This is a genomic window from Streptomyces sp. CA-181903 (assembly GCF_050937075.1).
In the GTDB taxonomy this organism is placed as follows: Bacteria; Actinomycetota; Actinomycetes; order Streptomycetales; family Streptomycetaceae; genus Streptomyces.
Genome location: NZ_JBNJLY010000001.1, coordinates 1,951,755 through 2,065,341 on the forward strand (window position 1 = coordinate 1,951,755; position 113,587 = coordinate 2,065,341).

A 113,587-nucleotide genomic window follows, 5' to 3' on the forward strand; every position below is an offset into this window, starting at 1 on the left:
CTGCCGTCCGCCGCCACCACCGCGAAGCTCGCCCGGGGCAGCGCGGCCGGCGCCGAGGTGCTCGGCGACTCCTACGCCGAGCTCTGCGAACGGGCCGCCGAACCCCCGGCGTTCTGCCCGAAGCTGCGCAAGGCGCTGTTCGCCGCCCGGCAGTCCGCCCTGGGCGCCCACGAGCTCGACACCCTCGTGCAGAACCGGAACGGCGAACTCGATGCGTTCCCGGCCAAACTGGACGCCCTCCGCTCCGGCGCCGAGAAGCTGCGCGACAAGGCGCCCACCCTGGCGTCCGAGATCGACGCCGCCGTCCGCGACGTCAACGCCCTCGACTCCGGCGCCCACCGCGTCGCGGACGGCGCGGAGAAGCTGCACGGCGGCACCGGGAAGCTGCGCGACGGCCTCGGCACCGCGCGCGAGGGCACCGCCGGCCTCGACGACGGGCTCGGGAAGCTGCGCGACGGCGCCGACAAGCTCCAGGGCGGCATGGTCAAGCTCTCCGACGGCTCGTCGAAGCTGGCCGGCGGGCTGCACGACGGCGTCAAGAAGATCCCCGACTACGGCAAGGACGAGCGCGACGCCCGCACCGGCGTCATGGCCGACCCGGTCGGGCTCGCCTCCCGCGCCACCCACAAGGCGCCCAACTACGGCACCGGCTTCGCCCCGTACTTCATCCCGCTCTCCCTCTGGGTCGGCGCGATGGTGGCCTACATGCTGTTCCCGCCGCTCAACCGGCGCGCCCTGGCCGCCGGCGCCCCGGCCTGGCGGACCGCCCTCGCGGGCTGGCTGCCGGTCGTCGCGGTCGGGGTGCTCCAGGCCGGCGCGCTGCTGGCCGTCCTGTGCTGGGGCCTGGGCCTGCACCTGGCCCGCGCGGCGGGCACGATCGGCTTCCTGTGCCTGGTGACGGCGTCGTTCGCCGCGATCGTGCAGTGGCTCAACGCCCGCTTCGGCCCGGCCGGCCGGATCCTCGTCCTGATGCTGCTGATGCTCCAGCTGACGTCGGCGGGCGGCACCTACCCGGTGCAGACGAGTCCCGGCTTCTTCAACGCCCTGCACCCGTTCCTGCCCATGAGCTACGTGGTCGACGGGCTGCGCCACCTCATCACCGGCGGCGATCCGGCGGCCGTGTGGCGGGCGTGCGCCGTGCTGGCCGCGTTCGCCGCGGGCGCCCTGGCGCTCACCGCGTGGACGGCCCGGCGCCGGCAGGTGTGGACGGTACGGGACCTGCACCCGGAGCTGAGCCTGTGAGGCTCGTGGGACCCGTGGGGCCCGTACCGGAGGACACGGTGCGTACAGGGAGAATCACCGGCATGGACAGCAGCAGTACGCGCCGCGGCAGAACCCGGCGCCGCCTCTTCGAGGCGGCCGTCACCCTCATCGCCGAACAGGGCTTCTCCTCCACCACCGTCGACGAGATCGCCGAACGCGCCGGAGTGGCCAAGGGCACCGTCTACTACAACTTCGCGAGCAAGACGGTGCTCTTCGAGGAGCTCCTGCGGGACGGCATCGAGCTGCTGACCGTCTCCCTGCGGCGGGCCGCCGACGACACGGCGGCCCGCGGCGGCGGCCGGGTGGACGCGCTCGACGCGATGGTGCGCGCGGGCCTGGACTTCATCGCCCGCTACCCGGCGCTGATGCAGCTCTACGTCGCGGAACTGTGGCGCACCAACCGGGCCTGGCAGTCCACGCTGATGCAGGTGCGGCAGAAGGCCATCGCCGTGATCGAGGCGGTGCTGGCGGAGGCCGTCACCGAGGGCGAACTCAGCCCGGAGATCGACGTTCCGCTGACGGCGTCGGCGCTGTTCGGGATGGTGCTCGTGGCCGCGCTGGACTGGCAGTCCTTCCAGCCGGAGCGGTCGGTGGAGGAGGTGCACGCGGCGCTGTCGCGGCTGTTGCAGGGGCGCGTGGGCGGGCACGCCTGCTAGCCCGTAGGGCCTCCGCGCGGCGCCCGTTCCGCCGCCCCGTGCCGGCGGTACGGGCGCCGCGCTCCCCCCACGGCCCTTACTCTTCCGTCCGCCGGGGCACCGGCTCATCCGTACCGATACTCACTCGGTACTCATCCGGCGGCGTCCGGAGGCGTCCGGCGGGCTGAGTACGCCCGCCTACGATCGTCCTCATGTCCGTACTCCCCATGGTGTTCACCAGCGGCTGGGCGAGCGGGATCAACGCCTACGCGGTGGTCCTGCTGCTCGGCCTGTCCGGCAGGGCCGGCATCGGCGGCGACGTGCCCGAGGCGCTCCAGCGCCCCGAGGTGCTGATCGTCGCCGGCCTGCTGTTCCTCTGCGAGGCCGTCGCCGACAAGGTCCCGTACGTGGACACGGTGTGGGACGCCGTCCACACGCTCGTCCGGCCCGCCTGCGGGGCGATGGTCGGGGCGCTGCTGGCCGGACAGAGCGGCGGCTCGCTCTCGGAGGTGGCCTACGGGGCAGTGGGCGGGACGACCGCGCTGGTGACGCACCTGGTGAAGATGGGGACGCGGATGGCGGTCAACACCTCGCCGGAGCCGCTGAGCAACATCCTGCTGAGCGTCGCGGAGGACCTGGGCGTCGCCGCCGTCGTGGTCTTCGCCCTGTCCCACCCGGCGGTCGCGGCGGGCATCGCGGGGACGCTGCTGGTCGCGGGCGTCGCGTTGGTGGTGATCCTGTGGCGCAGGGTGCGGGCGTTCCGGCAGCGGCGCAAGGAGCGGAAGGCGGCACGGCGGGAGGGACGCGCGACGGCCCCGGCGGCGTAGGACGGAGGCGGGCCCCGGTCGGTCGGGACTGAGGCGGGGGCCGGTCGGGACGGAGGCGGGCCCCGGCGGCATCAGCGGTTCCGGATAGGGTCGGCTGCATGGCACGAATTGCGGTGATCGGCGCCGGCATGGGCGCCATGGCGGCAGCCGCCCGGCTGGCCGTCGCCGGCCACACGGTGACGGTGTACGAGCGCGGTGAGACCCACGGCGGAGGCGTCGGGCGGTACGCCCGCGACGGCTTCGTCTTCGACACGGGACCGCAGCTGCTGCACCTGCCGGCCGTCTACCGCGACCTCTTCGTCAAGACCGGCAAGGAGTCCCTGGAGCAGAGCGTCGGCCTCACCCAGGTGGACCCGGCGAGCGCCCACCTCTTCGCCGACGGAACGGCGTTCGCGCTGCCCAACGCCTCGCGCGCCGGCGTCGTCCGGGCACTGGACGAGGCGGTCGGCGCGGGCGCGGGCGAGCGCTGGAGCGAGCTCGTCAACCGGGCCCGGGAGGCGTGGGACGCGACGCGACGTCCGTTGCTGGAGGAGCCGCTGAGCGCGGACCCGGCGGAACGGGCGGCCCTGGCCCGCGACGCGTACCCGGCGCGGCGCGGCTTCTTCCGGCGGAGCGCGCCGGCCACCCTCGCGGCCGTCGCCGGCCGCGAGCTGCGCGATCCCCGGCTCGCGGCCCTGCTGGAGAGCCACGCGCTGGCCTACGGCCTCGACCCGCGCACCGCGCCGGCGAGCGCGACCGTCCTGCCCTACCTGGAGCAGACCTTCGGCAGCTGGTACGTGGCCGGCGGGCTGCGCGGCCTCGCCGACGCGCTGCACCGGCGGTGCGTGGCCCGGCGGGTGGAGTTCCGGTTCGGCGCCGAGGTCGCCGGCGTGATCGAGGAGGACGGCCGCGCGGCGGGCGTCCGGCTCGCGGACGGGACGGCCGAGGAGGCGGCGTTCGTCGTCACGGGCGCCCCGGACCCGGCTTCGGCGCCCCTGTCCCCCGGCCGGTTCACCGTCCTCCTCGCCCTTCGCGGCGAGCGGCCGGCGGGGACCGCGCACCGCACGGTCGTCCACGCGCCGTCGCGCGAGCGGGAGTTGGCGGGCGTCTTCGACGCGACGGACCCCGGTCTCGATTACGCGCCGACCGTCACCGTCCTCCGGCCCGACGACCCGGCGGTCCGGCCGGACGACGGACACGAGGCGGTCACCCTGACCGCGACGGTCGCTCCGCAGGGCCGCGTGGACTGGGGGGACGCGGAGGTTGTCGCCGCGTTCGCCGACCGGATGCTCTTGGCCGCCGAAGCGGCCGTTCCCGGGCTGGCGGAGCGGGTGCTGTGGCGCGAGGTGCGGACGCCGTTGGACACGGCGGGGGTTACGGGCGCTCCTGGTGGAGGGGTGCCCGCGCCGGCGTTGAGCGGGGGTGGGGGTGCGTTCCTCTTCCCCGGCAATGCGGGCGAGTTGAGCGGGTTGTACCGGGTGGGTGGGTTTGCCCACCCGGGCGGTGGGCTGGCGCACGCGGGGATGTCGGGGGCTTTGGTGGCCGGGCTGATCGTGGAGGGGGAAGGGTTTCGGGGTTCGCAGTGAGGGGTGCCCCGGTCCCTCCCTTTCACCGTTTCTTGCGGGGGCTGCGCCCCCGCACCCCCGAAACCGCGCTCCGCGCGGTTGTCCTCAATCGCCGGACGGGCTGAGTGAATGCGCTCGGACGCGCTATCCAGCCCGTCCGGCGCTTGAGGACGAGCGGCGAAGCCGCGAAAAAGGGGGTCTGGGGCGCAGCCCCAGGAAACGGTGAAAGGGAGGGACCGGGGCCCCTCAATACCCATACCCCTGCGGCGGAGCCGGCGGCGGCGGCGCCTGCCCGTCACCGCCCCCCTGCCGCTGCTGCGGCACCCACACCCCACCGGGCGGGGTGTCCATGTCGTACTGCCCGTACTGCCCGTGCTGTCCGTACTGTCCCGGCTGCTGCTGCGGATAACCACCCTGCTGCTGCCCGTACGCGTCATACGGCTGCTCGTATCCCTGCGCCGGCTGCACGCCGGCCCCGATGTACGGATCGGAGTACGCCGGGTACTGCTCTTGACCCTGGCCCTGGCCCTGGCCGTAGTCGTAACCGCCGCCGAACACCGAAGCCGCTTCCCCGACGGCCGGGAACGCCGCCGTGTCACCGGGCCCCGGCCCCGCCGCCCCGGGCACCGCGTGCTCGTCGGTGGGCTGCTGAGGCACCGTCGGCATCATGGCCGTAGCCGCTCCCGCCTCCGCCTCCGTCAGCCGCTTGCGTGCGGCACCAGGGGCGCCGGGGGCGGGAGGTGCGTCCGAGGCGGCTGCGGCCGGTTCGGCGGGCGCGCCGCGCTCGGGCCGGCCGCGCCGCCGCCCGCCGCGGGAAGCGGAGCGAGAGGCGGAACGGGAGCCGGAACGGGAACCGGAACGGGAACCGGACCGCGACGCGGAACCGGAGGCGGCGGGCCCGGCCTCGTCCCGGCCCTTGCGCCGCAGCGCCCAGCCCGCCGAGAAGCCGCGCCGGAACGACAGCGTGACGTAGACCTGGCCGATCGCGAACGCGACGGCGCCGACGACGATGACGGCCACCGACGGCATGGCGACACCGGCCACCACCCCGAGGAAGCCGGTGAACGCGAGCAGCCGCCACCGCAGCCGGGCCTTGTACTGAAACAGCACTTCGCCGAGCAGCCACAGCCCGACGAAGCCGAACGCGATGTAGAGGACCGTCCAGCCCATGAATCGCCCCTCCAGTCCGGCCGCCGCGACCGGCGGGCCGTCAGGACCGCTGGTGCAGTCCCAGGTTCTCGTAGATTTCCAGGGTGGCCGTGGAGTGGTTCAGGGTGATGAAGTGCAGCCCCGGGGTCTCCTCGGCCATCAACCGGGCACACAGCTCCGTCGCGTACTCGATCCCGATCGAGCGTACAGCCGCCGGATCGTCCTCCACCGCCCGGATCCGCTCCGCGAGGTCCGCGGGGAAGGCGGCGTTGCTGAGTTGTGCGAACCGTTCGATCTGCCGGACGTTGGTGAGGGGCATGATCTCGGGGATGATCGGGGTCTCGCAGCCGGCGGCCTGGACGCGGTCGCGGAGCCGCAGGTAGTCGTCGGCGTGGAAGAACATCTGGGTGATGGCGAAGTCGGCGCCCGCCCGGCACTTGTCGACGAAGTGGCGGACGTCGGTGTCCCAGTCGGTGGAGCGCGGGTGCATCTCGGGGAAGGCCGCGACGCCCACGCAGAAGTCGCCGGACTCCTTGATGAGCCGCACCAGTTCGACGGCGTAGTGCAGCCCCTGGGGGTGACGCACCCACTCCCCGGTGGGGTCGCCGGGCGGGTCGCCGCGCAGGGCGAGCATGTTGCGGATGCCGACGTCCGCGTACTGGCCGATCACGTTGCGCAGTTCGGCCACGGAGTGGTTGACGGCGGTGAGGTGGGCGACGGGGGTGAGCGTGGTGTCGGTCGCGATGCGCTCGGTCGCCCGCACGGTGCCCTCGCGGGAGGAGCCGCCGGCGCCGTAGGTCACGGAGACGAAGGTCGGCGCGACCGCTTCGATCCGCCGGATGGCGTTCCAGAGCGTCCGCTCCCCCTTCTCGGTCTTCGGGGCCGCGAACTCGAAGGAGTACGAACGCTCGCCGGACGCGAGCAGGTCACGCACGGTGCGGGCGTGATCCGTCCTGGTGGAGGCAGTGCCTAGGGCCATACCGGTCAAGTTAACCAGCGCAGCGACGATCTTCCCAAGCACTGTCCACGATCTGGCCGCTTCCCGGTACTCCGATGTCCGGTACACCCTTCCCGAAACCCCGACTTTCCGGATTTTCCCGGACTGTCGGGAGACCGACGGGAGACCGACGGGAGACCGACAGGAAGTCGGCAGGAGGGATTCCGGATTTCCGGCCGGGCGAATTCCCGCCGTTTTCCCGAAAACATTGACAGCCGCTGACATATCAGGGGCGCATCCCTTTCCCCGTGATTATCCGGCGGTGAATTCCGCCCCACTGACCGGCGCGCGTGGACCAACGCACTCCCGGTTTTCCATGATTATCCGACTTAGAACGCGATGAATCGTTTTGGCGTGGATAGCATGGCGATACGCCTTGGAGCCGAACCGGCACCTGCCCGCTGCGGGGTACCTCTCCCCGGGAGAAGCGTGGCCGACCGGACGGAATTCGGGGCGGAAAAGGTACTCCATCAAAGGAGACATCATGAAGAAGGCGTACGAGGTCCCCACCCTCACCCGGCGCGGCACCTACCGGGCCAAGACCGGTCTGCTCCAGGCCCACGGCAACGACCGTCTGATCTTCAGCAAGAACTGATCCGACGGCCGGAGACTGAGGGCTGAATGCCTACGCCTCGCGAGGCGGGGGGAGCGGGCCCGGGTGCCGCGTGCTTCGCGGTCCTTCCGGACTGCGAGGACGCGCTCGCCGCGGCCCGCTCCCTCATCCGCCAGGACACCCGGACCATCCCCCATCCCTCCGGCCGGCCGTGGATCGCCGGCCGCTGGCACGACGAGGACGTCACCGCCGTACGGACCGGCCGGGCCGCCCTGGCGGTCATCGGCTGCTGCCCCGTCCGGCCCGAGGAGCTCCGGCGCCGGGCGGAAGCGCTGCGCAACCTCACCGCGCTGGACGCCCTGGCCCGCGCCCTGCCCGGCAGCTTCCACCTGGTGGCCGCGCTGGACGGCGCCGTCCGCGTCCAGGGCACGGCGTCCGGCCTGCGGCCCGTCTTCCGGGCCTCCGTCGGCGGCGTCGAGGTGGCCGCGAGCGACGCCCTGCCGCTCGCCCGCGCCCTGGACTCCACGCCCGACGAGGAGGAACTGGCCGTACGTCTGCTGTGGCCGGTCCCCCATCCCCTCGGCACCACCTCCCCCTGGCGCGGCGTCACCGCCGTCCCCGCCGAGGACGCCCTGTACATCGCCCGCGACGGACGCTCGGCCCGGCACTCCCGCTGGTGGACGCCGCCCGAGCCGGTGCGGTCGATGGCCGGCGGCGCGCCGCTGGTGCGGCAGGCGCTCGTCGACGCCGTGGCGGCCCGCACCCACCGGGGCGGCACGGTCGGCTGCGACCTGTCCGGAGGGCTGGACTCCACCTCCATCTGCTTCCTGGCCGCGACGTCCCCCGCCCGGGTCATCGCCAGCACCTGGCCCGGACGCGACCCCGCCGACAGCGACCTGGCCTGGGCCCGGCGCGCCGCGCGCCGGCTCCCGGACGTCGAGCACCTGGTGTGGGACGCGGACGAGTCCCCGCTCGTCTACACCGACCTGCTGGACATCGACGAGCCGATGGACGAACCGACCATCGGCGTCATGGACCGGGCCCGGGCGCTGCACCACCTGCCGGAGCTCGCCCGCCGCGGCAGCCGGGTGCATCTGACGGGCATCGGCGGCGACCACGTGGCCTGGTGTTCGGAGGCGTACTACCACCGGCTGCTGCGGACGCACCCGTGGTTCGGGCTGCGGCAGCTGCGCGGCTTCCGCACCCTCTACCAGTGGCCGCCGGGGCCGGCCGTGCGCGCCCTCGCCGACTCCCGCCCCTACGGACGCTGGCTGGCCGGCGCGGCCGCCCGGCTGCGTGACCCGCAGCCGCCGGGCGTGACGGGGGCGCTGGGCTGGGGCATCCCGCCCCGGCTGTTCCCCTGGGTCACCCCCGAAGCCGTCGACGCCGTCCGGCGGGCCCTGCTCCGGGCCGCCGCGACCGCCGAGCCGCTCCACCCCGACCGCGGGCTCCACCAGGACCTGGAGCAGATCCGGGGCTGCACCCGGATCGTCCGCCAATGGGACCTGATGGCCGCGCGGGCGGGGCTGCCGATGGCGTCGCCGTTCTTCGACGACCGGGTGATCGAGGCGTGCCTGGCCGTCGACCCGCGCGACCGCGTCACCCCCTGGGCGTACAAGCCGCTGCTGGCCGCGGCCATGCGCGGGATCGTCCCGGACGCCTGCCTGGCCCGCACCGACAAGGCGCACGCCTCGATGGACGCCTCGAACGGGCGACGGGAACACCGGGGTGACCTGGTGAAGCTCTGGGAGGACTCGTCCCTGGGCCGGCTGGGGCTGGTCGACGCCGGCGTCCTGACCGCCCTCGCCCAGCGTCCCGCCGCGCCCGGGCTGAGCGACGCGGCCCTCTACCCCACGATCGGCTGCGAGGTGTGGCTGCGGACCCTCACCCCTTGACCCGCCACCCCGCTTGACGCGCCCCCCCTTGACACACCACCCGCTTGACACGCCACCCCGGACCCCATGACCGCGGACGACGGCGTCCGCAGGAGGGAAGGCTCCCATGGCACTGCGGTTCGCCCCCGACGTCGCCACGGCGGAGACCGAGTACGGCACGGTCCTGCTCGACCAGCGCAAGGGCCGTTACTGGGAGCTCAACCCCACCGGGACGCTCGTCGTCCGCACGCTGCTGGACGGCGGTGGGGAGGCGGACGCGGTGGAGGCGCTCGTCGCCGCGTTCGCCGTGGACCGGGAGCGGGCCGCCGCGGACGTCACCGCGCTGGTCGCGCTGTTGCGGGACGCGGGGCTGGCGGCATGACCACACCCAGCGCCCTGGTCCGGCCGTCGGACGTCCCGTTCCGCCGGCGGCTGGCCGCCCGGCTCGCCCTGGCCGTCGCCTTCCCGCTCGCCCTGCTGCCGCCCCACCGGCTTCGCCGGGTTCTCGCCGTGCTCCGCCGGGGCGCCGTCCCCGCCTCGTACGAGCAGGCCGGGGCGGCGCGGCGGGCGGTGTGCGCGGCCAGTCTGTTCTGCGCGGGGCCGCGCGGCTGTCTGCCGCGGTCGCTCGGCACGGCCCTGCTGTGCCGGTTCCACGGCTGCTGGCCGACGTGGTGCACGGGGGTGCGCAAGGTACCGCCGTTCAGCGCGCACGCCTGGGTGGAGGCGGAGGGCCGCCCGGTGGACGAGGGGGTTCCGGACGATTACTTCAGCCGGCTGATCGCTGTGGTTCCCGGTCCGGCGCCCCGCGAACGGCCGGTGCCGTGATACCGGCCGGGCCCGAGCGGCGGCGCCGGCCGCGCGCGGTCCGCATGGTGTTCCGCCTCACCGCCGACCACCGCGCGGCGCTGGCCACCGCCATCGCGCTCACCCTGACGGGGTCGGCGCTGGGGCTGGCGCAGCCGCTGCTCGCCCAGCGGATCGTGGACGCGGACGCGGGCGGCCGGCTGCTGTGGCCGCTGCTGGGCCTGGCCGCGCTGTTCCTGGCCGAGGCCGGCACGGCGGCGGTCGGCCGCTTCTTGCAGGAGCGGATGGGCGAGGGAGTCGTCCGCGGACTGCGCCACCGGCTGACCGGCCGGCTGCTGCGGCTGGAGATGCGGGAGTACGAGCACCACCGGACCGGCGACCTCGTCTCCCGCGTCACCGTCGACACGACCGTGCTGCGCGAGGTCCTCGCCCAGGCGCTGGTGGACCTGGTCACCGGTGCGCTGGCCTCGGTGGGCGCGGTGGCGCTGATGCTCTGGCTCGACCCGCAGCTGCTGCTCCTGGTCGCCCTCACGGTGGCGGCCGCGGCCGCGGTGGTCACCTGCGTCCTCACCGGGCTCCGCACGGCCTCGGAGCGGATGCAGCACGCCCTCGGGGCCGTCGCGGCCGACCTCGAACGGGCCCTGGCCGCCCTGCCGATGGTCCGGGTGCACCGGGCGGAGGGGCGGGAGGCCGCCCGGATCGGGGAGCGCGTGGAGACCGCGTACGGCGCCGGGGTCCGCACCGCGCGGCTGGGGGCGGTGATGACCCCGGCGGTCGAGCTGGCCGTCCACGGCTCCTTCCTGCTCGTCCTGGTCGTCGGCGGGCTGCGGGTGGACGGGCGCACCCACAGCCTCGGCGACCTGGTCGCCTTCCTGCTGTACGCGAGCTATCTGGTGATGCCGCTGTCGTCCGTGTTCCGTGCGGCGGGGCTGATCCAGCGGGGCGTGGGGGCGCTCGGACGGGTGGAGGAGGCGCTCGCCCTGCCGGTGGAGCCGACGGGTCCGGAGGGGCCCGGAGTGCTCACCGGGGAGGGGGCCCGTCGCGGGAAGCCCGTGGCATCCGCCGGGGAGGGCGGAGGGACGCGTCCCCCCGTCGTACCGGCCGAGCCCGCCGCACCGGCCGCACCGGCCGGCCCGGCCGCATCGACCGCGCCGACGGGACCCGCCCCGGCCGCGCCGCCCGCGCCGGGTCCGGCCGCCCTCTCCCCCGTACCGTCCGCACCGTCCGCCCCTCCCGTCCTGGCCCTGGAGGACGTCCGGTTCGGCTACCGCCCGGGCCGGCCGGTGCTGCGCGGCATCTCACTGGAGGTGCCGCCGCACCGGCAGGTCGCGCTGGTGGGCAGGTCGGGGGCGGGGAAGAGCACGGTCTTCGCGCTGGCCGCCCGCTTCTACGAACCGGACGCCGGCCGGCTGCTGTTCGACGGCCGCCCGGCCGCCGCGCTGAGCCGCGCGGAGTGCCGGGCGCGCATCGCCGTCGTCGACCAGAACACCCACGTCGTCCACGGCTCCCTGTGGGACAACATCACCTACGCGGCGCCGGGGGCGAGCCGTGCGGAAGTGCGGCGGGTGGTCGAACTCGCCCGGCTCACCGAGGTGGTGGACCGGCTGCCGGGCGGGCTCGACGGGCCGGTCGGCGAGCGGGGCGCCACGCTCTCGGGCGGCGAGCGGCAGCGGGTCGCCCTGGCCCGGGCGCTGCTCACCCGTCCCGCGCTGCTGCTGCTGGACGAGCCGACGTCCCAGCTCGACGCGCTCAACGAGCTGGCGCTGGGGCGGGTGCTGCGGGAGGTCACCGAGGAGTGCGCGCTGCTGGTGATCGCCCACCGGCTGTCCACCGTGCAGAACGCCGACCGCATCGTCGTCCTGCACGAGGGCCGGGCCGTCGCCTCCGGCCGGCACGAGGAACTGCTGTCCGGCTGTGCCGCCTACCGCGAACTGGCGGCGGCGCAGATGCTGCGGACGGGCTGAGCCGACGGGCCCGGGCGGCCCCGCGCCACGGCCGGACACGACAACCCGCCGGACGCGGACGGCCGGCCGGCCGTCAGTCGCGTTCGCGGATCCGGCGGGCCAGGCGGGCCGCGGCGTCGCCGGGGTCGTCGGCCTCGGTGAGGGCGCGGACGACGACGACGCGCCGGGCTCCGGCGTCGAGGACCTCGTCGAGGTTGCTCTCGTCGATGCCGCCGATGGCGAACCAGGGCCGGTCGGGCCGCAGCGCGGCGGTGTGCCGCACCAGGGACAGGCCGGGCGCCGGGCGGCCGGGCTTGGTGGGGGTGGGCCAGCAGGGGCCGGTGCAGAAGTAGTCCACACCCGGTTCGCGGACCGCCGCCTCGGCCTCGGCCTCGCTGTGCGTGGACCGGCCGATCAGCACGTCGTCGCCGAGGATGGCGCGCGCGGCGGGCACGGGGAGGTCGCCCTGGCCCAGGTGCAGGACGTCGGAGCGGATGGCGTGGGCGACGTCGGCGCGGTCGTTCACCGCGAGCAGCCGGCCGTGCCGGCGGGCGGCGTCGGCCATGACGGCCAGGTGCTCCAGCTCCTCACCGGCCTCCATGCCCTTGTCGCGGAGCTGCACGACGTCCACGCCGCCGGCGAGGACCGCGTCCAGGAACTCCGGCAGGTCGCCCTGGCGCCTTCGCGCGTCGGTGCACAGGTACAGCCGGGCGCCGGTCAGAGCCGCACGGGCCGTCGGGGCGTGCGGAAGCGTACGGGCGGTGGCGGACATCGGGTTCCCCCGGGGTCGGCGGTGCGCGGACGGGACGGGCCCGCCCGCGCACCGCGGGCTGTTCACTGCGGAACGGTCAGACGGCGAGCGCCTGGGCGCGCCGCTTCACCTCCGTGCCGCGATTCTCCCGCAGCGCCTGCGCGGGCGTACCCGGCAGGGACTCGTCCGGAGTGAACAGCCACTCCAGCATCTCCTCGTCGGTGAACCCGTCGTCCTTGAGCAGCGTCAGGGTCCCGGCCAGGCCCTTCACCACCTCGCCCTCGTCGATGAAGGCGGCGGGAACCTGCAGCACCCGGTTCTCCCCGCGGCGCACGGCGATCAGCCGGCCCTCCTTCACCAGCTGCCGTACGCGCGTCACCTCCACGTCGAGCATCTCGGCGATGTCGGGGAGGGTGAGCCACTCGGAAACGAGGGCATCGGTCTTCGTGTCAATCTCGGTCACGGGACAAGCCTGCCATCCGCCACGGACACCCGGTACCCGGGGACACCCGGGGGAGGCGGTTCAGCCCGTTGGGGGTGCCCCCTCTGGGGAGTCTAAGGACGAGCGGCGAAGCCGCGACAAGGGGGTCCGGGGGCGCAGCCCCCAGGAATCGGCGAATGGGGGTGCCCCTCTGCGGGAGGGACCGGGGCAACCTCACCCCACCGCCGCCTTCAGCGGCACCGCGGCGTCCGCCACCCGCCCCCGGTCCACCACCGCGCCCCGCTCGATCAACTTCCGCCCCTGCGCCAGATCCCGCGGCCGCCCCACCGCCAGCACCGCCACCAGCACCCCGTCCCGCAGCCAGCACACGGTCCACGCCGCCCCCGCCGGATCTCCGCGCCACACCAGCTCGTCGGCGGCGGCGTGATGCCCCGCGTACTGCACGAACCGCCCGAACTGCTCGGACCAGAAATAAGGCACCGGGTCGTAGACCGGCCCCTCGGCCGGCCCGTGCACGATGTTCGCGGCGACGGTCTTCGGCCCCTGGAGGGCGTTGTCCCAGTGGTGGACGAGGAGCCGTTCGCCGTACCGCGCGGAGGGGAAGGAGGCGCAGTCCCCGACCGCGTACACGTCCGGGACGGACGTCCGCAGCCGGTCGTCGGTGACGACGGAGCGGTCCGCCGCGAGCTCGACGCCGGAGCCGGCGAGCCAGCCGGTGGCGGGCCGCGCGCCGATGCCCACGACGACGGCGTCGGCGGTCAGCCGGGTGCCGTCGGCCAGCAGCACGGCACCGGGCTCCAGGGCCGCCACCCGGGCGCCGGTGAGCAGCCGGGCGCCGCTCTGCTCGTACCAGTCGGCCATGTGCGCGGCGACCTCGGCGGGCAGCGCGCCGGCGAGCGGGCGGTCGGCGGCCTCGACGACGGTCACCCGGCAGCCGGCCTCGCGCGCGGCGGTGGCGAACTCGGCGCCGATCCAGCCGGCGCCGACGGCGACCACGTCGCCCTTCCGCTCCAGCAGCGGCCGCAGCCGCTCCGCGTCGTCCAGGGTGCGCAGCAGGTGGACGCCGGGCAGGTCCTCGGCGCCGGGCAGCCGGACCGGCTCGGCGCCGGTGGCCACCACCAGGACGTCGTACGGGACGGGGCCGCGCGGCGTGTCCACCTCGTGATCGGCGGGGCGCAGCCCGGTGACCTCCAGGCCGAGGGCGAGTTCGATGTCCAGGGAGGCGAAGTCGACCTCGAAGGCGGACCCGTCCGCCTTGCCGAGCAGCACCGCCTTGGACAGCGGCGGCCGGTCGTAGGGCGGGTGCGGTTCGGCGCCCAGCAGGGTGATCGTGCCCTCCCAGCCCTGTTCGCGGAGGGCGACGGCGGTCTGCACGCCGGCCATGCCCGCGCCGGCGACGACGACGCGCCGCCGCGCCGCGCCTCCCACCGGCTCGTCGGGGGCCGTACCACTGCGGGTGTTCGTCTGCTCACTCACCCGATCACTGTAGGCGGGCGGGCGAGGTCTCCCGGAGCACCGTGCGGCGAGACCTCCGACACAACACCACCGCGCCGCGCGCCCCCGGGCCGGTCCCCGCCGCCTTCCGCCGCGTTCGCGGACCGTACTAGGGTGGCCGGTGCACAAGCACTCGCGGGAGCCCGGACGGACCGGGCTGAGAGGGAGGCTGGACGGCCTCCGACCGTACGAACCTGATCCGGGTCATGCCGGCGAAGGGAGGGGCTGGACGCCCATGCACGCGTCTACGCGCACCGGACCGTACGACGTCCTGGTGATCGGCGGCGGGATCATCGGCCTGGTGACCGCCTGGCGGGCCGCCCAGCGGGGCCTGCGGACCGCCGTCGCCGACCCGGCGCCCGGCGGCGGGGCCGCCCTGGTGGCGGCCGGGATGCTGGCCGCCGTCACCGAACTGCACTACGGCGAGCAGGCTCTGCTCGCCCTCAACCTGGCCTCGGCCCGCCGCTACCCCGCGTTCACGGCCGAGCTGGAGGAGGCCAGCGGCCGGGACACCGGCTACCGCGCCTGCGGCACCCTCGCCGTCGCCCTCGACGCCGACGACCGCGCCCACCTGCGCGAACTCGGCGCGTTCCAGCGGAGCTGCGGGCTGGAGGCGGAGTGGCTGACCGGCCGCGAGTGCCGCCGCCTGGAACCGATGCTCGCCCCGGGCGTCCAGGGCGGCCTGCGGGTGGACGGCGACCACCAGACCGACCCCCGGCGGCTGGCCGCCGCCCTGCTGACCGCCTGCGAACGCGCCGGAGTGGCCCTGCACCGCACGGCCGTCGCCCGGGTGCTGCTCGACGGCGACCGGGCCGCGGGCGCCGAACTCGCCGACGGGCGGCGGATCTCCGCCGGCCAGACCGTCCTGGCGGCCGGCAGCCACAGCGGCCGGATGGCCGGGCTGCCGGACGACGTCCTGCCGCCGGTCCGCCCGGTCAAGGGCCAGACCCTGCGGCTGCGCGTCCCCGAGGCGGTGCGGCCGTTCCTCTCCCGCACCGTCCGCGCGGTCGTCCGCGGCAACCCCGTCTACCTGGTGCCCCGGGAGAACGGCGAGCTGGTGATCGGCGCGACCACCGAGGAGCTCGGCTGGGACACCACCGTCACCGCCGGCGGCGTCTACGAACTGCTGCGTGACGCGCACGAGTTGGTGCCCGGCCTCACCGAACTGCCGCTCGCCGAGACCTCCGCCGGGCTGCGCCCCGGCTCCCCCGACAACGCGCCCCTCCTCGGCCCGACGGACCTGCCGGGCCTGCACCTGGCCACCGGCCACCACCGCAACGGCGTCCTGCTGACCCCGCTGACCGGCGACGTCATGGCCGAAGTGCTGACCACCGGGCGGCTGCCCGAGGAGGCCCGCCCGTTCACCCCCCGCCGGTTCGCCGCGCCCGGCGCCACCCCGTCCGCCCTCGCCCAGGAGCCCTCCGCATGACCGACGTCCACACCATCCACGTCAACGGCGAGCGGCGCGCCGTCCCGCCCGGGACGACCCTCGCCACCGTCGTCACCGGCCTCACGGGCGCCGGCTCCCCGGGCGGCGTGGCCGCCGCCGTCAACGAGGCCGTCGTCCCGCGCGGCAGCTGGGCGGACACGCCCCTGCGCGACGGCGACCGCGTCGAGGTCCTCACCGCGGTGCAGGGAGGCTGACGTGGCGGACGACGTGCTCACCATCGCCGGCACCCCCTTCGCCTCCCGCCTGATCATGGGGACGGGCGGCGCGCCCAGCCTCGACGTCCTGGAACGGGCCCTGCTCGCCTCCGGCACCGAACTGACCACCGTCGCCATGCGCCGCCTCGACCCGGCGGTCCGCGGCTCGGTCCTCTCGGTCCTGGAGCGGCACGGCATCCGGGTGCTGCCCAACACCGCCGGCTGCTTCACCGCCGGCGAGGCCGTCCTCACCGCCCGGCTGGCGCGCGAGGCGCTGGGCACCGACTGGGTGAAGCTGGAGGTCATCGCCGACGAGCGGACCCTGCTGCCCGACCCGATCGAGCTGCTCGACGCGGCGGAGATCCTCGTGGACGACGGCTTCACCGTCCTCCCCTACACCAACGACGACCCGGTCCTCGCCCGCCGCCTGGAGGACGCCGGCTGCGCCGCGATCATGCCTCTGGGTTCCCCCATCGGCTCCGGGCTGGGGATCCGCAACCCGCACAATTTCCAGCTCATCACCGAGCGGGCGAATGTTCCGGTCATCTTGGACGCGGGCGCCGGCACGGCGTCGGACGCGGCGCTCGCCATGGAGCTGGGCTGCGCGGCGGTGATGCTCGCCTCGGCGGTGACGCGCGCCCAGGAGCCGGTGCTGATGGCGGAGGCGATGCGCCACGCGGTCGAGGCGGGGCGCCTCGCGCACCGGGCGGGCCGGATCCCGCGGCGGCACTTCGCGGAGGCGTCGTCGCCCCGCGAGGGCCTGGCCGTCCTGGACCCGGAGCGGCCGGCGTTCAGCGCGCGCTGATCAAACGCCGGACGGGCTGGTTTTCCAGCCCGTCCGGCGTTTGAGGACGAGCGGCGAAGCCGCGACAAGCGGGGTCTGGGGCGCAGCCCCAGGAATCGGCGAAGGGGAGGGACCGGGGCACACACCACCGTCCGGCCCCACAACCGCACAGCTCCCCGCCGATCACTCGTAGACTCGTCAACCGTGGACACGACCTTGCCGGACCCTCTCGTCGACCAGCTGCTCGACGGCCGCTACCGCATTCAGGCGCGGGTGGCCGCGGGCGGCATGGCCACGGTGTACCGGGCCCTGGACACCCGGCTCGACCGGGTGCTCGCCGTCAAGGTGATGCACCCAGCGCTCGCCGCGGACAAGGTCTTCGTCGAACGCTTCATTAGGGAGGCCAAGTCCGCGGCCCGCCTGGACCACCCGAACGTGGTGAGCGTCTACGACCAGGGGACGGACGGCGGATACGTCTACCTCGCGATGGAGTACGTGGCCGGCTGCACCCTGCGGGACGTGCTGCGCGAGCGGGGCGCGCTCCAGCCGAGGGCGGCGCTGGACATCACGGAGCCGGTGCTGGCCGCGCTGGGCGCCGCCCACCGCGCGGGCCTGGTGCACCGGGACATGAAGCCGGAGAACGTGCTGATCGGCGACGACGGCCGGGTCAAGGTCGCCGACTTCGGCCTGGCCCGCACCGTGGGCACCAACAGCGCCACCAACACCGGTTCCATCCTGGGCACCGTCTCCTACCTGGCCCCCGAGCAGATCGAGCACGGCACGGCGGACACCCGCACCGACGTCTACGCCTGCGGCGTCGTCCTCTACGAGATGCTCACCGGCGTCAAGCCGCACAGCGGCGCCAGCCCGGCCCAGGTCCTCTACCAGCACCTGCACCGGGACGTGCCGCCGCCGTCGCAGGAGGTCCCGGGGCTGGCCCCGGAGCTGGACGACCTGGTGACGGTGGCCACGGCCCGCGATCCGGAGCTGCGCCCGTCGGACGCGGTCGGCATGCTGGGCCTGGTCCGGGCCGCCCGCGCCACGCTGACCCGCGAGCAGCTGGACGCCCGTCCGCCGCTGGCCGCGGGCCCGGCGGTGGCGGGCGACGACGAGGAGGCGACGAGCGTCCTGCCGCGTCCGGTCACCGCGCAGCCGCTGCCTCCGGCGGAGGCGCCCGAACCGGACCCGATGGACATGACGGCGCGGTTCGACGGCCCGCCCGAGCCCCCGCCGCCGCCCGCTCCCCGGCCCGCCCCCGCCGGTTCGCCGCCCTGCGGCGGCGGCCGCGGCGCGCGGTGCTGGTCGTGGCCGGCGTGCTGCTGGCCCTGCTGGCCGGCACGGGCGTCTGGTACATCAACACCGGGCAGTTCACGTCCGTCCCCGCCGTGCTGGACCTCACCCAGGCGCAGGCGGAGAAGAAGCTGGACAAGGCGGGGCTCAAGGTCCGCGTCCAGCCCGAGTTCAGCGACACCGTCGAGCGCGGCCATGTGATGTCCACCGACCCCAAGCCCGGCGAGCGCATCCGGAACACCGGCCGGGTGACCGTCGTCGTCTCCCGCGGCCCGGAGCGGGCCGAGGTCCCGAACGTCGTGGGCATGCGGCTGGACGAGGCGAAGAAACGGATCGCCCAGGCGGGCCTGACCGTCGGCGACGTCCGGACGCAGTTCAGCGACGAGACCCCGCAGGGCGAGGTGCTCTCCAGCGACCCCCGGGGCGGCGACGCGCGCCGCCCCGACTCCCCGGTGTCCCTGATCGTCAGCAAGGGCGAGCCGGTGGAGGTGCCGGACGTGTCCGGCCTGTCGCCCGACGACGCCCAGTCCACGCTGAGCGACGCGGGCCTGCGGATCAAGGTCTCGGACGCGCAGGTGTACTCCGACCGGGAGAAGGGCGACGTCGCCGAGCAGTCCCCCGCCCGGGGCGTGCAGGCGGCCAAGGGCGACACCGTGACCGTCACCCTGTCCAAGGGCAAGGAGATGCTCACCGTCCCGGACGTCACCGGCCGCAACGAGGCCGACGCCAAGCGGATCCTGACCTCCGCCGGCTTCCAGGTCCGGGTGGACCGGCCGTTCTTCTTCCCCAAGGACTCCGTGGAGAGCCAGTCCGTCCGGGCCGGCGACAAGGCCGCCCGCGGCGACACGATCACCATCCGCCTCAAGGGAGCACTGTGATGTCCGGCGCTGTGATGTCCGGTGCCGTGACGGCGGGCATACCCCGCAACCCCGTCGGCGGCCACATCCCGGTGGCCGGCGGCCTGGCCCGCACCGGCCTGCCGTACGCCCGCGAGATCGGCGCCGAGGCCGTACAGGTCTTCGTCGCCAACCCGCGCGGCTGGGCGACCCCGCCCGGCAGTCCGCGGCAGGACGAGGAGTTCCGCGCGGGCTGCGCGGAGGCCGGGCTGCCGGTCTACGTCCACGCGCCCTACCTGATCAACTTCGGCTCCCACACGGAGGCGACCGCCGAACGCTCGGTGGACTCGCTCCGCCACTCCCTCCGCCGGGGCCGGCGGATCGGCGCCCGCGGCGTCGTGGTCCACACCGGCTCCGCCACCGGCGGCCGCCCGCGCGCCGAGGCCCTGACGCAGGTGGGCGAACGCCTGCTCCCCCTCCTCGACGAGCTGACGCACGACGACGACCCCCGCCTCCTCCTGGAGCCGACGGCCGGCCAGGGCGCGTCCCTCTGCTCCTGGATCGCCGACCTGGGCCCCTACTTCGAGGTCCTCGACCAGCACCCGAAGCTCGGCGTCTGCCTCGACACGTGCCACTTGTTCGCGGCGGGCCATGATCTCGCCGCTCCCGGCGGGATGAAGGCGGCTCTCGACGAACTGGTCGCCGTCGTCGGCCCCGGCCGGCTCGGCCTCATCCACGCGAATGACTCCAAGGATGTGGCCGGGGCGCACAAGGATCGGCACGAGAACATCGGCTCGGGGCATATCGGGGCCGCCCCGTTCGCGGATCTGTTCTCCCACCCGGAGACGGAGGGGGTGCCGCTGACGATCGAGACGCCTGGCGGCAAGGATGGCCATGCGGCGGATGTGGCGCGGCTGAAGGAGTTGCGGGGCTGACGCCCCGTGGGGGGTGCCCCGGTCCCGCCCTCTCACCGTTTCCCGGGGAGGGCCCCGGACCCCCTGAAACCGCGCTCCGCGCGGTTGTCCTCAAGCGCCGGACGGGCTGAAAATCAGCCCGTCCGGCGCTTGAGGACGAGCGGCGAAGCCGCGATAAGGGGGGTCTGGGGGCACAGCCCCCAGGAATCGGCGAAGGGGAGGGACCGGGGCACCCTCACGCTACGGCTGCCACCGCGGCCAGCAGCCGCCCCACCACCCCCACCCCATCCAACGTCAGCACCGACTCCGGATGAAACTGCACCCCGGCGAACCCGGGCCCACGCAACGCATGCACCTCACCACTCCCGAGGTCCCGCGCGACCTCGACCCCATGTGCCGCCAGCTCCCCCGCCACCGCCGCATCACACCGCGCCGTGAACGTGTTGTAGAACCCCACCGTCTCCGGCACCCCGAAGAAGTCGATCCGCTCCTGCGCGCCCTGGAAGGGGACCGCCTTCCGGACGATGTCCAAACCCAGCTCGGCGGCGATGAGTTCGTGCCCGAGGCAGACGCCGAGGAGGCCGTGCCGGTGGCCGGCGAGGAGGTCGGCGGTCAGCCCGCGCAGCAGCCGCACGCGGGGGTCGGCGACGGCGGACGGGTCGCCGGGGCCGGGCCCGAGGACGACCGGGCCCTCGTGGGCGAGGGCCGCCTCGCGCAGGCCGGGCTCGTCGAAGCGCCGGACGGTGACGGCGAGTCCCGAGGCCCGGAGCAGGTGGGCGAGCATGGCGGTGAACGTGTCCTCGGCATCGATCACCAGCGCGTGTCCGGACGCCGTACCGGGCAGCGCCCCGGACGACGGCTCCCGCATCCGCAGCCAGAACGGCGCCAGATCCGCCCGCCGCGCGTCCAGCGCGGCCCGCACCCGAGGGTCGTCGGCGAGCCGGGCGGGGGCACCGGCGGACGGGCGGCCGGTGGGCGGCCGGACGCCGAGCGCCGCCAGGACGGCCGCCGCCTTCGCGTGCGTCTCGGCCACCTCGCCGTGCGGGTCGGAGTGCCGGACGAGGGTGGCGCCGACGGAGAGCCGCAGCCGGCCGCGCCGGTCGATGTCGGCGGTGCGGATGAGGATGGGCGAGTCCAGGGTCCGGGCGCCGTCCGCGTCGCGGCCGATGAGGGCGAGGGCGCCCGCGTAGTAGCCGCGCCCGCCGGCCTCGTGGCGGCGGATGACGCGGCAGGCGTTCTCCACGGGCGACCCGGTGACCGTCGCCGCGAACATCGTCTCCTTCAGCACCTCCCGCACGTCCAGCGACGACCGTCCGCGCAGTTCGTACTCGGTGTGCGCGAGGTGGGCCATCTCGCGCAGCCGCGGGCCGATCACCACGCCGCCCCGGTCGCCGACGGTGCACATCATCTTCAGCTCCTCGTCCACGACCATGGACAGCTCCTCCACCTCCTTGCGGTCGTGGAGGAAGGCGAGCAGCCCGTCGGCGGAGGGCCCCTCGGCGGGGTAGCGGTAGGTGCCGCTGATCGGGTTCATCACCACGGTGCCGCCGGACATCCGCACATGGACCTCGGGGCTCGCCCCGACGAGCGTCCGGTCGCCGGTGTGCACGACGTACGTCCAGTACGCGCCGCGTTCACCGGACAGCAGCCGGCGGAAGAGGGCGAGCGCGTCGGCCGCCCCGAACCCGTGCACCTCCCCCTCGAAGGTGCGCCGGACGACGAAGTCCGCGCCCTCGCCGCCGCCGATCTCGTCCCGGACGACCCGCTCGACGATCCGCGCGTACTCCTCGTCGCCGATGTCGAACGCGCCGCCCTCCACCCGCACCTCGTGCGCGGGCAGCGCGGCGAGGACGTCGGCGAGCGGCAGCTCGTGCGTCTCCTCGGGGTGCAGGACGAGCAGCGGCGTCCCGTCGTCGTGGACCTCGAAGCCGCGCTCGCGCAGCTGGCGGAACGGGACGAGGGCCAGCGCGTCGTGCACCCGGCCGCCCTGCGCGGGCGGCCCGTCCGGCAGCGCGATGTCCGCCAGCCGCCCGGCCTCGGCGACCGGCCCGGTGAGCAGTTCCACGGTGTCCCCGGCGAGCCCCGGGGTGCGGCGGTGCAACAGGGCGAAGGGCGGGTGGCCCGGGGCGGTGAGACGGGCCACAAGGGCGGGGAGGGCGGCGGCGGTCGTGTCGTGCACGGGGGTTCCTTCCGGTGGGGGGGAGAGGAACGGCCGGGCCCGAAAACGCCGAAGGCCGCCCCTCGGGCGGCCTCGCGTCGGTTGGGTACGCGCAGTCAGTGGGCCGCCGGATGAGCGGTCCACCACCAGTTCTGGTGCGAAAGCGCGAGCATGCCGGAACCTTAGTACACGTTCGTGACCCGTGGGTGGTCGGGCGCGTCGCTCGGGGCGTGGTCCCCGCGGACGCTGACAGCTCCACAGTTCTGATCCGATCCGTCTCATGAAGTGGGCATCGGCCAAAATGGTCCCCGTGACCCCGTAGGGTTGAGATGTGACCGTGAACGCTGATATCGAAGCTGTCGCCGCCCAGGCGACGTGGCAGTCCCTGCCCGCGGCGCAGCAGCCCGACTGGCCGGACCAAGAGGCTCTGCGCGATGTGATCGACGAGCTCGCCGGCTATCCCCCCCTCGTCTTCGCCGGTGAGTGCGACCAGCTGCGTCAGCGTCTGGCCGCGGTGGCCCGGGGTGAGGCGTTCCTGCTCCAGGGCGGCGACTGCGCCGAGGCGTTCGACGCGGTCGGCGCGGACCAGATCCGCAACAAGCTCAAGACGCTGCTCCAGATGGGGGCGGTGCTCACGTACGCCGGTTCGGTGCCGGTCGTCAAGGTCGGCCGGATCGCCGGCCAGTACAGCAAGCCGCGTTCGAAGCCGACCGAGACCCGGGACGGCGTGACCCTGCCGACCTACCGGGGCGACTCGGTCAACGGCTTCGCCTTCACGCCGGAGGCGCGGACCCCGGACCCGCAGCGGCTGAAGCGGATGTACCAGGCGTCGGCGTCCACGCTGAACCTGGTGCGCGCCTTCACCACCGGCGGCTACGCGGACCTGCGCCAGGTGCACGCCTGGAACCAGGACTTCGTCCGCTCCTCGCCCTCCGGCCAGCGCTACGAGCAGCTGGCGCGGGAGATCGACCGGGCGATGAACTTCATGAACGCCTGCGGGGTGGACCCGGAGGAGTTCAGGACGGTCGAGTTCTACGCCTCCCACGAGGCGCTGATCCTGGACTACGAGTCGGCGCTGACCCGCGTCGACTCGCGGACCGGCCGGCTCTACGACGTGTCGGGCCACATGGTGTGGATCGGCGAGCGCACCCGGCAGCTGGACGGGGCGCACATCGAGTTCGCGTCGAAGATCCGCAACCCGATCGGGGTCAAGCTGGGTCCGACGACCACGCCCGAGGAGGCGCTGACCCTCATCGAGCGGCTGGACCCGGAGCGCGAGCCGGGCCGGCTGACGTTCATCACCCGGATGGGCGCGGACAAGATCCGCGACAGGCTGCCCACCCTGGTGGAGAAGGTCACGGCGTCCGGCGCCCAGGTGGCGTGGGTCTCCGACCCGATGCACGGCAACACCTTCGAGGCGGCCTCGGGCCACAAGACCCGCCGTTTCGACGACGTGCTGGACGAGGTCAAGGGCTTCTTCGAGGTCCACAAGGCGCTGGGCACCCACCCGGGCGGCATCCACGTCGAGCTCACCGGTGACGACGTCACCGAGTGCGTGGGCGGCGGCGACGAGATCTTCGTCGACGACCTCCACCAGCGGTACGAGACGGCCTGCGACCCGCGGCTGAACCGCAGTCAGTCGCTGGACCTGGCTTTCCTGGTCGCGGAGATGTACCGGGACCAGTAGGGGCCGCCGAGCCGGCATACGCGAGGGGCGCGGATCTGTGATCCGCGCCCCTTCTGCGCCTCTGCGCGCCGCCGTACGTTGTCGCCGCCGGAGCGGGACAGGTAAGGTAAGGGTTACCTACCTTTTTGATCTTCCCTTTCCGGCGAGGCGGTGACCGCGTGTACGTCTGCTCGTGCTTCGGCATCACGGAGCAGCAGGTGCGTGAGCACGCGGAGAACGGCGCGTGCACGCCCCGGCAGATCGCGTCCGCGACCAAGGCCGGCACGGACTGCGGCAGCTGCGTACGGCGCGTCCAGGCCCTGCTCGGCCGGGGCGCCTGCCCGCGGCGGGAGCTGGTGGACCAGGGCTCCCGGGACCCGCTGGGCGCCGAGGGGAACGGACCGGCGCCTTCCGTCCCGTCCGTTCCGCCCGCGCGGCCGTTGACACCGCCGTCGGCACCGCCCGTGACCCCGCCCATGGACGGAATCGCCCGGGCGGCCTAGCGACCGGGCCGAGGCGGCTCCCGGGTCAGCGCGACGCCTCGCCGCTCGTCTGCTCGATGTACTGCGCCAGGTACAGCGGCTCGCCCAGCTTCTCGATCAGCTCCAGCTGGGTGTCGAGGTAGTCGATGTGATCCTCCTCGTCCGCGAGGATCGACTCGAAGATGTTGGCCGACGTGATGTCGCCCTTGGCCCGCATCACCTCCACCCCGCGCCGCAGCCGGTCGATGGCCTCGACCTCGACCTGCCGGTCGGCCTGGAACATCTCGGTGATCGTCTGCCCGACGCGGACGTGGAACAGCCGCTGGTAGTTGGGCAGCCCCTCCAGGAAGATGATCCGGTCCGTGAGGACCTCGGCGTGCCGCATCTCGTCGAACGACTCCGCCCGCGTGTGCTCCGCGATCTTGGTCCAGCCGTGGTGCTCCTGCATCTTCGCGTGCAGGAAGTACTGGTTGATGGCGGTCAGCTCGCCCGTCAGCTGTTCGTTGAGGAATTCGATGATCTCCGGGTCGCCCTGCATCGCGCGGGCTCCTTCCCAAGCTCATACCGGCAGGATGCGCGCATCCTCGCACCGGCCTCCCGGACCGTCCAGTAAGTGCACACTTAGTGGGAGTTGTCCGGACAGCGGGCGGCCCCCGGTCATCGACATCCGCCGGTGTCTGACACCATGGAGACATGGGTCAGTCGGGTCGGTCGGGTCAGTCGGAAAGCCGCGAAGGGGAACATCTCCAGCTGCCTCCGGGGCAGCGTCTCCAGCGTGGCTGGCCGGTGACCCACTACGGACCCGTGCCGCGGTTCCGGCCGGAACGGTGGGAGTTCCGGGTCTTCGGCGCGACCGCCGACGGAGACAAGCACTGCTGGACGCACGACGAGTTCTCGGCCCTGCCGTACACCACGGTGGTCGCGGACCTGCACTGCGTCACCAAGTACAGCGTCCTCGACGCCGAGTGGGGCGGCGTCGCCACCCGCACGATCCTCGAACTCGCCCCGCCCGCCCCGGACGTCACGCACGTCATGGTCTGGGCCGAGTACGGCTACAGCTCCAACCTGCGGCTCTCCGACTTCGCCTCCGACCGGTCCATTTTCGCCACCCACAAGGACGGCGAACTGCTGACCGCCGAGCACGGCTTCCCGGTACGGCTGGCGGTCCCGCACCTGTACGCGTGGAAGGGACCGAAGTGGGTCCGGGGCGTGGAGTACATGACCGCGGACCGGCGGGGCTTCTGGGAGGAGCGCGGCTACCACAACGTGGGGGACCCGTGGCGGGAGCAGCGGTATTCGTACCAGGAGGTACCGGGGGACGGGCCTGAGCTTTAGCAGGCCCCTGCGGGGGCTCTCAAACGCCGGACGGGCTGAAATCAGCCCGTCCGGCGTTTGAGGACGCGCACCGAAGGTGCGCTCGGGGGTGCGGGGGCGCAGCCCCTGCAAGAAACGGTGAAGGGGCGGGACAGGGGCAACCCCCCGGCGTCAGCCGAAGAGCACCTTCACCTCCTCGTACCGCTCCGCGGAAACCGTCTTCAGACAAGCCGTCGCCTCGGACAGAGGCACCCGCACGATCTCCGTCCCCCGCAACGCCACCATCCGCCCGAACGCCCCCTCCCGCACCGCGGCGATCGCGTGCAGCCCGAACCGCGTCGCCAGCCACCGGTCGAAAGCGCTCGGCGTCCCACCCCGCTGGATGTGCCCGAGCACGGTCGTCCGGGCCTCCTTCCCGGTGCGCCGCTCGATCTCCTTGGCGAGCCACTCCCCCACCCCGGACAGCCGGACGTGCCCGAAGGAATCCAGCCCGACGGTGGCGTCCTTCAGCACCAGGTCCCCGTCCACCGGCATGGCCCCCTCCGCGACGACGACGATGGGCGCGTAACTGGCCCGGAACCGCGAGGTGACCCAGCCGCAGACCTCGTCGAGGTCGAAGCGCTGCTCGGGGATGAGGATGACGTTGGCGCCGCCCGCGAGGCCGGAGTGGAGGGCGATCCAGCCCGCGTGCCGGCCCATGACCTCGACGACGAGGACGCGCATGTGGGACTCGGCGGTGGTGTGCAGCCGGTCGATGGCCTCGGTGGCGATGTTGACGGCGGTGTCGAAGCCGAAGGTGTAGTCGGTGGCGGAGAGGTCGTTGTCGATGGTCTTGGGGACGCCGACGCACGGGACGCCGTGCTGTTCCCAGAGCCGGGCGGCGACGCCGAGGGTGTCCTCGCCGCCGATGGCGATGAGGGCCTCGACGCCGAGGGCGGTCAGGTTCTCGCGGATCCTGCGGACGCCGTCGCGCTCCTTGAAGGGGTTGGTCCGCGAGGAGCCGAGGACGGTCCCGCCGCGGGGCAGGATGCCGCGGACGGCCGGGATGTCGAGGGGGACGGCGGCGCCGGTGAGCGGCCCGCGCCAGCCGTCCCTGAAGCCGGTGAACTCGTACTGGTGGTCCTGGACGCCCTTGCGGACGACGGCCCGGATGACCGCGTTGAGCCCGGGGCAGTCGCCCCCGCCGGTCAGCACTCCGACGCGCATGACGCACACCTTCCCTCCAGCCGGGACGATTCGCCCGGCCGCGGGAGACCGGTGGCTCAGGCGTCGTCGAGACCTCGCTCTATGGCGTAGCGGACGAGCTCCACCCGGTTGTGCAGCTGGAGCTTGCCCAAGGTGTTCTGCACATGGTTCTGCACCGTCCGGTGGGAAATAACCAGCCGTTCGGCGATCTGCTTGTAGGAGAGGCCCTTGGCGACGAGCCGGAGCACCTGGGTCTCGCGGTCGGTGAGCCGGGGCGCCTCCGGGGCGGAAGGCCCCGAGGCGGGCGCGGCGGGGGCGGGTTCGGCGGCGAGGCGCCGGTACTCGCCGAGGACGAGCCCGGCCAGGCCGGGGGTGAAGACGGGGTCGCCGGCGGCGGTGCTGCGGACGGCGGCGAGGAGTTCCTCCGTGCTGGCGGACTTGACCAGGTAGCCGGTGGCGCCGGACTTCACGGCCTCCAGGACGTCGGCGTGCTCGCCGCTCGCGGAGAGGACGAGGACGCGCAGCGCGGGGTTCTCGCCGACGAGTTCCTTGCAGACCGCGACGCCGGGCAGGCCGGGCAGGTTGAGGTCGAGGACGAGGACGTCGGGGGCGGCGGCGCGGGCGCGGCGGACGGCCTGGGGGCCGTCGCCGGCGGTGGCGACCACGTCGAACCCGGCGGCGGCCAGGTCCCGGGCGACGGCGTCGCGCCACATCGGGTGGTCGTCGACCACCATCACCTTCACGGCCTGTTCCGCGGCGACCGTCATCACACCTCACTCTTCCGTGAAACAGCCGGGACACCCGGGACCTGCGCGGCCCGTGGGACCGGCCGTGTGACCGTCAGTTCGACTTCCGTGCCCTGTCCGGGCACGGAGACCAGTTCCGCCGTGCCCCCGAGGTCGCGGAGGCGCCCGCGGATGGACAGGGCGACGCCCATCCGCCCCTCCCGTTCCGCGTCGGCCAGCCGGCCCTCGGGGATGCCGGGCCCGTCGTCGCGCACGCTGACGATCACCTGGCCGGGTTCGTCCTCGACGAGGATCCAGGCCCGGGCGTCCTCGCCCGCGTGCCGTTCGACGTTGTCCAGGGCGGCGCCGACGGCCGCGGCGAGCTCGGCCGCGGCGGCCGACTCCAGCAGAACGGGGGTGCCGGGCGCGGAGAAGGTCACGGCGGGGCCGGCGTAGGGGGCGAGGAGGGCCCGCAGGTCGCAGGGGCCCTCGGGCGGGCGGGCGGCGGGTACGGGCAGGGGCTCGGCCGGGGCGTCGGCGGGCCGGGCTCCCGAGGCCCCCTGCGGCCGGCGCGGCGGCACCAGGCCGCCGGCGACCAGGGTGCGCAGCGCGATCTCCTGCTCGCCGGCCATCCGGCCCAGCTCGGCGGCCTCGCCGCCGAGGGCGGCGCCCCGGCGCTGGACCATGGCCAGCACCTGGAGGACGCTGTCGTGGATGTCCCGGGCCAGCCGTTCGCGTTCGCGGTTGGCCGCCTCGATCTGCAGGGCGCGGGCGAGGGTGCGCTCGCTGACGCGGGCGACCTCGACGACGTAGCCGATGGCGATGCTGGCGACCCAGACGAGCAGGACGTCGTGGAGGGTGTCGCGGGGCAGCCCCTCGCGTTCGACGGCGTTGGCGAGGGCGACGAGGGTGGCGGCACCGGCCGCCCACCGCCAGCCGCCCTTGATGGCGCAGCCGAGGACCGCGCCGGCGGTCCAGACGGACGGGAGGGTGGCGGCGCCGTCCTCGACCCGGAACCGGGTGTCCAGCACGCCGGTGAGGAGGATGCCGCTCAGCGCGACGGCGAGGTCGACGACGAGGAAGCGGCGGGTACAGCGTTCGGCGGAGGAGACGCGGTTCCAGGTGAGCAGCGTCCACAGGGTGAGTACGCCCATGTAGAGCGCGGCACCCAGCGGGTGGGCGTACTCGTGGTACGCCGGGACGAAGAGGACGAGCGCGTAGCAGAGGGTGACGATCCGGTACCCGGTGAGCGCCCGCCACAGCGGCAGCTCCACCGACATGCGTACCCGGCCGCCCGAACGCCTCGTACCCCCGCCGTCCGTCATCCCCCGCCCGCTCCCGTCCGTCCCCGTTTCCGGGCCCCCCGGCCCGCCACCGCTACTCGCTCCGGCGCCGCTTCCGCTTCTCCGCCGGCTGGTCGAGACCGGCGGCCTTGGCGGCCTTCTCGGCCTCCTTCTCCTCCTCGGCCTTCTTCTTCGCGGCCTCGGCGATCTGCCGCTTGGCGGCCGTGGCGTAGATGTCCACGTATTCCTGGCCGGAGAGCTTCATGATCTCGTACATGACCTCGTCGGTCACCGAGCGGAGGATGAAGCGGTCGCCGTCCATGCCGTGGTAGCGGCTGAAGTCCAGCGGCTTGCCGATCCGGATGCCGGGCCGCATCAGCTTGGGCATCACCTTGCCGGGCGGCTGGATCTTCTCCGTGTCGATCATCGCGACGGGCAGCACCGGCGCCCCGGTGGCCAGCGCCACCCGGGCCAGGCCGCCCGGCTTGCCCCGGTAGAGGCGGCCGTCGGGGGACCGGGTGCCCTCCGGGTAGATGCCGAAGAGCTCACCGCGCTCCAGCACCTCGATGCCGCTCTTGATGGCCGCCTCGCCCGCGCCGCGGGCGCCGGAGCGGTCCACCGGGAGCTGGCCGACGCCCTTGAAGAAGGCGGCCGTCAGCTTCCCCTTGACCCCGGGGGAGGTGAAGTACTCCTGCTTCGCGATGAACGTGATCTTCCGGTCCAGCACCGCGGGAAGGAAGAAGGAGTCCGAGAACGACAGGTGGTTGCTCGCGAGGATCGCGGGCCCCTCGGCGGGCACGTTCTCCAAACCCTCCACCCAGGGCCGGAAGGCAAGCTTCAGCGACCCGCCGATGGACAGCTTCATAGCGCCGTAGAACAACCGAGAACCTCCTGTGTGTGACGAGGAGACCTTAACCCGCCTACCCGCGATGCGGCGCTCCGCGTAGGCTGAGGGACAGACCCTGTCCTTCCGCGGCCGCCGCGCGTCGTGCCCGCGGTCACGCTCCATCGATCGGAGATCCCGGTGCCGCTCCTCCCCGGCGCCGAGCCGTTCCGCCATGACGGCGGAGAGGTCGGCGTGCTCGTCTGCCACGGCTTCACCGGTTCCCCGCAGTCCGTACGGCCCTGGGCCGACCACCTCGCCGGGCGCGGCCTCACCGTCTCGCTCCCCCTGCTGCCGGGGCACGGCACCCGCTGGCAGGACATGCAGATCACCGGCTGGCAGGACTGGTACGCCGAGGTCGACCGCGAACTGCGGGCCCTGCGCGAGCGCTGCGCGCGGGTCTTCGTCTGCGGGCTGTCCATGGGCGGCGCGCTGGCCCTGCGGCTCGCCGCCCGGCACGGGGACGCGGTCTCCGGCGTCGCCGTCGTCAACCCCGCCAACAAGGTGCACGGCCTCGGCGTCAAGGCGCTGCCGCTGCTGCGCCACCTGGTCCCGTCCTCGGCCGGCATCGCCAGTGACATCGCCAAGCCCGGCTGCCGGGAGGTGGGATACGACCGGGTCCCGCTGCACGCCGCCTACTCCTTCCACCGCTTCCTCCAGCTCGTGGACCGCGAACTGCCCCAGGTGACGCAGCCTTTGCTGCTGATGCACAGCCCGGAGGACCACGTCGTCCCGCCGGCCGACTCCGCCCGCATCCTGGCCCGGGTCTCCTCCCGGGACGTCACGGAGCGGCTGCTGGAGCGCAGTTACCACGTGGCCACCCTGGACCACGACGCCCCCGCGGTCTTCGAGGACACGCACGCGTTCATCACCCGTCTCACCCGGCAGGGCACCACCACGCAGGGGACCGCCCCGCGGGGAACGGCCTCCCGTGGCTGAGCGCGACGCGGGCCACGACCGCGACGACAGCCGCGACCCACTGGACGAGGACGCCGCCTGGGCGGAACTCGTCGCGGCCTACGGCGAGCAGCCCGACCCGGAGAAGGGCCACTGGCCCGCGACGGGCGACGACGCGCGCCCCACGGCCGCGGAACCGCCCCCGGCCCCGGCCACTCCCACAGCGCCGCCGTCCGACCGCCCGGGCGGCTTCATCGTCTACGCCCCCGGCGTCGGCCCCCGCGACGCGCCCGCCCCCGACCCCCTGGACGAGGACGACGACGAGGGCCACTTCGTCCCCCGGAGCCCCCGCCCCTCCCCACCGGCGACGTCACCTCCCGCTTCGCCTGGATCGCCGTCCTGGGCGGCCCGCTGCTCCTCCTCCTCATGGTCCTGCTCCGGCAGGAACTGACCTGGTGGATCACCACCCTGGGCATCGGCGGCTTCCTGGGCGGCTTCGCCACGCTGGTGCTGCGCATGCGGGACGGGGACGAGGACGAGGACGATCCGGGGCGCGGCGCGGTGGTGTGAGCCCCGGTCCCTCCTCAATCGCTGGACGGGCTGAATATCAGCCCGTCCGGCGTTTGAGGACGAGCGGCGAAGCCGCGAAAAGCGGGGTCTGGGGCGCAGCCCCAGGAAACGGCGAAAGGGCGGGGCCGGGGCAACCCCCTACCCCACCGGCACCCGCAGTGCCGCCAGCACCGGCAGATGATCCGTAGCGGCCCGCAGGTCCGCTTCCGACACCCCGGGCAACCCCATAGGCACCCCACACCCCAAAACCTCCACCCCCGCGGTAGCGAACACCGCATCGATCCGCTGCAAAGGATCCCCCAGCCGCGTCGTATGCTCCCGCCCCCAAGGCTTCACGGCCCACCCGTCCTGCAACTCCCCGCCAGCAGCCCGAACGTCCGCCCGTCGGGCCGGTCGTTCAGGTCCCCGGCGACGACACCGTGCGGCACCCCGAGCGCGGCCAGCCGCGACAGCACCAACCGCCCCTGCGCGTACCGCTCCTCGTCCCGAATGCTCAGGTGGCAGCTGACGACCCCCAGCCGGGCCCGCCCGAACCGCAGCACGGCGGTCGCGAGCCCCCGCTGGTGCAATCCGGGCGTACGCGGCAGCAGCACGTCCTCGGCATGCTCCACGTGCGGCCGGAGCGTGGAAAGGATCATCGGCCCCGAAGCAGTGGCACCACCCGTCACGTACACCAGGCCGGACGCCCGGGCGAGCCGCGCCGCCGCCTTCCGCCAGCGGAAGAACCGCGGCGCCTCCTGCACGCAGACGACGTCGGGGGCGCAGGCCCGGATCACCCGGGCCAGCGCCCCCACGTCGTCCCGCATGGAGCGGATGTTGTAGCTGAGCACGCGGACCACGGAGGCGTCCGCTTCGGTCGAGGATTCCGGCAGGTCCGCGAGCATGAGCCCTCCGCTGAAGTCGATCCGATCCTCTTCAGGTGATCAAGCTCTGCGGACCCTACCGTGCGGGCCCCGACGCCCCGCCGTCAGCCCTGGCGGGCCAGGTCCGCGGCGCCCACCAGGCCCGCCTTGCCGCCGAGCTGCGCGGCGAGCACCTGCGCGTGCGGGCGCCACTTGCCGCCGACGAGCCAGCGGCGGAACGACTTGCGGATGGGGTCGAGGACCAGGTCGCCCTCGTCCGAGAGGCCGCCGCCGACGATGAACGCCGACGGGTCGAACAGCGACGCCAGGTCGGCGAGGCCGGCGCCGACCCAGCGGGCCAGCTCGCGGAAGGAGTCGACGGCCACCGGGTCGCCCTGCCGGGCGGCCAGGCTGATGTGCTTGCCCTCGATGCCCTCGGGGGTGCCGTCGCCGAGGCCCAGCAGGACCGTGGCGTTCTCGGGGGTGGCGTGGGCGCGCTGGCGGGCGTAGCGGACCAGGGCGCGGCCGGACGCGTACTGCTCCCAGCAGCCCTGGCTGCCGCAGCCGCACAGCAGACCGTCGGGGACGGTCCGGATGTGGCCGAACTCGGCGGCGACGCCGAAGCGGCCCCGGCGCAGCTTGTTGCCGATGATGATGCCGCCGCCCAGGCCGGTGCCCAGGGTGATGCAGATGACGTCGTCGTGGCCCTGGCCGGCCCCGAAGCGGTACTCGCCCCAGGCGGCGGCGTTGGCGTCGTTCTCGACGACGACGGGGAGGCCGACGCGCTGCTCGACCTTGTCCTTGAGCGCCTCGTGCCGCCAGTTGATGTTGGGGGCGAAGAGGACGGTGGCCCGCTTGTCGTCCACGTAGCCGGCGGCGCCGATGCCGACGGCCTCGATCTCGTGGTCGGCGCTGACGGTGCGCACCGCGTCGGCGATGGCGTCGATGACCCCTTCGGGGGTGTCCGGGGTCGGCACCTTGCATGTCGCGAGGATCGAACCCTCTTCGTCCACCACTCCGGCCGCGATCTTCGTGCCGCCGATGTCGACGCCGATGGTGAGTCCCATGTGTCCCTCAGTTTTTCGCTCGATCCCCGCCGCGACCAACCGTACCGGAGCCCGGGAGCGCCCCGGCCCGTGGCGGTCGCCGGACGGGGGACGGTGGCCGGGGGTGCGGGGGCGGCGTCAGTCGAGGTCGATGCGCTCGGTGCCGCCCGCCGCCTCGCCGCCGTCGCCCTTGCCGCCGTCGTCGTGGCCCCCGGCCGGGCCGCCGGCCGCCGGGCGGTCCTCGGCGGCGCTCCGCGTCCAGCGCTGCTCCTGTCCCTTGACGGCGGCCCGGTAGGCGGCCATCAGCTCGGAGCCGGCCGACGCGAGGTGGTCGAAGACGTCCGGGTTGCGTTCGATGACGGGCTCGACGACGGCCTTGGCCCGCTCGACGACCTGCTGTACGGCTCCCTGGGCGGCGGCGCCGGCGAGCGGCAGCTGGAAGGACGCGACCTTGTCGGCGACCGCCTCGACGAGCCTGCGCAGCTCCTCGGCGGCGGAGCCGGGCGCCTGGCCCTCCCCGGACCGCGCCCGCCGGCGGGCGCGCTCCTCGGCAAGGTCCTCGGCGCAGGCCGCCTTCCAGGCGTCGGGGTCGGGTCCCGTCGGGGAGGCGGGGCGCTCGGTGGCATCGTTCACGACGGACTCCTGGGGCAGGCTCTTTCCTTCGACGGTACCCGAAGGTGGCCCTGCCGTTCAGGGCGCTGCGCACACCCGTAGGGGTGCCCGGGGCGGGGTGACGGACGGCCTCCGGGGAACCGCCCGGGACCCCTTACATCCCCGTCCGCGGCCAGAGCCCCGGATCCGGTGTGAAGCGGACGCACAGCGCCCCGTCGCGCAGCCCCGCGCCGGAGACCGTGCACCGGCGGAGGGCGGACGGCAGGGGCAGCGCGCGGCGGAACGGGCCGACGGCGACGATGAGTTCGTCGCCCCGCCGGACCAGGCCGATCCGGTCGCGTTCGGCGCCGGGCAGCGGCAGCCGCCAGACGAGCAGGTTGTCGTCGGCCAGCCGGTCCTCCACGGTGGGCGCCGGCGCCGGCGGCGGCAGGGGTATGGGCCCGGCGGCCGCGGCCAGCGCGTCGAGCCCGCCGGGGCCGTCGACGCCCAGCGGGTCCCGCCCGAGGTGCGGCAGCTCGACGACGGGCACGCCCCCGGCGCCGTACTCCTCGTACAGCCCCTTGAGCGCGGCCCGCTGCGCCTCCCCCCGCCCCGCCAGCCACGGGTCGTCGCCGTCCGGCAGCAGCCGGTTGGCGACGAGGGCGCCGAGCCGGCAGCCGTGCAGGGCCAGGCCCGCGCGGACGGTCCGCAGGGCGTCGGCGGTGAGCGGACCGGGCTCGGCGACCAGGTGGACGGTGACGCCCCCCGCGCCCCCGATTCCGCCGGGGCCCCCGGCATTCCCGCCGCCCTCGGCACCCGCGAGGCCCTCCGCGTCGAGGATGTCCTGGACGGCGGCCAGTTCCGCGTCCCACCGCCCGGCGAGCTCATAGAGCCGCTGGGCGGGCATGGGCACCCCGGCGAGCTGGGCGAGGACCGGGCGCAGGGCGCGGGCGGCCTGCCGCTCGGGGGCATCAGCCGGCGCAGGTAACGGCGGAGTTGCCCGGGGAGCGCGAGCAGGCGGACGGTGTCGTGCCCGGGGGCATGTCGACGACGAGCAGTTCCCACCCGCCGTCGTCGTGCGCGGCGCGCAGGGCGGCGAGCAGGGCGAGCGGTTCGGCTCCCGGGAGTTCGGTGAACTCCTCGGGGTCGAGGGGCGCGGCGCCCAGCAGGTCGAAGAGGGCGGCGCCGCGTTCCTGGAGTTCGCCGGCGAGGGCGGTGAAGTGCTCGCCGGTGGCGATCCGGGCGGCCCACAGCCCGGGCGCGGCCTCGACGGGCGGGGTGAAGGCCCGGCGCGCGTCGCCGCCGCCGTCCGGCAGCGGAGTGCCGAGGACGGCGCCGGGCACCGGCCCGGGGTCGGTGGTCAGCAGCAGGACGCGCCGTCCGGCGCGGGCCGCGGCCAGCGCGGTGGCCGCGGCGACGGTGGTACGGCCCGCGCCTCCGGGACCGGTGACGAGGACCGTACGCAAGGGGGATGCCTCCGTGGAACGAGAGGAGTGGGGGTCAGGAAGCGGCGACGGTCTCGACGCGCTGCTTCAGCCCGGCGAGGGCGCGGTCGATGATGACCTTCTCCGCCTTGCGCTTGATCATCCCGAGCATGGGGATCTTGACGTCGACGGTGAGCATGTAGGTCGCCTCGGTGTGACGGCCGCCCGCCACCGGCTTCAGGCTGTACGAGCCGTCGAGCTGGCGCAGCATGGCGGACTTCACCAGGGACCAGGAGACGGTGTGCTCGTCGGGCCAGCTGTAGGCGAGGGTGTGGTCGTCCTTGATCGCGCCGGCGTCGAGCACCAGGCGCACCTTGGCGGCGCGGCCCCGCTCGTCCCGCTCCAGCACCTCGGCCTGCTTCACCTCGCCCGTCCACGCCGGGTAGCGGTCGAAGTCGGCGATCACCGCCATGACCTCGGCGGGGCTCGCCTCGATCGTGATGCTCGAGCTGGTGTGTTCCGCCATCGCTGTGGCTCCTCCGTGCCGGTCCGGCCGACTGTCTGCGCTGTCTGCCGCTGAAGGCTACCTCTCCCGGCGTGTCACCACTCCATGGCCCACGGTGTACCGGTGGAGGCGAAGTGCCCGACGTTGACGCATTCGGTCACGCCGACGCGCATCCGGCGGGCGAGCGGCTGGTGGACGTGGCCGAAGAGCGCGTACCGGGGGCGGGTGGCGCGGATCGCCTCCAGCAGGGCGGAGCTGCCGCGCTCGAAGCGCCGGGCGACCGTGTCGTAGCAGAGTTCGGGCAGGTCAGGGGGATGTGGGAGCAGAGGACGTCGACTTCGCCGAGCGCTTCGACCTTGGCCGCGTACGCCTCGTCGTCGATCTCGTAAGGGGTGCGCATGGGCGTCCGCAGGCCACCTCCGACGAAGCCGAAGACGCGCCCTCCGATCTCGACGCGTTCGCCGTCGAGGACGGTGGTGCCGGGGCGGGCGAATTCCGGCCAGAGCGGCGGGAGGTCGACGTTGCCGTAGGTGGCGTAGGTGGGGGTGGGGAAGGCGGCGAAGAGTTCGGCGTACTGCTTGCGCACGGCCTGCTCGATGGCGGGGAAGCGGTCGACGCCGTCCCACAGCTCCCGGGCGAAGGCGCGGGCCTCGTCGAAGCGGCGGGCGGTGCGCAGTTCGACGAGACGGGCGGTGTTCTCCGCGCCGAAGAGGTCGGAGAAGATGCCGCGCGAGTGGTCGGCGTAGTCGAGGAAGAGGACGAGGTCGCCGAGGCAGATCAGGGCGTCGGCGCCGTTGCCCGCCCGGGCCAGGTCCCGCGCGTTTCCGTGCACGTCACTGACCACATGGACCCTGGTGCTCCCGGTACCTCGCATGGGCAGCACCCTAGGTCGCGTCCCGGCCCGATGGAAGGGCTGCGGGAGGGCCGCGGGAGGGCCGCGACCTGCGGTTACTTCCGGGTCACCGAAGGGAGGGGCTAGGGTGCCGGGAGCGGTCCCGCGGCATGTGACGCACAGAACATCTGGGCGTGACCCTCTATTCGAAACCTGTACTGGTGGGTAACGTCCGGGCCGTCCTTCACCGTGCCCGTAATACATGGACCGCAGCCGACGCAGCGCCCCTCGACGACGCGGCGGCGCCGGCGCCCGACGAGGAGCAGCAGTCTTGCGCGAGTTCAGCCTTCCGGCCCTCTACGAGGTCCCAGCGGACGGAAACCTGACGGATCTCATCCGCCGGAACGCCTCGCTCCACCCAGATGTCGCGGTCATAGGGCGCAAGGTCGGAGGCCGGTGGCAGGACGTCACCGCGGTCGAGTTCCTGGCGGAGGTGCGCGCCGCCGCCAAGGGCCTGATGGCCTCGGGCGTCAGGCCCGGCGACCGCGTCGGCCTGCTCTCCCGCACCCGCTACGAGTGGGCGCTGCTGGACTTCGCCATCTGGAGCGCGGGCGGCGTCACCGTCCCCGTGTACGAGACGAGCTCGCCCGAGCAGATCGAATGGATCCTCGGCGACTCCGGGGCCGTGGCCTGCCTGGTGGAGACGGACGCGCACGAGGCGGCCGTCGCGTCGGTCCGCGCGTCGCTCCCGGACCTGAAGCACGTCTGGAAGATCGAGGGCGGCGACGGCTCCGCTGTCGGTGCCGTCGAGACCCTCCGCACCGCCGGCAAGGACCTGACCGACGAGGAGGTGGACGAGCGCAGCGCGCTGGCCGACGCCGACACCCCCGCGACCATCGTCTACACCTCGGGCACCACCGGCCGCCCCAAGGGCTGCGTCCTCACCCACCGCAGCTTCTTCGCCGAGTGCGGCAACGCGGTGGAGCGCCTCAAGCCCCTCTTCCGCACCGGCGACTCCTCCGTCCTCCTCTTCCTCCCCGCCGCTCATGTCTTCGGCCGGCTGGTCGAGGTGGCCGCGCTGATGGCCCCCATCCGGCTGGGCATGGTCAGCGACATCAAGAACCTGACCGACGACCTGGCGGGCTTCCGCCCGACCCTCATCCTGGGCGTCCCCGGGTCTTCGAGAAGGTCTACAACGGCGCCCGCGCCAAGGCCCAGGCGGACGGCAAGGGCAAGATCTTCGACAAGGCGGCGGACACCGCCATCGCCTACAGCCGCGCCCTGGACACCCCGTCGGGCCCCGGCTTGGGCCTCAAGCTCAAGCACAAGGTCTTCGACCGCCTCGTCTACGGCAAGCTCCGCGCGGTCCTCGGCGGCCGCGCCACCCACGCCATCTCCGGCGGCGCCCCGCTGGGCGAACGCCTCGGCCACTTCTACCGCGGCATCGGCTTCACCGTCCTGGAGGGCTACGGCCTGACGGAATCCTGCGCCGCCACCGCCTTCAACCCCTGGGACCGCCCGAAGATCGGCACCGTCGGCCAGCCGCTCCCCGGCTCGGTCATCCGCATCGCCGACGACGGCGAGGTCATGCTGCACGGCGAGCACCTCTTCACCGGCTACTGGAACAACGAGAAGGCCACCGCCGAGGCCCTGGAGGACGGCTGGTTCCACACCGGCGACCTCGGCGCCCTCGACGAGGACGGCTACCTCAGCATCACCGGCCGCAAGAAGGAGATCCTCGTCACCGCCGGCGGCAAGAACGTCGCCCCCGCCGTCATCGAGGACCGCATCCGCGCCCACGCCCTCATCGCCGAATGCATGGTCGTCGGCGACGGCCGCCCCTTCGTCGGCGCCCTCGTCACCCTCGACGAGGACTTCCTCCCCCGCTGGCTCGAACGCCACGACAAGCCGTCCGGCCTCACGGCCGCCGACCTCGCCGACGACCCCGAACTCCTCGCCGACGTCCAGAAGGCCGTCGACGACGGCAACGCGGCGGTCTCGAAGGCGGAGTCGGTGCGCAAGTTCCGCATTCTTCCGGGGCAGTTCACGGAGGAGTCGGGGCATGTGACGCCGTCGCTGAAGCTGAAGCGGAATGTTGTGGCGAAGGATTTCGCGCACGAGATCGAGGCGATTTATCACGGGTAGGGGGGTGGGGTGCCCCGGTCCCGCCCTTTCGCCGTTTCCTGCGGGGGCAAGCCCCCGCACCCCCGAAACCGCGCTCTGCGCGTTTGAGGACGAGCGGCGAAGCCGCGACAAGCGGGGTCTGGGGCGCAGCCCCAGGAAACGGCGAAGGGGCGGGACCGGGGCGCCCCCCTCACCCCGACACGAGCTCCGAGGCCCGCTCAGCCGGAGGCTCCGGCTCCCCCGCCACGGAAGGCGGCACACTGACAGTGGCCCGCCAAAGCCGCCGGCAGGCAACCACCGTCGCCACCACCAACAACGCGTTGCGCAACGTCAACGTAGCGACCCCCAACTTGTCGCTGGCGATCACATGCTGGAACCAGATCGGAAACTCCAACTGCGTCAGCGGCGCGGCGATCAACACCAGCACGATCGGCAACCCCTGCCGCGTGGACCGAACGGTCGCGCAGACGGCCGCGAGCCCGATCAACCACACCACATACTGCGGACTGATCACCCGGCTCGTCGTGGTGAACAGCAGCACCGCGGTGAAAGCCGCGTCCGACGGCGTGCACTCCTCGAACCTCCGGGCCCGCACCCGCCACAGCAGCAACCACGCGAAAGCCACCAGGCTCAGCCCGAGAGCCAGCGCGCTCACCGCATGCACATGTCGTCCGAGAAACTCGACGGACCCGTAGTGCAGCCGGGCCCGCCCGTGCCACCCGAAGTGCCGGGCCAGATGGAACACCATCGACCCCAGCGACTCCACCTCCGTGCCCCGGTCCCGCTGGAAGGTGAGGAAGGCGAGAGCGCCGGGCATCGCGGCAGCGAAGAGCATCAGCAGCACGACGCCCGTGACCAGCGCCGAGCTCCAGGCCGACCGCGTCCGTCCCCCGCGCGGCACCCCTACGAGCAGCAGCACCGGCCACACCTTCAACAGCGCCCCGAAGCCGGCAAGCGCGCCCGCGAGCCGCGTCCGGCGGCCCAGGGCCAGCAGGCCGGCGACGGCGACGGCGGTCACCATCACGTCGTACCGGGCGTAGACGATCGGCCCGAGCAGCGGTACGCCGAGCACCCACACCCATACCCCCCGTCTGCTACGCCGCCCGTCCCGCACGGCGTACAGCAGCATGCCGAGGATCGCGGCGTCCGCCGCGAAGCACACCAGGAAGAAGGCGTGCGCGTAGTCGAGGAACGGCAGCAGCCCCGGGAGAGGACGGCGAGGGCGGCGGCGGGCGGGTACTGCCACGTGACGTCGTCGTACGGGAAGACGCCGGTCGAGAAGACGCCGTACCAGCGCCGGTAGATCACCTCGATGTCGATGCCGACGTCCGAGCCGGGCATGTCCAGCACCCGGAACACGCACAGCAGCAGGAAGGCCCGGGTGGCGGCCCACACGGCCCCCACCTTGAGGAGCAGCCGCAGTCGTGAGCCCGTGTCGGAAGAGCCCGTACCGGAGGAGCCCGTACCGGAGCCCGCCATCGTCCACCTCGTCCCGTCGGGGCACCACACATCGTGAGGGTGCCGTCACTGCAAGGCATGATGCCCGTCCGGCGGCCGGTCCTCGGTGACGTGCGGTGTCGTGGCGCCATTGCCGCCCGATCGCCGCCGCCGACGACGCCGCGGGAGCCGCAGGGGCCCGCCCCCGCCGCCGCCCGGCCGCCGCCCCGGCACACAGGGCGGGTACTGTCGCACACGCCACCTCCCCACGACACCCGCGCCATGCGACGCCGCGCGGACGGAGAAGCGACGGAGAAGCGAACAACCGGCATGCACAAGACCCTGATCGTCACCAACGACTTCCCACCCCGCCCCGGCGGCATCCAGGCGTTCCTGCACAACATGGCGCTGCGGCTGGACCCGGCGGACATCGTCGTCTACGCGTCGACGTGGAAGCGGAGCCGCGAGGGTGTCGAGGCCACGGCCCGGTTCGACGCCGAGCAGCCGTTCCGCGTCGTCCGCGACCGGACGACGATGCTGCTGCCCACGCCCCGGGTGACCCGCCGCGCGGCCGGGCTGCTGCGGGAACACGGCTGCTCCTCGGTCTGGTTCGGCGCGGCGGCCCCGCTGGGCCTGATGGCCCCGGCGCTGCGGGCGGCGGGCGCGCGGCGGATCGTCGCCACCAGCCACGGCCACGAGGCGGGCTGGGCGCAGTTGCCCGCCGCCCGGCAGTTGCTGCGGCGCATCGGCGAGGGCACCGACACGATCACCTATCTGGGTGAGTACACGCGCTCCCGCATCGCCTCCGCCCTCACCCGCGAGGCGGCGTCCCGCATGGTCCAACTCCCGCCCGGCGTGGACGAGAAGACGTTCCACCCGGGTTCGGGCGGCGACGCGGTCCGGGCCCGGCTCGGCCTCACCGACCGCCCGGTGGTCGTCTGCGTCTCCCGGCTCGTCCCGCGCAAGGGCCAGGACACCCTGATCCGCGCCCTGCCCGCCGTCCTCGCCCGCGTCCCGGACGCCGTCCTGCTCATCGTCGGCGGCGGCCCGTACGCCGACGACCTGCGCAAACTCGCCGAGGAGACGGGCGTCGCCGCGTCCGTCCGCTTCACCGGTCCGGTCGAGTGGGACGAACTCCCCGCCCACTACGGCGCCGGCGACGTCTTCGCCATGCCCTGCCGCACCCGGCGCGGCGGCCTGGACGTCGAGGGGCTCGGCATCGTCTACCTGGAGGCGTCGGCGACGGGCCTGCCGGTCGTGGCCGGCGACTCGGGCGGCGCACCGGACGCGGTGCTGGAGGGGGAGACGGGGTTCGTGGTGCGCGGCGAGTCGGCCGCCGAGACGGCGGACCGCGTCGCGACGCTCCTCCTCGACCCGGAACTGCGCGCCCGCATGGGGGCGCGGGGCCGCGCCTGGGTGGAGGAGCGCTGGCGCTGGGACCTGCTGGCGGAGCGGCTTCAGGAACTGCTGTGACGCTCGGCGCCGTCCCCGGGGTCGGCGCCGTCCGGACGCTCCACTCCCAGGCCGTTCAGCAGGGCGGGCAGACGACCCAGCGCATGGCACGTGCCGAGCGTGTCCATGTAGTCGAGGGCGTGCACGATCAGGCCGTCCCGCACCCGCAGGATCAGCAGGCCGGTGATCGCCGCCGGCTCCGTCCCGGGCCCGGACGTCGCGGAGGCCCCCCACTGCCCGATCACGACCTCGGGGTCGGCGGCGTCGAGGACGATGACGTCATGGATCTCCTTGAGCCGCACCGGGCTGGCGCCCCACGCCGCCCGGTAGCCGGCCCGGACCTCCTCACGGCCTTCGTAGCGGCCGGGCGTTCCCGGCGCGAAGAAGGGGAACTCGTGGACGGCGTCGGGCGCGTAGAGGTCGGCCAGATCGTCGGCGGACCAGCTCAGCATGGCCCGGTGGTAGGCGGCGAGGACGTCACGGGGTGACGGCGGCACGGTGAACTCCGTTCGCTGACCAGGGATTACCGGGTACGGTACGGCGCCCGTCCCCCCATAGGATCCCCGCCGTGAAGAAGATCACGACGGAGATCGATTACGGCCGCTTCGCGGAACGCCTGGCGGCTGCCCGGCAGGTGGCGGCGACGGAACCGGCCGGCAGCGCAGCCCGCTGGGAACTGCTGCGCGCGTTCCAGGAGGAGTGGGGGTACGAGCCGACCGGCGGCGCCCGCTGGGAGCGCGACGAGCCGGACGCGCACAAGGAGTACGTGACCGGCCTGCGCCCCGCCGCGCCCGAGGACGAGCCCGAACCGGACGACGTCGACCGCCTCCTCCCCATACCCGCCGCCCTGGACGAGTGGTGGGACCTGCCGTTCAACTCCTTCGCCGACCGCTGGCGCCTCTACTGGACGAACCCCGTCTGGCCGCCCACCGTCCGCCCCGACCCGACGGGCTACGGCGTCGCCGACGGCCTGCCGCGCGACAACCTGTTTACCGGCCCGGACGAGGACCCCCGGGTCTGCGTCCTGATGGCCGAGGACCAGTTCTGCAACGAGTGGGGCTACCCGGCGGCCCGCGCGCACCTCGTCGACCCGCCGGTCCTGGTGACGGTCGAGGACCGCGAGTGGACCCTCCAGAGCCACTCGGTGTCGGAGTTCTTCCTCACGCTGGCGGCGGCCCGCCTCCCCGACCACTACGGCTGGACGGTGGAGGAACCGGACCTGACTCCGGAGTCCATGACCCGCCTCCGCCAGGTACTCCGCCCGATGGGCCTGCTGCCGTGGCGCGAACTGGGCGCACATACGGAGTTCCTGGGCGGTCCGGACGTCATCGCCCGCCACGACACGGGGTACGGCGACACGGAACTCGCCCTCTACGGCCGCACCGAGGCGGCACTGCACCGCCTCGCCGCGGCGCTGGGCACGGACTGGTCGGAGGAGATCGCGGAGCCGGAATCCCACCGTGGGGAACCCTGACGCACGGCTCAGCCCCGCCGCTCCGGCTGCCGATGCGGATACTGCCCCTGATGCCCGGCCCGCCTCCGCCGGTACACCTCCGCCGCCTCCCCGTCCCCGCGCTGCCGGGCCGCGGTCTCGGCGGCGGTGTACCACCGGCACATCCCGCACTCGTGCGGCGCGGGATTCACCAACGGCCCGCTCCCGTGCGGCGTCGGCGGCAGGGGCGGCGGATCCCACATGGGCGGCGGGAACGACCGCGGGCTCACGCGTCACCCCGCCGCGAACCGGTCCCGTACCGGGCGCCGACGAACGATCCACCCGGCACCCCCGCCCGCTCCCGCTCCTCCAACGTCGCCGGCCGCACCCGCCCCGGCTCGGCCTCCCACTCCGTCCCACCCCGGGCGGCCGCAACCGCACCTTCGGCCCCCCGTACCCCATCACCTGCCCGACCTTCCCGCGCCGCGTATCCGTCAGCCACGCGCCGGGCCGGTAGGTGGCCTTCGATTGCGTCATGCGTTCGACCCTTCATGGTGTTCCGCTCTTCACGAGCGGGCATCAACCGTGAGGCTTAGACTCCACCTCCACAGCCCGCCTGAACAGGCCATTCTGGATTCCAAAGCCGCTTGGAATAAGGGGAGTTGAACACATGCTCGATCGTTCACCCGGCGAACCGCTCTCCCCCGCCCGAGAGTTCGGCGAGGAGGTCAAGGCCGCCCGCGAAGCACGCGGCTGGACCCAGGAGCAACTCGCCGACGCCCTGCACTGCGGCCAGCCGTACGTCAGCAAGGTCGAACGCGGCGAACAGCTCGCGTCGGCGGCTTTCGCCAAGCAGTGCGACCGCGTCTTCGGCACGCCGGGCACGTACGCGCGCATGCGGCAGCGGGCGGCGGACGCGGGGTCGCCGACGTGGTTCATCCCGTACTTGCAGCTGGAGCGCGAGGCGCGGGCTATCTGCAACTATTCGACCACCCGAGTCACGGGGATGTTGCAAACTCCCGAGTATGCGGAACACGTCTTCCGCGCCGCAAATCCGCATGAGTCAGTCGACCAGATCAGAGCGCGCATCGAAAGGCGCATGCAGCGGCGGGAAGTGTTCGACCGCCCCAACCCTCCGGCCCTGTGGGTAATCCTCTACGAGGCAGCACTCTGGTCCAACGTCGGTGGCCCGGAAGTCATGAGCAACCAACTGCGGCGTCTCCTCACCGCCTCGGAAGTACCGCACATTAACTTGCAGGTGTTCCCTTATTCTGCTGGGACCGCCGCCCGGGGCGGCCCCTTCACCGTGCTCACCACCCAGGATGGCACCGACGTCTTGTACGAGGAGACGTACACCCGAGGGCAAGTGAGCGACTCTGCCGAGGTAGTTGCCAGCGCACAGGCAGCGTTCGAGCGACTGCGCGCCGACGCCCTGTCGCGCCAGGAATCACTGTCCCTCATTCGACATGTTATGGAGGCATACTCCCATGAACACCACCTCAGACCTTTCCGGCGCCATATGGAAGAAATCCAGCCACAGCGAGGGGAACAGCGGCGAATGCCTCGAATGGGCCCCCGGGTACGCCTCATCCGGCACCGTACCGATCCGCGACAGTAAACGCCCGACCGATCGACCCCTGACCTTCCCCGCACCCGCATGGTCCGCGTTCGTCACGAGCGTCAAGGCACGCTGAACAGGGGGCCCGCGATGAGCAGCACTCTCGACCTCACCCACGCAACGTGGAATAAGTCGACCTACTGCGAGGGGAACAGCGGCCAATGCGTCGAATGGGCCCCTGCCTACGCCCCCACCGGAACCATCCCCATCCGCGACAGCAAACACCCCGCCGCCCCGGCGCTCCTCTTCCCGACCCCCGCCTGGTCCGCGTTCGTCGCGACCATTCAGGAGTAACAGGACTCCGGCCAGTGCAGCAGCACCAGATCCGTGGTGAGTCCCGGACCGACGGCGAGCAGCAGGCCGTGTGAGCCGGGGGCGGGCGGGCCGGCGGAGGCGCGGTCAGGGTTCGGTGCAGGACGTCCAGGACGGCGGCGGAGGAGATGTTGCCGTGGGCGGCCAGCGAGGCGCGGCTGTGGGCGAGGACGCCTGGTGGCGGGGTGAGGGCGCGGTCCAGGGCTTCGAGCATCTTCGGGCCGCCGGGGTGGCAGATCCAGACGGTGATGTCCGCGGTCGTCAGCCGGTGCCGGGCCAGGAAGCCGTGGACCTCGCCGGGCAGGTGCTTATCGACGGCGTCGGGAACGTCAGGAGCCAGGAAGACGGCGAACCCGTCCGTCTCCAGGCGCATTCCCATCAGATGCTCGGTGCCGGGGTGCAGGCCACTGCGGGTGGCGGTCAGTTCCGGCCCTGCGGCCCGTTCCGCCAGTTCGGCGCCGAAGAGCACGACGACCGCCCCGGCGCCGCCGAACAGGTCGGCGGCCACCAGGTTGTCCACCGAGGTGCCGGTGCACTGGAAGTCGAGCGAGCACAGCTCGACGGAGACCAGGACGGCCACCCGGTCCGGTGGCCGCGCAGGTAGTCGTGCACGCGCGCCGGCCCGACGGCACCGCCCGTACAGCCGAGGCCGGACAGGGGCATCCGGGCCACGTGCCGCGGAAGGACCAGGCGCCGGACGAGGTCGGCGCCGAACGCCGGGACGGAGGCGCCGGTGGTCGTGGTCGCGACGATGGCCCCGACCTCGCCGGGCACGACTCCCGCCGCCCGACGTCACCGGCCACTGCGGACCAGATCCGGTTGTAAGCGGTGAAGTCGCGCGGTTCGCGGTATTCGGCCAACGGCAGGGACAGGTTCCGGTACTCGATGCCGGAATGTGCCGCGAGGCCGACGAACTTGCGGCGCACCGCCGCGTCGGCGCACAGGAACGCCTCGGCGAACACGGCGGCGCGGCCACCGCCACGGAGGCCACCCGGGTCGCCGTCGAGAATGCGTCACTCATCGGCAACTCCCCGCCCCGAGCGGGTCTTTGACGATTTCGATGTCGCCGCCGTGCCCCGCCCGTGCGGGGCGTGCGACAGGCGCGAGGGCGCACACAGGGGTGTGAGGAGCCCGTGTCGCTCCTGACCGTCAGAGGAGGCGGTGCGGCCGGCGATGCGCAGGGGTATCCAAGTCGGCGTCGGCCACACCGTGGTTCGGGCTACGAAGGGACGCATCGTGATCGGCAGCCGTGGCGCGGGAATCACTCTGGCCACCCTCACCCTGCTGACGACAGCAGCCGGCGTCCCCGCGGCGCAGGCCGGGGACCACGCCAGGGCACACACCACCATGGAGTGCACGGGCCAGGAGAACATCACCTACGGACCGGGCCTCGGCCTGTCCTCCGCCGGCTCCGCCGAGGTCTCCGTCGACGGCACGTACCACTGCACGGACGGCTCGGGCCGCCGCAGCACGGCCACGTACCACACCGAGGGCAAGACCGGAGGCGGCTGCCTCCTCCTGTCCTGGAACCGGTCCGTCGAGACCCTGCACTACACGGACGGCACGAAGACCGTCATCGCATACCAGGCCGGCCCCTCGGTCCGCGTGGCCGGCCTCAACACGGCCCTGCTCAAAGGCGAAGTCATCGACGGCCGAGCCAAGGGCGCGACAGCGGAAAAGACCATCCAAACCCTCCCGGCCACCCTCCCCACGGACTGCGCGATCGGCGGAGGCATCCACCACACCACCGGCCTGACCCACCTCAGCATCCGCCCCTGAGCGTCGCGACTGCGGCGACCGCCGTCACTCTGCATTCGGGCGTGGCGGCGCCACGATGGAGAGATCCGGGTCGGCAAGCCGATTCCCCTGTCCCCCTGCGCCGAAATACACTCGCGCACACCCCAAAAAACGACTCCCGCCCGCGTCACCCGTCTCACGGCCGAGCGCACCGAGAAGGGCCACGGCCGCGAACCTCAGAGGCGGCATGCCACGCCGGCGGGTCAGCCGAACGGGACCGCGGGCCCGCTGCGCTTGCCTCGGGCGATGGAGGCGTAGTCGCCGAACTCCGGCACGGCTTCCCAGTGCAGGTCGAGCGACCTGTCGTCCTTCAAGGACAGTTCCTGGGAATACCGCTCATCGGGCCCCTTGTAGTGGTAAACACCGGTGCCGTCCGGATTGAATTCATTGATTTCGACCACTCGACTGCGCGACATACCCAAGTACTTCTTCACGTCGCCGTAATCGTACGTCGTAATATCCTGCAGGAACAACCGCCCATCGGCGGGCCCGAAGATATAGATCATCTCGACGCGGTTGTACTCGTCGAGGAAGTTGACCCGGACGATATTGCTTCGCATGGCCAGCTCGACGACCCTGTCCGCGTGCCCCGTACCCTCATCCACCGAAGCCACCGCGTACGGCTCACCCGATTCGTGAACCACTTTGGCTTCGTCCGCACCGAGTCGGCCAATAGGCTTGCAAAGCCTCTCGTTCCATCGCTCACAGTAAATCAACGACACGTCCCGCTCCCCTCACTCATCGGTGTAAAACCGCCCTTCCACGTCCCGGATGGCGATCTTCAATTCCTGCGCATGCTCAATTATTTCCCGCGGCACACCCCCCTTCTGGACAGGAACCTCCAAAATCATTTCCCCCTTGAGGGCGCTACCGTCGAGATCCGGATATTTGTTACTTCGTATGACGGTGTCCGGGGCATACTTCTTGGCCAGCTCACTCAAGTACTTCTTGGCGGTATCCACCTCGATCTCACCCAATTGCGTATGCTTACGGGAAACTATCTCGGTTCCCGGATCGTATGAGTCGAGCCGCTTCCCGTTCTTCAAGTGAACCTCATTGGCAGGATAGCGCCAGTGGTTGTCCGAGTTGAATTTGTTTCCCCGCTTGAAGTTCTCTATGACCTCCGGCGGGTATTCCTTCCACGCGATCAGGTTGAACCGGTCGAGGAACGACCCGGCCCCGGCCCCCGCGCCCGGAAGCACACCACCAGGCGCGGCGAACTGCGGCCCGCCTCCGAAGTCGAGGTTGAACTTACCGAGGATGCCGCCCGGCCCTCCAGCGTCCTTGATTGCCTTATAGGTGCTGGCGCCACCTCCCAGCGCCCCCGCCGTGAGACCGCCGTACAGCGCGGAGTCGTGCACCTCGTCGAGGTTGAAGCCCTTCTGCTCGCCCAGGGAGATACTGAGAGGCTGGGCGACGGCCAAATCCACGGCGACCGACTCGATACCGCCCATCGCCGCCGAGGCCAGAGTGGTGCCGGCGATGGTGGCGATCTCCGCGGACACGCTCGCCCCGAGCGCGCCCGCGAATTCGACGACGGCCGCGGTGGCGGCACCCGCCGCGGCCTCGGAGATTCCCGCGGTGAAGATCGCCAGCGCCGTTCCGGCGACGATGGTGGCGCCTACGATCTCCAGCTTGTGTTCAAGCTGCTTCTCGGCCTTGTGAGCCTCGTCGGCGTACGCCTCCAGAGCATCGGCCAGGTCCCGGGAGGCCGCCGCCAGATCGTGGAGCCAACCCTTTCCGTCGTGGTAGTAGCGGCGCCAGAACTCGTCGAACGCCTCAATGGCTTCACCCTTGTTGTGGTGAATCAGCTCCTGGGCCTTGCCGTTCGCGCCGTTGACGACGCCTTCAACGTCGTGGGCGAACGTGCGCCACGTCGTTCTGGAGGCAGTGCTCTGCGTGTGGAACGCGGGCGCGGCAGCACGCAGGTCGTCGGCCGATATTCGTAAGACGTCGCCGTGATACTCGCCCATTCTCCGCACCCTTCGTCCATGTGACCGTTTTGACAGGGCGTCAGGGTACTCGCCTGGGGCCTGGGAGGCAGTAAGGGGGTGCAGGCATACAGCCGGGCTGACGCGCGGCGGCCCGATCCGGCCGCCTCTCCCTGAGCTTCTGCCCTTACAGACGGTGCGCGACGGTGCGCAAGTATAAATTCGGCTTGTCTGCAAGGCGGTTGGGTTCCCTAAGCTGTTTGAGTCATCTGCCGGAAGGCGGTTGAGCGGCGCAGGCGGGCGGCGCTAGCTTCTGGTCCGTCGCGCTGGAGCGGTCGGGTCGTGGGACGGCTCGCGTCCGCTTCGCGCGCGCTCCGACCGAGCACGGGTGGCATCGAACGCGACCCTTGTTTCCAGAGTTTCCAGAGCGCCCTGTCGCGTCCGGTACCGCCCGCCGACCCGAAGGGAAACGCATGCGACCGAACGTTCTGACAAGGGCCCTCGTCGGCATCACCGCCGTCGCGGGACTCGCGGCCGGCAGCCTCGCGACCGCGGGTACCGGCTTCGCGGCCGCGCAGCCGGCGACAAGTTCCCAAAGCGTCTCCATCCTCGCGGTGAACAACCTGGGGCTGAACGCATCAGAGGCGAAGAACGTGCAGCGTTGGGCGAAGCAGTACTGGTCCTACAGAGGTGAGCTCGACGGCCAATTGGGCACGGAGAGCTGGAAGGCCATCCAGCGCTGCCTCAAGGAGGCGTGGGGCTACAAGGGGGAGATCGACGGGATCGTCGGAAGCGGCACCCTGACGGCATTGCAGTACATGTTGCGGGACGGCGGCTGGGGTTACAGCGGCCGGATCGACGGGATAGCCGGCCCGAAGACGACGGCCGCCTTCAAGAACTTCGCGAACGGGATCTGACACCCGCCCCTCGCTCCGGAATTCTCCGGTCCCGCGACCGGAGCGTGGAGCGGCGGCCGTCGGGCTCGCGCCCGCACTGCACGTCGCTCCACCACATCCGGCGCCACCGGGCGGCCGAACCGCTGACGTGGCGGCCGGACACCGGCACCGCACCGGCACCGCCGACCCTCTCTCCCCCCACGCGCTCTGGGGCCCCCGCCACACCGGGCAGTGACGTGAGGCCGACGGGGCTCGGTGGAGGCCGGGAGACCGTGCAGCGGTTCCCACGTCACGTCGCCGAAACCGCAGTCGGCCAGGGCCCGCCCGTACGCCGCGCAGGTCCGGGGGCGGACGGCGAGCGGCGCCCAGGGCGGGCGGGGCGACGAGTCCCGCACCTCGCACCGGACGCCGAGCGGTTCGGCCCGCTCCTCTCGCGGCGCGCGAGTTCGGCCATCGGGGCCGAAGCGTCCTCGCCGAGCACGTCGGCCGCGCTGGCGAGGTGAATACCGCCGCTATCGCCCCGATTTGGGGTGTACGCGGTCGGTGCGATCCGCGCCGCACGCCTCAGCGCAGCACCTTCCCCACGTACCCCCGCCACCCCTCCGTGAGTTCCCGCTCCCCCACTCCCAGGACCTCCCGCGCCGCCCTCTCCACCGAACTCGTGCCGGCCGCCCGGTAGAAAGCGACGAGTTTCCGTTCGCCCCACCGTTCCGCCACCATCCGGCAGGCGAGCCAGGCGCCCTCGTACGCGCGGGCCAGGCGGTCGGCGCCGCCGGTGAAGCGGAAGTCGGCGTCGGTGGGGAGGCGGTCCGGGGGCCGGCCGGCGGTGACCGCGCGGGCCAGTTCGGGGGCGATCGCGGCCGGGGCGCGGTCGGCGGTGCGGTAGGCGACCCAGTCGGCGAAGCCCTCCGAGAGCCACATGGGGGTGGTGTCGGTGGTACGGGCACGGGTGGCGACGTGCGTGGCCTCGTGGGTGAGGACGGCCCGCCGGCCGAACGGGCTGAGGGCGCTGTACGCCTCGGGGTTGACGACGATCCGCCCGGCGGGGGCCGGACCCCCGCCGGGCTTCTCCCCCGCCGTGGTGGTCACCGCCGCGATGCCCCGGTAGTCGGAGGGCGGCGCGCCGAGCAGGGCGCCCATGCGCTCCAGCGAGGCCGGCATCTCGACGACGAGCCGCCCCGGACGGTCGCCGTCCGGCCGCTCGCCATCCGGCCAGGCCGCGGCGACGGCGGGCACCGCCGCGTCGGCCAGTCCGGACAGGGCCCGCAGCGCGGCCGCCCCCTGGCCCGCGCCGAGGACGAGGCTGTGCCGGCCCCGGACGGCGGTGACCCGGCCCTGTTCCCAGAGCTGGCGGTCGCCGGACGCGGTGTCGTCCCCCGCCACGTACCAGCGCCCGGATCGCCGCACGGCCGTCAGCCGGACCGGGACGGCGACCGGCGCGGTGTCGTAACCGGCCAGCCGGTAGCGGAGTTCGGCCCGGACGGCGACCCGGTGGCCGTCGCCGGGCGCGGGGGTGGAGCCGCCGGTGCGGACCGCGCCGTACTCCCAGGAGGCGAGCGGCACGTCGGCGAGGTTGTCGAAGACCTGTCGCCGACGGTCCCGGTAGGCGCGCTCGCCGGGATCGACGGCGGCGAGGTACGCGCCCTCGTCGCGGTCGCGCAGCGCCGTCGCCCAGCCGTCGAGCAGCCGGCGGACGGCGTCGGTGTCGCGGAGGGCCGCGCCGTCTACGGGCCCGGCCCCGCAGCCGGCGAGGGCCGGCAGAGCGATCAGTACGACGGCCAGGAAGCGCAGCGCCGCCCGGCGTGCGCCGCCGGGTCGTCTCGTGGGGCCGTCCATGGCCCGCATCGTACGAGCCGGCCGGCCGGTCACCCGGAGCGGGGCGGCGGGGACGTACTCCGAGACGCGTTCACGGCCGAGTGACCGACGAGATCGGCATCATGTCCGCCCGGTCGTACCGCACCCGCGCCCCCGGGTACGGCGCGTGGACCACCTGTCCGTCGCCGACGTAGATGCCCACGTGGCTCGCGTCGTCCCGGTAGATGACGAGGTCGCCGGGGCGGGCCTCGGAGAGCGGGACGTGCCGGCCCGCGTTCCGCTGGGCCTGGGAGGTGCGCGGCAGGCCCACGCCCGCCCGGCCGTACGCCCACTGCGTCAGCCCGGAGCAGTCGAAGGCGGACGGGCCGCTCGCGCCCCACGCGTAAGGCGAGCCGACGGCCGAACGGGCGGCCCGCGCGGCGGCGGCGCCGCGCGCGGAACCGGCGTCGGAGAGTGAGGAGTCCCCGCCCGGCGACGGGTACGGCGGGGGCACGGCGAACAGGAAGCCGGCGCGGGGGCCGCCCGCGGAGCGCGAGGCGCGGGCGTACCGGACCCGTTCGCCGTCCGGCAGGGTGTTGAGGAGCCGGCGGGCGGCGGCGAGCCGGCCCTCGACCTCGTGCTTGTGGCGGGCGACGGCCCGGCGGCTGTCCTCCAGTTCGGCTAGGGCGCGGGCCGCCTCCAGCCGCTCCTGGCCGAGCGCGCGCTGGGCGGCGAGCAGGGCGTGCAGCCGCTCGGTCTGCCGGCCGGTGACGCGTTCGAGGGCGGAGGCCCGGTCGAGGTAGCGGTCGGGGTCGGAGGAGAGCAGCAGGCGCAGGGCGGGGTCCACGAGCCCGTTCCGGTACTGCGCGGCGGCGACCGTCCCGAGGGCGTTGCGCATCCGGTTGACCGTCTCCTGGCCGCGGGCGACCCGGTCGGCGGCCTGCTCCACCTTCCGCCGCAGGGCACCGGCCCGTTCACCGGCCGCGTTGTACTGCTCGGTGGCCCGCTCGGCCTGCCGGTAGAGCCGGTCCAGGCGCTGCCTCACCGAACCGGGCGAGGCGCTGCCGCCGGCGCCCCCCGCGGGACCGGCGGGGTCGGCGGGGCTGCCGGGACGAGCGGCGGCGGACGGCGAGAACGCGGCCGCCGCGGTGGCCACGGCGGCGGACAGGACGGTGACGCGTACGGTCCGGGCGAGACCGGAGGGCGTGGACCGGCGGTGGGACGCCACGTGCTGCCGTACTCCCTTCGCTTGCGCGGCCCCCTGCCGGCCCCCTGCCGCCCGGGCGGGCGGACGACGGCGGGGGCACCGCGCCGGCGGCAGACAGTAGCGGTTCGCTCACTCTCCGTTCAAAGACCGCTACGGAGGGTGGAGTCCGGGCGCGCCCTGGGGGAACGCCGGACGCCCCGCCCAAGACGCAGGTCATGGGCGGGGCGTCGGAGCCTCCACGGCCGGGGCGACACCACCCGAACGGGTGGATTGGCAGGACCGGACGGCTTAACAGTGGATCCGGAGGGGAGACGGGTAAGGCGGGCCCTCCGCGCCCGGTCAGCCCACGCGCACGCCGAATTGGAACGGCATGTTGCTCATCGCCTCGTAGCGGACGACGGTGCCGGTGCGCGGCGCGTGCAGCACCTGCCCGTTGCCGGCGTACAGGCCGACGTGGTGCATGTCGCCGTAGAAGATGACCAGGTCGCCGGGCTGGAGCTGGCTCTGGTCGTAGATCCGGGTGCCGTCGTTGGCCTGCGCCTCCGACGTGCGGTCGAGCGTGACGCCCGCCTGGGCGTAGGCCCAGGAGGTCAGCCCGGAGCAGTCGAAGGAGCTCGGGCCGGTCGCGCCCCAGACGTACGGGGACCCTATCTTCGACTGCGCGGCGGCCAGCGCGGCGCCCGCCCGGCCGGAGCCCGGGACGGCCTTGCCACTGCTGCCGGTCTGCCCCGAACCGCCGTTCTTCGAGCCGCTCTTGGACCCGCTCGCACCCGAGTCGTCGTCGCCCGTGCCCGCCTTGGCGGCGGCCTTGGCGGCCTCCTCCTTCTCGGCGGCGGCGATCGCGGCGCGCTCCTTCTCCGTCAGGGAGTTGAGGACGTCCTGCGCCTCGGCGAGCTTGCCCTGCACCTCGGCCTTGCGCTCGCCCAGCGCCTTGCGGGTGGACTCCAGGTCGGCGAGCTTGCCCGCCGCCTCCTCGCGCTGCTGCTTCAGGGCACGCTGCTTGGTGGCGATCTGCCGGAGCGCCTCCGCCTGCTTGGCGCTGACCTGGTTGAGCGTGGACGCCCGCTCCAGGTACGTGTCGGGGTCGGACGAGAGCAGCAGTTGCAGGGACGGATCCACCGAACCGGACCGGTACTGGGCGGTGGCGACCGCGCCGAGCCCGTCCCGGAGCTTGTTGACCTCCTCCTGACCGCGCGCGACGCGGTCCTGGAGCTCGCCGGCCTCCTTCTCCAGCTTCTCCTGCCGCTGCTTGGCCCCGTTGTACTTCTCGGTGGCCTGCTCCGCCTGCTCGTAGAGCCGGTCGACCTTCTCCTTGGCCTCGCTCCGGGTCGGCTTGGCGCCGGGATCGGCGGAGGCCGCCTGGGCGGAGAGGGCGACGGCTGCGGCGGCGGTCGCGGTGAGGACGGTCACCCGAGTACGGCTCGGCTGTTTGGGACGACGGTGGGACGCCACGGAGTCGAGCTCCTTTTCTCCTCGGCCGCCGCGGGCGCGCTGGGGCGCGGTCGGGCACGGCGGGACACTTCACGTCATCCGGATTGGATGATCACCGCGCGAAGGTTCGAGGCCCGACCTTAGTGACCCTCATATGATCGGTTCAAATCCCCTGGGGGAATTTCCTTGCTCACGCATCACACGGTTGACCCTGCGGGGTGCGGGGTTGACCCCTGCGGGGGGCTGTGCCCCGGTCCCTCCCCTTCGCCGTTTCCTGGGGGGCAGCCCCCAGCCCCCTCAAACCGCGCTCCGCGCGGTTGTCCTCAAACGCCGGACGGGCTGGGTGGTGCGCCCGGGGCTCAGGTCCGCGCCAGCCGCCGCAGCAGCAGCGCCGAAGCCACCGGCCGCGCCCCCACCTTGGCGACCCCGTCGGCGACCTCCCGGTCCGTGGAGACGACCACCACGGGCCGCCCGGGCGGCTCGGCCCGGACGAGCTGGCGGATCAGCTCGTCGGCCGTCACCCCGGGCTTGCTGAAGAGCACCCGCACCCCGCGCGGCGGCGCGAGCAGCACCGGAGCGGCCAGTTCGGCCCCGTCGAAGACGCACGTCATCTCGGCACCGGTCTGCGCGGCGAGCATGGAGAGGCCGCCCAGCAGCCGCAGCCGCTGCTTGTCCAACGGCATCGTGGGATAACCGGTCTTGGTGACGTTGTAGCCGTCGACCACCAGGTGCGCCTGCGGCAGGGCGAGCAGTTGGTCCAGCAGGGCGGGGTCGGTCTCGGACAGGGCGCGCGCGGCGATGTCCTTGGGGGTCATCCGGCCGGGCTCCACCGCGTCCACGAGGTCGGCGGGGTGGACGGAGGTGGGGGCAGGGCCAGTTCGCGGCGCAGCCCCTGGGCGGCGTCCAGGACGGTGTCGAGCAGCAGCCGCAGCCGCATGTCCTCGACGCTGCGGCCCTCGCGGACCGCCCGGCGGCTCGCCTCCAGGGCGGACTCGGCCTCCGCGAGCCGGGCCTTGACGCGCCGGGTCTCGCCCAGGGCGGCGGCCAGTTCGGCGGCGGCCTCGGTGCGCAGCGTCTCCAGTTCGGCGTGGGCCTTGCGGAGCGCCGCCTCGCCGCGGCGTACGTCGTTGACGGCGCTGCGCAGCTTGCGGTGCAGGCCCTCGCCCTCCTTGCGGACGGTCTCCAGCTCGGCGCGGGCCCGGTCGGCCTCGGTGCGGGCCTCGTCGCGTACCCGGGCGAGTTCCTCGCGGAGCTGCCGCAGTTCGCGCTGGGCCTCCTCGCCGGCCCGTTCGGCGCTGGCCCGCTGGGCCTCCTCGCCGGCGGCGGTGACGAGTTTCACCCAGCCGGGCGGGCGCAGGACGAAGGCCATGGCCGCGACGTCCTCGGGGTCCGCGGCGGCGGGCAGCGACCCGGCCTCCAGGGCCCGGGCCAGCTCGGAGCCGGTCTCCCGCAGCCGGGCGGAGATCCGCTGCCGGAACGCGGTGTCGGTCTCGACGGCCGCGGCCATCGCGTTGCCCGCGAACTTGGCCCGGCGGGCGGGGGTGAAGCGGGCGTACTGGCGTAGCTGCGCGGGGAGTTCGGAGACCGTCAGCCCGCCGAACGCGTCGGCGACGAGCCCGATGACCCGGCGCCGGATCCCCTCGGGCAACGGGCGGTCGAGGACCTCGCCGACGCCGCCGGCGCGGCCGTCGTCGTCACCGGCCGTCTCCTCGCCGTCCGTGTGCTCCACCACGCGTGTCCGCTCCGTTCCTCAACTCGTCCCCGGACGGTCCACCGGCCCGGTCTCCGGCCCCGCTTCCCGTACCGCCCCGGCCGGGCGGCCCACGCGGGGGCGTGGGAGGTGCCCGCACGGGGTACGGCGCCACCGGACGGTGGCGGTCGGCCGGGGAACGTCCATGGTGCCGTCCGTCCTGTTCATGGCGTGCGGGATGCGGAGCGTTCGTCGTAACCCTACGGCCTGCCCACCCCGTGGCGGGTTGGGACCGGCACGAGCCGGAGCGACCGGCGAGGCTCTCCGTACCGCTTGCCCCGGTACGCCATGATCTGCCCATGATCGTAAAGGCAGTGCGGCGGGACCGGCCCCGCGCCCCCTGGGTCACCCGTACCGTTCTGGCCACCTGCTGCGCGGTCTTCCTGATCGGTCCGGCGTCCGGCCTCGATCCCTCGTACGGCACCGGCGCCGACCTGATCGCCGCCCAGACGGCCTACTTCGAACGGTGGGGAGTGGTGCCGGACGAGCTCTGGCACGAGCTGCCGGCGTCCCTCGCCACCCCGTTCACCGCCCTCTTCGTGCACGGCAACTGGCTGCATCTGCTCGGCAACATGCTCTTCCTCCACGTCTTCGGGGCGATGACGGAGGAGCGCATGGGCCGCCTCTCGTTCGCCCTGTGCTACGTCGTCACCGGCTTCCTCGCCCTGCTCGGCTACGCGGCCGTGCACGCCGGATCCGCCCAGTCGCTCGTCGGCGCCTCCGGGGCCATCTCCGGGATCCTCGGAGCCTTCCTGCATCTCTTCCCACGGGCCCGGGTGACCAGCCTCTTCCCGTTCCTCTTCTTCCTCCCGCTGCGCTTCCCCGCCTGGGCCGTCCTCCTCTTCTGGTTCGCCCTCCAATGGCCCGGCGTCGGCGCCCCCGACGACCGCCCCGGAGTCGCCTACCTCGCCCACGTCATGGGCTTCGCCCTCGGCTTCGGCTTCGCATGGGTGTGCCGGGAACGGCCGGTTAGAGTGAAATCCCCCGTGAACGACGCGGCCGGGCCCGCCGAAGGAGACAAACCGACGTGATCACCTCGATCGTGCTGATCAAGACCGACGTGGACCGGATCCCCGAGATCGCCGAGCAGATCGCGGCGCTGGAAGGGGTGAGCGAGGTGTTCTCCGTGACCGGGGCCTACGACCTCATCGCGATGGTGCGGGTGGCTCGGCACGATGATCTCGCGGAGGTCATTCCGGGGCGGATCAGCAAGGTGCCCGGGGTGGCGTCGACCGAGACGCACATCGCGTTCCGCACGTACTCGCAGCATGATCTGGAGGCGGCGTTCGCGATCGGGCTCGACAGCTAGGCGCTGCGCGGGGCGCCTGCGGCGGGCTGGTGCCCCGGACCCGCCCTTTCGCCGATTCCCGGGGAGCACCCCGGACCCCCTGAAACCGCGCTCCGCGCGGTTGTCCTCAAACGCCGGACGGGCTGAAATCAGCCCGTCCGGCGTTTGAGGACAAGGGGGTCTGGGGGCTTGCCCCCAGGAATCGGCGAAGGGGCGGGACCGGGGCACAGCCCGCCGCAGGCGCCTACCGCCCCGCCAACTCCCCCACCGCCCCCACAAACCGCTCGATGTGCTCGTCAGGCGTCCCGACGCCGAAGCTCACACGCACGGCCGAGCCCCCCGCAGGGAGCAGCGCCCGCACAAGGGGATGCGCGCAGAAAAGACCATCCCGCACCCCGATCCCGTACTCCCCGGACAGAGCCGCGGCGAACGCGGAACTCTCCCACCCGTCGACGACGAACGACACCACCCCCACCCGCGGCGCGTCATCCCCGAACAGGGACAGGACCCGAACCCCCGGTACCGCCGCGAGCCCCGCGCGCAACCGTGCGAGCAGCGCCTCCTCCCGCGCGGCGAGCCGCTCGAAGCCCGCCTCGGTCAGCGCCCGGCAAGCAGAGGCGACGGCATGCGCGCCGATGACGTTCGGGGACCCGGCCTCGTGCCGCGCGACCCCCTCGTCCCACTCCACGACCGGCTGCACCCCGTCGCCCTCCCGCCGCACACTGCGCGTGGCACCACCCCCCGCGAGGTACGGCTCGGCCGCCCGCAGCCAGTCCGCCCGCCCGGCCAACACCCCCGCGCCGAAAGGCGCGTACAGCTTGTGGCCGGAGAAGGCGACCCAGTCGACGTCCAGTTCGCCGATGTCCACCGCGCGGTGCGGCGCGAGCTGTGCCGCGTCGAGGACGACACGAGCGCCGTGCGCGTGCGCGGCGGCGGCGAGTTCGCGGACGGGCCACACCTCGCCGGTCACGTTGGACGCGCCCGTCACGCACACCAGCGCGGGACCGTACGGCTCCCGCGCCGCCAGCGCCCGTTCCAGCGTCTCGACGGCCTGCTCGGGGCTGCGCGGCGCGTCCAGCCAGGTGACGGGCGTCTCGCCGGTGCCGGCGCGGCGGGTCCAGGGCAGCAGGGCGGCGTGGTGCTCGGTCTCGAAGACGAACACCCGGGTGCCGGCGGGCAGGGCCGCGGCCAGGAGGTTGAGCGAGTCGGTGGTCGAGCGGGTGAAGACCACCTGGTCGTCCGCCCGGCAGCCGAGGAACGCGGCGACGGTCGCCCGGCTGTTCTCGAACAGCTCGGTGGAGAGCCGCGAGAGGTAACCGGCCCCCCGGTGCACGCTGCCGTAGTACGGCGCGTAGGCGGCGACGTCGTCCCACACCCGCTGGAGGGCGGGCGCGCTCGCCGCGTAGTCGAGGGCGGCGTAGGGGACTTCGCCGCCGCCGGCGACGGGAACGCGGACGTCCCGGCCGAGGACGGGCAGCGGCAGGGCCGGCGCGGGACCGGTGACGACGGCAGGAGCAGGGGCGGAAACGGTGGAGGACATGACGAACTCCCGTGGAAGGCAGGCCAGATCACTGCGCGGCGGCACGGCGGCGCAGGAGAAGGGGAACGTGCGGGCGCGGAGAAGGGGCTCTCGGCCCTAGCGCATTCGCTGGATCACGGAAGGAACTCCCTCGACGACCAGGATCCCTGGCGAGGGATCCGCGCTTGCCGCAGACCTCGCTGCCTGCGGCCCGGTCATCACCCGGGGCACCCCGCCACGGACGGAGGGTTGCCGGACAGCGGGCCGGGGCCTGTGTCGCTGTCACTCGTGACCTGGCGGCGAGTATGGCATAGCGGATCAGGGCGGCGAAAGCGGGGTCCGTGATACGGACGGCTTATGTCCGGGGGTGGTGCCCCGGTCCCGCCCTTTCACCGTTTCCTGCGGGAGCCGGCCCCCGCACCCCCGAAACCGCGCTCCGCGCGGTTGTCCTCAAACTCCCCCAAAGGGGGCACCCCCAACGCGCTGAAATCAGCCCGTCCGGCGTTTGAGGACGAGCGGCGAAGCCGCGACAAGCGGGGTCTGGGGCGCAGCCCCAGGAAACGGAGAAAGGGCGGGACCGGGGCACCCTCACCCCCCGTTACTGACCCGAACCCACCGCTCCAAAGCGGCCCCCGCCGCCCCGCTGTCGATCGACTCCGCCGCCCGCGCGATCCCCCCGGCGATCCGCACCGCAAGCGGCTCGTCGGACGGCTCCAGCGCCACCAGCGCCGCCGCCGAGTTCAGCAGCACCGCATCCCGCACGGGCCCCCTCTCCCCCGCCAGCACCCGCCGCGCCACATCCGCGTTGTACGACGCGTCCGCGCCGCGCAGCGCCTCCACGGGCACCAGCTCGATCCCCACGTCCCGCGGATCGAAGTGCTCCTCCCGCACCACACCGTCCCGCACGACCCACACCCGCGACGTGGCCGTGGTCGTCAGCTCGTCCAGCCCGTCGTCGCCCCGGAACACCAGCGCGGACGAGCCCCGTTCGGCGAGCACCCCGGCCAGGATGGGCGCCATCCGCGCGTCGGCGACGCCGGTGGCCTGGGCGCGGACGCGGGCCGGGTTGGTGAGCGGGCCGAGGACGTTGAAGGTGGTGCGGACGCCGAGTTCGCGGCGGGCGGCAGCGACGTGCCGCAGCGCGGGGTGGAACTTCACGGCGAAGCAGAAGGTGATGCCGGCCTCGCGGGCGACCTCCACCACCCGCTCCGGGGAGAGGTCCAGGTTGACGCCCAGCTTCTCCAGGACGTCGGAGGCCCCACTCGCGGAGGACGCGGCCCGGTTGCCGTGCTTGACGACCTTCACGCCCGTTCCCGCGACGACGATCGACGACATCGTCGAGATGTTCACCGTCTTGGCGCCGTCGCCGCCCGTACCCACGATGTCCACGCTGGGGCCGGGCACCTCGATGAGGTTGGCGTGCGCGTACATGGCCCGTACCAGGCCGGAGATCTCGGCGACCGTCTCGCCCTTGGCGCGCAGGGCCACGGCGAAGCCGGCGATCTGGGCGTCGGTGGCGGCCCCGCGCATGATGCGGTCCATGGCCCAGGCGGTGTCGTCCGCGGCCAGGTCCCGTCCGCCGAGCAGTGTCTCCAGGATGCCGGGCCAGGACCGGGACACCGTGCCGTCGCCGCCTGTCGGGGTCGCAACGTTCATGGTCCACGCTCCTGGTGGTCGGTACGGGGCCCTGTCCTCGCAGGGCACGTGCCCAGCCTAACCAGGTCCCGGGACGGCGAAGAGCCCCGTCCATGCGGTGGACGGGGCTCCTGCCGTGGCGATCAGCTGTGATCAGTCGCGATCGTATCCGGAGATCAGGGGATCAGTGGTGGCCGTGGCCGCTCGTGATCTCCTGGTACTCCTCCGCGGTGGCCTTGGGGACGAACTTGTCCTCCCCGTACATGCTCTTGGAGAGCCGGACCTTCATCTTCTGGCCCATGGACGCCTTGCGCGCGACGCCGTTCTTGTCGACCTCGGGCTCCAGCTCCAGCGGCTTCGGCTGCTCGTGCGCGGTGAGCGTGTGCAGCTGCTCCTGCGTGAGGGGCTCGTGGACCTCCACGAACTCACCGTGCGGCAGGCGCTTGATGATGCCGGACTCGCGGCCGTGCAGGACCTTCTCCCGGTCGCGCCGCTGGAGACCCATGCAGATCCGGCGGGTGGCGATGAACGACAGCACGGGGACCGCGAAGAACCCGATGCGGACGAACCAGGTGATCGCGTTGAGCGACAGGTGGAAGTGCGTGGCCCAGAGGTCGTTTCCACCGCCGATCAGCATCACGAAGTACGCGGCGATCCAGGCGACACCGAAGGCGGTGCGCGTCGGAGCGTTGCGCGGACGGTCCAGCAGGTGGTGCTCCCGCTTGTCGCCGGTCGCCCATGCCTCCAGGAACGGCCAGAAGGCGATGGCGAAGAGCACCAGCGGGAAGATGACCAGCGGGATGAACACGCCCAGGACCAGGGTGTGGCCCCAGATGTTGATCTCCCAGCCCGGCATGACGCGGATCAGACCCTCGGCGAAGCCCATGTACCAGTCGGGCTGGGCGCCGGTGGACACCTGGTCCGGCCGGTAGGGGCCGATCTCCCAGATGGGGTTGATCGTGGCGATCGCCGCGATGGCCGCGATGGCACCGAAGACGAGGAAGAAGAAGCCTCCCGCCTTGGCCATGTAGACGGGCAGCAGCGGCATGCCGACGACGTTCTTCTCGGTGCGGCCCGGACCCGGGAACTGGGTGTGCTTGTGGTAGAAGACCAGGATCAGGTGGGCCACCACGAGACCGAGCATGATGCCCGGCAGCAGCAGGATGTGGACCGAGTAGAACCGTGCCACGAAGTCCCCGCCGGGGAACTCCCCGCCGAACACGAACATCGACAGGTAGGTGCCGATGACCGGGACGGACAGGATCGCGCCGTCCACGAAGCGCACACCGGTGCCGGAGAGCAGGTCGTCCGGCAGCGAGTAACCGGTGAAGCCGGTGAACATGCCGAGGAAGAACAGCAGGAACCCGAACAGCCAGTTGATCTCACGCGGCTTGCGGAACGCGCCCGTGAAGAAGACGCGCATCATGTGCACGAACATGCCGGCGAGGAAGATCAGCGCGGCCCAGTGGTGGATCTGCCGGATGAGCAGACCACCGCGGACGTCGAAGCTGATGTGCATCGTCGAGGAGAACGCCTCGGACATCCGCTGTCCCTGGAGCGGGACGTAGGAGCCGTGGTAGACGACCTCGTTCATGCTCGGGTGGAAGAACAGCGTCAGATACACACCCGTGAGGATGATGATCAGGAAGCTGTAGAGGCAGACCTCGCCCAGCATGAAGGACCAGTGGTCCGGGAAGATCTTCCGCATGTTGACCTTGGCCAGGCTGTAGATGCCCAGCCGGCCGTCGGCCCAGTCGGCGACCCGCTCACCCGCGGGTGCCTTGCGGCCGGTCTTGCCGGCCGCCGTGGTGTCTGCAGTACTCATCCGCGCTCCCAGAAGGCAGGACCGACGGGCTCGGCGAAGTCGCCCATCGCCTCGAGGTAGCCCTTGTCATTGACCTTGATCCGCAGCTGCGGAAGGGCGTGCCCGGCCGGACCGAAGACCACGCGACCGCCGTCGGAGAGGTCGAAGGTGGACTGGTGGCACGGGCAGAGCACGTGGTGGGTCTGCTGCTCGTAGAGGCTGATCGGGCAGCCCACGTGCGTGCAGATCTTGGAGAACGCGACGATGCCGTCGACCGACCAGTCCAGTTCCTTCTTGTCCTTGATGTCCTCCGGACGGAGCCGGACGATCATCAGGGCCGCCTTGGCGATCTGGACCTGGAAGTCGTGGTCCTCCTCCGACATGCCCTGCGGCATGGCGAAGGTGAGGGAGCCGACCTGGACGTCCTCGGGACGCAGCGGCTGCATCGTGTTCTGGTTGACCAGCAGCTTGCCGGGCGCCCACTTGGACTTGCGGAGCTTGGTGCCCGGCTTGGGGCCCAGGCCGCCGAAGAGGAAGAGGGCGGAGAGCGGCATCAGCGCCAGGGCGCCGAACATCGTGTTGCGGATCAGCGGGCGACGGCCCATCGCCGACTCTTTGGCGCCCTCGGCGAAGTCGGCCATGACCTTGGCCTTGACCTCGGGGGACGCCTCGATCGGGTGGCGCTCGTCGATCCGCTCCTCGTCCGACATCAGGGTGCGGGCCCAGTGGACCGCACCCGCGCCGATGCAGAGCAGGGCCACGCCGAGGGTGAGCCCCAGCGTGAAGTTCATGGCGCTGATGTGACCGAGCGGGAACACATAGATGTTCTTGTCGATCGGGATGGCCAGGTAGGCGGCGATGAAGCCGACGGTGGCCAGCATGGACAGCGTGAACATGAACGCCACGACGCGCTCGGAGCGCCTGGCGGCCCGTTCGTCGACGTCCTGGATGCGGTGCTCGTGCGGCGGCAGGCCCGGGTCGGCGAAGGGGTCGCCCTTGACCGTCACCGCGCCCTCGCGCGTGTCGCCCTGCTTGCTCGGCAGGGTCTCTTCTGGAATGTCTTGGCTACTCATGACTTCTTGGCCTTTGCGGTCCGGGCGGCGACCCAGATGGCGAGGGCGATCAGCGCGCCGAGGCCGAAGATCCACCCGAACAGACCCTCGCTGACCGGGCCGAGCCCGCCCAGGTTGAGGCCGCCCGGGCTCTCCGACTTGCTGGTGTTGACCTCGTCGAGGTACGCGATGATGTCCTTCTTGTTCTTCTGGGACATCGTGGTGTCGGGGAAGGACGGCATGTTCTGCGGGCCGGTCTGCATGGCCTCGTAGATGTGCTTGGGGTTGACGTCCTCCAGGCTGGGCGCGAACTTGCCGTTCGACAGCGCGCCGCCCTTGCCCGTGAAGTTGTGGCACTGGGCGCAGTTCGTACGGAACAGTTCGCCGCCCTTGGCGATGTCGCCGCCGTCGGGGCTGTACTGGTCCTTCGAGGGAACCGCCGGACCCGCGCCGAGCGAGGAGATGTACGCGGCGAGCTGGTCGATCTGCGCCTGCGTGTAGACCGGCTTCTTGCGGGGCGCCTGGGCGCCCTGCTGCTGCATCGGCATACGGCCGGTGGCGACCTGGAAGTCCACGGCCGCGGAACCCACGCCGACCAGGCTCGGCCCGTCGGAGGTGCCCTGAGCGCCGGTGCCGTGGCAGCTGGCACAGCCGACGGAGTAGAGCTTCTTGCCCTCCTCGATGGCCAGGGACTGGGCGGTGTCATCGGCCTTGGCCGACTCGGCCGGCGCGAAAGCGGCGTACAGCCCCCCGGTTACCGCCAGCGCGAAGAGTAGGACGACGACCGCCGCCAGCGGATGGCGTCGTCGTGCGGAGAGCTTTTTCACGGATTACCCCGGTGTCAGGATCTTCTGCGTCGATGCTGGACTGTTGGTCCGGTGCGGGACGGGACCGATTACTTGATCAAGTAGATCGTGGCGAAGAGGCCGATCCACACCACGTCGACGAAGTGCCAGTAGTAGGAGACGACGATGGCCGCCGTCGCCTGGTGGTGGGTGAACCTCTTGGCCGCGTACGTCCTGCCCAGGACCAGCAGGAAGGCGATGAGTCCGCCCGTCACGTGCAGGCCGTGGAAGCCGGTCGTCAGGTAGAAGGCAGAGCCGTACGCGTCGGATGACAGCGAGAGGCCCGCCTCCTTGACCAGGTCGGTGTACTCGAAGATCTGGCCACCGATGAAGATGGCACCCATCACGAAGGTGATCGTGAACCAGGTGCGCAGCTTCTTCACGTCACCGCGCTCGGCCGCGAACACGCCCAGCTGACAGGTGAGCGAGGAGAGCACCAGGATCGTGGTGTTCCCCGCCGAGAACGGGACGTTCAGATGCGACGCCATATCCGACCAGTGGTCGGTGCCCGTCACCGAACGCAGGGTGAAGTACATCGCGAAGAGGGCCGCGAAGAACATCAGCTCGGAACTCAGCCAGATGATGGTTCCGACGCTGGTGAGGTTCGGTCGGTTGACCGAGGGGTGCGCGTGCCCGGTATCTACTGCTGTTGCTGTCGCCACGACCGACATTATGTCGGTCGCTTATCTCGCGCTCACTCCGGGGGGTGCCGTTCGGTGTGTCAAGGACGTGTGCCCTGCTCGTACGGCCGAATCCGACAGTCACCCGACAAGCACCGAGTCGTCCCCCGAAGGGGGGAAGGAATCCTTCCGCGGGGCTCCCGGGGCGGTGGCGCGCCGGGTGGTGACGGGCCGTCGGCGCCCGTACGGGACCGACGGGGGGTGCTCGTGGTGATCGCGCCCTCCTCCGCGGCCCCTCCCGCGGAGTAGCATCCGCGCCAGCGGTCCCCTCGTTCCACAGCTGTGCCCGAGACACCCCTGTCATGAGCGTGGAGGTAACGATGCAGCCGACGGCCACGGTGCTGGTCTACAGCGACGACGCGCGCACCCGCGAACAGGTGCGGCTGGCCGGCGGCCGGCGGCCGGCGGCGGACCTGCCGCCGGTGGAGTACCTGGAGTGCGCCACCCTCCCGGCCCTGCTGCGGACGCTGGCGGAACACCGCGTCGACGTCTGCGTCCTGGACGGCGAGACGGCCCCCGCGGGCGGCATGGGCGTCTGCCGGCAGCTCAAGGACGAGGTGTTCCGGTGCCCGCCGGTGCTGCTGCTGATGGGCCGCCCGCAGGACGCCTGGCTGGCCACCTGGAGCCGGGCGGACGCGGCGGTGACGCACCCGGTGGACCCGGTGGCCTTCCCCGCCGCGCTGGCCGGTCTGCTGCGCGACCGGACGACGGCCGCCGCGGGCGCCTGAGGGCCCGCGCGGGGGCCTCCGTCAGACGCTGGGCCGCAGCCGGGCCGCGTCCGCCGGAGTCGCCCCCTCGCGCGTCCCGGCCTCCAGGGCGCTGCCCTTGCGCCAGTCCTCCCACGACAGGTTCCAGTCGCCGAAGCCGTTGTCGAAGGGCGTCATGGTGGCGCCGGCGCTGCCGACGACCTTGACGATGTCACCCACCCGGACGGTGTCGAAGAACCATTTGGCGTTCTCGGTGGACATGCCGGTGCAGCCGTGGCTGACGTTGTCGGCCCCCTGCGAGCCGACGGACCAGGGCGCGGCGTGCACGTATTCGCCGCTCCACGTCACCCGGGTGGCCCAGTAGACGGGCAGGTCGTAGGAGTCGGCGCTGCCCTCGGCGATGCCGATGGTGTCCCCGCGCATCCGTACGAATGATTCCTGGCCGAGGATCACCTTGACCCCGTTGCGCGTGTCGTAGCCGGGTTTGCCGGTGGTGACGGGGATGGAGCGGATCTCCTGGCCGTTCTTCATGACGCTCATGTAGTGCCCGGCGGCGTCCGTGACGGCCTCCACCCGGTCGCCCGTGTCGAGGTGCAGCGGCTTGGACGGGCCGCCGTACATGCCGCCGCCGACCTTGATGCCGTCGAGGGTGGCGTGGACGTCGATGGACGCGTGGGCGGGCCAGTACTCCTTGGGGCGGTAGTGCAGGACGCGGTTGTTCACCCAGTACCAGGAGCCCTGGACGGCCGGCCGCGACTCCACCCGCAGGGTGCGCTCGACGACGGCGCGCGCGGCGGGGGTCTGGACGGGGGTGCTGAGCTCCGCGGTGATGGGCTGTCCGACGCCGTAGGTGCCGCTCTTGGGGCCGAACGCGACGGTCAGCAGCCGGGTGGCCGGGCCGGTGTCGAAACCGATCGTACGGCGGCCCTGGGCCCCGTCGTCGTCCTCGGTGCTCACCCGGACCGTGTAGTGCGCGCCGGCCGCGAGAGAGCCGGTGCTGTGCCAGGACGAGCCGTCGGGGGCCAGTTCGCCGCCCACGTAGCGGCCGGCGGCGTCGGTGGCGATGACGTCGGTGATGCGGTCGTCGCCGGTGGCCTTCACTTCGAGGGGCACGCTCGGATCGACCTTGCGGCCGTCCTCGGCGCCCTTCAGCACGACCTGTCCGGCGGCGTCGTAGGGCGCGTCGGCCAGCGGGTTGGACGAGCTGCACCCGGTGCCCCCCAGCGCCAGGGGGACCAGCAGCAGCGCGCCGCCGAGCACCGTGCGGCGTCGAGGAGAGTGGCTCATGGTCACACCGTAGGAAGAATCGCCTCCTTCGGCCCCCGGGGAGGGGCAAACGGGTGGGGCCGCGCGGTACGCCGAAGGCCGGGCCCCGCACACCGAGTGGTGTGCGGGGCCCGGCCCGTGCGACGGGGAACCTACTGGTTCTGGTTCTCGCCGCGGTAGAACTCGAACACCCAGCCGAAGAGGCCGACCGCGATCAGGGGGGCGGAGAAGTACATCAGCCACCAGCCGATCGCGATGGACGCGAAGGCGAGGGCGCCACCGACCGCCAGGGACAGCGGCTGCCAGCTGTGCGGGGCGAAGAAGCCCAGCTCACCGGCGTCGTCCGCGACGTCCGCGTTCTTGTTGTCCTGCGCTCCGGCGTCCACCCGGCGCGCGGTGAACGCCAGGTAGTAGCCGACCATGATGCACAGGCCGAAGGCGAGGAACAGCGCGGTCGTGCCCGCCGGCTCCTTCGACCACACGCCGTAGACGACGGCCATGGCCAGGATGAAGACGGAGAGCCAGATGAACATCCGGCCTTGGATCTTCACTTGCCGGCCTCCTTGCCACCCACGAGGGCCTTGTCAGCGAGGTTCTCCTCCAGCTCCAGCGCCGCGATCTCCGGGTGGTGCAGGTCGAACGCCGGGGATTCGGAGCGGATGCGGGGCAGCGTGAGGAAGTTGTGCCGCGGCGGCGGGCAGGAGGTCGCCCACTCCAGGGAGCGGCCGTAACCCCACGGGTCGTCGACCTCGACCTTCTTGCCGTACTTGGCGGTCTTCCAGACGTTGTAGAAGAACGGCAGGATCGACAGGCCGAGCAGGAACGAGCTGATGGTGGAGATGGTGTTCAGCGTGGTCCAGCCGTCGGCCGCCAGGTAGTCGGCGTACCGGCGGGGCATGCCCTCCGCGCCCAGCCAGTGCTGGACGAGGAACGTGCCGTGGAAGCCCACGAACAGCGTCCAGAAGGTGATCTTGCCGAGCCGCTCGTCCAGCATCTTGCCCGTGAACTTCGGCCACCAGAAGTGGAATCCGGCGAACATCGCGAACACCACGGTGCCGAAGATGACGTAGTGGAAGTGCGCGACGACGAAGTACGAGTCGGAGACGTGGAAGTCCATCGGGGGCGACGCCAGGATGACGCCGGTCAGACCACCGAAGGTGAAGGTGATCAGGAAGCCGACGGCCCAGAGCATCGGTGTCTCGAAGGACAGCGAGCCCTTCCACATGGTGCCGATCCAGTTGAAGAACTTCACACCGGTCGGGACCGCGATCAGGAAGGTCATGAAGGAGAAGAACGGCAGCAGCACACCGCCGGTCACGTACATGTGGTGCGCCCACACCGTCACCGAGAGGCCGGCGATGGAGATGGTGGCCGCGATCAGACCCCAGTAACCGAACATCGGCTTGCGGGAGAAGACCGGGATGACCTCGGAGATGATGCCGAAGAACGGCAGGGCGATGATGTACACCTCGGGGTGGCCGAAGAACCAGAAGAGGTGCTGCCACAGCAACGCGCCGCCGTTGGCCGCGTCGAAGATGTGGGCCCCGAACTTGCGGTCCGCCTCCAGCGCGAAGAGCGCGGCGGCCAGCACCGGGAAGGCCAGCAGGACCAGGACACCGGTCAGCAGGACGTTCCAGGTGAAGATCGGCATCCGGAACATCGTCATGCCGGGCGCGCGCATGCAGATGATCGTGGTGATGAAGTTGACCGAGCCGAGGATCGTACCGAAGCCGGAGAAGGCCAGACCCATGATCCACAGGTCACCGCCGACGCCCGGGGAGTGGGCGGCGTCGGTCAGCGGCGCGTAGGCGAACCAGCCGAAGTCGGCCGCGCCCTGCGGGGTGAGGAAGCCGGCCACGGCGATCAGCGAGCCGAACAGGTACAGCCAGTAGGCGAACATGTTCAGTCGCGGGAACGCCACGTCGGGCGCGCCGATCTGCAGCGGCATGATCCAGTTCGCGAAGCCCGCGAACAGCGGCGTCGCGAACATCAGCAGCATGATCGTGCCGTGCATCGTGAACGCCTGGTTGAACTGCTCGTTCGACATGATCTGCGTGCCGGGACGGGCGAGTTCGGCGCGCATCAGCAGCGCCATGATGCCGCCGATGCAGAAGAACACGAACGACGTGACCAGGTACAGGGTCCCGATCGTCTTGTGGTCGGTGGTGGTCAGCCACTTGATCACCTGGTTGCCTGGCGCCTTGGCGCGAACAGGCGGTGCTGCCGGGGCTGATGCGGCGGCACCCTGGGGTTCGTTGAGGATGCTCACTTGTTCTTGGTCTCCGCGTTCTTCGCGTGATCCGTCTGCGCGATGCCCGCCGGCAGGTAGCCGGTCTGCCCCTTCTCGGCCAGCTCCTTGAGGTGCTTCTGGTACCGCTCAGGAGAGACGACCTTGACGTTGAAGAGCATCCGCGAGTGGTCCTGCCCACAGAGCTCGGCGCACTTGCCCCGGAAGGTGCCCTCCCGGTTGGGGGTCACCGTGAAGCTGTTGGTGTGGCCCGGGATGACGTCCTGCTTCATCAGGAACGGCAGCACCCAGAAGGAGTGGTTGACGTCGCGGGAGGTCAGGATGAACTCGACCGTCTCTCCCTTGGGCAGCCACAGCGTGGGGCCGGGCATGCCGTTCTGCGGGTTCCGGGTGCCCGGGATGCCCGTGTCGTAGACGCCCGCCGCGTCCGCCGGAGCCTTCTTCAGGAACCGGTCGGGGATGGCGTCGAGCTCCTTGATGCCACGCAGCGCCTGGCCCGGCTTCTGGCCCTGGGCGGTCTCCATGTAGTTGAAGGCCCAGTTCCACTGGAAGCCGATCACGTTCACGACGTGCTGCGGCTTGTCCGGGTTGGCGATGAGCTTGTTCTCGTCACGGGCCGTGAAGTAGAAGAGCACCGAGACGATGATGATCGGGACCACGGTGTACAGCGCCTCGAGAGGCATGTTGTACCGGGTCTGGGTAGGAACCTCGATCTTGCTCCGGCTGCGCCGGTGGAAGATGACGCTCCAGAGGATCAGGCCCCACACCAGGACACCGACCGCGAGGGCCGCGGCCCACGAGCCCTGCCACAGGGAGAGGATCCGCGGCGCCTCCTCCGTGACGGGAGTGGGCATTCCGAGGCGGGGAAAGTCCTTCGATGTGCAACCGGTGGCGGTCGCCAGAACAGCGCCCGCGGCCAGCGCCTGCAGCAGCTTCCGCCGCACCGGGCGCCGCGACGAGCGGTCGGAGCCGTTGGGACTCACGTAGCGCCTTCCCGAGAGTCTCGCCCGCGCGGCCGGCTGCGGCCGTCTCGGTCGGTCGCCGGCCCGCTGCGGGCAGGGTTTGGATGTTTATGCGGACCAAACCCTACTGGACGCTATTTGGGGTCGCGCGGGGAGGGTGCCCAACGCGCCGGGGGCCGGTCCACAACTCACCGAAGGGATGGAACCACCGGCTCCGGGCGGGATCTGGGAGGGCGTCAGCCCTGGCCCGCGCGGCGGCCGGGCGCGCGCTAGGTTCGGTGACGTGCCCTACTTCGACGCCGCCTCCGCCGCACCCCCGCATCCCGTCGCCCGTCAGGCGCTGCTCGCCGCCCTCGACGAGGGCTGGGCCGACCCCGCCCGGCTCCACCGCGAGGGCCGGCGGGCCCGGTTGCTGCTCGACGCGGCCCGGGAGACCGCGGCCGAGGCGGTCGGCTGCCGGCCCGACGAACTCTCCTTCACCCCTTCGGGTACCCGCGCACTGCACGACGGCATCGCCGGAGCGCTCGCCGGCCGCCGCAGGACCGGCCGCCACCTGGTGGTGTCCGCGGTCGAACACTCCGCCGTCCTCCACTCGGCCGACGCCCTGGAGGCGGACGGCGGGGGCGTCACCCGGGTGGGTGTGGACCGGACCGGCCTCGTCGACCCCGCCGAGTACGCGGCGGCCCTGCGCCCCGACACCGCGCTGGCCGCCCTCCAGTCGGCCAACCACGAGACCGGCACGGAGCAGCCGGTGGCCGAGGTGGCTTCCCTCTGCCGGGCGGCCGGGGTGCCGCTGCTGGTGGACGCGGCACAGTCGCTCGGCTGGGGCCCGGTCCCGGAAGGCTGGTCACTCCTGACGGCCAGTGCGCACAAGTGGGGCGGCCCGGCGGGCGTCGGCCTGCTGGCCGTCCGCAAGGGCACCCGCTTCTCCCCGCCCGGCCCGGTGGACGAACGGGAGGCGGGCCGCGCGCCCGGCTTCCCCGCCCTCCCGGCGATCGTCGCCGCGGCGGCCTCGCTGCGGGCCGTCCGCGCCGAGGCCGACGCGGAGGCGGCCCGGCTGCGCGCCCTCGTCGACCGCGTCCGCGCCCGCGTCCCCGCCCTGGTCCCCGACGTCGAGGTCGTCGGCCATCCCGCCCGGCGCCTGCCGCACATCGTCACCTTCTCCTGCCTCTACGTCGACGGCGAGGCCCTCCTCCACGCCCTCGACCGCGAGGGCTTCTCCGTCTCCTCCGGCTCCTCCTGCACGTCCAGCACGCTGGAACCGAGCCATGTGCTGCGGGCGATGGGGGTGCTGTCGGAAGGGAACGTGCGGGTTTCGCTGCCTCGAGGGGCTCTTGAGGCGGACGTGGAGCGGTTCCTTGAGGTCCTGCCGGGGGTGGTGGAGGGGGTGCGCCGGCATCTGGGCGCCCCTGCGGAGGCACCGGCCCCGGCCGGGGGTGCGCCTGAGGTCGTCGTGGACGCGCTCGGGAAGCGGTGCCCGATTCCGGTGATCGAGCTGGCGAAGGTGTTCGACCGGGTGCCGGTCGGGGGCTTGGTGACCGTGCTGTCCGATGATGCGGCTGCGCGGCTGGATGTTCCTGCTTGGTGCGATATGCGGGGGCAGGAGTATGTGGGGGAACGGGTGGTCGAGGGTGGGGTCGGTTATACGGTGCGGCGGGTTTCGTAGGGGGGGTGTGCCCCGGTCCCTCCCCCAGAGGGGGACCCCCACTTCGCCGATTCCTGGGGGCAAGCCCCCAGACCCCCTTTTTCGCGGCTCCGCCGCTCGTCCTCAAACGCCGGACGGGCTGAGTGGGGGTGCGGGGGCTTGCCCCCGCAAGAAACGGTGAAGTGGGGGTCCCCCCTCTGGGGGAGGGACCGGGGCACAGCCCCCCGCAGAGGTCACTCCCCCAAGCGCGCCCGGATCTCGGCGGCCGCCTCGTGGCCGTAAGCCTTCGCGAACCGCTCCATGAAGTGCCCCCGCCGCAGCTCGTACTCCTGAGTACCCAGCGTCTCGATCACGAGAGTGGCCAGCATGCACCCGAGCTGAGCGGACCGCTCAAGGGACAGCTCCCAGGTCAGCCCCGCCAGGAACCCCGCGCGGAAAGCGTCGCCGACCCCCGTCGGGTCGACCTTCGCCTGCTCCTCGGCGCAGCCGACCTCGATCGCCGGCTCCCCGGCCCGCTCGATACGCACCCCGCGGGCGCCGAGCGTGGTGACGCGGGTGCCGACCTTGGCGAGGATCTCCTCGCCGGTCCAGCCGGTCTTGGACTCGATGAGCGCCTTCTCGTACTCGTTGGTGAACAGGTACGTGGCGCCCTCGACGAGCTGCCGGATGTCGTCGCCGTCCATGCGGGCGAGCTGCTGGGAGGGGTCGGCGGCGAAGGGGATGCCGCGGGTGCGGCACTCCTCCGTGTGGCGGAGCATCGCCTCGGGGTCGTCGGCGCCGATCAGCACCAGGTCGAGGCCGCCGACGCGGTCGGCGACCGGCTGGAGCTCGATGAGGCGGGCCTCGCTCATGGCACCGGTGTAGAAGGACGCGATCTGGTTGTGGTCGGTGTCCGTGGTGCAGACGAAACGGGCGGTGTGCAGGACCTCGGAGATGTGCACCGAGTCCGTGTCGACGCCGTGCCGGTCCAGCCAGGCGCGGTAGTCGGCGAAGTCCTCGCCCGCGGCGCCGACGAGGATCGGGTGCAGGCCCAGGACGCCCATGCCGAAGCAGATGTTGGGGGCCACGCCACCGCGGCGGACGTCGAGTTCGTCGACGAGGAAGGACAGGGAGACCGTGTGCAGCTGGTCCGCCACGAGCTGGTCGGCGAATCGGCCGGGGAACGTCATCAGGTGGTCGGTGGCGATGGAGCCGGTGACAGCGATACGCACGGCGAATCTGCTCCTTGCGGGGCGAGGCGGTGAAGGGCGATGGCGCTACGGGGGAAAGCGGGCCGAACAGCAAAAGGCCGTACCACGCTATCGGCTCCCGCTCGGGACACCAGTCCCGATCTCGCCACGAGCGGCTGAATTTACCTGATGACCGGCCTTTCTCCACGGCCGTGGCGGTCAGTACGGTGCCTGTATGGCGACTCCTGTGAACCACGTCACCCAGGCCACCCCGCCCGTCGCGCAGGCCGCCGCCGACGGTGACTCGCTCGCCGCGCTGCGCCGGGACTGTGCCGGGATGCTGCCGCACTGGCGGGTCGAGGCGGCCGGTGAGGCGCCCGCGCCGCGGCCGCTGCACGGGGTGTCGGTGCCGGAGCGGACGGTGCGGCTGTTGCGCGGTATGTCCGAGTACGGCGACTGAGCCCACCGCGCCGCCGGGCCGCGCCGTGGAACCGCCCGCTCCCCTGCCCCGTCCCACTGGCGCCCCACCCCGGCCGGGGCGGGGACCGGGACACCGGTGGACGCGGAGCGAAGGAGCGATGCGGTGGGCACCGAGGGCGACACCTCCGGCAAGCGGCGGCGGAAGCATGCGCCGCCGGTGGTCGCGTCGGTAGCGGCGGCCGTGCTGCTGGCCGGTGGCGGCGGCGCGTACTGGGCCGCGACGGCGGGCGGCGGTTCGTCCGGGCCCGCCGCGGAGGAGAAGGCGGTGCCACCGCCGCCGCTGGCGCTGGACGATGACGGTGGCGTCGGCGGTTCGAGCGGACCGCCGCCGGGCATCGCGGTGGGCGAGCCGGACCCCAACGGCGGCGGCACCCGCTACCGGGCCGAGGGGCGGCTGCCCGACGGCCCGGCCAGGGCCCCCGTGTACACGGCGGGCCGGGCGCCGGCCGCCGCCGACGTGGCGGCGCTGGCCCGGGCGCTGGGCGTCAAGGGCGAACCGCGGAAGGCGGACGGCGCCTGGACCGTCGGGCAGGGCGCCGAGCCGACGCTGCGGGTGGGGGCGGACACGCCGGGCGACTGGACGTACGCGCTGCACGGGATCGCCGGCGGGAAGCCGTGCGTCCACCCGCCGGGCGCCGGGCCGGAGAAGGACCGTCCGGACGACGCCCCCGCCTGCCCGAGCTTCCGGGACCGGCCCGGCGGCTCCGACCCGGCGGCGGCGCGCCCGGTGTCGGAGGAACGCGCTCGGGCGGCGGCCCGGCCGGTGCTCGCGGCCCTGGGGTTGGGCGACGCGAAGGTGGACGCGAGCCGGGTGTTCGGCGCCGTACGGACGGTCGCCGCCGACCCCGTCCTGGGCGGACTGCCCACGTACGGCCGGCAGACCGTCCTGCGGGTCGGCGCCGACGGCCGGGTGACGGACGGCGCGGGCGCGGTGGTGGCGCCGGTGAAGGGCGCGGAGTATCCGCTGGTCGGCGCGGTGCGGGCACTCGACGAGCTCAACCGGCGGGCCGGGAAGGGGGGCGTGCGCATCGGGGGCTGTGCGACGCCGGTGCCGGCGGACGAGGGGGCGGGCGGCACCCCGGGGTCGGCCTCGCCCCCGTGCTCGGGCGGCACGCTGCCGCGCGCGTCGGTGCCGATACGCGGGGCCACGTTCGCGCTGGCCGCGCGGTCGGTGGGGGGCCGTCCCGCGCTGGTGCCGTCGTGGCTGTTCGAGGCGGCGGTGCCGGGCGGCGGGAAGGCGACGGTGACGGTCGTCGAGCCGGCGGTGGACCCGGAGTACCTGTCCTCCGCGCGGGGCACGCGGCCGGCCCCGGGCGGCGGGTCCGGGCGGACGGTCCCGGCCCAGGTGACGTCGTACAGCGCCGACGGGACGCGGCTCACCCTGCACTTCTGGGGCGGGGTGTGCAGCGACTACGCGGTCTCGACGCCGGCCCAGTCGGCGGCGGCGGTGACGGTGAAGATCACGGGCGTCGCGCGGGAGCCCGGGCGGCCGTGTGTGCTGATGGCCCGGCGGTTCGACCGGAAGGTGGCGCTGGACCGGCCGCTGGACGGGCGGAAGGTGGTGGACGTGGCGACGGGCGAGCCGGTGCCGCGGGGCTGATCCGCGTCGGGGTACGTCGGGATACGGGGAAGGCGGGCGCCCCTTCGCGAGGGGTGCCCGCCTTCTTCGCGCGCGGTGCCGGTGACCGTCAGCTGAAGGAGTCGCCGCAGGCGCACGAGCCCGTGGCGTTCGGGTTGTCGATCGTGAAGCCCTGCTTCTCGATGGTGTCGACGAAGTCGATGGAGGCGCCGCCCAGGTACGGGGCGCTCATCCGGTCGGTGACGACCTTGACGCCGTCGAAGTCCTTCACGACATCGCCGTCGAGCGAGCGCTCGTCGAAGAAGAGCTGGTAGCGCAGGCCGGAGCAGCCGCCGGGCTGGACGGCGACGCGCAGCGCGAGGTCGTCCCGGCCTTCCTGCTCCAGCAGGCTCTTGACCTTCGCTGCCGCGGCGTCGGACAGGAGGATGCCGTCGCTCACAGTGGTCTTCTCGTCCTGAACGGACATCTGCTTCACTCCCGGGTTTCGTGCGGACTGCTTGCCCTCGGCTGAACCGACGGAGCCCGGGATTCATTCCGGGTCCGGCCGTGTGTTCCTGGCTTTCATGCTCGCACATCCGCCGCGCGCCCGGGAATGCGTCACATCGACGCAATGGGCATCGTCAAAGTGACACGAAGCAGTTATGATAGATAGCGTCAAATTGACGACAAGGCCGGTGCAGCTCAGTCCGGTCGTCCGCAGAACAGAAAGGGTGCGTGTCGTGACCACCGCCCAGACCCTGGATTTCCAGGACCCCGCCCCGTCGCCCCTCGCCCTGCTGCTGCTCGGCCGCGAGTCCGACCCGCGCAGCGAACGCGGCGTCGAGTGCCCCGGCGACCTGCCCGCGCCCTCCGACCCGGACCTGGTGGAGCGGGCGCGTGCCGCGAAGGCGAAGCTGGGTGACCGGGTGTTCGTCCTCGGCCACCACTACCAGCGCGACGAGGTGATCGAGTTCGCGGACGTCACCGGCGACTCCTTCAAGCTCGCCCGGGACGCGGCGGCCCGCCCCGACGCGGAGTACATCGTCTTCTGCGGCGTGCACTTCATGGCCGAGTCGGCCGACATCCTCACCACCGACGCCCAGCAGGTGGTCCTGCCGGACCTGGCCGCGGGCTGCTCGATGGCCGACATGGCCACCGCCGAGCAGGTCGCCGAGTGCTGGGACGTGCTCACCGAGGCGGGCGTGGCCGGGACCACCGTCCCCGTCTCGTACATGAACTCCTCCGCCGACATCAAGGCGTTCACCGGCAAGCACGGCGGCACCATCTGCACCTCCTCCAACGCGGAGCGGGCGCTGAAGTGGGCGTTCGAGCAGGGCGAGAAGGTCCTCTTCCTCCCGGACCAGCACCTGGGCCGCAACACCGCCGTCCGGGACCTCGGCATGTCCCTCGACGACTGCGTCCTCTACAACCCGCACAAGCCGAACGGCGGCCTCACCGCCGAGGAGCTGCGCGGCGCGAAGATGATCCTCTGGCGGGGCCACTGCTCCGTCCACGGCCGCTTCTCGCTGGACTCCGTCCGCGAGGTGCGCGAGCGCATCCCCGGCGTCAACGTGCTCGTGCACCCCGAGTGCAAGCACGAGGTCGTGGCCGCCGCCGACTACGTCGGCTCCACGGAGTACATCATCAAGACCCTGGAGGCCGCCCCGGCCGGGTCGAAGTGGGCCATCGGCACGGAACTCAACCTGGTCCGCCGGCTGGCGAACCGTTTCGCCGCGGAGGGCAAGGAGATCGTCTTCCTCGACCGAACGGTGTGCTTCTGCTCCACCATGAACCGGATCGACCTGCCGCATCTGGTGTGGGCGCTGGAGTCGCTCGCCGAGGGGAAGGTCGTGAACCGGATCGAGGTGGATCCGGAGGTGGCGGCGTTCTCGAAGCTGGCGCTGGAGCGGATGCTCGCGCTGCCGTAGGCAGCGGTTTTCCGGGTTTTCGCGGCTTCGCCGCTCGTCCTCAAACGCCGGACGGGCTGAACAGTCAGCCCGTCCGGCGTTTGAGGACAACCGCGCGAAGCGCGGTTTCGGGGGGCGCGGGGGCCCTCCCCCGCAAGAAACGGTGAAAGGGCGGGGCTGGGGCCTACTCCCCCGAGGCCGCACCAGCCCCGTCTCGTACGCGATCACGACGAGCTGCGCCCGGTCCCGCGCCCCCAGCTTCGCCATCGCCCGATTGACATGCGTCTTCACCGTCAACGGGCTGACAGCCAGCCGCTCCCCTATCTCGTCGTTCGACAACCCACCCGCCACCTGCACCAGAACCTCCCGCTCCCGCCCCGTCAAGGCGTCCAGCGCCTCCGCCCCCGCCGGGCCGGCCCGCCGCCGTGGAAGCCGCCGCCCTGGGCGAGGAACGTGGCGATGAGCCCCTTCGTCGCCGCGGGCGACAGCAGCGCCTCGCCGGCCGCGGCGATGCGGATGGCGGCGAGCAGTTCCTCGGGCTCGGCGCCCTTGCCGAGGAAGCCGGAGGCGCCGGCGTGCAGGGACTGCACCACGTAGTCGTCGACCTCGAAGGTCGTGAGCATCACCACCCGTACCCCGTCGAGCGTCGGGTCCGAGCAGATCTCGCGGGTGGCGGCGAGGCCGTCGACGCCGGGCATCCGGATGTCCATGAGCACCACGTCGGGGCGTACCTCGCGGGCCAGGCGCACCGCCTCGGCGCCGTCCGCCGCCTCGCCGACCACGCGCATGCCGGGTTCGGAGTCGACGAGCACCCGGAAGGCGCTGCGCAGCAGGGCCTGGTCGTCGGCGAGGAGAACGCTGATGGAGGACTCGTCCGTCATGGGGGTCAGCGTAGGCGCCGGGCGCCGGCGGGGACGGGCAGCCGGACGCGGACGCGGAAGCCGGCCGTGCCCTGCCGGGGTCCGGTCTCGATGGTGCCGCCGAGTGCGGTCACCCGCTCCCGCATGCCGACGAGCCCGTGGCCGCCGGCCGGCCCGTCGTCACCCGGGACGCCGTCCTCCGGACCGTCGTCCAGGACGGTGAGCACCAGGCTCCCGGGGGCCCGCAGTATGACGACCTCGGCACGGGCCCCGGGCCCGGCGTGCTTGTGCACGTTGGTCAGCGCCTCCTGGAGGACCCGGTACGCGGTGAGGTCGACGGCGGCCGGCAGCGCGCCGGCGACGGACGCGGCGGGGTCCTCGTCGCCTGCCCCCGACGCGTCGGCCGGGGCGCCGGTCACGGTGACGGCCACCCGCAGTCCGGCGCGGGTGAAGCCGTCCACGAGCTGGTCGAAGGCGCCCATGCCGGGGGCCGGCTCGGTCGGCGCCTCCGGGTCGCCGTACTGGCGCAACAGGCCGACGGTGGCCCGGAGTTCGTCCAGCGCGGACCGGCTGGCCTCCCGGACGTGGGCCAGGGCCTGCTTCGCCTGGTCCGGGCGGCTGTCCATCACGTGCGAGGCCACCCCGGCCTGGACGTTGACCAGCGCGATGTGGTGGGCGACGACGTCGTGCAGCTCACGGGCGATGCGCAGCCGCTCCTCGGCGACCCGGCGGCGCGCCTCCTCCTCCCGGGAGCACTCGGCACGCAGCGCGCGCTCCTCGATCGCGGCGATGTAGGCGCGCCGGCTGCGGACCGCGTCACCCGCGGCGGCGGCCATGCCGGCCCAGGCGAGCATCCCCACGTTCTCCTGCGCGTACCAGGGCGGCGGGCCCAGCAGCATCACCGCGCCGGTGAGGGCGGTGATCGTCACCGCTGCGATGCGGAGGGCCGCGGCGCGCTCGGTGCGGGAGACGACGGTGTAGAGCGCCACGATCGCCGACAGCGCGACCTGGATGCGCGGCACCCCGTCCCCGGCGTCCGCGGCGCCCACCGCGGTGAGGACGGACGTCACCACCAGGACCGTGCGCGGCGCGCGGCGCCGGACGGCGAGGGCCGCGGCGGCGAGGACGGCGCAGGTGACGAAGAGGGGGGAGAGGGGTGGGCGGCCACCCGGTGGCCGACGAAGACGCTTCCGATCATCAGGGCGAGGACGGTCGCGGCGACGGCCGCGTCGGCGGCCGTCGGGTGCGCGCGGAGCCGGCCGCGGACGGCGGGGGTGGTCATCGGTCCCCTCGGGGCGGAAGTGTTGCCGACACGGTGCGCCTGCGGCGGGCTGTGCCCCGGTCCCGCCCCTTCGCCGATTCCTGGGGCTGCGCCCCAGACCCCGCTTGTCGCGGCTTCGCCGCTCGTCCTCAAACGCCGGACGGGCTGACTGTTCAGCCCGTTGGGGGTGCCCCCTCTGGGGGAGTTTGAGGACAGCGCCCGCAGGGCGCTTCGGGGGTGCGGGGGCTTGCCCCCGCAAGAAACGGTAAAAGGGCGGGACCGGGGCACACCCCCCGCAGGGGTCACCCAGGGATGAGCCCGTCGTCGCTCAGCATCGCCCGCACCTCGGCGAGCGACGCCTCGGGCGCGGGCAGGATCAGCTCGGAGGGCTCAAGAGCGTCATCCGGCAGCGGACTCCCCAGCCGCCGCACCGCATCGAGCAGAGCCCCGAGCGTCCGCCGGAACCCCTCCTCGTCCCCGCTCTCCATCTCATCGAGCAGTTCGTCGTCCAACACGTTGAGCTCGGCGAAGTGGCTGTCGGCCAGCTTCCACTGGCCCTCCCCCATGATGCGAACGATCACGGCGCCTCCTCTCGTTCCGCGGCCCGCGTCAGCGCTTGTGGAAGTCGGGCCGGTCCTGCGGCTGGGCGGACTGGGAGGCGGCGCCGCCCTCGATGGCCGGCTTGGCGCTGCCGCCGGAGAGCTCGGCCTTCATCCGCTGGAGCTCCAGCTCGACGTCCGAGCCGCTGGACAGGCGGTCCAGCTCGGCCGTGATGTCGTCCTTCGCCATGCCGGTGGGGTCGTCGAGGGCGCCGGAGGCGAGGAGCTCGTCGATGGCGCCGGCCCGGGCCTGGAGCTGGGCCGTCTTGTCCTCGGCGCGCTGGATGGCCATGCCGACGTCGCCCATCTCCTCCGAGATGCCGGAGAACGCCTCGCCGATGCGGGTCTGGGCCTGGGCGGCGGTGTAGGTGGCCTTGATGGTCTCCTTCTTGGTGCGGAAGGCGTCGACCTTGGCCTGGAGCCGCTGGGAGGCGAGCGTGAGCTTCTCCTCCTCGCCCTGGAGCGTCCTGTGCTGCGTCTCCAGGTCGCTGACCTGCTGCTGGAGGGCGGACCGCCGGGTCAGCGCCTCCCGGGCGAGGTCCTCGCGGCCGAGGGCGAGGGCCTTGCGGCCCTGCTCCTCCAGCTTCGCGGACTGCCCCTGGAGCTGGGTGAGCTGGAGCTCCAGGCGCTTGCGGGAGGTGGCCACGTCGGCCACGCCCCGGCGCACCTTCTGCAGCAGCTCGACCTGCTTCTGGTACGAGTAGTCGAGGGTCTCGCGCGGATCCTCGGCCCGGTCCAGGGCCTTGTTGGCCTTCGCGCGGAAAATCATCCCCATACGCTTCATGACACCGCTCATGGGCCTCGCGCGCCCCCTTCTGACCGACTAGCTCGGGCTTCGGCTCCATCACACCTACAGAACCCACAGTACGGGGCCTGTCCCCATTACCGCACTGTCCGGACCCGGATGCGCTCCTCCTGCAGGACGATCAGGGGGGCGCCTTCCTCCGGCAGGAGGAGGAGACCGCCCACCGGGTGGGGTCAGGGGCGACCGCAGGCGGGGCGTCCCGCGGAGGCCATCCTGGGATCATTCCCCAGAACGCTGGGGTCCACCCCCCGGACCCCGTACCCTTGGGTCCCGTGTTCCGAAGCCGTTCGAAGGAAGAGCAGTCCGCCAAGGCCGCCGACGCCAAGGTGACCGCGGACCAGCCCCAGCAGCCCCGTCATCCGGAGGCCCCCAAGGGCCGCCCCACGCCCAAGCGCAGCCAGGCCGCGGCCCAGCGCCGCAGCCTGGCCGGCACGCCGGCCAACCGCAAGGAGGCCGCGAAGCGGCAGCGCGAGACCCGTCGGACCGACATGGCCCGGCAGCGGGAGGCGCTGGCCAACGGCGACGAGCGGTTCCTGCCCGTCCGTGACAAGGGGCCCGTCCGGCGCTTCGCGCGGGACTTCGTGGACTCCCGGTTCACCGTCATGGAGTTCTTCCTGCCGCTCGCGGTGGTCATCCTCGTCATGAGCATGTTCAACCGCGGGAAGTTCCAGCAGTACGTGCTGCTGGCGTGGATGGTCGTCATCCTGGTGATCGTCCTCAACTCGGTCGTCCTCGCGGTCGGCCTGCGCAAGGGGCTCAAGGAGCGCTTCGCCGGCGAGAACACCCGGGGCGCCGTCCCGTACGCCCTGATGCGCTCCCTGCAGATGCGGCGGCTGCGGCTGCCCAAGCCGAAGGTCGCGCGCGGGGAGAAGCCCTGAGCGGCTCCCCGTGGGGCCCGGCCGGCACGCTGTCGGACGGGCCCGAAGTGGTACCGGGGCCGGTGTCCGGCCCCGCGCCCGGGGCGGAGTCCTGGGCGACGCCCGGCGCGTACCCCGGCGCGAGGCCGGCGGAGTACGCCGGGGTGGCCTACGGGACGTACCCCGGCGCCCCCGACGGCGTGTTCGGTGCCGCACCCCCGATGGCCTCCGGGTCGGCCTTGGAGGACGTCCCCGGGCCTCGTCACCACGGTGGACCCTGGCCCGGCTCCTTCCCCGCCACCACGGGGGCCGGGACCCCGGCTCCCGGGTACGCCGGGTCCACGACCGTGGAGGCCGCCGACGAGGGCCTGTGGGAAGGCTTGCGGAACACCGTCCGGCACGAACTGGTCGCCCGGCAGATCGACGAGCAGATGGCCGCCCGCTTCCCGGCCGGGCAGCGGCTGCGCGTCCTGGACGTGGGCCTCGCCCACGGCACCCAGGCACTGCGGCTCGCCCGCGCGGGGCACGAGGTGACCGCCCTGGAGTCCGATCCGGCGACGGTGGCCGCCGTCCGCAAGGTGCTCGCCGCCGGGCCCGCCGAGGTCCGGGAGCGCGTCCGCCTCCTGGAGGGCGACGGCCGGGACACCGGCGCCCACTTCACGCCCGGCGCCTTCGACCTCGTCCTCTGCCACGGCGTGCTGATGTACGTACCGGAGCCCGACCCCCTGCTGGCCGGACTCGCCCGCGTCCTGGCCCCCGGCGGCCTGCTGTCGCTGCTCGTCCGCAACGCGGACGCGCTGGCCCTGCGCCCCGGCCTGGCCGGCGACTGGGACCGGGCGCTCGGCGCCTTCGACTCCCCCTACGACACCGACCGCACCGGCACGCCCGTCCGCGCCGACCGGCGCGAGGCCCTGGCCGCCACCCTGGCCGGCATCGGCGCCCCGCTGCGCGCCTGGTACGGCGTCCGCGTCTTCACCGACCCACCGGCCCGCCCCCGCCCGGCCGACCTCGACCGCCTGCTGGCCGCCGAGGACCGGGCCGGCCGGACCGACCCGTACCGGGCGGTGGCGGCGCTGCTGCATCTGTGCGGGGTGCGGGGCGGGTAGGGCGGGGTGCGGGTCCGGCGCCCGGCCGCGGACGCCGGCCGCGCCGACCGTCGGCCGGACCCTTGGCCGCCGGCCGCTCCGGGCCGGGCCGGGCGCGCGGTGCACGACGTCAGCCGGGTCGTCGGGGCCATGAGGGGTCGCCGGGCGCGGAGGCCGTCGGCCCTGGAGGAGCGGCCTCGCCCCGCGGTCCCTGCCCGTAAGAGCGACCCGCCCGTAAGAACTCCCCCGGGACGCGACGACGGCCGGCAGCCCGGCCCGGAGCTTCCCGGGCGGCCGCCGGCCTCGCCGCGGTCCCCTGCCCGTGGGGCGGGCGCCGTGCCGCCCCGGGGCGTCAGCTCTCCGCCGCCGCCCGGAGGCTCATCGGGGCGTCGTAGATCTCCTGGCCGTCCTCGAACAGACGCACCTGCTCCACGCCGCCCTCCAGCAGCGCCCGCCACTCCTCGCCGAGCCAGGACTCCGCGTCCCCCTGCGTCGAGAACTCCTCCGGCTCGACGGCCGGGGCCGTCTCCGTCCCGTCCGCCTTCTCGAACCGCCACACCCACGCCATGCCAGCCTCCAAAGGCTCGTGGTTCGCTGCCGGAACGCAGCCTAACTCCCGGCCGGGCGCGCGGTCCCGGGGCGGGAAAGGGTGATCCCGACGCGCCCGCCGCGCACGGACGCGAGACGATCGGGGCGTGGAACTGACTCTGCTCGGCACCGGGGCCCCCGAAGGGCTGCCGCGCCCCGGCTGCCCCTGCGCCGCCTGCGCCACCGCCGTGGGCGAGAACGCCCGGGCGGCGACCGCCCTGCTCGTCGACGGCGAGCTGCTGCTCGATCTCACGCCCGGGCCCGCGTTCGCGGCCGCGCGGGCGGGCCGGAGCGTCGCCGGGGTGCGGCAGGTGCTGCTCTCCCACCCGCACGACGGCCCGGCCGTCGAGCTGCCGCCCGGCCTGCCGGCGCCGGTGCGGGTGCCGGACGGCCGCGACCTGTCGGTGATCAGCGGGCACCGGGTGCGGGCGGTGGCCCTGGACGCGCCGGGCACGGGCTACGAGGTGACGGGCCCCGACGGCGACCGCCTGCTCTACCTGCCGCCCGGCGGCGCCCCGGCCGGGCTCTCCGCCGCGTCCGGCCCGTACGACATCGTCCTCCTCGACGTCGTGGACCGGCCGGACGCGCTGGCCCGGCTGCGCGAGACGGGCGCGGTCACCGCGACGACGGACGTGATCGCCGTCCACCTCGGCCACGAGGTGCCCCCGGGGCGGGAGTTGCGCCGCCGGCTGGCCGCGGCCGGGGCGCGGGCGGTCCCGGACGGCAGCACGCTCACCGTCGGGGACTATCACGCCGTTCCCGACGTGCCCCGGCGGACGCTCGTCCTCGGCGGGGCGCGTTCGGGGAAGTCCGTGGAGGCCGAGCGGCGGCTGGAGTCGTTCCCCGAGGTCACCTACGTCGCCACCGGCGGCCCGCGGGACGGCGACTCCGACTGGGCGGCCCGCGTCGCCCTGCACCGCGAACGCCGCCCGTCCTCCTGGCGCACGGCCGAGACCTGCGACCTCGTCCCCCTGCTCGCCGCCGACGGACCGCCGCTGCTGATCGACTGCCTCTCGCTGTGGCTTACCCATGCGATGGACGCCGTGTCGGCCTGGGATGACGCGGTGTGGGCGAACGGGGGCTCGTCGGCGTTGGCCCAGCGGGTCGCGGAGCTCGTCCGCGCGGTCCGGGAGACGCGGCGGACGGTCGTCGCCGTCAGCAACGAGGTCGGGTCCGGGGTGGTGCCCGCGACCGCTTCCGGGCGGCGGTTCCGGGATGAGCTGGGGAGGTTGAACGCGGCGTGGGCGGCGGAGTGTGAGCATGTGCTGTTGGTGGTGGCGGGGGCGGCGGTGCGGTTGCGGTAGGGAGGGGGTGTGCCCCAGTCCAGCCCCTTCGCCGATTCCTGGGGCGCTGCCCCAGACCCCGAAACCGCGCTCCGCGCGGTTGTCCTCAAACTCCCCCAGAGGGGGGACCCCCAACGGGCTGGAAAATCCAGCCCGTCCGGCGTTTGAGGACGAGCGGCGAAGCCGCGACAAGGGGGGTCTGGGGGCCGGCCCCGGGAAACGGCGAAAGGGCGGGACCGGGGCACCGCACCCCCCGACCCCAGCCCCGCGCAGCGGTAGTGTGTCGCGGATGAGCGGTCTGAACCTGGATGACTTCGCCACGCTGATCGAGCGCCCCGACCCCGACATCCGCCGCGAAGCGGAAGAGCGACGGGAGCGGCTCACCCCCCGCCCCGGCGCCTTCGGCCGCCTGGACGAGCTCGGCGAGTGGCTCGCCGCCGCGCAGGGCGGGGTGCCGGTGAAGCCGGTGGAGCGGCCCAAGGCGATCCTGTTCGCGGGCGATCACGGTGTCGCCTCGCTGGGCGTCTCCGCCGGGCCCGCCGAGGGCGCGTACGCACTCGTGCGCGCCGCGCTGGACGGGGTGAGCGCCCCGGCCGTGCTGGCCCGTCGGTCCGGCGTGGAGCTGCGGATCGTCGACATGGCGCTCGACTGCGATCCGGAGCTGCTGCCCGCGGACGTCACCCGGTACCGGGTGCGCCGCGGCTCGGGCCGGATCGACACCGAGGACGCCCTGACCGCGGAGGAGGCGGAGCGGGCGTTCCGGGCGGGGATGGCGATCGCCGACGAGGAGGCGGACTCCGGCACGGACCTCGTCGTCCTCGGCGACCTGAGCGTGGGCGGTACGACCGCCGCGGGCGCGCTGATCGGCGCGCTGTGCGGGACGGACGCGTCGGTGGTGACCGGCCGGGGCGGCGCGGACATCGACGACCTGGCGTGGATGCGCAAGTGCGCGGCGATCCGGGACGCGCTGCGGCGGGCCCGGCCCGTCCTGGGCGACCAGCTGCGGCTGCTGGCGACGGCCGGTGGCGCGGACCTGACGGCGATCACCGGGTTCCTGCTGCAGAGCGCGGTGCGCCGGACGCCGGTGATCCTGGACGGCGTGGTCTCGGCGGCGTGCGCCCTCGTCGCGCAGCGTGTCGCCTTCCGTGCCCCGGACTGGTGGCTGGCCGGGCAGAGCAGCGGTGATCCGGCCCAGGCGAAGGCACTCGACCGGATCGCGCTCAACCCTCTGCTCGATCACGGCGTCACACTGGGCGAGGGAACCGGGGCGCTGCTCGCTCTGCCACTGGTGATGGCGGCGGCGTCCCTGGCGGCGGAGCTTCCCGAACGTTCCTGATGAGGCCGGCGCGCGGCCGACGCGGAGCCGACGGGGGGCCGACACGGGCCGGAAGGTCTCGACAGCGGTCACCGGCAGCGGAAGCGTGGGGGCCACGCCGTCCGTCACGTCCCCTCGCCCACCGTTCCGTCGCCTTTCTCGGGAGAAGTCCGCTTGACTCCGGATGACGAGGTGCGCCCGGGCCCCTGGCCCCGGCGCGCCGCAGCCTTCGCCGTGTGGTACCTGCGTGCCGCCGCCTTCGTCAACCTGCTCAGCGCGGTCTGGGTGTCCTTCGGGGCCAGCATCCGGCGGCACAGCGTCGACGACTACTTCACGCCGTACCTGCTGGAGGCCAGCTTCACCTCGGCCGTGGTGTCGCTGTTCATGGCGGTCACCCTGCGCCGTCGCAAGCGGGCCGCGTGGATCCTCAACCTGGCGCTGGCCGGGGTACTCCTGGTGCTGCTGGCGCTGCTGATGTGGTTCCCGGAGTTCCGGGCGCACGGCCAGAACTGGTGCTCGGTGGCGATCACGGCGCTGTTCGTGGCCGCCCTGGTGGTGGGCCGGCGGGAGTTCTACGCGGTCGGGGACCGCTCCAACCCCAAGCTGGCGGCGGCCGTCGCGGCCGGGGGCCTGCTGGTCTGCTCGCTGATCGCGGCGTTCCTGGTGACGGTCACCAACCAGGCGGGGGACGCGTACCGGTCGACGTTCTGGGAGCGCTGGCGCTACGGCGTGCGGCGGCTGGTCTTCCTGGCGAGCGACGACAGCCCGTTCCCGGCGATCGACACCCCGGACTGGGTCAACGTCAGCATCAACGTGATGAGCACGGTGCTGCTGGTGCTGGTGGTGTGGGCGGCGTTCCGCTCCCGCCGGGTCACCGACCCGCTGACGCCGGAGGACGAGACCCGGCTGCGGGCGCTCCTCGACAAGTACGGCGACCGGGACTCGCTGGGCTACTTCGCGCTGCGCCGCGAGAAGAGCGTCGTGTGGTCGCCGTCCGGGAAGGCGGCGGTCACCTACCGGGTGGTCGGCGGGGTCTCGCTGGCCTCGGGCGATCCGCTCGGCGACCCCGAGGCGTGGCCGGGTGCCATCGAACCCTGGCTGGCCGAGGCCCGCGCGCACGGCTGGATCCCGGCCGTGATGGGCGCGAGCGAGGAGGGCGGCACCGTCTACGCCCGGCACGGCATGGACGCCCTCGAACTCGGTGACGAGGCGATCGTCGACACCGCGGAGTTCACCCTGGAGGGGCGGGCCATGCGGACCGTCCGGCAGGCGTTCAACCGGGTGAAGCGGGCCGGGTACACGGTCCGCATCCGGCGGCACGAGGACATCCCCGAGGAGGAGATGGCCGAGCTGCTGCGGCGCGCGGACGACTGGCGCGACGGGGCGACCGAGCGCGGCTTCTCGATGGCGCTGGGGCGGCTGGGCGACCCGGACGACGGCCGCTGCGTGATGCTGGAGTGCCACGACGGCGAGGGCGAGCTGCGGGCGCTGCTGAGCTTCGTGCCGTGGGGGCCCAAGGGGCTGTCGCTGGACCTGATGCGCCGCGACCGGGAGTCCGAGAACGGCCTGATGGAGTTCATGGTGATCGAGCTCCTCCAGCGGGCGCGGGAGCTGCGCATCGACCAGGTCTCGCTGAACTTCGCGATGTTCCGCTCGGTCTTCGAGCGCGGCTCCCGGCTCGGCGCGGGGCCGGTGCTGCGGGCTTGGCGCTCGCTGCTGAGCTTCTTCTCCCGCTGGTGGCAGATCGAGTCGCTGTACCGCGCGAATGCGAAGTACCGGCCGATCTGGGAGCCTCGTTTCATGCTGTTCGAGAAGAGCAGTGACCTGCTGCGGATCGGCATCGCCAGCGCCCGCGCGGAGGGCTTCCTGGAGGCCCCGGGGCTGCCGAAGTGGCTGAACCGCAAGCATCTGGAGAGCCGGCGATGAACCGTGCGGCGCTCCGACGCGCCGCGCGCACCGAATGGGGACCGCTCGTCACGAACGTGTCGGAGGCGCTCGCCCGCGACCGGCTCCGCGCCATCCCGCTGACACTCTCGGCGGTGGCCCTCATCGTCGTCTTCCAGCTGGTGCAGAACCAGCCGTGGGGCTACGGCCCCGTCCAGGCGGTCGGCTCGGTACGGGCCGAGGTGCCCTGGTGGCTGGCGCTGCTGCGGACGCCGCTGTCGCTGTTCGTCCCGGCGCTGGACCTGCCGGTCTGGGGGTCGCTCGTCCAGGTCCTGCTCGTCTTCGGGATCGCCGAGATCTGCCTGGGCCGCCGCCGGACCCTGGCCATCGCCTACACCGCCACGCTGGCCGGGACGATGTACGCGCGGCTGGCCATCGCCCTCGGACCGGGCTTCTGGGGGCTGCCGGCGCACGCGGCCAAGGTGGTCGACACCGGCCCGTCGGCGGCCGTGGTGGGGCTGGCGGTGTACGTGTCCTGGCGCTACCGGGCCTGGATCACCTGCGGGGTGGTGGTGCTGGCGATGGCGGCCGAGGTGGCCGCCAAGCCCAACCTGGCGGGCAAGGAGCACATCGCCGCCATCGTGACGATGCTGGCCCTGAGCGCGGCGGACGAGGTGCGCAGACGCCGCCGCAAGCCGCGGGACGACCGCTTCAGAGGCGGGCCCGGCAGCGGGGATCAGCGGTCGGGGGCGCCGGCGACGAGGTCGTGAAGCCGGTTGCGGACGGCGTTCCAGCGGGCGTCGTGCCGGTAGGCCCGCACCCGGGCCCGGCGGCGGGCGCGCGGGCGGTTGCGGTAGAAGCGGCGGGCCCACGGCGAACCGGGCCGGGCCAGCCGCACCGCGCCGACCAGCGCGACCAGCGGCACGACCGCGCCGATGAGGGCCATCCGCGGCTTGCCCTTGGCCAGGGCGAACAGCGCGATCAGGAAGTTGATCAGTATGTTCGAGACGAGGATGCTGCGGCTGCGCAGTTCGTCGGGGGTCAGCTCGTTCACTCCGAAGGGGGAGAACCCGAAGAGGACGAGGGCGACCAGGGCCGCCGTCAGCACCACGATCTCCACGCTCTTGCGGCCCTGTTCGGTCCAGTAGACGTCGTCGAGGTGCAGGATCAGCGCGAACTCGTCCAGCACCAGTCCGGCGCCCATCCCGAAGAGGACCGCCGCGACCACCGCGCTCAGCCCGTGCCGGCCCGCCGCCACCGCGCCGAAGCCGCCGATCACCATCAGCACCACGCCGGGGACGACGTGGTGGACGTGCAGGCCGCCGGGGCGGATGTTGCGGAAGGGGCCCTTGCCCGCGCGGATGAGCCGGGTGATGACCCGGGTGACGAGGAACGTCAGCACGAACGAGGCCAGGGCCGCCAGCAGCGGCAGCTTGCCCGGCTCGACGATATTGCGGTCAAGCCAGTGTTCCATCGGACTCCCGCACTTCCGAACTCGGCCCTGACGTGCAGTTTATCGACAACCGGGCGTCTTCCCCGTTCCTGCCCGGGCACCGCGCGGCCGCCGCCCGGCCGTCCGTCACCGCCGGGATACCCTGCCCGCGATGACCGACACGCCCGCTCCCGGCACCCCCCGCGCGACCACCGGCGACGCCCTCCGGTTCGCCTTCGGCACCTTGACCGTACTGCCCGTCCGCCTCACCCGCTGGGACCGCCCGGCGGCGCGCGGCGGCATGCTCGCCGCCCCGCTCGCCGGCCTCGTCGTCGGCGCCTGCGCCGGTGGTACGGGCTGGCTCCTGCTGCTGCTCGGCGCCGCTCCCCCGGTCGCGGCGGTCGCCGCCGCCGCCGTGCCCGCCGTGCTCACCCGGGGGCTGCACCTGGACGGGCTCGCCGACGTGGCCGACGGGCTGGGCAGCGGCAAGCCCGCCGAGGACGCGCTGCGGATCATGAAGCAGTCGGACATCGGCCCGTTCGGCGTCGTCACCCTGGTGTTCGTGCTGCTGGGCCAGGCCGCCGCGCTCGCCGGACAGTACGCCGCCGGCGGGGCGCGCGGCGCCCTCGCCGCCCTGGTCGCGGCCGTCGCCGCGCGCTGCGCCCTCACCCTCGCCGCCCGCCGCGGCGTCCCGGCGGCCCGCCCCGGCGGCCTCGGCGCCGCGGTCGCCGGGGTGGTGCCCGTCCCCGCCGCCCTGGCGGTGGCCGCCGCGGCCTGTTGCGCGGCAGCCGGCGCCGGCGCGCTCCTCGGCCCGGGCGCCGCGCTGCGCGCCGGGCTGGCCGTGCCGCTCGCCGTCGCGGCGGCCGAACTCCTCCTGCGGCACTGCCTCCGCCGCTTCGGCGGGGTCACCGGCGACGTCTTCGGCGCCCTGGCGGAGACCGCGGCCACCACCGCGTTGATCGTCGCGACCCTGGGCTGAACGACCGCGCGGGGATAGGCTCGTGCCCGCCCGAAGGCCCGGAACCCGGCGGCGCACGCGCGGCGCATACGATGCGCGGTGGCGGCCGGCACGGCCTCGCTGTGCTTCCAAGCCGTGGAAACTCAACGGAAGTAGGGACACCCACCACCGTGACTGCTCTCACTCTCAGCACCTCCGGCGCGGCGACGCTGCGCGCGGACGCCCTCGTCGTCGGTGTCGCCAAGGGCCCGAAGGGACCCGTCCTCGCGCCCGGCGCCGAAGCCGTCGACCAGGCCTTCGACGGCAAGCTGGCCGCCGTCCTGGAGACCCTCGGCGCCTCCGGCGAGGAGGGCGAGGTCACCAAGCTCCCGGCCCCGGCGGGCGTCAAGGCCGCCGTCGTGGTCGCGGCCGGCCTCGGCGGGGTCCCCGCCAAGGGCGACGGCTACGAGGGTGAGGCGCTGCGCCGCGCCGCGGGCGCCGCCGCCCGTGCCCTCACCGGGACGAAGAAGGCGGCCTTCGCGCTGCCGGTGACCGGCGCGGACGACGCCGCGGCCATCGCCGAGGGCGCCCTGCTGGGCGCGTACACCTTCACCGCCTTCCGCAGCAACGGCGGCGGCAAGGGCGCGTCGAAGAAGGGCGAGCCGCTGGCCGACGCGGTGATCCTGGGCGGCAAGCCGCGCGACAAGGCGTTCAAGGCCGCCGTCGAGCGCGCCACCGTGGTGGCCGCCGAGGTCAACCGCGCCCGCGACCTGATCAACACCCCGTCGAACGCCCTCCACCCGGCCGCGTTCGCGACCCTCGCCCAGGAGGCCGCCAAGGAGCACGGCCTCACGATCGAGGTGCTGGACGAGAAGGCGCTGCTCAAGGGCGGTTACGGCGGTCTGATGGGCGTCGGCCAGGGCTCGGCCAACCCGCCGCGGCTGGTCCGCCTCGGCTACACCCACCCCAAGGCGGAGAAGACCCTCGCCCTGGTCGGCAAGGGCATCACCTACGACTCGGGCGGCATCTCGCTCAAGCCGGCCGGCCACAACGAGACCATGAAGTGCGACATGAGCGGCGCCGCCGCCGTGTTCTCCGCCGTGCTGGCCGCGGCCCGGCTGGGCCTGCGCGTCAACGTCACCGGCTGGCTGGCCCTCGCGGAGAACATGCCGTCCGGCACGGCCACCCGTCCGGGCGACGTGCTGACCATGTACAGCGGCAAGACCGTCGAGGTCCTCAACACCGACGCCGAGGGCCGGCTGGTGCTCGCCGACGCCCTGACCCGGGCCTCGGAGGAGAACCCCGACGCGATCGTGGACGTCGCCACCCTGACGGGGGCCATGGTCCTCGCCCTGGGCGACCGCACCTTCGGTGTCATGGCCAACGACGACGCGTTCCGCACCGCCGTCTACGAGATCGCCGAGTCGGCCGGCGAGCAGGCGTGGCCCATGCCGATGCCCGCCGAGCTGCGCAAGACCATGGACTCCCCGGTCGCGGACATCGCCAACATGGGCGTCCGCAACGGCGGCGGCCTGATCGCCGGCCTGTTCCTCCAGGAGTTCGTGGGCGAGGGCATCACCTGGGCACACCTGGACATCGCCGGCCCGGCCTTCCACGAGAGCGCCCCCTACGGGTACACCCCCAAGGGCGGCACCGGCTCCGCCGTCCGTACCCTCGTCCGGCTGGCCGAGCACACCGCCGACGGCGACCTGGGCTGAGCCCCGGGCCGCGTCGGCCCCCTTCGCGAAACCGCCGCGCGGCCCCGGGAATGCGTCCGGGGCCGCGCGGCGTTCGCTCAGGACGAACGCCCCGTGTCATCGCGCCGGTGGACATCTCTACGCGCGAGTAACCCATCGAAGGTGACGCATCAGTCGTCCCTCAGCCCGGCCCGGCGTCCCGCCGTCCGTCAACAAGTGCGAAGATGTTGTCTCGGCAGGACAGGGCCCCCAGTAATCACAGGGCCGAAGCAAAAGCGGCCGAACGACAGCCGCCGCCCGGTCATCGGTGACCGGCAACGGCGTACCCATGCATGGAGGACGTGACGTGGCGAACGACGCCAGCACCGTTTTCGACCTAGTGATCCTCGGAGGCGGTAGCGGCGGTTACGCCGCCGCCCTGCGTGGAGCGCAGCTGGGTCTCGACGTCGCCCTGATCGAGAAGGACAAGCTGGGCGGCACCTGCCTGCACCGCGGCTGCATCCCCACCAAGGCTCTGCTGCACGCCGGCGAGGTCGCCGACTCCGCCCGCGAGAGCGAGCAGTTCGGCGTCAAGGCGTCCTTCGAGGGCATCGACATCGCGGGCGTCCACAAGTACAAGGACGACGTGATCTCGGGCCTGTACAAGGGCCTGCAGGGCCTGGTCGCCTCGCGCAAGGTCACCTACATCACCGGTGAGGGCCGCCTGTCCTCCCCCACGTCCGTGGACGTGAACGGGCAGCGCGTCGAGGGCCGCCACGTCCTGCTGGCGACCGGCTCCGTGCCGAAGTCGCTGCCGGGCCTGACCATCGACGGCAACCGCGTGATCTCCTCGGACCACGCGCTGGTCCTGGACCGCGTCCCGAAGTCCGCGATCGTGCTGGGCGGCGGCGTCATCGGCGTCGAGTTCGCCTCCGCGTGGAAGTCCTTCGGCACCGACGTCACCATCGTCGAGGCGCTCCCCCACCTCGTCCCGGTCGAGGACGAGAACAGCTCGAAGCTGCTGGAGCGCGCCTTCCGCAAGCGCGGCATCAACTTCTCCCTGGGCTCCCGCTTCTCCGGCGTGGAGTACACCGCCGACGGTGTCAAGGTCTCGCTGGAGAACGGCAAGACCTTCGAGGCCGAGCTGCTGCTCGTCGCCGTCGGCCGCGGCCCGGTCTCCCAGGGCCTGGGCTACGAGGAGGCCGGGGTCGCGATGGACCGCGGCTACGTCCTCGTGGACGAGTACATGCGCACCAACGTGCCGACCATCTCGGCCGTCGGCGACCTGGTCCCGACCCTCCAGCTCGCGCACGTCGGCTTCGCGGAGGGCATCCTGGTGGCGGAGCGGCTGGCCGGGCTCAAGCCCGTCCCGGTCGACTACGACGGCGTGCCGCGCGTCACGTACTGCCACCCGGAGGTCGCCTCGGTCGGTATCACCGAGGCGAAGGCCAAGGAGCTGTACGGCGCCGACAAGGTCGTCGCGCTGAAGTACAACCTCGCGGGCAACGGCAAGAGCAAGATCCTCAAGACCGCGGGCGAGATCAAGCTCGTCCAGGTCAAGGACGGTGCCGTGGTCGGCGTCCACATGGTCGGCGACCGCATGGGCGAGCAGGTCGGTGAGGCCCAGCTGATCTACAACTGGGAGGCCCTGCCCGCCGAGGTCGCGCAGCTCATCCACGCGCACCCGACGCAGAACGAGGCCCTCGGCGAGGCCCACCTGGCCCTGGCCGGCAAGCCGCTGCACTCGCACGACTGAGTCCCGAGCGCACCACCATCCGCACTACTCGTAAGGAGCAACCGCACCATGGCGGTTTCCGTAACCCTGCCGGCGCTCGGCGAGAGCGTGTCCGAGGGCACTGTCACTCGCTGGCTCAAGGCCGAAGGTGACCGTGTGGAGGTCGACGAGCCGCTGCTCGAGGTCTCCACCGACAAGGTCGACACCGAGATCCCGGCGCCCGCGTCCGGCGTCCTCGCCTCCATCAAGGTCGCCGAGGACGAGACGGTGGAGGTCGGCTCCGAGCTGGCCATCATCGACGACGGCTCCGGCGCCCCGGCCGAGGCCGCGGCCCCGGCCGCCGCTGAGGCCCCCGCCGCCGAGCCCACTCCGGCGCCCGCCGCCGAGGCTCCCGCCGCTCCGGCCGCCCCGGCCGAGGCCCCCGCCGCCGCTGCCCCGGCGGGCGGCGCCACCGGTACCGACGTCGTGCTGCCCGCACTGGGCGAGTCGGTCACCGAGGGCACCGTCACGCGCTGGCTGAAGGAGGTCGGCGAGGAGGTCTCCGAGGACGAGCCGCTGCTCGAGGTCTCGACCGACAAGGTCGACACCGAGATCCCGGCCCCGGCCTCCGGCGTCCTGCTGGAGATCGTCGTCGGCGAGGACGAGGTCGCCGAGGTCGGCGCCAAGCTCGCCGTGATCGGTGCCGCGGGTGCCGCTCCGGCCCCGGCCGCCGCCCCCGCGCCGGCCGCCCCGGCCGCCGCTCCGGCCCCGGCTGCCGCCCCGGCCGCCCCCGCGGCTCCGGCTGCCCCCGCGGCCCCGCCGCGCCGGCTCCGGCCGCCGCTCCGGCCCCCGCCGCCCCGGCTGCTCCGGCCCCGCAGGCTCCGGCCGCCCCGGCTCCGGCCCCGGCCGCCCCCGCGGCTCCGGCCGCCCAGGCCCCGACCGCCGCCGTGGCCAACGCCGAGGGCGCCTACGTGACCCCGCTCGTCCGCAAGCTCGCCGCCGAGAGCGGCGTGAACCTCGCGGGCGTCCAGGGCACCGGCGTCGGTGGCCGCATCCGCAAGCAGGACGTCCTGGCCGCCGCCGAGGCCGCCAAGGCCGCGCCGGCCCCGGCCGCTGCCGCCGCCGCTCCCAAGGCCCCGGCCCTGGAGGCGTCCCCGCTGCGCGGTCAGACGGTCAAGATGCCGCGCATGCGCAAGGTCATCGCCGACAACATGATGAAGGCGCTGCACGGCCAGGCCCAGCTCAGCTCCGTGATCGAGGTGGACATCACCAAGATCATGCGGATGCGTGCCAAGGCCAAGGACGGCTTCGCCGCCCGCGAGGGCGTCAAGCTCTCCCCGATGCCGTTCTTCGTCAAGGCCGCCGTCCAGGCGCTGAAGGCCCACCCGGTCATCAACGCCCGGATCAACGAGGACGAGAACACCATCACCTACTTCGACTCCGAGAACGTCGGCATCGCCGTCGACTCGGAGAAGGGCCTGATGACCCCGGTCATCAAGGGTGCGGGTGACCTCAACATCGCGGGCATCGCCAAGAAGACGGCGGAGCTGGCGGGCAAGGTCCGCACGGGCAAGATCAGCCCGGACGAGATGTCCGGCGCGACCTTCACGATCAGCAACACCGGCTCGCGCGGTGCGCTGTTCGACACGGTCATCGTGCCCCCGAACCAGGTCGCGATCCTGGGCATCGGCGCCACGGTGAAGCGCCCGGTCGTCATCGAGACCGCCGAGGGCACGACCATCGGCGTCCGCGACATGACGTACGTGACGCTCTCCTACGACCACCGCCTGGTGGACGGCGCCGACGCGGCCCGTTACCTGACGACGGTCAAGGCCATCCTGGAGGCCGCCGAGTTCGAGACCGAGATCGGTCTCTGATCCCGGCTCCGGCCACCTGCTGAGCGGCGCGGCCCCGGCTCCGTACTCCGGTACGGGCCGGGGCCGCGCCGTTTCCCCTACCGGGATGCCATTTCCCCCACCGGGATAATGGCCGGGCGAACGTCCGGCCGCCGAGGAGCGCCCATGTCACCACCCGTCGTCCACTCTTTGCGGGAGCAGATCCGCGAGCACATCCTGGAGGGGATCGTCAACGGCCGGTGGCAGCCGGGCGAGCGCATCGTCGAACGGCGGATCGCCTCCGAGCTGCTGGTCAGCCAGACGCCGGTGCGCGAGGCGCTGCGCGAGCTGGAGTCGCTGCGGCTGATCGAGTCGTCCCCGAACAAGGGCGTCCGGGTCCGCGAGCTCACCGCCGCCGACCTCAAGGAGAGCTACCCGGTCCGCGCCGGCCTGGAGCAGGTCGCCGCCGAGCTGGCGGCCGAGGCACTGGCCGAGGACGCGTCGGCGCTCGACCGGGAGGTCGAGCCGCTGTACGAGGCGGACCGCCGCGGCGACCGCGAGGCGCAGGTGCGGCACACGGTGGCCTTCCACCGGGAGATCGTGCTGGCCTCCGGCAACTCCGTGCTGCTGCACACCTGGGAGTCGCTGGGCATCGAGGTGTGGACGACGCTCTCGATCCGCTGGCTGAGCCCGCGCCCGACGGCGCACGCGGAGGACCACGCGGAGCTGGTGGCGGCGTTCCGCAGGCGGGATCCGCGGATCGGGGAGCTGCTGAAGACGCACGTCCTGGGCTGCGCCCCACAGATCTGAGCCCCGCCCCGGTTGATCGATCATCGATCGGGGCGTATCGTCTCCGCGGAGCCGCCCGCGCGCCCTGTCCTGTGTCGCGGAGCGGCTCAGGGGTGACGACAGGTCCTCGTCCGCCGACCATTGCCCTGGCTGGGCGTACGGGTACCTGTCGTCGTCCCCTGATGACCTTCGTTCTCGTCACGGCATCATGGGCGCATGCGAGCGGCCCGCCTGATCAAACTCGTCCTGCTGCTGCAGTCCCGCGCGTCCATGACGGGCGCCGAACTGGCCCGGCGGCTGGAGGTCTCCGAGCGCACGGTCGCCCGGGACGTCCTCGCCCTCTCCGAGGCGGGCGTCCCCGTCTACGCCGACCGCGGCCGCACCGGCGGCTACCGCCTGGTCGGCGGCTACCGCACCCGCCTCACCGGCCTCGGCCGCACCGAGGCCGAAGCCCTCTTCCTCTCCGGAGTGCCGTCCGCCCTCCGCGAGATGGGCCTCGCCGACGCCGCCTCCGCCGCCCGCCTCAAGGTCTCCGCGGCACTCCTCCCCGAACTCGGCGACGCCCCGGCGGCCGCCGCCCAGCGCTTCCACCTGGACGCGCCCGGCTGGTGGCAGCCGGCCGATCCCCCGCCCCTGCTCCCCGCCGTCGCGGAGGCGGTCTGGGACGACCGCCGGCTGACCGCCCGCTACGGACGGCGCGACGGCACGGAGGCGGAACGGGAGCTGGAACCGTACGGGCTCGTCCTCAAGGCGGGCGTCTGGTACCTGATCGCGCACGTCGCCGGGCCCCGACCCGGCCACCGCGTCTACCGGGTGGACCGCTTCACCGCCGTCGCGGCGGGCGCCGGGCACTTCGACCGGGACGAGTCCTTCGACCTGTCCGCTTTCTGGGAGGAGCGGGCGGCGCTGTTCGCGCGGTCGCTGCTGCGCGAGACCGTCCTCCTGCGGCTGACCCCGGAGGGCGCGCGCCGTCTCCCGTACGTCACGGACCGGCAGGCCGGGCGGGACGCGGTGGAGGGGGCGGGGGCGCCGGACGCGGCGGGGCGGGTCACGGTGACGCTGCCCGTCGAGTCGCTCGACGTCGCGCAGGAGCAGTTGCTGGCGCTGGGGCCGGAGGTGGAGGTGCTGGAGCCGGCGGAGTTGCGGGGGCGGTTCGCGGAGGCGGCTCGGAGGAGTGCGGGGTTGTATGGGGTGGGGTGAGGGTGCCCCGGGCCCTCCCCTTCTCCGATTCCCGGGGCTCCGCCCCGGACCCCGTTGTCGCGGCTCCGCCGCTCGTCCTCAAACGCCGGACAGGCTGGATAGTGTGCCCGGGCGCACACTTCAGCCCGTCCGGCGTTTGAGGACAACCGCGCGAAGCGGGGTTTCAGGGGGGCTGGGGGCTCGCCCCCAGGAATCGGCGAAGGGGCGGGCCTGGGGCACAGCCCGCCGCAGGCGCCTACCGGTACGCCTCCGCCGTCCCCTCCCGCCCCCCGAACACCACATCCGTGAAGTACCCGAGACAATCCGGCTGCGACCCGTCCACGTCCGTCACCCCGTAATGAGCGGCAAGCTCCCCGCCGAACCGCGCCTGCCCGTTCCACCGCCCCCGTTCAGGGTCCCCGGCGAGGGCGGCGACCACCCGCCCCAGATACGCCGGCGACTCGGCGATCGCGAAGTGCGGCTCCTTGGCGATGGCGTCCCGCCAGTTCGCCTCGGTCACCCCGAAGTGCTCCAGCATCTCCTCGGACCGCAGGAACCCGGGACTGAGGCAGACCGCCGTCCCCTCGTACGGCTCCAACTCCCGGGCCAGTGCCCAGGCCATCCGGGCCGGCGCGAACTTGGCGAGGTCGAAGACGATGTTCTCCCGGTAGTGGTCGGTGTTGAACTCCGGCGTCCCGTCCGTGATCTCCACGACCAGCCCACCCGCCCGCCGGATGAGCAACGGCAGCGCACAGTGGCTGGTGATCAGGTGCGCGTCCTGCGCCAGGCGCAGCATCCGCAGCGCCCGCTCCATCTTCAGGTCCCACACCCGCGTCCCGAACTCCAGCAGGTGGTCGCCGCCCCAGACGTCGTTGACCAGGACGTCGAGCCGGCCGTGGTCCCGGTCGATGCGTTCGACGAGCGCCTTGACCTGTTCGATCTCCAGGTGGTCGACCCGGACGGCGATGCCGGTGCCACCCGCGGCCGTGACCAGCTCGGCCGTCTCCTCGATGGTCTCGGGCCGGCCGACCTCGCTGCGCTGCTCGCGCGTGGTGCGGCCGGTCACGTAGACCACGGCTCCGGCCCGGCCGAGTTCGACGGCCATGGCCCGGCCCGCTCCCCGCGTGGCGCCCGCGACCAGTGCGACCTTGCCTTCGAGTGCCCTCGTCCCGGCGTTCACGTCCATGTCGTCCCCTTCATCCCCTTAGTCCCTGCTCGTCACGACGTCCGTCCGTCGCGCGAGAGGAACAGTGTCACGAATACCGGACACCTTCTGTCGTATTTTCTCGCCCGTCCCACAAAAGCCCCCTCCGCGTGCGTCGCGGCAGGCCAGGGCGGATGCTGTTGCCGTGATGGACGAGACGGAGTTCTGGCAGCTGATCGACGAGACGCGGGCCGAGGCCGGCGGTGATCCCGAGGACCACGCCGATCTGCTGGTCGAGCGGCTGATGCGGCTCGACCCGGACCGCGTCACGGACTTCGCCCGGCACTTCGAGGTGCGCTACAACCGCGCCTACCGGTGGGACCTGTGGGGCGCGGCGGCCGTGCTGCTCGGCGGGGCGAGCGACGACGCGTTCGATTTCTTCCGCTGCTGGCTGATCGGCCAGGGCCGGCACGTCTTCGAGGGCGCCCTGCACGACCCCGACCGTCTCGCCGAGCTGCTCGGCGACTTCGACGAGGAGGCGGACGGGGACGGCGAGGACCTCGGTTACGCGGCCGAGGAGGCGTACGAGCAGCTCACCGGCGCCGAACTGCCGGACCTGGCCCTCCCGCCCGCGCCGGCCGAGCCGCAGGGGGCCCCGCTGGACCCGGCGGACGAGGACGCGCTCGCCGAACGGTTCCCCGCGCTGTGGGAGCGCTTCCGGTCATGACGGCCCGTTCGATCCGCCCGTCGGGCGTGGACCCGGAACACCCGGGAAAGGTGTGACGGGACGCCCCGGAAAACGGGACGCCCCGGAAAACGGACGCGCCCCGGACAGGTACGCCCAGGTGACGGGACGCCCCAGGTGACGGAGCCCCCGGAAAGGTACGCCCCATGCGCATCGCCCTCACCGGCTCGACCGGCCTCATCGGTACGGCGCTCATCCGCTCGCTGGAGGCGGACGGCCACCGCGTCACGCGCTTCGTGCGCCGTGCGCCCCGGAGCGAGGACGAGGCCGAGTGGGACCCGAAGCAGCAGCGGGTGGACGTCCGCGCGCTGGCCGGCTGTGACGCGGTGGTGCACCTCGCGGGCGCCGGCGTGGGCGCGCACCGCTGGACGGAGGCGTACAAGCGGGAGATCCGCGAGAGCCGGGTGCTCGGCACGGCGGCGGTCGCCGAGGCCGTCGCGTGCCTCGACACCCCGCCGCGGGTGCTGGTGAGCGCGAGCGCCACCGGCTTCTACGGCGACGCGGGCGACCGCGTCCTCGACGAGGACTCCCCACCCGGCCGCGGCTTCCTGGCCGGGGTCTGCCAGGAGTGGGAGGCGGCCACGGCCCCCGCCGCCGAGGCGGGCGTGCGGACGGTGCTGATCCGGACCGGGCTGGTGGTGAGCCGGAGCGGTGGCGCCTGGGGCCGGATGTTCCCGCTGTTCCGGCTGGGGCTCGGCGGGCCGCTCGGCGACGGCCGCCAGTACTGGAGCTTCATCTCCCTCCGCGACCACATCGCCGCCGTGCGCCACCTGCTGGAGACCCCGGAACTGTCCGGCCCGGTCAACCTGACCGCGCCCGAACCGGTCACCAACCGCGAGGTGGCCAGGACCATGGGGCGCGTGCTGCGCCGCCCCGCGCTGCTCCCCGCGCCCGCCCCGGCGCTGCGGCTGGTGCTGGGGGAGCTCGCGTCGGACGTGCTGTCCAGCCAACGGGCCGTGCCCCGGCGGCTGCTGGACTCGGGCTTCCGGTTCGCGCACCCGGACGTCGAGAGCGCCGTCCGCGCGGCACTCGCCCCCGAGGGCCGCGCTTCCGCCCGATGATTGAACGCCCCGAAACCGTAACCGTGCGACCGCCGTGCGACCGTGCTCTATCCGTGCGCGACTGTTATTGACCGGAATTCTCTCTACGGTCGAGGCGAACTCGCGCATTGCGCCAGCCGGTTGGGGGCATCACGCCCCCGAGCGAGCGGACCGACCCCGGGAGGCCACGTGGCCAGCAGCGCACGCCACACCGCACACCACGCCGATGTCGTCATCGTCGGAGCCGGCCTGGCCGGGCTCTCGGCGGCACACCAACTGGCCAACGCCGGCGTCGGCGTCACCGTCCTGGAGGCCGCGGACCGGCCGGGCGGCCGGATGACGACGGACCGGATCGACGGCTTCCGGCTGGACCGCTCCGGCCAGCTGCTCAACACCGCCTTCCCCGACCTGCGGCGCACCCCCGGCCTCGGTGCCCTCGCCCTGCGGCCCTTCCTGCCGGGCGTCCTGGTCCATGCCGACGGCCGCAACCACCGGATCGGCGGCGAAGCGCGCGGTCTGGGGGTACCTCCCAGCGCTAGCTGGGGGAGGGCCTTCACCACCGCGCGCGCCCTGGCCACGGCCGCCCGCGCCTCCCGGGCCACCGGCCTCGACCAGGCCCGGCTCGACGCGGCGCTCGCCCGGCTCGCCACCCTGCCCACCGACCGGCTGCTGGCGCGCCCGGACCGCCCGACGGCCGCCACCCTCGCCGGCCGCGGCCTGCCGGCCCGCACCATCGAGGGTTTCCTCCGCCCACTGCTGGCCTCCCTGCTGTCCGACCCCGAACTCACCACCTCCAGCCGCTGCGCCGACCTCGTCCTGCGCGGCTTCGCCCGCGGCCGGCTCTGCCTCCCGGCCGGCGGGGCGGGCACGGTGGCCGAACTGCTGGCGGGGCTGCTGCCGCCGGGGACGGTCCGCACGGGCGTCCGGGCCACCTCCGCGGACATCACCTCCGTCACGACCGCCGAGCACGGTGAGATCGGCTGCCGCTCGGTGATCGTCGCCACCGGCGCCCGGGCCGCCGCCGACCTGCTGCCCGGCCTCCGGCTGCCCGGCTTCCACCCGGTGACGGTGCTTCACCACACGGCCGCCGAAGCCCCGCCCTGCGACGCCGCCCTGATCGTGACGGGCGGCCGGGGCGGGCCCGTCGCCCACACCACCGTCGCCAGCGAGGTCGACCCCGACCGCGCCCCCGCCGGCCGCGTCCTCGTCACCTCCACCGTCCTCGGCCGCGCGGCGGGCACGCCGGTGGCCGAACTCGACCGCACGGCACGGACGCAGCTGGGCCGGGTGTACGGCCTGGCCCCCGACGACTTCGAGCTGCTGGCCGCCCACCATGACGCGGACGCCGTTCCGGCCATGCCGGCGCCGCATGATGTGCGGCGGCCGGTGCGGTTGTTGTCCGGGTTGTACGTGTGTGGGGACCACCGCGACACGGGCACGGTCCAGGGGGCGCTGTTCTCGGGGCGGCGGGCGGCGCACGCGCTGCTGCGGGATCTGGGGATCCGCCCGGAGCAGGACGCTCAGGCGCTGCGCGTGGCGTAGGGGGGTGCCCCGGTCCCGCCCTTTCACCGTTTCTTGCGGGGGCGAGCCCCCGCACCCCCAAAGCGCCCTGCGGGCGCTGTCCTCAAACGCCGGACGGGCTGGATTCAGCCCGTTGGGGGTCCCCCTTCTGGGGGAGTTTGAGGACGAGCGGCGAAGCCGCGACAAGGGGGGCCTGGGGCGCAGCCCCAGGAAACGGCGAAGGTGGGGGTACCCCCTCTGGGGGAGGGACCGGGGCGTACCCCCCTTACAGAACAGCCACCTTCTCCCGGTACCCCCGAACCGCCGCCGCGTCCCGATAAGGATCGAGCCGCCGCTCGAACTCCCGCACATACTCCACGGCCCGAACCGACCGCATCTCGGAAGCCGCCTGCGCCGCCTCCGCCCCCAGCGCGCAAGCCTGCTCCAACTCTCCGAGCCCCAGCCGCGCAGCGGCCAGCACCACCCGGCAGAAGAGCCTGCTCCGCGCGTACGCGGGTGCCCGGAGCTGCAACGACCGCTCCGCGTGCTGCGCGGCCGCCCGCCACTGCTGGAGATCGCGGTGGCAGTGCGCGAACTCGTCCGCGAGCTCCGCCTCGTCGAAGAAGCGGATCCAGTACGGCGCGTCGTCCGAGGGCCGGGCCGTCTCCAGCGCCCGTTCGGCGCGGGCGAGGGAGGCGGAGCAGGCCCGCACCTCGCCGAGCACCGCGTGCCCGCGTGCCTCCACCGCGTGCAGCAGGGACTGCACGACGGGAGCGGCACCGGACCCGACGCCCTGCTGGGCGACGCGGGCGAGCTGGACCGCCTCCCGGCCGTGGCCGAGGTAGACGGCCTGGCGGCTCATGGTCACCAGGACATAGCTGCCGTACGCCCGGTCGCCCGCCGCCTGCGCCAGGCGCAGCGCCTGGACGTAGTACCGCTGGGCGAGCCCGTGGGCGGCGATGTCGTACGACGTCCACCCGGCGAGCCGGGTGAGGTCCGCGGCGGCGCCGAACAGCCGGCGTCCCGTGGTCTCGCCGTACGTGCCGCGCAGCATCGGCTCGGCCTCGTGCTCCAGGTAGCGGACGAGCGCCTGCCGCGCGTGCCCGCCGCCGTACGCGTGGTCGAGCGTGCGGAAGAGCTCGCCGACGGAGCGCAGGGCGGCGATGTCGCCCATGGAGACGCGGCTCCCGGGCGCGCGTTCGGCGCGCTGCCGAGGGACCAGCGTCCGGCCCGTCGGTCTCTCGCCGATCCGGCCGCCACCCTCGCCCGGGGGCGGGGGTCCGCCCGTGCCCGGCCCCTGGACGCCGGGGGCGCCGGGGGTGCCCGGGGGGCCGGGGGGTCCGGCGGCCCCGGGGGCGGAGCGGGGGTCCGGGCCACCCGGTCGTCGGCGCGTCCGATCAGCCAGTCGCGGCTGGGCACCACCAGCCCCGCGGGCGTGAACGCGATTTTCCGCAGCTCCGTGTGGCTGCCGGAGTCCTTGCGCCACAAGCCGCTCACGATGTCAATGGCCTCCGCCGGCGACGCGGCGAATTCCAGCCCCGCGTACACCGGCGCACACGCGTCGAGCCCGAGGTCCTGCGCGGACAGCCGCCGTCCCAGCCGCCGGGTGAAGACCTCGGCGATCAACGCCGGTGTCGTGCCGCGCGGTTGCTGGCCGCGGAGCCACCGGGTGACGGAGGTCTTGTCGTAGCGCAGGTCGAGGCCGTGCTCCAGCCCTAATTGATCGACGCGACGTGCGAGCCCCGCGTTGGAGAAGCCGGCCTCCGCGATGAGCGCGGCTAGCTGGCGGTTGGGAATGCGCTGTGGGGGTCGTTCCGTCATCAACCTGCCCGGTCTCCCTGATCGCCATTCTGGGAACGGCGTGAATTTAGCGGTCTCCGCCGCCCTGAACGCCACCTTCGCCCCGCATTCATCCGATCGTGTGAGGACAGATCAGAGACAGATCAAATAGGCACGGAAAAGCGCCGCCAGACGATCTTGTAAGGGGCTCGACCGCAGCCCATTCGGAGGCCGCCGTACAGTGGCCTGGGCACGGTGCGCGCGACCGGGACGTATGCGCCCGCCGGTGCCAGGGGTTCGGAGCGGACCCGCGAGGACGGGAAGACGGGAACAGGAGCTGCCGTGAGTGAGCTGCGCTTTGTCCATCTGGGCTTCGGGGCGGACGCCGTCGAGTACCAGGAGGCGTGGCAGGAGCAGCGCCGCGTCCACGCGGCCCGGTTCGCGGACGAGATCCCGGACACCTGCCTGATGCTGGAGCACCCGGCGGTCTACACGGCCGGACGGCGCACGGAGGACAGCGAGCGCCCCCTGGACGGGACTCCGGTCGTCGACGTGGACCGCGGCGGCAAGATCACCTGGCATGGCCCGGGTCAGCTCGTCGGCTACCCGATCCTCAAGCTCCCGCGCCCGGTGGACGTCATCGCCCATGTGCGCCGCCTGGAGGAGGCCCTGATCCGGGCCTGCGCGGAATTCGGCCTTGCCACCACCCGGGTCGAGGGCCGCAGCGGCGTCTGGGTCCTCGGCGAGGCCCGCGAGCGGCCCGCGACCGGCGGCCTCCAGCTCGACCTCGCGGCCCCCCGCCCGGCGGACGACGAGTTCGACCCGCGCCTCAACGGCCCCGAGTACGCCCCCTCCAACGCCGGCCAGCGCGGCGAGGACCGCAAGCTCGCCGCGATCGGCATCCGCATCGCCAAGGGCGTCACCATGCACGGCTTCGCCCTGAACTGCGACCCCGACAACACCTGGTTCGACCGCATCGTGCCGTGCGGCATCCGGGACGCCGGAGTGACCTCGCTCTCGAACGAACTGGGCCGGCGGGTGACCGTCGGCGAGGTGCTGCCCGTCGTGGAGAAGCACCTGCGGGAGGTCCTGGAGGCGGCGGAGCCGCTGCCGCGGGCGGTGTAGCGGGCGGTGCGGCGGGACACGCAGGGGGCCGCGGGGGCCGATTCCGGCCACCCGGCGCCCCCTGGCCGGGCCCGTCGGATCCCCGCCCTCCGGGACCTCCGCCCCGCACCCCTCCGGGAATGCCACCGCCGTCTCGCCGGTTCCCCGGGCGTAAGAACATCAGAACGAACGGGCGTACCCTGGTGTCCGCCGAAGAATCGAAGTCATAGGGAGCCGGAGTGTCCGCTGTCGCACCCGACGGACGCAAGATGCTGCGCCTTGAGGTCCGGAACGCCCAGACCCCCATCGAGCGCAAGCCCGAGTGGATCAAGACCCGGGCGAAGATGGGCCCCGAGTACACCGAGCTCCAGGGTCTGGTGAAGCGCGAGGGCCTGCACACGGTGTGCCAGGAAGCGGGCTGTCCCAACATCTACGAGTGCTGGGAGGACCGCGAGGCGACGTTCCTCATCGGCGGCGACCAGTGCACCCGGCGCTGTGACTTCTGCCAGATCGACACCGGCAAGCCGCAGGCCCTGGACCGCGACGAGCCCCGCCGCGTGGCCGAATCCGTGCGGTCGATGGAGCTCAAGTACGCGACGATCACCGGCGTGGCCCGCGACGACCTGGAGGACGGCGGCGCCTGGCTGTACGCCGAGACCGTCCGCCAGATCCACGGCCTGATGCCGGACACCGGCGTCGAGCTGCTGATCCCCGACTTCAACGCCAAGCCCGACCAGCTGGCCGAGGTCTTCTCGTCCCGTCCCGAGGTGCTGGCGCACAACGTCGAGACGGTCCCCCGGATCTTCAAGCGCATCCGCCCCGGCTTCCGCTACGAGCGCTCGCTCGAGGTCATCACGAAGGCCCGCGAGGCCGGCCTGGTGACGAAGTCCAACCTGATCCTCGGCATGGGCGAGGAGCGCGAGGAGATCACCCAGGCCCTCCGCGACCTCCACGAGGCGGGTTGCGAACTCATCACGATCACCCAGTACCTGCGCCCCTCGCCGCGCCACCACCCGGTGGAGCGGTGGGTGAAGCCGCAGGAGTTCGTGGAGCTCCAGAAGGAGGCCGAGGAGATCGGCTACGCCGGCGTGATGTCGGGTCCGCTGGTCCGCTCGTCGTACCGGGCGGGACGGCTCTACCGCCAGGCGATCGAGAAGCGGAACGAGACGGCGGCGTAAGGGAACGGGGCGGCGGCGCAAGGGCCGGACGGCCCGCCGACCGTCGTGTGTCGCGGCCCGGACCGGTGCCCCGGGGGCCCGTCCGGGCCGCGTCAACGTTTCATAGTCTTTGACCAGTCCGTCACGCGCCGGTAACACCGTTCGGTAACGATGTGCGCACGAACAGTCGTACACCCACCGGACTTACGCACGAGCACGACCACGCACGACGTACCGCCCGCCCGCTCCCCCACCTCTCACCCTTCCGCCCACGAGAGGACACGACATGCAGGCCGCGCCCGCCCGCGCGACGACGGCGACCGCCGCGCACGCCTTCTCCGCCCTGCCTTCCACACTGGCCGTCCGGCCGCCCTCGGTGACGGGCGCGCTACTGGCCCTGGAACGCCTGCTGCTGCGCGGCGGCCAGCGCACCGCCCGCCGGAACGCGTGGACCGCGGTCCTGGAAGACCGCCGCCGGGCCAAGGACCGGCACGAGGCCCAGCACCTCCTGGAGGCCGCGGCGGCCCCCGGCCCGCGGGACACGTAAACTTCGCCATATGGCGAGGAAGGAAACATCCGAGAACCCCGGGCGACTGAAGCAGATCGCCCTGACCTACAAGATGACCAAGAAGGTCGATTCGAAGGTCGGTCTTGTCGTCGCGGGCGTGGGCATTGTCACCTTCGGTGTCCTCCTCGCCATCGGCTTCTTGATCGACCACCCGATCTACCTGGGCATCCTGGGCTTCCTGCTGGCCTTCCTCGCGATGGCGATCGTCTTCGGCCGCCGTGCCGAGCGTGCCGCCTTCGGGCAGATGGAGGGCCAGCCGGGCGCGGCGGCCGCGGTGCTGGACAACATCGGCCGCGGCTGGACGACGACGCCCGCGGTCGCGATGAACCGCAACCAGGACGTCGTCCACCGCTCGGTCGGCAAGGCCGGCATCGTCCTGGTCGGCGAGGGCAACCCGAACCGGCTGAAGGGCCTGCTGGCCGCCGAGAAGAAGCGGATGGCGCGCATCGTCGCGGACGTGCCGGTGCACGACGTCGTGGTCGGCAACGGCGAGGGCCAGGTGCCGCTGAAGAAGCTGCGCACCACCCTGCTGAAGCTGCCCCGGGTGCTGCCGGGCGCGCAGGTGACGGTCGTGAACGACCGGCTGCGGGCACTGGGCGACCTGATGAGCAACATGCCGATTCCGAAGGGTCCGATGCCCAAGGGCATGCGGATGCCGAAGGGCCGCTGACGCCGCTGACACGGCTGCGGCGGAAGGCGCGGACGGAACGAGGGCAACGAGGGCGGGGCGGGACCGACACGGTCCCGCCCCGCCCTCGTTCCACCGTCCTGGCGTGTTCTCTCAGATCCGCACCTGAACGGCCTTGGCGAGCCGGTCGTGCAGCCCGCGGGTGTCCCGGTCCCAGATGACGGCCGGGATGACGATCACGAGGAGGACGCTGCGCAGCAGGGCCTTGGGGAACGTCAGCCGGTCGCCGCTCTCCCCGATGACCCGGATGCGGAGCAGCCGCTTCCCGGGGGTGAAGCCGACCGTGCCCACGGTCAGCACGCTGAGCAGGAAGAAGACCAGCAGCGCCCAGTTGCCGGCCCGGTGGATCTCCCCCCGGGCGAAGAGGCCGTAGGCGATGAGCATGCTCAGGCCCCAGTCGATGAAGATCGCCGCGAACCGCCGTCCGAGCGGGGCGACGGAGCCCGGCCCGTGCTCCGGCAGCCCGAGTTGCTCCCCGCGATAGCCGAAGTCGATGCCCATCTGCTCCGCCGCCGCGCGGGGTCCGGAGAGCCACGAGCCGATTGCCTGCCTTTTGTCCACCCGTCCACGGTACTGGGAAGGCTTGCGATCACTGCGGGCCGGGTAGGCGTGGACGCGATTCGATGATCATTTCGCGGCGCTCCGGTTAACCTCGGCGAAACAAATGGGTCATGCTTGGGAAATCCGGTCTCTCTAGGGTCGGCCGCAGCACCACCGAAGCAATCCCCGACCGCTGGCGGCCGGGCTAGGAGGGTTGGATGTTCCAGAACGGCGACGACGCCAAGAAGTTCATCAAGGACGAGGACGTCAAGTTCGTCGATGTCCGTTTCTGTGACCTGCCGGGCGTGATGCAGCACTTCACCATTCCGGCGGCGGCGTTCGACCCCGAGGAGGAGCTGGCCTTCGACGGCTCGTCGATCCGCGGCTTCCAGGCCATCCACGAGTCCGACATGGCCCTGCGCGCCGACCTCTCCACGGCGCGCGTGGACCCGTTCCGCCGGGACAAGACCCTCAACATCAACTTCTTCATCCACGACCCGATCACCGGCGAGCAGTACAGCCGTGACCCGCGGAACGTGGCGAAGAAGGCCGAGGCGTACCTCGCGTCCACCGGTATCGCGGACACCGCGTTCTTCGGCCCCGAGGCCGAGTTCTACGTCTTCGACAACGTCCGTTTCGAGACGTCGGCGAACCAGTCCTTCTACCACATCGACTCCGAGGCCGGCGCCTGGAACACCGGTGCGGTGGAGAACAACCGCGGCTACAAGGTCCGCTACAAGGGCGGCTACTTCCCGGCCCCGCCGGTCGACCACTTCGCCGACCTGCGCGCCGAGATCTCCCTGGAACTGGACAAGGCCGGCCTCCAGGTCGAGCGCCAGCACCACGAGGTGGGCACCGCCGGCCAGGCGGAGATCAACTACAAGTTCAACACCCTCCTCGCCGCCGCCGACGACCTGATGCTCTTCAAGTACATCGTGAAGAACGTCGCCTGGCGCAACGGCAAGACCGCCACCTTCATGCCCAAGCCGATCTTCGGCGACAACGGCTCCGGCATGCACGTCCACCAGTCCCTGTGGACCGGCGGCGAGCCCCTCTTCTACGACGAGCAGGGCTACGCGGGCCTCTCCGACACCGCCCGCTACTACATCGGCGGCATCCTCAAGCACGCCCCGTCGCTGCTGGCCTTCACCAACCCGACGGTGAACTCGTACCACCGCCTGGTCCCCGGCTTCGAGGCCCCGGTCAACCTGGTCTACTCGCAGCGCAACCGCTCCGCCGCGATGCGCATCCCGATCACGGGCTCCAACCCCAAGGCCAAGCGCGTCGAGTTCCGCGCCCCGGACCCGTCCTCCAACCCCTACCTCGCCTTCTCGGCCCTCCTCCTGGCCGGCCTCGACGGCGTCAAGAACAAGATCGAGCCCGCCGAGCCGATCGACAAGGACCTCTACGAGCTCGCCCCCGACGAGCACGCCAACGTCCCCCAGGTCCCCACCTCCCTCCCCGCCGTCCTCGAAGCCCTCGAGGCCGACAACGAGTACCTCCAGGCCGGCGGCGTCTTCACGTCCGACCTGATCGAGACCTGGATCGACTACAAGCGCACGAACGAAATCGCCCCGATGCAGCTGCGGCCGCACCCGCACGAGTTCGAGCTGTACTTCGACCTGTAAGAGGCGAGGCCGGGCGAACTGGGCGGAAGCCCCGTAAAAGGGCTGTGACTTGCGGAAACCCTTCTTAGCAGTTCTCACTGTCACCGCTGGCTTTCCACCCCCTTGTGCGCCCGGTGCGCACCGCCCCGGCCACTCTGACTTGACGTCAGGAATGTCAGCGAGGGTCGCTGCCCCGTAGTCGGGGTAGCGACCCTCGCTGCTTGTCCAAACTCTGGTGCAGTGGCGCGGAAGTGCTTGAATACAGCTTTCTCGGGGGCCATTGCGCATGACAGGCCGGGATCCGCTTCCGGCAAGTAGCGCTCGCCTACTGCCATCCGTTCAGAGAGACTTGGGGTCCGCTAGTCAGATAGCGGCGGAGGGCGCTGGCTGTGGTGTCCACAAAGTTCTCGGGGATGGCGTCGGCTTCGACCCAGCGGACCTGTGAATGCTTGCGCGGTTCGCGGTTCTGGGGGTCACCGGCCCACTCGTGAGCGATGAAGACGACTGTGAGAAAGCCGTTGGGGGCTTCGACGCCCCAGGCGCCGTGGATGATGTGGGCGACCTTGAGGCACTCGGGCTTCACAATGAGCCCTGTCTCCTCGTAGAGCTCGCGGACCGCGGTTTCGGTGATGGGTTCGCCAGGTTCGCTTTTGCCGACAGGGAGATCCCACATGCCTTGGGCAAACTTGGCGTTCTCGCTGCGCTGGAGGAGGACCACGCGGTTGGTGGTCTTGTCGTGGACGATGACGGCGGCGACCAGCAGGGTCATGGATTCGAGGGCCGGCTTGAGAGTTTTCGGCTGATCGCCGGTTGTCGGCTGAGCCACGATCATCCCTTCATCGGGTGGTTGTCGGGCATGTTAGGCGAGGGCCTCGCGAGCGCGGCGGGAGAGTTCGGCGGCGCCGGGCACTTTGCGCCGCTGGTAGACCGCGAGGGTGGAGCGGATCGATGTGATCGCCTTACGGGTGCGGTTGGAGGTCATGCCGTCCATCAGGCTGAGGGCCTCGCCCCAGGCGGCGACCGCCTCGTCGGCGCGGGCCTGGGCGGCGAGGCTGTCGCCGAGGTCGGCGTAGGTGAGGGCGTGGACGCGCTTGTACTTCACGGGATCCCAGCGGACCAGCGCGTCGCGGTGTTGCTGCTCGGTGCCGACGTGATCGGAGAGGTCGGTGAGCGTGCGGGCCGTGTGGCTGGCGACGGTACCGGCGGCCGGCCCGCTGACGAGGGAGAAGTTGGGTTGTGGGCAGTCGTCACGGAGCAGGGCGTCTTCGGCGGCGAGCAGGGCGCGGGCCGCTGCGGGCCTCTCGTCGACGGCGGCGAAGGCGCGGGCGTGAGTGATGTGGAGCAGCGCCTCGGTCTGGCCGTCGACATGGCCGAGGCCGCGGCTGAGGGCTCCTTCGACGAGGTCGACGCAGTGGTGGGGCTGTTTGAGGCTGAGAGCCTGGTGAGCGAGGGCCCGCATCATCCAGGCGGCGTGGCCGTGCGGGTCGGCTTCGCAGGCGAGTTGGTAGCCGACCTGGTAATAGCGCTGGGCCGCACCCTCCTGGCCGAGATCGTGGTGCTTCCAGCCGGCGAGGTAAGCCAGTTCGGCTACGGCGCCGAAGGCGGTGCGGCGTAAGGCGTCGGTGGGGAAGCGCGCGCGAAGCATCGGGGCAGCGGTGTCGGCGAGGTAGGCGGTGACGGTGGTGAGCCCGTGGCCGCCGCCCAGGCGTTCGTCGGCCGCACTGAACGCGGCGGTGATCCGGCGGACCACCTCGATGTCCTCCGCCCCCACCAGGGACCTACCAGTGCGGGCCCGAAGCATGCGGGATGCCGCCTCGTGATCGTAGGCCAGCGGCATCGCCACGCCTGCGGTGGTGAAGGCGGCCACAGCCAGGAAGCGGCGTCGCTCGATGTCGGCACGGCCGAGGTCGGTCGCCGTGACAACGGGATCGGGGTCGTCGGGGACAGCGGCTTCAGGGTCACGCAGGCCGATCTCGGTGAGCGTGATGGTGCGGCCAGCCCTGCGTGAGAGAGCTTCCGCCAGGTAGTGGCCGGTCTGACCAGTGGGCTGTCGGGTGCCGTTCACCCAGTGGGAGATCGCCGACTTGTTGGTGTGGATGATCTCGCCGCTCTCCGCGGCGATCCGGCGCACGTCCTTGGCCAGTGCTTCGTACGTGCAGCCGACCGCGTCGATGACCTCGCGCAGACGGGTGTTGGGTCTGTTGGTTGCCGCCATGACCTCCTCCGTCCTGGGGCTGTAAACCGCGTATACCGCTTGGCCTCGCCTTCACCGTACCCACTGTGCGTGACGGCCGGTTCACTTAATCGCAGCTGCCCGGAACCGCCCGAACGCATCCTGGCTCTCCCCCTGGTCCTGGCAGCTCCCTGCCCGACTGACTGCCGGCCTCTGAAGCCGCAGTGGGCCCCCGGCGCCCACCAGTTGTCTTCTCGCCATGCCGGCGGCCCGCTGCATCCTTTCCCGAAGGAGACGACGGTGACGTACAAGTCCCGTACGACCAGCGACAGGAAGACCCACAGCGACTGGCTGAGCGTGACGCTCGGCTTAATCTGGGCTCTCGGCACGCTCGCGGCGGCCAGCGGCCTGGCTGCCATCGTGAGCCACGGCCTTCCCCACCGTGCGGATGGTGACGTGGCGGTGTCATGGCCGGAGGTCCACTGAGATGGCGGGCACGTCGAGCGCCGCCCCGGCGGCCGCGAACGTCTTCGCCTACTCGGACCGGCAGATCGAGCAGGCCGCGGCCATGCTGTGGCCGGGAGCCGTGGTGCGGCTCGGGGTGCACACGCCGAGTGTGACGGCCTACGTCCGTCGGGTTCAGGTGGACGGGCGGGCCCTGTTCGCCAAGGTCTCGCTGCTGGGCCTGTCGCTGGTGTCGGTGCTGCGAGGTACGGCTGGGGACTGGGCCCAAGTCCGGGCCGCCCAGGTGGCCTACCAGGGCTCACCGGGCACTCTGCTGGAGCGGGAAGCCCGGGGACTGGACATCCTGCGTGAGGAGGCCGGAGTGCCAGCCTGCCGCGTTGCCGGGCACCAGAACGGGGTGCTGTTCACCGAGCAAGTGACGGGCCCGACGCTGGCCGACCTGCTGGCCAAGGACCCGCAGCGGACCGGCGAGCTGATGACCCGCGCGGTGGTCGAGCTCACCGGGCTCCAGCGGCCCGCCGTCGCCCGCAAGGTCGACGAGGCGGCCATCACCGAGCGGGGCATCGGCTCGACCTTCGACCGGAAGTTCAACGGCATCAGCGGCCCCACCTACCTGCGCAAGGCCGGACAGGCCGGAGACATGCTGAGCACGCTGGTTCTTCGGCTGAGGCGGCTGCGGCCCACTCCGGCGGCCGGGCACCGGCCGGTGGTCTACGGCGACCTCAAGCCCGACCACGTCGTCTTCCCCGACGGCGCCGACGGGCGGCCGGTCTTCCTCGACCCGGGTCTGGGCCGCGGACGGCCGCAGGCCGACCCGGCCAAGCTGATCTCCCGGACCGTACTCGGCCTGATCGCCTCCGCCCCCGACCTGGTGACGGCCGACGCGACGGCGAGGGGGATCGAGGAGTTCACTGACGCCCTCACGGCCGACCTCGCCCCGGGCGAGCGGGCTGAGTGGCTGCGGCACCTGGTGGTGCTGTGGCTGATGGACACCACCAACATCCTCAGCACCTACCTGACCAGCCCGCCCGACCTGCCGCTGCCCGAGCACGCCGGAAAACTCACCGCCCGAACGGAGAGGGTGTGCGGCCTGCTGGAGACCACGAGTGCAGGTCTGGCCGCCGGGACGGGCCCACGGGCGGTGTGGCAGCTCGCGCTGGCCGGCGTCGTGAAGGCGACGAACCGGTGACGGAAGCCAAGGCCGGGGCGATCGGGGTGATCGGCGCCGGGGCCGTCGGCCAGAGCGTCGCCATGCTGCTGGCGGCCGGCGGCTGGTGCGAGTCCGTTCACGTCGTCTCCCGAACGGGCCTGTCGGCCCGGGCCCTGGTGACCGACCTGGAGGACATGTGCCAGGTCATCGGCTCCTCCGTCCGGGCGATTCACGTCGCCGACCCCGGCCGGTTGGTGTCCTGCGAGGCCGTGGTGGTCTGCCCGCGTGCCGAGTTCATCAACACCAGCCGTACCAACGTGCGGATGGCCGGGCTGAACGCGAACGCCCCCGTCATCGCCTCCCTGGCAACCACGCTGGCCCACTACCAAGGGCTGGTGGTCATGGTGACCAACCCCGTCGACGTCATGGCCCACCTGTTCGCCGAGGTCTCCGGCTGCCCCCGCGTCTACGGAGTCGGCTCGAACACCGACACCGCCCGCTACCGCCTCACCCTTGCCCGCCTCCTCCACGTGCCTGTCGAGGACGTGGAAGGGCACGTGATCGGCGAGCACGGCGACCAGGCCGTGGTCTGTGCTTCAGGCACCCGCGTCAACGGTCACCCCGTCGAGGTGCCGGTCGGACGGGTCCGCCGCGAGCTGGCCGACCGCCCGGCCCGCGTCAACGCCGGTCTCGGCCGCACCCGCTGCGGACCTGCCGGCGCCGTCATCGTCGCCCTCCGCGCGGGCCTGGGCCTGGAGGACCGCGTGGTGGAACTGTCCGTCAACCACGAGTGGCGGTGGATGGGAATCCCGTTGCGCTTCACCGCCGGAACCCCAACTGTGTGCCTCCCCCGGCTCGATCCTGCCGAGGCCCGCCAATTGTCGGCCGCCGACACCAAGCTCCGTGACACCTACGAGCCGCTGGCCCGCCTGCATGTTCCCGCACGTCCCCCACGGAAGGAGAAGACCGCAGTGACCAGGACCGCCACCCGCATCGCCACAGCCGGTCAGGCCGCGACCGTCACCAGCAACACGCCGGTGGTCACCAACTGGGCCATCCGCTACTTCGGCCCCTGGTGGAACGCCACCGGCACCACCGCTGCCGACGGCCCACAGGTGATCGCCGACGTCAACCCCGACCGCTTCACCGAGATCACTCAGCGCGTGGCCGACCACTCCCACGAGGAGACCGTCTACGCGAACACGAGCATGCTCGTCGACCGGGACGACGACGGCACCGTGCTCGCCTCCCAGCCCGACGACAAGCTCGTCTACCGGGCCGAGCCCGGCGGCCCTCTGCGCATCTACGGCTGCGAGGACGTTCCCGTCGCCCTGGCCGCCGCCCGCCTCGCCCGCGAGGTCGTCCGCGGGCAGCTCCTGGCGGACGGCTGGTCGATCCTGCACGCCTCCGCCGTCGTCCGTGCCGGGCAGACCGTGCTGGCCTTGGGCGGCAAGGGTGCGGGGAAGACCACCACCGCCCTCCTCCTGGCCCGCGCCGGCTGGCATCTGCTGGCCAACGATCGCGTCTTCATCCGTCGCGAGGACGACCGGGTGCGGGTCCTGCCCTGGCCCTCTGCCGCCGCCATCGGCCTGGGGATCCTGGACGCGCTCGACTGGTACGAGACCGTACGCGAGCGTCTCCGAAGCGGCGAACAGCTCCACCCCACCCAGCGCCAGGAGGTCACCGACACCCTCCGCTCCGGCAGCCGCACGCCTATGTGGAACGAGTCCGGCAA

The 113,587-nt window shown here is 72.8% G+C and carries 96 protein-coding genes, 13 pseudogenes and 2 riboswitches (2 of these 111 only partly in view); of the genes and pseudogenes, 58 read left to right on the forward strand and 51 right to left on the reverse strand.

All coding sequences use genetic code 11. The annotated features are described in order from the left end of the window. The 4 genes from ACQEVS_RS08475 to ACQEVS_RS08490 form a co-directional block, all read left to right on the forward strand. A protein-coding gene (locus ACQEVS_RS08475; protein ID WP_433017403.1) for a YhgE/Pip family protein crosses the window boundary here: on the forward strand, positions 1-1,242 show its 3' portion. Its footprint begins 894 nt before the window's first position; 1,242 of the gene's 2,136 nt are visible here — the last part of the coding sequence; its start codon lies off the left edge, out of view; its stop codon occupies positions 1,240-1,242. 62 nt (positions 1,243-1,304) lie between these two features. Continuing rightward, complete coding sequence (locus ACQEVS_RS08480; protein ID WP_433017406.1) at positions 1,305-1,919, forward strand: TetR/AcrR family transcriptional regulator; 615 nt, start codon at positions 1,305-1,307, stop codon at positions 1,917-1,919. A 191-nt stretch (positions 1,920-2,110) separates the two neighbouring features. Next, positions 2,111-2,725, forward strand: coding sequence for a DUF4126 domain-containing protein (locus ACQEVS_RS08485; protein WP_433017409.1), 615 nt, complete (start codon positions 2,111-2,113; stop codon positions 2,723-2,725). Between the two features lie 98 nt (positions 2,726-2,823). Next, positions 2,824-4,290, forward strand: coding sequence for a phytoene desaturase family protein (locus tag ACQEVS_RS08490; RefSeq protein ID WP_433017412.1), 1,467 nt, complete (start codon positions 2,824-2,826; stop codon positions 4,288-4,290). Between the two features lie 225 nt (positions 4,291-4,515). Here ACQEVS_RS08490 and ACQEVS_RS08495 read toward each other — a convergent pair whose 3' ends face one another. Both ACQEVS_RS08495 and metF read right to left on the reverse strand, forming a co-directional pair. Continuing rightward, positions 4,516-5,439 (reverse strand): hypothetical protein, encoded by a 924-nt coding sequence (locus tag ACQEVS_RS08495; RefSeq protein ID WP_433017415.1) that lies wholly within the window; start codon positions 5,437-5,439, stop codon positions 4,516-4,518. Positions 5,440-5,479: 40 nt separating this feature from the next. Beyond that, entirely contained in the window at positions 5,480-6,397 is a 918-nt protein-coding gene (metF, locus tag ACQEVS_RS08500) for a methylenetetrahydrofolate reductase [NAD(P)H] (protein WP_433017418.1), read from the reverse strand. Between the two features lie 502 nt (positions 6,398-6,899). Between metF and ACQEVS_RS08505 the strand changes: the two genes are divergently transcribed. From ACQEVS_RS08505 to ACQEVS_RS08525, 5 genes are all read left to right on the forward strand, one after another. After that, complete coding sequence (locus tag ACQEVS_RS08505; protein WP_433017421.1) at positions 6,900-7,010, forward strand: keywimysin-related RiPP; 111 nt, start codon at positions 6,900-6,902, stop codon at positions 7,008-7,010. Between the two features lie 26 nt (positions 7,011-7,036). Next, positions 7,037-8,863: a lasso peptide isopeptide bond-forming cyclase gene (locus ACQEVS_RS08510; RefSeq protein WP_433017424.1), complete on the forward strand. Its 1,827-nt coding sequence runs from the start codon at positions 7,037-7,039 to the stop codon at positions 8,861-8,863. A 106-nt stretch (positions 8,864-8,969) separates the two neighbouring features. After that, positions 8,970-9,224, forward strand: a complete 255-nt coding sequence (locus ACQEVS_RS08515; RefSeq protein WP_433017427.1) for a lasso peptide biosynthesis PqqD family chaperone — start codon at positions 8,970-8,972, stop codon at positions 9,222-9,224. After that, complete coding sequence (locus tag ACQEVS_RS08520) at positions 9,221-9,667, forward strand: lasso peptide biosynthesis B2 protein (RefSeq protein WP_433017430.1); 447 nt, start codon at positions 9,221-9,223, stop codon at positions 9,665-9,667. The genes ACQEVS_RS08515 and ACQEVS_RS08520 overlap by 4 nt, the downstream gene beginning before the upstream one ends. 44 nt (positions 9,668-9,711) lie before the next feature. Beyond that, complete coding sequence (locus ACQEVS_RS08525; RefSeq protein ID WP_433017433.1) at positions 9,712-11,610, forward strand: ABC transporter ATP-binding protein; 1,899 nt, start codon at positions 9,712-9,714, stop codon at positions 11,608-11,610. A gap of 73 nt (positions 11,611-11,683) precedes the next feature. On the opposite strand, the gene thiE is transcribed toward ACQEVS_RS08525, so the two are convergent. The 3 genes from thiE to ACQEVS_RS08540 form a co-directional block, all read right to left on the reverse strand. Beyond that, positions 11,684-12,361 carry a thiamine phosphate synthase gene (gene thiE / locus ACQEVS_RS08530; protein ID WP_433017437.1) on the reverse strand — a complete coding sequence of 226 codons (678 nt, stop codon included), beginning with the start codon at positions 12,359-12,361 and terminating at the stop codon, positions 11,684-11,686. A 76-nt stretch (positions 12,362-12,437) separates the two neighbouring features. Next, positions 12,438-12,803 carry an Rv2175c family DNA-binding protein gene (locus ACQEVS_RS08535; protein WP_433017440.1) on the reverse strand — a complete coding sequence of 122 codons (366 nt, stop codon included), beginning with the start codon at positions 12,801-12,803 and terminating at the stop codon, positions 12,438-12,440. 192 nt (positions 12,804-12,995) lie between these two features. After that, positions 12,996-14,258, reverse strand: coding sequence for an NAD(P)/FAD-dependent oxidoreductase (locus ACQEVS_RS08540; protein WP_433017443.1), 1,263 nt, complete (start codon positions 14,256-14,258; stop codon positions 12,996-12,998). Positions 14,259-14,401: 143 nt separating this feature from the next. Continuing rightward, positions 14,402-14,514: riboswitch (TPP riboswitch) on the forward strand. Here ACQEVS_RS08540 and thiO point away from each other — a divergent pair. From thiO to ACQEVS_RS08565, 5 genes and pseudogenes are all read left to right on the forward strand, one after another. Further along, the gene (gene thiO, locus ACQEVS_RS08545; RefSeq protein ID WP_433017446.1) at positions 14,512-15,705 is read left to right on the forward strand and encodes a glycine oxidase ThiO; all 1,194 of its coding nucleotides are present in this window, start codon (positions 14,512-14,514) and stop codon (positions 15,703-15,705) included. (Overlaps the previous riboswitch by 3 nt.) Continuing rightward, on the forward strand, positions 15,702-15,920 hold the full coding sequence (gene thiS / locus ACQEVS_RS08550) for a sulfur carrier protein ThiS (protein WP_433017449.1): 219 nt from the start codon (positions 15,702-15,704) through the stop codon (positions 15,918-15,920). Before thiO ends, thiS begins: the two co-directional genes overlap by 4 nt. A gap of 1 nt (position 15,921) precedes the next feature. Beyond that, positions 15,922-16,725 carry a thiazole synthase gene (locus ACQEVS_RS08555; RefSeq protein WP_433017452.1) on the forward strand — a complete coding sequence of 268 codons (804 nt, stop codon included), beginning with the start codon at positions 15,922-15,924 and terminating at the stop codon, positions 16,723-16,725. Between the two features lie 183 nt (positions 16,726-16,908). Then, a pseudogene (gene pknB, locus ACQEVS_RS08560) lies at positions 16,909-18,872 on the forward strand (Stk1 family PASTA domain-containing Ser/Thr kinase). Beyond that, complete coding sequence (locus ACQEVS_RS08565) at positions 18,872-19,765, forward strand: deoxyribonuclease IV (protein WP_433017455.1); 894 nt, start codon at positions 18,872-18,874, stop codon at positions 19,763-19,765. The pseudogene pknB and the gene ACQEVS_RS08565 overlap by 1 nt, the downstream one beginning before the upstream one ends. Positions 19,766-19,979: 214 nt before the next feature. On the opposite strand, the gene ACQEVS_RS08570 is transcribed toward ACQEVS_RS08565, so the two are convergent. Both ACQEVS_RS08570 and ACQEVS_RS08575 read right to left on the reverse strand, forming a co-directional pair. Then, positions 19,980-21,923: an anthranilate synthase family protein gene (locus tag ACQEVS_RS08570; protein WP_433017458.1), complete on the reverse strand. Its 1,944-nt coding sequence runs from the start codon at positions 21,921-21,923 to the stop codon at positions 19,980-19,982. 95 nt (positions 21,924-22,018) lie between these two features. Continuing rightward, the gene (locus ACQEVS_RS08575) at positions 22,019-22,075 is read right to left on the reverse strand and encodes a trp operon leader peptide (RefSeq protein ID WP_185945293.1); all 57 of its coding nucleotides are present in this window, start codon (positions 22,073-22,075) and stop codon (positions 22,019-22,021) included. Between the two features lie 158 nt (positions 22,076-22,233). Here ACQEVS_RS08575 and ACQEVS_RS08580 point away from each other — a divergent pair, with 158 nt between their 5' ends. Then, positions 22,234-23,589, forward strand: coding sequence for a class II 3-deoxy-7-phosphoheptulonate synthase (locus ACQEVS_RS08580; protein WP_433017461.1), 1,356 nt, complete (start codon positions 22,234-22,236; stop codon positions 23,587-23,589). Positions 23,590-23,747: 158 nt separating this feature from the next. Continuing rightward, entirely contained in the window at positions 23,748-24,071 is a 324-nt protein-coding gene (locus ACQEVS_RS08585) for a (2Fe-2S)-binding protein (RefSeq protein ID WP_433017464.1), read from the forward strand. A gap of 25 nt (positions 24,072-24,096) precedes the next feature. Here the strand turns inward: ACQEVS_RS08585 and bfr are convergent, their stop codons facing one another. Next, entirely contained in the window at positions 24,097-24,588 is a 492-nt protein-coding gene (bfr, locus tag ACQEVS_RS08590; protein ID WP_433017467.1) for a bacterioferritin, read from the reverse strand. 155 nt (positions 24,589-24,743) lie between these two features. Between bfr and ACQEVS_RS08595 the strand changes: the two genes are divergently transcribed. Further along, a complete protein-coding gene (locus ACQEVS_RS08595) occupies positions 24,744-25,385 on the forward strand; it encodes a sulfite oxidase-like oxidoreductase (protein WP_433017470.1) in 642 nt (213 codons plus the stop codon). Between the two features lie 150 nt (positions 25,386-25,535). Here ACQEVS_RS08595 and ACQEVS_RS08600 read toward each other — a convergent pair whose 3' ends face one another. The 4 genes from ACQEVS_RS08600 to ACQEVS_RS08615 are packed head-to-tail and all read right to left on the reverse strand — an operon-like array spanning position 25,536 to position 29,422. Continuing rightward, positions 25,536-26,570 (reverse strand): 6-phosphofructokinase, encoded by a 1,035-nt coding sequence (locus ACQEVS_RS08600; protein WP_433017473.1) that lies wholly within the window; start codon positions 26,568-26,570, stop codon positions 25,536-25,538. A 56-nt stretch (positions 26,571-26,626) separates the two neighbouring features. Beyond that, entirely contained in the window at positions 26,627-27,316 is a 690-nt protein-coding gene (locus tag ACQEVS_RS08605) for a response regulator (protein ID WP_433017476.1), read from the reverse strand. Beyond that, on the reverse strand, positions 27,316-28,599 hold the full coding sequence (gene macS, locus ACQEVS_RS08610; RefSeq protein ID WP_433017479.1) for a MacS family sensor histidine kinase: 1,284 nt from the start codon (positions 28,597-28,599) through the stop codon (positions 27,316-27,318). Before macS ends, ACQEVS_RS08605 begins: the two co-directional genes overlap by 1 nt. A 52-nt stretch (positions 28,600-28,651) precedes the next feature. Next, on the reverse strand, positions 28,652-29,422 hold the full coding sequence (locus tag ACQEVS_RS08615) for a lysophospholipid acyltransferase family protein (protein WP_433027390.1): 771 nt from the start codon (positions 29,420-29,422) through the stop codon (positions 28,652-28,654). A 159-nt stretch (positions 29,423-29,581) separates the two neighbouring features. Between ACQEVS_RS08615 and ACQEVS_RS08620 the strand changes: the two genes are divergently transcribed. Continuing rightward, positions 29,582-30,379 carry an alpha/beta hydrolase gene (locus tag ACQEVS_RS08620; protein WP_433017482.1) on the forward strand — a complete coding sequence of 266 codons (798 nt, stop codon included), beginning with the start codon at positions 29,582-29,584 and terminating at the stop codon, positions 30,377-30,379. Beyond that, positions 30,372-30,907, forward strand: a pseudogene (locus ACQEVS_RS08625) (hypothetical protein). Before ACQEVS_RS08620 ends, ACQEVS_RS08625 begins: the two are co-directional and overlap by 8 nt. A gap of 138 nt (positions 30,908-31,045) precedes the next feature. On the opposite strand, the pseudogene ACQEVS_RS08630 reads toward ACQEVS_RS08625, so the two are convergent. From ACQEVS_RS08630 to ACQEVS_RS08655, 6 genes and pseudogenes are all read right to left on the reverse strand, one after another. Further along, positions 31,046-31,791: pseudogene (locus ACQEVS_RS08630) on the reverse strand (endonuclease/exonuclease/phosphatase family protein). An 83-nt stretch (positions 31,792-31,874) separates the two neighbouring features. After that, a complete protein-coding gene (locus tag ACQEVS_RS08635; protein WP_433017485.1) occupies positions 31,875-32,816 on the reverse strand; it encodes an ROK family glucokinase in 942 nt (313 codons plus the stop codon). A 117-nt stretch (positions 32,817-32,933) separates the two neighbouring features. Further along, on the reverse strand, positions 32,934-33,428 hold the full coding sequence (locus ACQEVS_RS08640) for a DUF5304 family protein (RefSeq protein WP_433017488.1): 495 nt from the start codon (positions 33,426-33,428) through the stop codon (positions 32,934-32,936). Positions 33,429-33,561: 133 nt separating this feature from the next. Then, positions 33,562-34,852, reverse strand: a pseudogene (locus ACQEVS_RS08645) (ArsA family ATPase). Positions 34,853-34,886: 34 nt separating this feature from the next. Next, a complete protein-coding gene (locus ACQEVS_RS08650) occupies positions 34,887-35,336 on the reverse strand; it encodes an SRPBCC family protein (RefSeq protein WP_433017491.1) in 450 nt (149 codons plus the stop codon). 74 nt (positions 35,337-35,410) lie between these two features. Then, a pseudogene (locus ACQEVS_RS08655) lies at positions 35,411-36,189 on the reverse strand (metallophosphoesterase family protein). Between the two features lie 289 nt (positions 36,190-36,478). On the opposite strand from ACQEVS_RS08655, the pseudogene ACQEVS_RS08660 reads away from it, so the two are divergent. Then, positions 36,479-38,292 (forward strand): annotated as a pseudogene (locus ACQEVS_RS08660) (AMP-dependent synthetase/ligase). Positions 38,293-38,461: 169 nt separating this feature from the next. On the opposite strand, the pseudogene ACQEVS_RS08665 reads toward ACQEVS_RS08660, so the two are convergent. After that, a pseudogene (locus ACQEVS_RS08665) lies at positions 38,462-39,750 on the reverse strand (glycosyltransferase 87 family protein). Between the two features lie 288 nt (positions 39,751-40,038). Here ACQEVS_RS08665 and ACQEVS_RS08670 point away from each other — a divergent pair. Beyond that, the gene (locus ACQEVS_RS08670) at positions 40,039-41,181 is read left to right on the forward strand and encodes a glycosyltransferase family 4 protein (RefSeq protein WP_433017493.1); all 1,143 of its coding nucleotides are present in this window, start codon (positions 40,039-40,041) and stop codon (positions 41,179-41,181) included. On the opposite strand, the gene ACQEVS_RS08675 is transcribed toward ACQEVS_RS08670, so the two are convergent. Further along, positions 41,166-41,657, reverse strand: a complete 492-nt coding sequence (locus tag ACQEVS_RS08675; protein WP_433017496.1) for a nuclear transport factor 2 family protein — start codon at positions 41,655-41,657, stop codon at positions 41,166-41,168. The genes ACQEVS_RS08670 and ACQEVS_RS08675 overlap by 16 nt on opposite strands. 71 nt (positions 41,658-41,728) lie before the next feature. On the opposite strand from ACQEVS_RS08675, the gene ACQEVS_RS08680 reads away from it, so the two are divergent. The 4 genes and pseudogenes from ACQEVS_RS08680 (at position 41,729) to ACQEVS_RS08695 (ending at position 44,504) form a co-directional block, all read left to right on the forward strand. Further along, positions 41,729-42,634, forward strand: coding sequence for a hypothetical protein (locus tag ACQEVS_RS08680; protein ID WP_433017499.1), 906 nt, complete (start codon positions 41,729-41,731; stop codon positions 42,632-42,634). Between the two features lie 628 nt (positions 42,635-43,262). After that, entirely contained in the window at positions 43,263-44,210 is a 948-nt protein-coding gene (locus ACQEVS_RS08685; protein ID WP_433017502.1) for a helix-turn-helix domain-containing protein, read from the forward strand. Then, positions 44,173-44,286, forward strand: a pseudogene (locus ACQEVS_RS08690) (DUF397 domain-containing protein); the annotation flags it as partial. The gene ACQEVS_RS08685 and the pseudogene ACQEVS_RS08690, both read left to right, overlap by 38 nt. A gap of 14 nt (positions 44,287-44,300) precedes the next feature. Beyond that, the gene (locus ACQEVS_RS08695; RefSeq protein WP_433017505.1) at positions 44,301-44,504 is read left to right on the forward strand and encodes a DUF397 domain-containing protein; all 204 of its coding nucleotides are present in this window, start codon (positions 44,301-44,303) and stop codon (positions 44,502-44,504) included. Positions 44,505-44,679: 175 nt separating this feature from the next. On the opposite strand, the pseudogene ACQEVS_RS08700 reads toward ACQEVS_RS08695, so the two are convergent. After that, positions 44,680-44,901 (reverse strand): annotated as a pseudogene (locus ACQEVS_RS08700) (type III polyketide synthase); the annotation flags it as partial. A 209-nt stretch (positions 44,902-45,110) separates the two neighbouring features. On the opposite strand from ACQEVS_RS08700, the gene ACQEVS_RS08705 reads away from it, so the two are divergent. Both ACQEVS_RS08705 and ACQEVS_RS08710 read left to right on the forward strand, forming a co-directional pair. After that, positions 45,111-45,347: a hypothetical protein gene (locus ACQEVS_RS08705; protein ID WP_433017508.1), complete on the forward strand. Its 237-nt coding sequence runs from the start codon at positions 45,111-45,113 to the stop codon at positions 45,345-45,347. A gap of 411 nt (positions 45,348-45,758) precedes the next feature. After that, positions 45,759-46,301: a hypothetical protein gene (locus ACQEVS_RS08710; protein WP_433017511.1), complete on the forward strand. Its 543-nt coding sequence runs from the start codon at positions 45,759-45,761 to the stop codon at positions 46,299-46,301. A 221-nt stretch (positions 46,302-46,522) separates the two neighbouring features. Here the strand turns inward: ACQEVS_RS08710 and ACQEVS_RS08715 are convergent, their stop codons facing one another. Continuing rightward, the gene (locus ACQEVS_RS08715; RefSeq protein ID WP_433017514.1) at positions 46,523-47,041 is read right to left on the reverse strand and encodes a hypothetical protein; all 519 of its coding nucleotides are present in this window, start codon (positions 47,039-47,041) and stop codon (positions 46,523-46,525) included. 12 nt (positions 47,042-47,053) lie between these two features. Beyond that, entirely contained in the window at positions 47,054-48,292 is a 1,239-nt protein-coding gene (locus ACQEVS_RS08720) for a hypothetical protein (RefSeq protein ID WP_433017517.1), read from the reverse strand. Between the two features lie 431 nt (positions 48,293-48,723). Here ACQEVS_RS08720 and ACQEVS_RS08725 point away from each other — a divergent pair, with 431 nt between their 5' ends. Then, positions 48,724-49,167, forward strand: a complete 444-nt coding sequence (locus tag ACQEVS_RS08725) for a peptidoglycan-binding domain-containing protein (protein WP_433017520.1) — start codon at positions 48,724-48,726, stop codon at positions 49,165-49,167. Positions 49,168-49,710: 543 nt separating this feature from the next. On the opposite strand, the gene ACQEVS_RS08730 is transcribed toward ACQEVS_RS08725, so the two are convergent. From ACQEVS_RS08730 to ACQEVS_RS08745, 4 genes and pseudogenes are all read right to left on the reverse strand, one after another. After that, entirely contained in the window at positions 49,711-50,991 is a 1,281-nt protein-coding gene (locus ACQEVS_RS08730) for a hypothetical protein (RefSeq protein WP_433017523.1), read from the reverse strand. Positions 50,992-51,052: 61 nt separating this feature from the next. Continuing rightward, positions 51,053-52,168, reverse strand: coding sequence for an NlpC/P60 family protein (locus ACQEVS_RS08735; protein WP_433017526.1), 1,116 nt, complete (start codon positions 52,166-52,168; stop codon positions 51,053-51,055). Positions 52,169-52,486: 318 nt separating this feature from the next. Next, positions 52,487-53,599 (reverse strand): NlpC/P60 family protein, encoded by a 1,113-nt coding sequence (locus tag ACQEVS_RS08740; RefSeq protein WP_433017529.1) that lies wholly within the window; start codon positions 53,597-53,599, stop codon positions 52,487-52,489. 338 nt (positions 53,600-53,937) lie between these two features. Further along, a pseudogene (locus ACQEVS_RS08745) lies at positions 53,938-55,226 on the reverse strand (NYN domain-containing protein). Between the two features lie 401 nt (positions 55,227-55,627). Here ACQEVS_RS08745 and ACQEVS_RS08750 point away from each other — a divergent pair. Both ACQEVS_RS08750 and ACQEVS_RS08755 read left to right on the forward strand, forming a co-directional pair. Continuing rightward, entirely contained in the window at positions 55,628-56,359 is a 732-nt protein-coding gene (locus ACQEVS_RS08750) for a rhomboid family intramembrane serine protease (protein WP_433017532.1), read from the forward strand. Continuing rightward, positions 56,356-56,637, forward strand: a complete 282-nt coding sequence (locus tag ACQEVS_RS08755; RefSeq protein ID WP_004949419.1) for an Lrp/AsnC family transcriptional regulator — start codon at positions 56,356-56,358, stop codon at positions 56,635-56,637. Before ACQEVS_RS08750 ends, ACQEVS_RS08755 begins: the two co-directional genes overlap by 4 nt. A gap of 223 nt (positions 56,638-56,860) precedes the next feature. Here ACQEVS_RS08755 and ACQEVS_RS08760 read toward each other — a convergent pair whose 3' ends face one another. The 6 genes from ACQEVS_RS08760 to ctaE form a co-directional block, all read right to left on the reverse strand. Continuing rightward, positions 56,861-58,156 carry an aminotransferase class V-fold PLP-dependent enzyme gene (locus ACQEVS_RS08760; protein ID WP_433017536.1) on the reverse strand — a complete coding sequence of 432 codons (1,296 nt, stop codon included), beginning with the start codon at positions 58,154-58,156 and terminating at the stop codon, positions 56,861-56,863. A gap of 155 nt (positions 58,157-58,311) precedes the next feature. Then, positions 58,312-58,429: riboswitch (SAM riboswitch) on the reverse strand. 294 nt (positions 58,430-58,723) lie between these two features. After that, positions 58,724-59,791, reverse strand: coding sequence for an anthranilate phosphoribosyltransferase (gene trpD / locus ACQEVS_RS08765; protein ID WP_433017539.1), 1,068 nt, complete (start codon positions 59,789-59,791; stop codon positions 58,724-58,726). Positions 59,792-59,954: 163 nt separating this feature from the next. Further along, on the reverse strand, positions 59,955-61,595 hold the full coding sequence (gene qcrB / locus ACQEVS_RS08770) for a cytochrome bc1 complex cytochrome b subunit (RefSeq protein WP_433017542.1): 1,641 nt from the start codon (positions 61,593-61,595) through the stop codon (positions 59,955-59,957). Then, positions 61,592-62,647 carry a cytochrome bc1 complex Rieske iron-sulfur subunit gene (gene qcrA, locus ACQEVS_RS08775; RefSeq protein WP_433017545.1) on the reverse strand — a complete coding sequence of 352 codons (1,056 nt, stop codon included), beginning with the start codon at positions 62,645-62,647 and terminating at the stop codon, positions 61,592-61,594. Before qcrA ends, qcrB begins: the two co-directional genes overlap by 4 nt. After that, on the reverse strand, positions 62,644-63,453 hold the full coding sequence (gene qcrC / locus ACQEVS_RS08780) for a cytochrome bc1 complex diheme cytochrome c subunit (protein WP_433017548.1): 810 nt from the start codon (positions 63,451-63,453) through the stop codon (positions 62,644-62,646). The genes qcrA and qcrC overlap by 4 nt, the downstream gene beginning before the upstream one ends. A gap of 68 nt (positions 63,454-63,521) precedes the next feature. Continuing rightward, on the reverse strand, positions 63,522-64,142 hold the full coding sequence (ctaE, locus tag ACQEVS_RS08785) for an aa3-type cytochrome oxidase subunit III (RefSeq protein ID WP_398276117.1): 621 nt from the start codon (positions 64,140-64,142) through the stop codon (positions 63,522-63,524). A 329-nt stretch (positions 64,143-64,471) separates the two neighbouring features. Here ctaE and ACQEVS_RS08790 point away from each other — a divergent pair, with 329 nt between their 5' ends. Next, positions 64,472-64,879 (forward strand): hypothetical protein, encoded by a 408-nt coding sequence (locus tag ACQEVS_RS08790; protein ID WP_433027393.1) that lies wholly within the window; start codon positions 64,472-64,474, stop codon positions 64,877-64,879. Positions 64,880-64,900: 21 nt separating this feature from the next. Here ACQEVS_RS08790 and ACQEVS_RS08795 read toward each other — a convergent pair whose 3' ends face one another. From ACQEVS_RS08795 to ctaC, 4 genes are all read right to left on the reverse strand, one after another. After that, complete coding sequence (locus tag ACQEVS_RS08795; RefSeq protein WP_433017552.1) at positions 64,901-66,145, reverse strand: Ig-like domain-containing protein; 1,245 nt, start codon at positions 66,143-66,145, stop codon at positions 64,901-64,903. Between the two features lie 131 nt (positions 66,146-66,276). Continuing rightward, positions 66,277-66,675 (reverse strand): cytochrome c oxidase subunit 4, encoded by a 399-nt coding sequence (locus ACQEVS_RS08800; RefSeq protein ID WP_004954088.1) that lies wholly within the window; start codon positions 66,673-66,675, stop codon positions 66,277-66,279. Next, positions 66,672-68,393 carry an aa3-type cytochrome oxidase subunit I gene (gene ctaD, locus ACQEVS_RS08805; RefSeq protein WP_398276124.1) on the reverse strand — a complete coding sequence of 574 codons (1,722 nt, stop codon included), beginning with the start codon at positions 68,391-68,393 and terminating at the stop codon, positions 66,672-66,674. Before ctaD ends, ACQEVS_RS08800 begins: the two co-directional genes overlap by 4 nt. Next, positions 68,390-69,355, reverse strand: a complete 966-nt coding sequence (gene ctaC / locus ACQEVS_RS08810; protein ID WP_433017557.1) for an aa3-type cytochrome oxidase subunit II — start codon at positions 69,353-69,355, stop codon at positions 68,390-68,392. The genes ctaD and ctaC overlap by 4 nt, the downstream gene beginning before the upstream one ends. A gap of 262 nt (positions 69,356-69,617) precedes the next feature. On the opposite strand from ctaC, the gene ACQEVS_RS08815 reads away from it, so the two are divergent. Beyond that, complete coding sequence (locus ACQEVS_RS08815) at positions 69,618-71,000, forward strand: cysteine desulfurase/sulfurtransferase TusA family protein (protein WP_433017560.1); 1,383 nt, start codon at positions 69,618-69,620, stop codon at positions 70,998-71,000. Between the two features lie 212 nt (positions 71,001-71,212). On the opposite strand, the gene ACQEVS_RS08820 is transcribed toward ACQEVS_RS08815, so the two are convergent. Further along, complete coding sequence (locus ACQEVS_RS08820; protein WP_433017563.1) at positions 71,213-72,190, reverse strand: carbohydrate kinase family protein; 978 nt, start codon at positions 72,188-72,190, stop codon at positions 71,213-71,215. A gap of 193 nt (positions 72,191-72,383) precedes the next feature. On the opposite strand from ACQEVS_RS08820, the gene ACQEVS_RS08825 reads away from it, so the two are divergent. Both ACQEVS_RS08825 and ACQEVS_RS08830 read left to right on the forward strand, forming a co-directional pair. Then, positions 72,384-72,608, forward strand: a complete 225-nt coding sequence (locus ACQEVS_RS08825; RefSeq protein WP_433017566.1) for a hypothetical protein — start codon at positions 72,384-72,386, stop codon at positions 72,606-72,608. 123 nt (positions 72,609-72,731) lie between these two features. Continuing rightward, entirely contained in the window at positions 72,732-74,228 is a 1,497-nt protein-coding gene (locus ACQEVS_RS08830) for a hypothetical protein (protein ID WP_433017569.1), read from the forward strand. An 88-nt stretch (positions 74,229-74,316) separates the two neighbouring features. Here ACQEVS_RS08830 and erpA read toward each other — a convergent pair whose 3' ends face one another. Next, a complete protein-coding gene (gene erpA, locus ACQEVS_RS08835; RefSeq protein WP_004946545.1) occupies positions 74,317-74,673 on the reverse strand; it encodes an iron-sulfur cluster insertion protein ErpA in 357 nt (118 codons plus the stop codon). A 253-nt stretch (positions 74,674-74,926) separates the two neighbouring features. Here erpA and nadA point away from each other — a divergent pair, with 253 nt between their 5' ends. Then, positions 74,927-76,114 (forward strand): quinolinate synthase NadA, encoded by a 1,188-nt coding sequence (gene nadA / locus ACQEVS_RS08840; RefSeq protein ID WP_433017574.1) that lies wholly within the window; start codon positions 74,927-74,929, stop codon positions 76,112-76,114. Between the two features lie 171 nt (positions 76,115-76,285). Here nadA and ACQEVS_RS08845 read toward each other — a convergent pair. The 5 genes and pseudogenes from ACQEVS_RS08845 to ACQEVS_RS08865 all read right to left on the reverse strand — a co-directional run. Beyond that, positions 76,286-76,974, reverse strand: a pseudogene (locus ACQEVS_RS08845) (response regulator); the annotation flags it as partial. Between the two features lie 5 nt (positions 76,975-76,979). Then, the gene (locus ACQEVS_RS08850) at positions 76,980-78,023 is read right to left on the reverse strand and encodes a sensor histidine kinase (protein ID WP_433017576.1); all 1,044 of its coding nucleotides are present in this window, start codon (positions 78,021-78,023) and stop codon (positions 76,980-76,982) included. After that, the gene (locus ACQEVS_RS08855) at positions 78,020-78,235 is read right to left on the reverse strand and encodes a hypothetical protein (protein ID WP_433017579.1); all 216 of its coding nucleotides are present in this window, start codon (positions 78,233-78,235) and stop codon (positions 78,020-78,022) included. Before ACQEVS_RS08855 ends, ACQEVS_RS08850 begins: the two co-directional genes overlap by 4 nt. Positions 78,236-78,516: 281 nt before the next feature. Then, positions 78,517-78,795 (reverse strand): PspA-associated protein PspAA, encoded by a 279-nt coding sequence (gene pspAA / locus ACQEVS_RS08860; RefSeq protein WP_433017582.1) that lies wholly within the window; start codon positions 78,793-78,795, stop codon positions 78,517-78,519. A gap of 28 nt (positions 78,796-78,823) precedes the next feature. Continuing rightward, entirely contained in the window at positions 78,824-79,609 is a 786-nt protein-coding gene (locus ACQEVS_RS08865; protein ID WP_433017585.1) for a PspA/IM30 family protein, read from the reverse strand. A 281-nt stretch (positions 79,610-79,890) separates the two neighbouring features. Here ACQEVS_RS08865 and ACQEVS_RS08870 point away from each other — a divergent pair, with 281 nt between their 5' ends. Then, complete coding sequence (locus ACQEVS_RS08870) at positions 79,891-80,496, forward strand: DUF3043 domain-containing protein (protein WP_433017588.1); 606 nt, start codon at positions 79,891-79,893, stop codon at positions 80,494-80,496. A gap of 410 nt (positions 80,497-80,906) precedes the next feature. Continuing rightward, complete coding sequence (locus ACQEVS_RS08875; protein ID WP_433027396.1) at positions 80,907-81,581, forward strand: methyltransferase domain-containing protein; 675 nt, start codon at positions 80,907-80,909, stop codon at positions 81,579-81,581. A gap of 331 nt (positions 81,582-81,912) precedes the next feature. Here the strand turns inward: ACQEVS_RS08875 and ACQEVS_RS08880 are convergent, their stop codons facing one another. After that, entirely contained in the window at positions 81,913-82,128 is a 216-nt protein-coding gene (locus tag ACQEVS_RS08880; protein WP_433017591.1) for a hypothetical protein, read from the reverse strand. Between the two features lie 127 nt (positions 82,129-82,255). Between ACQEVS_RS08880 and ACQEVS_RS08885 the strand changes: the two genes are divergently transcribed. From ACQEVS_RS08885 to ACQEVS_RS08900, 4 genes are all read left to right on the forward strand, one after another. Continuing rightward, positions 82,256-83,452: a bifunctional adenosylcobinamide kinase/adenosylcobinamide-phosphate guanylyltransferase gene (locus ACQEVS_RS08885; RefSeq protein WP_433017594.1), complete on the forward strand. Its 1,197-nt coding sequence runs from the start codon at positions 82,256-82,258 to the stop codon at positions 83,450-83,452. A 268-nt stretch (positions 83,453-83,720) separates the two neighbouring features. Beyond that, positions 83,721-84,767 carry a nicotinate-nucleotide--dimethylbenzimidazole phosphoribosyltransferase gene (locus tag ACQEVS_RS08890; protein WP_433017597.1) on the forward strand — a complete coding sequence of 349 codons (1,047 nt, stop codon included), beginning with the start codon at positions 83,721-83,723 and terminating at the stop codon, positions 84,765-84,767. A 153-nt stretch (positions 84,768-84,920) separates the two neighbouring features. After that, a complete protein-coding gene (locus tag ACQEVS_RS08895) occupies positions 84,921-86,672 on the forward strand; it encodes a phosphatidylglycerol lysyltransferase domain-containing protein (RefSeq protein ID WP_433017601.1) in 1,752 nt (583 codons plus the stop codon). Then, the gene (locus ACQEVS_RS08900; RefSeq protein WP_433017604.1) at positions 86,669-87,400 is read left to right on the forward strand and encodes a hypothetical protein; all 732 of its coding nucleotides are present in this window, start codon (positions 86,669-86,671) and stop codon (positions 87,398-87,400) included. The genes ACQEVS_RS08895 and ACQEVS_RS08900 overlap by 4 nt, the downstream gene beginning before the upstream one ends. Here ACQEVS_RS08900 and ACQEVS_RS08905 read toward each other — a convergent pair. Then, positions 87,367-88,104, reverse strand: coding sequence for a hypothetical protein (locus tag ACQEVS_RS08905; protein ID WP_433017607.1), 738 nt, complete (start codon positions 88,102-88,104; stop codon positions 87,367-87,369). The genes ACQEVS_RS08900 and ACQEVS_RS08905 overlap by 34 nt on opposite strands. A gap of 130 nt (positions 88,105-88,234) precedes the next feature. On the opposite strand from ACQEVS_RS08905, the gene ACQEVS_RS08910 reads away from it, so the two are divergent. From ACQEVS_RS08910 to ACQEVS_RS08935, 6 genes and pseudogenes are all read left to right on the forward strand, one after another. Next, positions 88,235-89,041: an adenosylcobinamide-GDP ribazoletransferase gene (locus tag ACQEVS_RS08910; protein WP_433017610.1), complete on the forward strand. Its 807-nt coding sequence runs from the start codon at positions 88,235-88,237 to the stop codon at positions 89,039-89,041. A gap of 149 nt (positions 89,042-89,190) precedes the next feature. After that, on the forward strand, positions 89,191-90,717 hold the full coding sequence (locus ACQEVS_RS08915) for a leucyl aminopeptidase (RefSeq protein ID WP_433017613.1): 1,527 nt from the start codon (positions 89,191-89,193) through the stop codon (positions 90,715-90,717). A gap of 325 nt (positions 90,718-91,042) precedes the next feature. Further along, positions 91,043-92,431 carry a dihydrolipoyl dehydrogenase gene (gene lpdA, locus ACQEVS_RS08920; RefSeq protein WP_004955782.1) on the forward strand — a complete coding sequence of 463 codons (1,389 nt, stop codon included), beginning with the start codon at positions 91,043-91,045 and terminating at the stop codon, positions 92,429-92,431. Between the two features lie 48 nt (positions 92,432-92,479). Further along, a pseudogene (gene sucB, locus ACQEVS_RS08925) lies at positions 92,480-94,266 on the forward strand (2-oxoglutarate dehydrogenase, E2 component, dihydrolipoamide succinyltransferase). 144 nt (positions 94,267-94,410) lie between these two features. Beyond that, positions 94,411-95,034, forward strand: a complete 624-nt coding sequence (locus ACQEVS_RS08930; protein WP_433017616.1) for a GntR family transcriptional regulator — start codon at positions 94,411-94,413, stop codon at positions 95,032-95,034. Positions 95,035-95,229: 195 nt separating this feature from the next. Next, positions 95,230-96,213 (forward strand): helix-turn-helix transcriptional regulator, encoded by a 984-nt coding sequence (locus tag ACQEVS_RS08935; protein WP_433017619.1) that lies wholly within the window; start codon positions 95,230-95,232, stop codon positions 96,211-96,213. A gap of 235 nt (positions 96,214-96,448) precedes the next feature. Here the strand turns inward: ACQEVS_RS08935 and ACQEVS_RS08940 are convergent, their stop codons facing one another. Further along, positions 96,449-97,378, reverse strand: a complete 930-nt coding sequence (locus tag ACQEVS_RS08940; RefSeq protein ID WP_433017622.1) for an SDR family oxidoreductase — start codon at positions 97,376-97,378, stop codon at positions 96,449-96,451. 166 nt (positions 97,379-97,544) lie between these two features. Between ACQEVS_RS08940 and ACQEVS_RS08945 the strand changes: the two genes are divergently transcribed. The 3 genes from ACQEVS_RS08945 (at position 97,545) to ACQEVS_RS08955 (ending at position 100,663) form a co-directional block, all read left to right on the forward strand. After that, positions 97,545-98,063, forward strand: a complete 519-nt coding sequence (locus tag ACQEVS_RS08945; protein ID WP_433027399.1) for a DUF4240 domain-containing protein — start codon at positions 97,545-97,547, stop codon at positions 98,061-98,063. Positions 98,064-98,227: 164 nt separating this feature from the next. Beyond that, positions 98,228-99,142 (forward strand): TIGR01777 family oxidoreductase, encoded by a 915-nt coding sequence (locus tag ACQEVS_RS08950; protein WP_433017624.1) that lies wholly within the window; start codon positions 98,228-98,230, stop codon positions 99,140-99,142. A gap of 168 nt (positions 99,143-99,310) precedes the next feature. After that, positions 99,311-100,663, forward strand: coding sequence for an NAD(P)/FAD-dependent oxidoreductase (locus ACQEVS_RS08955; protein WP_433017627.1), 1,353 nt, complete (start codon positions 99,311-99,313; stop codon positions 100,661-100,663). 244 nt (positions 100,664-100,907) lie between these two features. On the opposite strand, the pseudogene ACQEVS_RS08960 reads toward ACQEVS_RS08955, so the two are convergent. Continuing rightward, a pseudogene (locus ACQEVS_RS08960) lies at positions 100,908-102,442 on the reverse strand (regulator). A 300-nt stretch (positions 102,443-102,742) separates the two neighbouring features. Here ACQEVS_RS08960 and lipB point away from each other — a divergent pair. From lipB to ACQEVS_RS08980, 4 genes are all read left to right on the forward strand, one after another. Next, on the forward strand, positions 102,743-103,525 hold the full coding sequence (lipB, locus tag ACQEVS_RS08965; protein WP_433017630.1) for a lipoyl(octanoyl) transferase LipB: 783 nt from the start codon (positions 102,743-102,745) through the stop codon (positions 103,523-103,525). 218 nt (positions 103,526-103,743) lie between these two features. Continuing rightward, the gene (gene lipA, locus ACQEVS_RS08970) at positions 103,744-104,682 is read left to right on the forward strand and encodes a lipoyl synthase (RefSeq protein ID WP_433017633.1); all 939 of its coding nucleotides are present in this window, start codon (positions 103,744-103,746) and stop codon (positions 104,680-104,682) included. 265 nt (positions 104,683-104,947) lie between these two features. After that, on the forward strand, positions 104,948-105,208 hold the full coding sequence (locus ACQEVS_RS08975) for an SCO2195 family GlnR-regulated protein (RefSeq protein ID WP_433017636.1): 261 nt from the start codon (positions 104,948-104,950) through the stop codon (positions 105,206-105,208). A 10-nt stretch (positions 105,209-105,218) separates the two neighbouring features. Next, complete coding sequence (locus ACQEVS_RS08980) at positions 105,219-105,899, forward strand: DUF4191 domain-containing protein (protein ID WP_185940472.1); 681 nt, start codon at positions 105,219-105,221, stop codon at positions 105,897-105,899. Between the two features lie 111 nt (positions 105,900-106,010). Here ACQEVS_RS08980 and ACQEVS_RS08985 read toward each other — a convergent pair whose 3' ends face one another. Then, positions 106,011-106,478 carry an RDD family protein gene (locus ACQEVS_RS08985; RefSeq protein WP_433017639.1) on the reverse strand — a complete coding sequence of 156 codons (468 nt, stop codon included), beginning with the start codon at positions 106,476-106,478 and terminating at the stop codon, positions 106,011-106,013. A 197-nt stretch (positions 106,479-106,675) separates the two neighbouring features. Between ACQEVS_RS08985 and glnA the strand changes: the two genes are divergently transcribed. Continuing rightward, positions 106,676-108,085, forward strand: coding sequence for a type I glutamate--ammonia ligase (gene glnA / locus ACQEVS_RS08990; protein WP_223771588.1), 1,410 nt, complete (start codon positions 106,676-106,678; stop codon positions 108,083-108,085). A 304-nt stretch (positions 108,086-108,389) separates the two neighbouring features. On the opposite strand, the gene ACQEVS_RS08995 is transcribed toward glnA, so the two are convergent. Both ACQEVS_RS08995 and ACQEVS_RS09000 read right to left on the reverse strand, forming a co-directional pair. After that, positions 108,390-108,896, reverse strand: coding sequence for an NUDIX domain-containing protein (locus ACQEVS_RS08995; protein ID WP_433017642.1), 507 nt, complete (start codon positions 108,894-108,896; stop codon positions 108,390-108,392). 27 nt (positions 108,897-108,923) lie between these two features. Next, positions 108,924-110,279 carry a helix-turn-helix domain-containing protein gene (locus ACQEVS_RS09000; protein WP_433017645.1) on the reverse strand — a complete coding sequence of 452 codons (1,356 nt, stop codon included), beginning with the start codon at positions 110,277-110,279 and terminating at the stop codon, positions 108,924-108,926. 258 nt (positions 110,280-110,537) lie between these two features. Between ACQEVS_RS09000 and ACQEVS_RS09005 the strand changes: the two genes are divergently transcribed. The 3 genes in view from ACQEVS_RS09005 to ACQEVS_RS09015 are tightly spaced (at most 1 nt apart) and all read left to right on the forward strand, a layout consistent with a single transcriptional unit that may run on beyond the window. After that, positions 110,538-110,723: a hypothetical protein gene (locus ACQEVS_RS09005; protein ID WP_433017649.1), complete on the forward strand. Its 186-nt coding sequence runs from the start codon at positions 110,538-110,540 to the stop codon at positions 110,721-110,723. Between the two features lies 1 nt (position 110,724). After that, positions 110,725-111,891 carry a phosphotransferase gene (locus ACQEVS_RS09010; RefSeq protein ID WP_433017652.1) on the forward strand — a complete coding sequence of 389 codons (1,167 nt, stop codon included), beginning with the start codon at positions 110,725-110,727 and terminating at the stop codon, positions 111,889-111,891. Then, positions 111,888-113,587: the 5' portion of a lactate/malate family dehydrogenase gene (locus tag ACQEVS_RS09015; RefSeq protein ID WP_433017655.1), read on the forward strand. The gene runs 343 nt beyond the window's last position; the window shows 1,700 of its 2,043 coding nt (coding positions 1-1,700); its start codon is at positions 111,888-111,890; the stop codon falls past the right edge of the window. The genes ACQEVS_RS09010 and ACQEVS_RS09015 overlap by 4 nt, the downstream gene beginning before the upstream one ends.

Excerpts from the sequence above, each read along its gene's own strand:
- ACQEVS_RS08880 (WP_433017591.1), bottom strand. The coding sequence starts at position 82,128 with ATGGCGTGGGTGTGGCGGTTCGAGAAGGCGGACGGGACGGAGACGGCC.
- ACQEVS_RS08890 (WP_433017597.1), top strand. The coding sequence starts at position 83,721 with ATGAGCGGTCTGAACCTGGATGACTTCGCCACGCTGATCGAGCGCCCC.
- trpD (WP_433017539.1), bottom strand. The coding sequence starts at position 59,791 with ATGAACGTTGCGACCCCGACAGGCGGCGACGGCACGGTGTCCCGGTCC.
- ACQEVS_RS08595 (WP_433017470.1), top strand. The coding sequence starts at position 24,744 with ATGGGTCAGTCGGGTCGGTCGGGTCAGTCGGAAAGCCGCGAAGGGGAA.
- ACQEVS_RS08940 (WP_433017622.1), bottom strand. The coding sequence starts at position 97,378 with ATGGACGTGAACGCCGGGACGAGGGCACTCGAAGGCAAGGTCGCACTG.
- ACQEVS_RS09000 (WP_433017645.1), bottom strand. The coding sequence starts at position 110,279 with ATGGCGGCAACCAACAGACCCAACACCCGTCTGCGCGAGGTCATCGAC.
- ACQEVS_RS08750 (WP_433017532.1), top strand. The coding sequence starts at position 55,628 with ATGATCGTAAAGGCAGTGCGGCGGGACCGGCCCCGCGCCCCCTGGGTC.
- ACQEVS_RS08495 (WP_433017415.1), bottom strand. The coding sequence starts at position 5,439 with ATGGGCTGGACGGTCCTCTACATCGCGTTCGGCTTCGTCGGGCTGTGG.
- ACQEVS_RS08525 (WP_433017433.1), top strand. The coding sequence starts at position 9,712 with ATGGTGTTCCGCCTCACCGCCGACCACCGCGCGGCGCTGGCCACCGCC.
- ACQEVS_RS08685 (WP_433017502.1), top strand. The coding sequence starts at position 43,263 with ATGCTCGATCGTTCACCCGGCGAACCGCTCTCCCCCGCCCGAGAGTTC.
- ACQEVS_RS08490 (WP_433017412.1), top strand. The coding sequence starts at position 2,824 with ATGGCACGAATTGCGGTGATCGGCGCCGGCATGGGCGCCATGGCGGCA.
- ACQEVS_RS08505 (WP_433017421.1), top strand. The coding sequence starts at position 6,900 with ATGAAGAAGGCGTACGAGGTCCCCACCCTCACCCGGCGCGGCACCTAC.
- ACQEVS_RS08995 (WP_433017642.1), bottom strand. The coding sequence starts at position 108,896 with ATGATCGTGGCTCAGCCGACAACCGGCGATCAGCCGAAAACTCTCAAG.
- qcrB (WP_433017542.1), bottom strand. The coding sequence starts at position 61,595 with ATGAGTACTGCAGACACCACGGCGGCCGGCAAGACCGGCCGCAAGGCA.
- ACQEVS_RS08600 (WP_433017473.1), bottom strand. The coding sequence starts at position 26,570 with ATGCGCGTCGGAGTGCTGACCGGCGGGGGCGACTGCCCCGGGCTCAAC.
- bfr (WP_433017467.1), bottom strand. The coding sequence starts at position 24,588 with ATGCAGGGCGACCCGGAGATCATCGAATTCCTCAACGAACAGCTGACG.
- ACQEVS_RS08720 (WP_433017517.1), bottom strand. The coding sequence starts at position 48,292 with ATGGGCGAGTATCACGGCGACGTCTTACGAATATCGGCCGACGACCTG.
- ACQEVS_RS08875 (WP_433027396.1), top strand. The coding sequence starts at position 80,907 with ATGGCCGCCCGCTTCCCGGCCGGGCAGCGGCTGCGCGTCCTGGACGTG.
- ACQEVS_RS08930 (WP_433017616.1), top strand. The coding sequence starts at position 94,411 with ATGTCACCACCCGTCGTCCACTCTTTGCGGGAGCAGATCCGCGAGCAC.
- ACQEVS_RS08730 (WP_433017523.1), bottom strand. The coding sequence starts at position 50,991 with ATGCGGGCCATGGACGGCCCCACGAGACGACCCGGCGGCGCACGCCGG.
- ACQEVS_RS08900 (WP_433017604.1), top strand. The coding sequence starts at position 86,669 with ATGAACCGTGCGGCGCTCCGACGCGCCGCGCGCACCGAATGGGGACCG.
- ACQEVS_RS09010 (WP_433017652.1), top strand. The coding sequence starts at position 110,725 with ATGGCGGGCACGTCGAGCGCCGCCCCGGCGGCCGCGAACGTCTTCGCC.
- macS (WP_433017479.1), bottom strand. The coding sequence starts at position 28,599 with ATGACGGACGGCGGGGGTACGAGGCGTTCGGGCGGCCGGGTACGCATG.
- ACQEVS_RS08855 (WP_433017579.1), bottom strand. The coding sequence starts at position 78,235 with ATGACCACCCCCGCCGTCCGCGGCCGGCTCCGCGCGCACCCGACGGCC.
- metF (WP_433017418.1), bottom strand. The coding sequence starts at position 6,397 with ATGGCCCTAGGCACTGCCTCCACCAGGACGGATCACGCCCGCACCGTG.
- ACQEVS_RS08485 (WP_433017409.1), top strand. The coding sequence starts at position 2,111 with ATGTCCGTACTCCCCATGGTGTTCACCAGCGGCTGGGCGAGCGGGATC.
- thiE (WP_433017437.1), bottom strand. The coding sequence starts at position 12,361 with ATGTCCGCCACCGCCCGTACGCTTCCGCACGCCCCGACGGCCCGTGCG.
- ACQEVS_RS08650 (WP_433017491.1), bottom strand. The coding sequence starts at position 35,336 with ATGGCGGAACACACCAGCTCGAGCATCACGATCGAGGCGAGCCCCGCC.
- erpA (WP_004946545.1), bottom strand. The coding sequence starts at position 74,673 with ATGTCCGTTCAGGACGAGAAGACCACTGTGAGCGACGGCATCCTCCTG.
- ACQEVS_RS08975 (WP_433017636.1), top strand. The coding sequence starts at position 104,948 with ATGCAGGCCGCGCCCGCCCGCGCGACGACGGCGACCGCCGCGCACGCC.
- ACQEVS_RS08865 (WP_433017585.1), bottom strand. The coding sequence starts at position 79,609 with ATGAGCGGTGTCATGAAGCGTATGGGGATGATTTTCCGCGCGAAGGCC.
- qcrA (WP_433017545.1), bottom strand. The coding sequence starts at position 62,647 with ATGAGTAGCCAAGACATTCCAGAAGAGACCCTGCCGAGCAAGCAGGGC.
- glnA (WP_223771588.1), top strand. The coding sequence starts at position 106,676 with ATGTTCCAGAACGGCGACGACGCCAAGAAGTTCATCAAGGACGAGGAC.
- ACQEVS_RS08795 (WP_433017552.1), bottom strand. The coding sequence starts at position 66,145 with ATGAGCCACTCTCCTCGACGCCGCACGGTGCTCGGCGGCGCGCTGCTG.
- ctaE (WP_398276117.1), bottom strand. The coding sequence starts at position 64,142 with ATGTCGGTCGTGGCGACAGCAACAGCAGTAGATACCGGGCACGCGCAC.
- thiO (WP_433017446.1), top strand. The coding sequence starts at position 14,512 with ATGCACGCGTCTACGCGCACCGGACCGTACGACGTCCTGGTGATCGGC.
- ACQEVS_RS08510 (WP_433017424.1), top strand. The coding sequence starts at position 7,037 with ATGCCTACGCCTCGCGAGGCGGGGGGAGCGGGCCCGGGTGCCGCGTGC.
- ACQEVS_RS08670 (WP_433017493.1), top strand. The coding sequence starts at position 40,039 with ATGCACAAGACCCTGATCGTCACCAACGACTTCCCACCCCGCCCCGGC.
- ACQEVS_RS08935 (WP_433017619.1), top strand. The coding sequence starts at position 95,230 with ATGCGAGCGGCCCGCCTGATCAAACTCGTCCTGCTGCTGCAGTCCCGC.
- ACQEVS_RS08515 (WP_433017427.1), top strand. The coding sequence starts at position 8,970 with ATGGCACTGCGGTTCGCCCCCGACGTCGCCACGGCGGAGACCGAGTAC.
- ACQEVS_RS08480 (WP_433017406.1), top strand. The coding sequence starts at position 1,305 with ATGGACAGCAGCAGTACGCGCCGCGGCAGAACCCGGCGCCGCCTCTTC.
- ACQEVS_RS08695 (WP_433017505.1), top strand. The coding sequence starts at position 44,301 with ATGAGCAGCACTCTCGACCTCACCCACGCAACGTGGAATAAGTCGACC.
- ACQEVS_RS08760 (WP_433017536.1), bottom strand. The coding sequence starts at position 58,156 with ATGTCCTCCACCGTTTCCGCCCCTGCTCCTGCCGTCGTCACCGGTCCC.
- ACQEVS_RS08790 (WP_433027393.1), top strand. The coding sequence starts at position 64,472 with ATGCAGCCGACGGCCACGGTGCTGGTCTACAGCGACGACGCGCGCACC.
- ACQEVS_RS08945 (WP_433027399.1), top strand. The coding sequence starts at position 97,545 with ATGGACGAGACGGAGTTCTGGCAGCTGATCGACGAGACGCGGGCCGAG.
- ACQEVS_RS08980 (WP_185940472.1), top strand. The coding sequence starts at position 105,219 with ATGGCGAGGAAGGAAACATCCGAGAACCCCGGGCGACTGAAGCAGATC.
- ACQEVS_RS08520 (WP_433017430.1), top strand. The coding sequence starts at position 9,221 with ATGACCACACCCAGCGCCCTGGTCCGGCCGTCGGACGTCCCGTTCCGC.
- thiS (WP_433017449.1), top strand. The coding sequence starts at position 15,702 with ATGACCGACGTCCACACCATCCACGTCAACGGCGAGCGGCGCGCCGTC.
- ACQEVS_RS08615 (WP_433027390.1), bottom strand. The coding sequence starts at position 29,422 with ATGAAGCTGTCCATCGGCGGGTCGCTGAAGCTTGCCTTCCGGCCCTGG.
- ACQEVS_RS08565 (WP_433017455.1), top strand. The coding sequence starts at position 18,872 with ATGTCCGGCGCTGTGATGTCCGGTGCCGTGACGGCGGGCATACCCCGC.
- ACQEVS_RS08910 (WP_433017610.1), top strand. The coding sequence starts at position 88,235 with ATGACCGACACGCCCGCTCCCGGCACCCCCCGCGCGACCACCGGCGAC.
- ACQEVS_RS08950 (WP_433017624.1), top strand. The coding sequence starts at position 98,228 with ATGCGCATCGCCCTCACCGGCTCGACCGGCCTCATCGGTACGGCGCTC.
- ACQEVS_RS08605 (WP_433017476.1), bottom strand. The coding sequence starts at position 27,316 with ATGACGGTCGCCGCGGAACAGGCCGTGAAGGTGATGGTGGTCGACGAC.
- ACQEVS_RS08905 (WP_433017607.1), bottom strand. The coding sequence starts at position 88,104 with ATGGAACACTGGCTTGACCGCAATATCGTCGAGCCGGGCAAGCTGCCG.
- ACQEVS_RS08825 (WP_433017566.1), top strand. The coding sequence starts at position 72,384 with ATGGCGACTCCTGTGAACCACGTCACCCAGGCCACCCCGCCCGTCGCG.
- ACQEVS_RS08635 (WP_433017485.1), bottom strand. The coding sequence starts at position 32,816 with ATGGGACTCACCATCGGCGTCGACATCGGCGGCACGAAGATCGCGGCC.
- ACQEVS_RS08725 (WP_433017520.1), top strand. The coding sequence starts at position 48,724 with ATGCGACCGAACGTTCTGACAAGGGCCCTCGTCGGCATCACCGCCGTC.